We start from the raw sequence: 104,675 nt of genomic DNA on the forward strand, positions 1-104,675 counted from the left end.
CGGGGGTTCAAACGAGGAACAATTGCAATGACAGAGACGGAACCGGGATTCGACCGCCACATGCTCGAGGCGCTGATCTGCCCACAGACTCATACCACGCTGGAATATGACGCCGAGCGGCAGGAGTTGGTCTCGAAAGCCGCTGGTCTGGCTTTTCCCATCCGCAACGGGATTCCGGTGATGCTGGTGGATGAGGCGCGCAAGCTCGACTAGATCGGGCGGCCCTGCAGCAGCTTGGGCAGGTCGCCTGTCAAACCGGCGGCCTCGCGCACGAAGCCGCGGCGCAGGCTGGGCAGGGAGCCCACGATGCCCATTCCGATGTCGCGCCCCAGCCGCAGTATCGGATTGTCGTTCGAAAACAGCTTGTTGAACACATCCGTCGCCATTGCCAGGGCCGCCGTGTCAAAGCGGCGCCATTCCTGATAGCGCTCCAGAACCAGCACCGAGCCGATGTCCTCGCCGCGCCGCCCGGCCAGCGTCAGAACCTCGGCCAGCGCGCCGACGTCGCGCAGCCCGGCGTTCAGCCCCTGACCGGCGATCGGGTGCATGCCATGGGCCGCATCACCCACCAGCGCCAGCCGCTCGGCGATGAAGGAATTGGCGATGGTCAGGTTCAGCGGATAGGTGAACCGGTCGCCCTGCAGGCGGATGTTACTCAGAAAATCGCCGAATCTGGGCCGCAGAACTTGAAGGTACTCGGCCTCGTCCAGCGCGTTGATGCGCTGCGCGGTGTCAGAGCGTTCGCTCCAGACGATCGAGCTGCGATTGCCGGTCAGCGGCAGGATCGCCAGCGGGCCGGGGGGCATGAAGAACTGATGTGCGATGCCGTGATGGGGCAGGTCGTGTTCGATGGCGCAGACCAGCGCGGTCTGGCCGTAGTCCCATCCGGTCCGCTTGATCCCGGCGCGGGCGGCGGTGCCGCTGCGGCGGCCGTCGCACCCCACCAGAAGCCGACCGGACAGCGCCGATCCGTCATCCAGCGTCACGGTCACGCCGCCCGGACCGGTTTCCTGCGCAACAACGGTTTTGCCACTGACCCGGGTGATTGCCGGTACCGCCTCCATCGCCGCAAGAAATGCGCGTCGCAGGTGACGGTCCTCGACCATATAGCCCATCGGGCCTTCCTCAATCTCGGCATGGTCGAAATGCATGAAAAACGGCGACGGGCCTGCGCCCGCATGGCCATCGGTGACCTTGATCTCCAACATCGGCTGGGCATGGTCCGCAACCCGCTCCCAGACGCCGATCGCGGCCAGCAACCGTTGCGAGGCCAGCGCCAGCGCATAGGCACGCCCGTCGAACGCCGCGTTCTTGCGCACCTTCTCGGCCAGTGCGTCGATCACGGTAACGCTGTGCCCGGTCTGCGCCAGCGCCAGCGCCAGGGCGGGGCCGTTCAGCCCGCCGCCCACGATCAAGATATCGGAAACCTGTGTCATGCGGTGCAATATGCGCGCCCTTTCGGGATTGTCCATGTGCGGTCCTGTCGCTACCGTCGCCGAAACACGAATTTTTCCGACAAGGGGGCAAAGATGCAGGACTGGCTGACCATGACGGCATGTGACCTGGGCCGGGGGATCGGCATGGGTCAGATCGATCCCGAGGAGCTGACCGAGGTCTATCTGGCGGCCATCGACGCCCATCCGCACCGCGACCGCATCTATGCCCGCGTCACGCATGACCGCGCCCGCGCCGAAGCCCGCGCGGCCAAGGAACGGGCGGCCCAAGGTCTGCGCCGGTCCCTGCTGGATGGGGTGCCGATCAGCTGGAAGGATCTGTTCGACACCGCCGGGATCGGAACTGAGGCCGGATCGGCCCTGCTGCGCGGCCGGGTGCCCGAGCATGACGCAACCGTCCTGCGCAACGCGACGGCCATGGGCGCGGTCTGTCTGGGCAAGACGCATATGAGTGAGTTGGCCTTCTCGGGCCTCGGTCTGAACCCCGTGACCGCGACGCCGCCCTGCGTGAATGACGAAAAGGCGGTTCCGGGCGGGTCGTCCTCGGGCGCGGCGGCGTCGGTGGCCTTTGGTCTGGCGGCTTGCGGTATCGGCTCGGACACGGGCGGATCGGTGCGCATTCCGGCCGCGTGGAACGACTTGGTGGGGCTGAAAACTACGTCGGGGCGGCTGAGCCTTGAGGGCGTGGTGCCCCTGTGCCTGCGGTTCGATACGGTCGGTCCGCTGGCGCGGTCGGTCGAGGATGCGGCGCAGATGCTGGCGCTTCTGGAGGGCGGAACGCCGGCCGATCTGCGGGGCGCCAGCCTGAAGGGGCGGCGGTTTGCCGATTTGCAGACCATCGCGCAGGACGATCTGCGCGACGCGCCACGCCAGGCCTATGCCGAGGCGCTGGACCGCCTGCGTGATGCAGGGGCCGAGATCGTGCCGCTGGAGGTGCCGGAACTGACCGAGGCGATGGGCCTGTCCGGTGTCCTTTACACCACCGAAGCCTATGGCCTGTGGCGTGACGTTATCGAGGCCAACCCCGAGGCGATGTATCCCGAAATCCTTGAACGGTTCCGCGCGGGCAAGGGGCATTCCGGCCCGGATTACGTGGCCGCGTGGTCGCGCCTGAAAGCCTGCCGATCGGTCTGGGACGCGGCCACCGCCGGCTTCGACGCGGTTCTGGCCCCCACCGCGCCGATCCTGCCGCCGGATCTGGACCGGCTGATGAATGACCATGACTACTACGTCACCGAGAACCTTCTGGCTCTGCGCAACACCCGGATCGGCAACCTGATGGGGCTGGCGGCGCTGTCGCTGCCCACCACGACACCGTCCTGCGGACTGATGATGTTGGGCTATCCGGGCTCGGAGGAGGCGCTTTTGCGGCTGGGTGCGGCGGCCGAGGCGGTTCTGGCCTGAATGCCACAATCCCCTGATTCGGAACCTCTTTGTCTGGACGCGCGGGGGTTCGGCCTGTAATCTGCTGGAAAACCGGGGCGCCAATGATCCCGGTATCGAGGCAGCAGTCATGAATTTCCCCGAGCGGTTTTCGAACCTACCGGCCTATGCTTTTCCGCGTCTACGCGCCCTGCTCGACCATCACGCGCCGGGCGGCGAAGTCGTGCATATGACGATTGGCGAGCCCAAGCATGACTTTCCGCCCTGGGTGACCGATGTCATCGTGGAAAATGCCGCCGGATTTCAGAAATACCCGCCGAACGAGGGGTCGGACGCGCTGCGCGAGGCCATCGCCGACTGGATCGACCGCCGCTATGGCGTGCGGATGGACCCCGAGACCAACATCATGGCGCTGAACGGCACGCGCGAGGGGTTGTACAACGCCGCCATGGCGCTCTGCCCCGAGCAGAAGAACGGCCAGCAGCCGATCGTGCTGTGCCCAAACCCGTTCTATCAGGTGTACATGGTGGCCTCGATCTCGGTCGGGGCGCAGCCGTATTTCGTACCGGCCACCGCGGCCACCGGGCATCTGCCGGACTATGCCGGCCTGCCAGAGGATGTGCTGAACCGCACCGCCGTCGCCTATATCTGTTCGCCCGCCAACCCGCAGGGAGCTGTCGCCTCGCGCGACTACTGGGCCGATCTGATCCGGCTGGCCGAGCGGTATGATTTCCGCATCTTCGCCGACGAGTGCTATTCCGAGATCTACCGCGATACGCCACCCACCGGCATCCTGACCGTCGCGCAGGAGCTGGGCGCCGACCCCGAGCGGATCACGCTGTTCAACTCGCTGTCGAAACGCTCGAACCTGGCGGGGCTGCGGTCGGGGCTAGTCGCGGGCGGGCCGGAAAGCATCAAGCGGGTCAAGCAGTTGCGCGCCTATTCCGGGGCGCCGTTGCCGTTGCCGTTGCAGGCCGCTGCGGCCAGGGTCTGGGCCGACGAGGCGCATGTTCAGGAAAACCGTGCGCTGTATCAGGAAAAATACGCCATCGCCGATCAGGTGTTTGCGGGCGTTCAGGGCTATATGCCGCCCGAGGCGGGGTTCTTTCTTTGGCTGCCCGTCGAGGATGGCGAGCAGGCCGCATTGAAGCTGTGGCAGGAAACCGGGGTTCGGGTTCTGCCGGGCGCATATCTTTCACAAGGGGATCCGGGGCAGAACCCGGGCAAAGGCTTTATCAGGGTCGCGATGGTGGCCCCAAAAACAGAGATGCAGCGCGGGCTGATCACGCTCCGCGACTGCATCTATTCGTGAGGTACGAGGGCACATGGCATCTTACAACGCGCGCAACCGCGACCCATTGTTGGACAGCACCACCCAGGCCGCGATCGAGCGGCGCAGCAAGGAACTGATCGGGATCGCCTTGATCTTGGCCGGCCTGGCCGCCGCGGCGATGGTCTGGTCCTACACGCCGGATGATCCGAACTGGATGGTCTCGACCGACGCGCCGGTGCAGAACTGGCTGGGCCGGTTCGGCGCTTCGATCGCCGCGCCGTTGTTCATGATCGTGGGCTGGGGCAGCTTTGGCATCGCGCTGGTGCTGGTCGGCTGGGGCGTGCGCTTTGCCGGCCATTTCGGCGAGGATCGCGCCGTGGCCCGCCTGATTTTCGCGCCGATCTGGATCGCCGTGCTCTCGGTCTATGCCGCAACGCTGGTGCCCGGCGCCGAATGGCGCGCGACGCACAGCTTTGGTCTGGGCGGTCTGTTCGGCGACACGGTGATGGGCGCGCTGCTGACGCTGTTGCCGATCTCGTCGCATTTCATGGTCAAGCTGATGTCGCTGGCCATGGCGGCCGGCATGCTGGCATTGGGCGTCTTTGTGCTGGGTTTCACCAAATCGGACGTCCGGCGCGGGTTCCGGGCTTTCCTGCTGGGTCTGGTGATGGCCTATGACATGCTGATGACCGCGCTGGGGCAGGGGGCTTCGGCCACGGCCCGTGCCGCGCAGGCGCGCCGGGAAAAGTGGCAGGAACGCAAGGCAACCCAGGCCGCCGGTGCCGAATTCGAGGATGAACTGGCCTATGCCGATCCGGTCTTTGAAGAGCCCGAGATCGCAGCCCCCGAGCCGGTCAAAACGGGCCTGCTTGCGCGCATGCCCGGCCTGATCCGCCGCCCCGAGCCGATGCCCGAACCCGAACTGGTCGACCCGGAACCTGTCACCGGATATGACGAGATGCCGGGCGAGGACCGGATCCGCTCGAAGATCTCCGCGGTGATCCAGAACCGCAAGGTCGCCACCGGTGAAATCGCGCCCGAGCCCGATCCGAACCGCCCGCTGACCAAGGGGCGCGGCCGTGGCCCTGACCCGCTGATCCTGAATGCGCCGCGTGCGGGCAACCTTCCGCCCGAACCTCCGCTGACTGCTGCCGGGCTGCCGCCCGAGCCGCCGTTGACCGGTCAGCCGCCGCAGCCGTCTGCGGAAATGGAGACGTTCGCGGAAGACCCGCTTTCGGCTTATGCGCCTGAGGATATCGACGACGATCAGGTGTTCGAGGATGCAGAGGACCCAATCGCCGAGGCGCGCCCGGCCATGAAGATCCCGGTTGCCGAACCGCGCAAGCCGGTTGTGGCGCAACCCGTCCGGCGCAACGTCCTGCCGTCGCGACGGGCTCAGGCCGAAGCGCAGCCCAGCCTGTCTTTCGAAGAGCGGCACACGGATTTCGAACTGCCGCCGCTCAGCCTGTTGACGAACCCGTCGGGCATTCAGCGTCATCACCTCAGTGACGAAGCGCTGGAGGAAAACGCGCGGATGCTGGAGAACGTGCTGGATGATTATGGGGTCAAAGGCGAGATCGTCAGTGTCCGCCCCGGCCCAGTCGTCACGATGTACGAGTTGGAACCCGCGCCGGGCTTGAAAGCCAGCCGCGTGATCGGGCTGGCCGATGATATCGCCCGGTCGATGTCGGCCCTGTCGGCGCGTGTCTCGACCCTGCCCGGACGTTCGGTCATCGGCATCGAACTGCCCAACGAGAACCGCGAGATGGTGGTCCTGCGCGAAATCCTGGCAAGCCGCGATTTCGGCGACGGCACCCATGCGCTGCCGCTGGCGCTGGGCAAGGATATCGGCGGAGACTCGGTCGTGGCCAACCTGGCCAAGATGCCTCACCTGCTGATCGCCGGGACGACCGGTTCGGGCAAGTCGGTGGCGATCAACACGATGATCCTGTCGCTGCTCTACAAACTGACACCGGACGAATGCCGCCTGATCATGATCGACCCCAAGATGCTGGAGCTTTCCGTCTATGACGGCATCCCGCATCTGCTGTCGCCGGTCGTGACTGACCCGAAAAAGGCGGTGGTTGCCCTGAAATGGGTCGTCGGCGAAATGGAGGACCGCTATCGCAAGATGTCCAAGATGGGCGTGCGCAACATCGCCGGCTACAACGGCCGGGTGAAGGACGCGCTGTCCAAGGGCGAGATGTTCAGCCGCACGGTCCAGACCGGGTTCGACGACGAAACCGGAGAACCCGTTTTCGAGACGGAAGAGTTCGAACCCAAGGCCATGCCCTATATCGTCGTCATCGTCGACGAGATGGCCGACCTGATGATGGTGGCCGGCAAGGAGATCGAAGCCTGCATCCAGCGTTTGGCGCAGATGGCACGGGCCTCGGGCATCCACCTGATCATGGCTACGCAGCGGCCCTCGGTGGACGTCATCACCGGCACGATCAAGGCCAACTTCCCGACCCGGATCTCGTTCCAGGTGACGTCGAAAGTCGACAGCCGGACCATCCTGGGCGAGATGGGGGCCGAACAGCTGCTGGGGCAGGGCGACATGCTGTACATGGCTGGCGGCGCCAAGATCACCCGCTGCCACGGGCCGTTCGTGTCCGATGAAGAGGTCGAGGAGGTCGTGAACCACCTCAAGCAGTATGGTCCGCCGGACTATGTCGGCAGCGTTCTGGACGGCCCGTCCGAGGACAAGGCCGACAATATTGACGCGGTTCTGGGGCTGAACACCGGCGGCAACACCAACGGTGAGGACGCCCTGTACGATCAGGCGGTTGCCATCGTGATCAAGGATCGCAAGTGTTCAACCTCGTACATCCAGCGGAAACTTGCCATCGGCTACAACAAGGCTGCGCGGCTGGTCGAGCAGATGGAGGACGAAGGCGTTGTTTCGGCAGCAAATCACGTGGGCAAACGCGAAATCCTCGTCCCGGAACAGTAGGATATTTAATAACAAGGGCAGAGCGCATATCTGTGTGTCATGAAACAGATTGCCTTTGCCCTTGCCCTTGCTTTGACTGCCCCGGCAGCCTGGGCCGCCGACAAGCTGCCCTTGTCGCAAATCTCGAACTATCTGAACGGGCTGAAGGCCGTTCAGACGACTTTTACCCAAGTCAACGATGACGGATCGCTGAGTACCGGCAAGTTGTGGCTGCAGCGCCCCGGCAAGATGCGGTTCGAATACGATCCGCCCAACAGCGCTGTCGTGCTGGCCAATGCCGGCACCGTGATGGTGTTCGACCCCAAATCAAACCAGCCGCCCGAGCAGTACCCGTTGAAGCGCACGCCGCTGTCGCTGGTTCTGGCGCGCAACGTGAACCTGTCGCAGGCCAACATGGTAGTCGGCCACACATTTGATGGCACAGCCACGGTCGTCACCGCGCAGGACCCGAAAAACCCCGAGTCCGGACGGATCGAGCTGATGTTCACGGCAAATCCGATCGAGTTGAGGAAATGGGTCATCTACGACAACGCCGGGGGTCAAACCACGGTGCTGCTGGGCCCCCTCAACGAAGATGTCAGAATCGACAGCGACCTGTTTTCGAACAAGGCGCGGCGCGGGTCAGAAAACCGCTGACCCGCGGCTCTTTCAGTAGCGACAGCTGGACAGCTGCGCCTGGTACATCTGCGCACGTGCGTCCACGTCATTGGCCACGTTCAATAGCCAGGTCTTGCCGTAGTGGCTGCCGCGTGCGTAACCCGCGCGACCTTCGTGATACGCCAGATACTGGTTCCGCGTGTCGCTGGTCGAGATGCCGATCTTCTGACTGCTTTTGTTCATGTACCAACCGACGAAATCTGACGCGTCACGAATGCGGTCACGCTTGGCGCGCCGCTTCCCCGTTTCGCGCTGATATTCTTCCCAGGTTCCGTCCAGGGCCTGGCTGAAGCCATAGGCGCTGCTCTGACGGCCCATCGGAATAACCCCCAGAACATATTTGTGGGGCGTCCGCGCGTCGTGACGATAGCGGCTTTCTTGGTAGATGGTTGCCATCTGGACATGAACCGGGACACCCCATTTGCGTTCGGTGCTTTTGAACGCCTTGATCATGTCCGGCCGCTCGCGCGCGATGGCGCAAGCGTCATTGAGGTTGCTGGGCGGACGCTGTGCGCCGCCCCCACAGGATGCCAAAAACAGCACCCCGAAGAGTACGAGAAGTTTTCTGCTCATGTGCCTCGTGCCTTTTTTCTTTATTCTAGCGCAGATTGCAGGCTGAGGAAATCACAATCGTATAAGAAACTGTGCCGCAGGCCGCCGACTGTCAGGCATAGGTTCACAGACTGTTTCCGGGAATTTCAGATCAATGATTGGCAATTGCCGGCGGAAAGGTTTAGTAAGTCCCTTGGGGGCTGAAACAATGCTGAAGACACATGCAAAGTACCGCCTGGGCCAGGTGGTTCGTCACAAGAAACATCCCTTCCGAGGGGTGATTTTTGACGTGGATCCGGAATTTGCGAACACCGAGGAATGGTACGAGGCAATTCCCGAAGACAGCCGCCCGATCAAGGATCAGCCGTTCTACCATTTGCTGGCCGAGAACGATCAATCCTTCTATGTGGCTTATGTATCAGAGCAAAATCTGATTGCCGACCAGTCAGGCGAGCCTGTTGATCATCCTGATATTCCCAACATGTTTGGGCCGTTTCAGGACGGTAGCTATCCGTTGCACTTCCAACTGAACTGATACGGTGCTGACGCCGTTGCGGCGTCAGTAACCCAAAGCGCAACCGTCCTTTCGGGGGTCGCTGGCGCCTTCCAATACTCCGCTTTGATGGATTCGGATCGCCTGTGCACCGCCCAAAGGTGTTTCCGTCTCGACGACATTGTGGCCCAAGTCTGACAATTGTTGCGCGATCCTGCGGTTGTAGCCCGGTTCGATCTTCAAGATCGAACCGTCGGCAAAAGCGCGGGGTGCGTCGACGGCGTGCTGCAGCCCCAAGTCGAAATCCAGAAGGTTGGAAATCAGGCGCGCGTGGCCTGTCGGCTGATAGGCCCCGCCCATCACGCCGAACGGCATGGCAATCTGGCCGTTTTGCTTCAGCATCGCGGGAATGATGGTGTGCATCGGGCGCTTGCCGCCGCCCAGCTCGTTCGGATGCCCCGGTTCAAGGTTGAAACCACATCCGCGGTTCTGCAGGAGAATGCCAAACTTTTCCGAGGCGATGCCCGATCCGAAGCTGTGGAAGATCGAATAGATCAGAGAAACAGCCATACGATCCCGGTCGACGACCGTGACGTAAACCGTGTCCTTGTGCACAGCTTCGGTCAGCGGGGCGGCGGCGGTCATGGCGCGCCGGGGATCGACTAGCCCGGCCAGCTTTGCCGCCGTTTCCGGCGCCAGAAAATGCTCCATGCGCGACGTATGATCCGGGTCGGCGATGAACCGGTTGCGTGCATCGTAGGCCAGCTTGGTCGCCTCGGCTTCGATATGCGCCCGTTCGGCGCCCCACGGGTCCATGCCGGCAATGTCGAAATGCTTAAGGATGTTAAGAAGCAGGATCGCAGTCGCGCCTTGTCCGTTCGGCGGATGTTCAAGCAGTTCAGCGTTGCGGTAGTCGCTTCCAACCGGTGAGGCTTCGATGAACTTTGTGTTGTGAAAATCGGTGGCCGAATGAATCCCGCCTCGGGAATTCAAGGCAGCCAGCATGTCATCGGCGATTTCGCCCTCGTAAAAGGCGTCACGCCCATTTCGGGCAACGCGACGCAGGACTTCTGCCTGACCCGGAGCGCGAAACATCTGACCTGTCGTTGGGGCGCGGCCGTCGATCAGATAGTGATCCCGCGCTGCGCCCTGCAGCGTTTCGGCCCCGATCGACCAGTCATGCGCGACGCGGGGTGCAACCGGAACGCCCGTTTCGGCATAGTGAATTGCAGGTTGAAGAAGGGCCACGATCCCCAATCGACCCTCGGCCTCTGACAGGTGGCAGAATGCGTCAACAGCCCCGGGGATCGTCACCGCTTCGGGGCCGTCAAGTGGCACCGCAGCCGACCCACGGGCCCGCAGATCTTCGGCCGAGGCGCCAGCGGGCGCCCGCCCGGATCCGTTCAGCGCGCGCACCTTCGTTTCGCCAGCGCGATTGTAAAGAACGAAACAGTCGCCACCCAGACCTGTCATCTGCGGTTCGCAGATGCCCAGAAGTACGCTCGCGGCAATGGCGGCGTCCATCGCGTTTCCGCCGCGGCCCAGAATGTCCAGCGCCACCTTTGCAGCCAGCGGATGCGAGGTTGCGCACATCCCTTCGGTCGACAAAACCTCGGAACGGCCGGGGGCATGGAAATCGCGCATGGAATGGGTCTCCTCCTGAACGGGTCGACACTAGGGTGCCGTTGGCTGATGTCCAGTCATTTCAAGGAGAAGGTCCTCGGCGCCGTTCACTGGGTGGGGGCTGTGACACATGGCGCCGAGGGAAGCTATCTGAGCTACCCCTTGTTTCTGCCCGTCGTTTGCGGCGCGACAATGGTCCGATCTGGGCGTTATTGTGGCCGATCCGCTTTTTTTGTGCGCTCAAACAGCAAGAATAGCAGGTTCTGGCCGTTTCTGCGGTCATACCGCACCTCGTCGGCCAATGTGCGGATCAGGAACCAACCGAATCCACCTTCGGGCAGGTTTGAAGTATCGGTTTCCACACTGGCGGGAATACCATCAGGCATCTTCAGGCCGGGCAAGGGGTGCCCGGTGTCAGTGATCTGGACCTCCAGGTAATCTTTGGAGTCCAGCATGGAAACCCGGACCATTCCGGGCGCGCGCTCAGCATAGGCGTGTTCGACAACATTGTTGATCGCCTCGGCCAACACGATCTTGATGTCCGCAGTCTTTTGCCCCGGCAAGCCGAGATTCGACAGCCCTGCGTGCAGCGAAGCGATGGCGCGGCTGGCCTCGGCTTCGACGGCAGGGAACGCCACTTCGAGTCGGCCGTCTTCGCAGTTGACTGTCACGCCATTTGCCCCCTGGCGCTTCACTCCAACTCGGAGGCCAGCGCGTCATCCAAGTTGGGATGCAGTTTGAAAACCGTATCCATACGCGTCAGCCGAAAAACCTTGGCCACGACAGGCTGCAATCCCGCCAGTTCCAGCCTGCGCCCATTTCCAAGTTGCTTCATGGACGCCACGATCGCGCCCAATCCACTGGAGTCTATGAACTCGACCGCAGACAGGTCCAGGATGATCCGACCGGCGCCATCTGCGGTTTGGGTCCGCATGTCTTCCTTGAACTGTATCGCCATGGCGGCGTCGATGCGGGCGGCGTCGACTGTGATGATCTGCGTTTCGCCTGTCGTTTTGCTGCTCAGTGCCACGTGACTCCCCTCGGATTCCGTCGATCGATCGTAGAAATACGCTAGACGGCATTTCTTACCATTCGGTATCCAAGCACACGACAAAAGGAGGAGTCGTCACATGAAAGAGGTTGTGATCGCTGGTGCGGCCCGGACGCCGATGGGCGGGTTTCAAGGAATGTTCGACGGCGTGCCTGCGGCAGAACTGGGTGGCGTCGCCATTCGTGCGGCGCTTGAAAACGCCAAGACGCAGACGGTCGACGAGGTTTTGATGGGCTGCGTTCTGCCCGCCGGTCAGGGGCAGGCTCCGGCGCGTCAGGCAGGGTTTGCGGCAGGTCTGGGAGAAGAGGTACCTGCGACCACGCTGAACAAGATGTGCGGGTCGGGCATGAAGGCGGCGATGATGGCGTTCGATCAGATCGCGCTTGGCCATGCAGACTCGATGGTTGCGGGTGGGATGGAAAGCATGACGAATGCGCCCTACTTGCTGCCCAAGATGCGCGGCGGGGCTCGTATCGGTCACGGCCAGGTGGTGGATCACATGTTCCTGGACGGGTTGGAAGATGCCTATGACAAGGGCCGCCTGATGGGCACTTTTGCCGAAGACTGCGCCGAGGCTTATCAATTCACCCGAGAGGCGCAGGACGAATACGCGTTGAAATCGCTGTCGAATGCGCTCGAAGCGCAGGCCAGCGGGGCCTTCTCGGACGAGATCGCAGCCGTCACGGTCCGAAGCCGCAAAGGTGAAATCATTCAGGATTCGGACGAGCAGCCCAAATCGGCGCGGCCGGAAAAGATACCGACGCTGAAGCCGGCATTCCGCAAGGATGGCACGGTGACGGCGGCCAATTCCTCGTCAATCTCGGATGGCGCGGCGGCGCTGGTTCTTGCTGCGGCTGACACGGCCGAGGCGCGCGGCGTGAATGTACGTGCCCGCATCCTGGGCCACGCGAGCCACGCCCAGGCGCCCGGCCTTTTCACGACGGCTCCGGTCCCGGCCGCGCAGAAGCTGCTGGAACAGATCGGTTGGAGCAAGGACGACGTGGACCTGTGGGAAGTGAACGAGGCGTTTGCCGTTGTTCCGATGGCCTTCATGCACGAAATGGGCCTGCCGCGCGACAAGGTCAACGTCAACGGTGGCGCCTGTGCCCTTGGTCATCCGATCGGTGCCTCAGGTGCACGCATCATGGTGACGCTTCTAAATGCACTCGAGAAGCGTGGCCTGAAGCGCGGAGTGGCCGCGATCTGCATCGGAGGCGGCGAAGGCACCGCAATCGCGATCGAGCGGGTTTGACGCTTTGGCATTTTGCCATTAGCTGAACCGGGCCGCAGAGGTTGCGGCCCGGTTGCACATTGGAAATGACCCCATGAAAGCTGACTACGCGCTCTTGTCCAAAACCATCGAAGCCCTGACGGAAGGTGAAACTGACCAGGTCGCTCTGATGGCCACCGTCGCCTGCGAGGTGCATCACAGCGACGACCGCTTTGACTGGACAGGGTTTTACCGTGTGACCGAGCCGGAGTTGTTGAAGATCGGACCCTATCAAGGCGGGCATGGGTGTTTGGTCATTCCGTTCTCGCGCGGGGTCTGCGGGGCAGCAGCGCGGACCGGAGAGGTTCAGCTGGTCCCGGATGTGGATGCGTTTGAGGGGCACATTGCCTGTGCCTCGTCGACCCGGTCCGAATTGGTTCTGCCGGTGCGGGACTCTGCGGGGCAGGTCATCGGGGTCTTTGATATCGACAGCGATCAGCCCGATGCGTTCGAGCAGGCCGATGCCGATGGGCTGTCGCGTATCCTCGCGCAGGTTTTCGGGCGTCTGTAGAACCTTTATTCCGGTTCGATTCCCGAGGCTTTGAGCTGAGAGTCCGGCTCCACGTGAATGATGGTCCGGGCCTCGGGCAGCTTTTCGGCGATTGCATCTTCGATCGCGTCACAGATGTCGTGGGCGTCACCGACTGTCATGTTGCGATCGACGACCAGATGAAATTCGATGAACACGGCTTTGCCGGCCCGTCGGGTGCGCAGATCGTGGATCTGCAAGGCTCCCTGAGACGAGTTCCGAACGGCGGCCTCGATGATGTCCGTGTCCTCGGTGTGGGCCGCTGAATCCATCAGATCTCCGGCCGAATGGAAAATGACCTTCCAACCTTCGCGCAGAATATTCGCGGCCACCAGAATGGCCAGCAACGGGTCAAGAACGGCCCAGCCTGTGAGCAATACGAGGATCAGCCCCAACAAGACCCCGGCCGAGGTCCAGACGTCGGTCATCAGGTGGCGCCCATTGGCGGTCATGGCCGGCGAGCGCCGTTTCTGACCCGCCGAGATCAAGACGCGGGCCCAGACCAGGTTCAGGACCATGGCCGCTGCGTTCACGGCCAGTCCGATCGGTCCGAGCTGGTCCAGGTGAGGCGCGAACAAGGCGCCCCAGGCTTCCTGAATGATCAGGATTGCGGCGAGAACGATCAGGGTCCCCTCGGCGATGGCCGAGAAGTTCTCGGCCTTGTGATGTCCGAAAGGATGATTGCTGTCGGCAGGACGCTCCGCCATTCGAATGGCAAACCACGCCAGCAGCGCGCCAACCACGTTGACCAAAGATTCCATTGCGTCGGAATACAGAGCGACCGACCCGGTCAAATGCCATGCCAGGACCTTGAGCAGCAGCACCAGCAGGGACACCGCCACTGACCCGATGGCCAGCGCCTGGGACGAAGTTCTGTCAATCATTTGCAACCATTGCCCGATCGCACTGCCAAATGCCAGTTTCAAACAGAACTGTAGGTGAGGAACAGGTAGATCGCGCCCGCCTGCAGAGCCGTAATCGCATACAGCAGAGTCGTCAGCCGCTTTTTTCGGGTCTTGTGCCCGAATATCCAGCGACCCAACAAAGCTGCGGGGCTGCCGCCCAACAGCGCCAGTCGCAAAAGCCACTTCTCCGGGACACGCCGCCTGCGTCGGATCGCCCGCAGCTTGTCCCAGCCGAACACCAGCAAAGTCAACGCGTTGATGGCCCAGAAATACAGAATGACGATCCACATTCCGCAGCCATAGCGTGGAAGGATCAGGATCGGTAGTGAAAAGTCTCTTGGAATTTTCACCGATTCGGGACATCGTGAAAAATGTGACGTAAATTTCATGAATCGGGGGTGGTAGCGTGAACGACCAGGCCCATATCGCTGCGACGCTGGGGGCGGACATTCGCGCGCTGCGCAAGGCGCGCGGGTTGACGCTGACCGATATCGCTTCGCGGTTGGACCGGTCGGTGGGCTGGCTCAGCCAGGTCGAGCGCGATTTGTCTGCTCCGTCGATCTCGGATCTGCGCCTGATCGCGGAATGCCTGGGTGTGCCGATGTCGATGCTGTTCGCCCATACCGGCGTTCTGGCCGAGGAACAGGGCTATGTGGTTCGCGCCGGTTCGCGCCGGCCGATGGGGTCGGGCGAGGAAGGGCTGATCGAGGAATTGCTGTCGCCTGACCTGACCGATGATTTCGAGATGGTGCATTCCACCTTTGAGCCCCACTCCCGGATGCAGACCCCGGCCAACCGTCCGACGCAGGAGGTTGGATACATGATCTCGGGCCGTCTCGACCTTACGATCGGAGGCCGAAATTTCACCGTCGGCGTCGGGGACAGCTTTCGGATCAAGCACGAACCCTATCAATGGGCGAACCCTTACGACGAACCCGCCGTGGCCGTCTGGGTGATTGCTCCGCCGGTGTACTGATGAGCTTTGAGGCCTGGACCATATTCGCGCTGTTCTGGGTGGTGTTCGTGACCACGCCGGGTCCGAATGCGGTGAATTGTATCTCGAACGGGATGAGCCTGCCATTTCCCAAGGCGATGCTTGGGGTTCTGGCGATCCTGACCCAGGCCAGCGCCTTTCTGATCCTGTCGGCTCTGGGGGTGACAGCCCTGATCGCGGCCTCGCCAACCGGGTTTTTTGTGGCCAAGCTGATCGGGGCGGGGTTCCTGATCTGGATGGGACTCCGGGGGTGGATGAACGCCGCGCGTCCCGCGCCGGCCAGCCAGCGCCCGGCCCGCCATGTCTATCTCCATGCCTTGGCCGTCGCCACGATCAATCCAAAGAGCGTCGCAGGTTACCTGGCCGCGTTTTCCCAGTTCGTGCAGCCTGATGTGCCGATCTGGCAGCAAATGGCGATCATCATGCCGACGGCGCTGATCATCACGACGCTCAGCTACACCGGGTTCACACTGTTGGGTGCGGTGATGGGGCGGGCGGCGCTGGGCGCCGTGTTCAACGTCTGGGTGCGCCGCGTCATGGCCACCTGTTTCATCATTTATGGCGTCCTGCTGGGAACCAGCGCGGCACCTGCAGGAAAGGGATAGAACCATGCAAAAAGGATCGTGCCTTTGCGGTTCGGTGGCCTTCACGATCAACGGAGAGCTGTCACCGCCCTCGGCCTGCCACTGCGGGCAATGCCGTCGGCAGTCTGGGCATTATTGGGCCTCGACCGCGACCCACCAGGACAACCTGACCCTGAACAGCAGCGATACTCTGGGATGGTTTCAGGCTTCGGACACGGCCCGGCGTGGTTTCTGCAAGTCTTGCGGAAGCTTTCTGTTCTGGCAGCACAAGGACGAAGACACGATTTCGGTTTCGATGGGCGCACTGGACCAGCCTTCTCAGTTGAAACTGGCCCGCCACATCTTCGTGGCGGACAAGGGCGACTACTACGACATCACGGATGAACTGCCCCAAAGGGCACAATGACAGGGATCTAGAAACATGAGCGATTTTCCGACCAAGGCCCGCGTGGTCATCATCGGTGGCGGCGTCGTAGGGGCGTCCTCGCTGTACCATTTGGCCAAAAAGGGCTGGACTGACTGCGTTCTGCTGGAAAAGAACGAGCTGACCGCAGGTTCAACTTGGCACGCGGCTGGCAACGTGCCGACATTCTCGACCTCGTGGGCGATCATGAACATGCAGCGCTATTCGACCGAGCTGTATTCGCGCCTTGGCGAAGAGGTCGACTACCCGATGAACTACCACGTGTCCGGCTCGATCCGTCTGGCGCACAGCAAAGAGCGGATGCAGGAGTTCCAGCGGGCCATGTCGATGGGCCGCTACCAGGGAATCCCGATGGAAATGTGGACGCCGGAGCAGGCCAAGGAACGCTACCCGTTCCTGGAAACTCATGATCTTGAGGGCGTTCTGTATGACCCGACCGATGGAGACATCGACCCTGCGCAGCTGACCCAGGCGCTGGCCAAGGGCGCACGCGACATGGGGCAGAAGATCATCCGGTTCTGCCCGGCCACGGGCGTGACCCAGCATGACGACGGCACCTGGACCGTCCACACCGAAAAGGGCGACATCGACTGTGACTATGTCGTCAACGCGGCCGGCTACTACGCGCAGCGCGTGGGCGAATGGTTCAAACCCTTTGGCGGCCGCACCGTGCCGGCGATGGTCATGAGCCACCAGTATTTGCTGACTGACGAGATCCCCGAGGTCGAAGCCTGGTCGAAGGAAAACGGTGGCAAGCTGCCGCTGCTGCGCGACGTGGATATCTCCTACTACCTGCGACAGGAAAAGCACGGCTTCAACCTTGGCCCATACGAGCCCAACTGTAAGGGCCACTGGATGACCGAGGACGACCCGATGCCCGAGGATTTCAGCTTCCAGCTGTGGAACGATGATCTGGACCGGATCGAGGACATCGTCACCGACGCGATGGAGCGGGTGCCGCTGATGGCGACCTCGGGCGTGGGCCGCGTGATCAACGGGCCGATCCCTTATGCGCCGGATGGCCTGCCCCTGATTGGCCCGATGCCGGGGGTCAAGAACGCCTTCGAGGCGCATACCTTCACCTTCGGCATCGCCCAAGGCGGCGGTGCAGGCAAAGTTCTGGCCGAATGGATCGTGGATGGCGCCACCGAATGGGATATGTGGGCCGTCGATCCGCGCCGCTACACCGATTACACCGATCAGGATTACTGCAACCAGAAGGGAATGGAGGTCTACGGCAACGAATACGCCATGCACTTCCCCCATCACGAATGGCCCGCCGCGCGCGACAAGAAGCTGTCGCCGGTTCACGCCAAGGTCAAGGAACTGGGCGGCGTCATGGGCGTCTACAACGGCTGGGAACGCGCCAACTGGTTCGCGCAGCCGGGGGATGACACTTCCGAGGAAAGCACCCACACCTGGGGCCGCTCGGGTCCGTGGGAGCAGCGGATCAAGGAAGAATGCGAGGCCGTGCGCGACCATTGCGGCGTGCTCGACCTGCCGGGTTTCTCGCGCTTTGTCGTCAAGGGCGAAGGCGCGGCCGAGGCGTTGCGCGGGCTGGTCACCGGCGGCCTGCCCAAGGTGGGGCGGATCAACCTCGTCTACATCGCCGACGATCGCGGCCGCATCCTGACCGAGATGTCCTGCATGCGCCTGGGCGAGGATGAGTTCGTGATGATCACCGCCGCCACCGCGCAATGGCACGACCGCGACATCCTGAGGAACGCAATGCCCGCGGGCGTCACGGTCGAGGACGTGACCACCACCCGCGACACGCTGATCGTGACCGGTCCGAAATCCCGTGAGATCCTGTCGGGCCTGACCGACGCCGACCTCTCTCTGGGTTGGCTGACCCATCAGGCGGCCACCGTGGCCGGACAGCCCGCCCACCTGATCCGCGTGTCCTTTGCCGGTGAACTGGGCTGGGAGGTGCATGCGCTCAACGAGCACGTGCCCGCGATCTATGACGCGATCCTTGCCGCCGGGGCCAAGCCGTTCGGCATGTATGCGCTGAACAGCCTGCGCATCGAAAAGGGATACCGCGCGTGGAAGGGAGATCTCAGCACCGACTACTCGCTGCTCGAAGGCGGGCTGGAGCGCTTCGTCAAGTTCGACAAGCCGCAGGATTTCCCGGGCAAGGCCGCGTTGCTGGCGGAAAAGCAGCGTGGAGTGAAGAAGTCTTTCGTCACGCTGGTCGTCGAGGCCGGTGACCGCGATGCGCCTTACATGTCCTGCATCTGGCAGGGCGATCAGATCGTGGGCGAGACTACGTCGGGCGCCTGGGGCTATCGTGTCGGCAAGTCCGTTGCGCTGGGCATGATCAAGGCCGATCTGGCCAACCCGGGCACCGAGCTCGAGGTGGAAATCTACGGCGAAAAGTGTCGCGCCGTGGTACAGGAGGATCAGCCGCTGTGGGATCCCGCAAACGAGCGGCTGCGCGCCTGACACAAGGAGGCCAATATGCGCCCGCGATATTCCAAGCAGGGACCCGGTGAGGGTCCCAACTATGACTGGGAGAATGACCATACCTTCGTGAAGGTTTCCGGTCAGGACACGGGCGGGGCCTACACCCTGATGGAAGACAACTTGAAGGCCAGCTTCGCGCTTGGCCTTCATCGCCACGACAGCCACGCCGAGACTTTCTATTTTCTCGAAGGCGCCGTGGATTTCTACGTCGACGGAGACTGGCACCTGTGCATGCCGGGCACCACCATGCATGTTCCGCCGGGTGTGCCGCATGCTTGCCGGGTGGCCGACAACAAACCGGCACGGATGCTCATGATCTTTCAACCCTCCGGGTTTGACGGTTTCCTTGCGGAACTGGCAACCATGACCCAGGCAGATTTTGAGGACGAGGCCAGGATGGCCGATCTGAATGCCCGCTACGACATCGTGCCGATGGGGCCGGTGCCGCCCCATCCCGACGACCAGACCTGAGAAGCCAGCGAAATGAATGCTCCAAAGACGATGTGCGGTGTCTATCTGACAGGTCACGGTGGTCCAGAAGTTCTGGAATGGCGCGAGGATATTCCGGTTCCGGTACCCGGGCCCGGGCAGGTTCTGGTTCGCGTGGTCGCGGCAGGCGTCAACAACACCGACATCAACACGCGGATCGGATGGTATTCCTCGGACGTCACCGGCGCGACGGACGCGGTTGACCAAGAGGTCGAAGCCGGCGGGTGGGGCGGCGCGCTGTCCTTTCCCCGCATTCAAGGCGGAGATATTTGCGGCATAGTCGAGCAGATCGGGCCGGGTGCCGGCGTCAAACCGGGGCAACGCGTGACCTGCCCGATCAACCTGCCGCGCCCGCGCCCGGGTAACCCGACAGGCTTCATCGCGCTTGGGTCCGAGATCGACGGGTCTTTTGCGCAATACTGCCTGCTCGAGGCGGATGACCTCTATGACGTGACCGCCTCACCGCTGTCGGACGTGGAAATCGCCGCCATCCCCTGTGCGTTCGGGACGGCCGAGAACCTGTTGACCCGCGCGGGCGTGACTGCCGGGCACAAGGTGCTGATCACCGGCGCCTCGGGCGGCGTCGGGCTGGCGGCCGTGCAATTGGCAGCCTTGCGGGGAGCAACCGTCTGGGCGGTGACCACTGCGGCCAAGGCCGAAGTGGTGCGGGCGCAGGGTGCGGCTGGGACGTTCGACCGCGACACGCCGCTGCCGCCGGACAGCTTTGACGTGGTGATCGACGTAGTCGGCGGCCCGGCCTTTCCCGGACTGATCCGGACGCTGAAGCCGGGCGGCCAATATGCCGTGTCCGGGGCCATCGCCGGCCCGATCGTGCAGGCCGACCTGCGCGAGATCTACCTGCGTGACATCACGATCCACGGCTGCACCCATCAGGCTTTCGAGGTCTTCGGCCGGTTGGTCGAGTTGATGAACGCGGGTCGGATCAAGCCGTTGATTTCCAAGACTTACCCGCTGCGCGAGATCGTGCAGGCGCAGACGGACTTTCAATCAAAGACCCTGCCCGGAAAGCTGGTTCTCATACCGTAAGGAGGCACCGAGATGGCAGACATCACGCTGTTGGATGGTTCGATCGGTCAAGAGCTGGTCAAACGTCGTGGCGAACAGCCAACCGCCTTGTGGTCAACCCGCGTAATGATCGACGAGCCGGGGTTGGTCGGAGACATCCATCGGGATTATTTTGACCGCGGGGCAACCGTCGCGACGACAAACACCTACGCCGTGCACCGTTCTCGCCTCGTACGAGCGGGGATCGAGGACCAGCTGGAGCAACTTATTGATGCGGCTCTGACACAGGCCGAACTGGCGCGCTATGGGCGGGCGGGGCGTATCGCCGGTGCGCTGGGCCCCTTGCTGGCCACCTATCGCCCCGATCTGAACCCCGATCCCGACGAGGCCGCGCAGAAATTCGCGGAACTGGTGCGATTGATGCAGAACCGGGTGGACCTGTTTCTGATCGAAACCGTCTCGTCCGTGACCGAGGCCGAAGGCGCGCTGCGTGGAACTGAAGGCTGTGGCAAGCCGGTCTGGCTGGCCCTGTCGGTCATGGACGAGGACGGTACGCGGCTGAGGTCGGGCGAACCGCTGGGCGCGATCGCGCCACTGGTCGAACGCTTCGATCCCGAGGCGGTTCTGATCAATTGCACCCGACCCGAGGCGGTGCCCGCGGCGCTGGAGATCCTTGCGGAACTTGAAAAGCCCTACGGTGCCTACGCGAATGGTTTCACCCGGATTTCCGACGGCTTCCTGAAAGACGCTCCGACAGTCGACGCGCTGGAGGCGCGCCACGATCTGGACCCGTCGGCCTATGCCGTACATGCGATGAGTTGGGTTTGCCAAGGGGCCACGATCATCGGTGGATGCTGCGAAGTGGGCCCTGAGCACATCGAAGCTTTGGCCAACGCCCTGCGCTCGGCCGGGCACAGGATCGTGTGAGTGGCGGGTATGGCGGAGAAACCGGACCCTGGAAAACCCGAAGGCGTCAAGGCGCAGTGGCATTTTGACATCATCACCGCGCCGGGCTTCGTTCTGCTGGAACTGGCGTCGGTGGTGGATGTGCTGCGTCTTGCCAATCGGGTTTGCCCGCACCCGCCGTTCACTTATACCTATCGGTCGCTCAAGGGGGGGACCATCGTCAGCAGCAGTGGCGCCAGCATCCCGACCCAGCCCGTTACGCGCCAACCGGACGCCGACTATTTGTTCGTGATCGGCAACACCGACCCGGACCAGCCCGAGCTGTCGCTGGGCCGGGTTGTGTCCGACTATACCTATCGCGGTGCGCAGGTCTTTTTGCTGGCCGAGGCCGCCAGCCGATACATTGACGAACACGGAACGCCCGACATGGCAACACATTGGGAAAACGCGTCGATCTTCCGCGAACGCGGTGCCCGGTTCGAGGCCAAGCTTTCGATCGCGACCGAGCAGGGCCCGGTCGTGACCTGCGCGGGAATGGGGGCCACGGCCGATATTGCTTTGGCGGTTATCGGGCGTCACATCTCGGGGCCGGCCAAGATGACGGTGGCTGACATCATGCTGCACGAACATATCCGCGACTTTTCGTCGTTGCAGCCGTTTTCGGGCGCCAAGACGACAACGACCGGGGACGCCCGGCTGGATCAGTGCATCAAGTTGATGCAGGCCAATATCGAAGATCCATTGCCCATCAATCAACTGGTCGAAGAGCTTGGAATGTCGAACCGCTCGCTGGAGCGCAAATTCAAGACATTCTTCGGCACCACACCGAATGGGTTCTACCGGGAGATGCGGTTGGCCAAGGCCAACAACCTGCTTTTGAATACCACTATGAGCGTGCGTGAAATCGGCCTCGCCTGCGGCTTTCCCAACGGGTTCTCATCCGTTTACAAAAGCTTTTTCGGGATCACGCCATTCGCTCTGCGCCGCCAGAAACGCCAATCGGCGCTGCGGTGATTTTTGTGCCGCAGTTGACGTTTTTGCTGCATTTTTTGTCGCCTGTTCGTGGCATTCTGAAACCGACTCGAGATTGGAGACTTCGGAATGGTTGATCTTCCCAGCAAGGCCCGCGTGGTGATCATCGGTGGCGGTGTGATCGGATGCTCGGTGGCCTATCACCTGACCAAGAAAGGCTGGAGCGACGTTGTTCTGCTGGAGCGCAAGCAGCTGACCAGTGGCACGACCTGGCACGCGGCGGGCCTGATCGCACAACTGCGGGCCACCGCGAACATGACCAAACTGGCCAAGTACAGCCAGGAACTCTATGGCGCGCTCGAAGAGGAAACCGGTGTCGCTACTGGGTTCAAACGCTGCGGCTCGATCACCGTAGCGCTGACCGACGAGCGCAAGGAAGAAATCTATCGCCAGGCCGCCATGGCCCGCGCCTTCGGGGTCGAGGTCGAGGAGATCTCGAACGAGCGGGTGGCCGAGCTGTATCCGCATCTGAATCTGGATGGGGTCAAGGGCGCGGTCTATCTGCCGCTGGACGGACAGGGCGACCCAGCCAACATCGCGCTGGCGCTGGCCAAGGGTGCCCGTCAGCGCGGCGCCGTCGTCAAGGAACGGGTCAAAGTCTCCGAGATCGCAAAGCAGGGCCGCAAAGTTACCGGCGTCGACTGGATGGCGGATGACGGCAGCGCCTCGGGCCATATCGAATGCGACATGGTGGTGAACTGCGCCGGGATGTGGGGCCATCAGGTGGGGCGCATGGCAGGTGTCAATGTACCACTGCATGCCTGCGAGCACTTCTACATCGTGACAGAGGGCATCGACGGGCTGACCCAGCTGCCGGTTCTGCGGGTGCCGGACGAATGCGCATATTACAAGGAAGATGCCGGAAAGATCCTTCTGGGTGCGTTCGAGCCGAATGCCAAGCCCTGGGCCATGAACGGAATTCCCGACAGCTTCGAATTCGACCAACTGCCTGAGGATTTCGACCATTTCGAACCGATCCTCGAGGCCGCCTGCAACCGGATGCCGATGCTGGCCGAGGCCGGGATTCATACCTTCTTCAACGGCCCTGAGTCCTTCACGCCCGACGACGCCTATCACCTTGGGCTTGCGCCCGAGATGGACAATGTCTGGGTCGCGGCCGGGTTCAACTCGATCGGGATCCAGTCTGCGGGCGGCGCGGGCATGGCGCTGGCCGAATGGATGGACAGTGGCGAGAAACCCTTTGACCTGGGCGACGTGGACATCAGCCGGATGCAGCCCTTCCAGGGCAACAAGCAGTATCTGTTCGAGCGGTCCAAGGAAACGCTGGGCCTGCTCTATGCCGACCACTACCCCTATCGGCAAAAGGCCACGGCGCGCGGCGTGCGCCGGACGCCGTTCCACCATCACCTGAAAGAAAACGGCGCCGTCTTTGGCGAGCTGGCCGGCTGGGAGCGCGCGAACTGGTTCGCCAATGAGGGGCAGGAACGCGAATACCGCTACAGCTGGAAGCGCCAGAACTGGTTCGAGAACTCGGCCGCCGAACACCGCGCAGTGCGCGAGAACGTGGGCATGTATGACATGTCCTCGTTCGGAAAAATTCGGGTCGAAGGCCCCGATGCCCAGGCTTTCATGAACTATATCGGTGGCGGCGACTACGCGGTTCCAAACGGGAAGATCGTCTACACCCAATTCTTGAACCGGCATGGCGGGATCGAGGCAGACGTGACAGTGACCCGCCTTTCCGAGACCGCCTATCTGGTCGTGACCCCGGCGGCGACGCGACTGGCCGACCAGACGTGGATGATGCGTCATTCGGGCAATTTCAATGTGGTCATCACCGATGTCACGGCCGGCGAAGGCGTTCTGGCGGTGATGGGCCCCAACGCGCGGACCTTGCTTGAAAAAGTTTCGCCCAACGACTTCTCGAACACGGCAAACCCATTCGGCACCGCGCAGGAAATCGAGATCGGAATGGGCCTGGCACGCGTTCACCGCGTGACCTATGTGGGCGAACTTGGGTGGGAGGTCTACGTGTCGTCGGATATGGCCGGCCACGTTTTCGAAACGCTGCACGAGGCTGGGCAGGACATGGGCCTGAAGCTGTGCGGCATGCACATGATGGACAGCTGCCGGATCGAAAAGGGCTTCCGTCACTTCGGCCATGACATCACCTGCGAAGATCACGTTGTGGACGCCGGTCTCGGCTTTGCCGTCAAGGTGGACAAGGGATGTGATTTCATTGGCCGAGATGCGGTGATTGCCCGCAAGGACAGCGGCCCCCACAGCCGGCTGTTGCAATTCAAGCTGACCGACCCTGAACCTCTGCTGTTCCACAACGAACCGATTATCCGAGATGGCGAATATGTGGGCTACATCAGCTCAGGAAACTATGGCCACACTTTGGGTGGCGCGATCGGCATGGGTTATGTCCCCTGCAAGGGCGAAAGCGCGGCCGACGTGCTGTCCTCGACATACGAGATTGACGTCTGCGGAGTAAAGGTCCGCGCCGAGGCGTCGCTCAAACCCATGTACGATCCGAAATCCGAACGTGTGAAGGTCTGATGGCGGGTTGGGGGCGTTGCTCCTATGCAATTGCATAGCGCCGGATGGAGGTTCTTGACGAGGCCTCCATCTGGCCAAGACTTTACCGGAAAACCGAGCATAGCCGAACATGGTTCTGCCGGTCGCACACCGGACGATAGGGCCGCCGACCCATCACAATTCGTTATGAGCGTCTTCAAGCTTTTCTGAGTTTCAATGGCAAGGGACTTTGCCTAAAGACGGGGGGTATCAGCTGGAGACCATTCATGGCCGAGCGCCCGACCCAAGCCCAGAACACGGATTCGCCAAAAGGCCTTGCGCTGGCTGTTACGGCGTATGTCCTTTGGGGTTTTCTGCCGCTCTACATGAAGGCAATGGCGCATATCGGTCCCGTCGAAATCGTGGCGCATCGCATCATCTGGTCGGTGCCGGTGGCCGGGCTGTTGCTGGTCGCGCTGGGGCGAACCGGTGATCTGAAGGCGGCGCTGCGCGATCCGCGCATGTTGGGAATGGCATGCCTGACGGCGGCCCTGATTTCGGTGAACTGGGCTATCTACGTCTGGGCGATCGCCAGTGGCAACGCTCTGGACGCGGCGCTGGGGTATTATATTAACCCGCTGTTCAGCATAGCGCTGGGAGCGATCCTGCTACGCGAGTCCCTGACCCGAACACAGTTGATTGCCGTGGGGCTTGCCGCCTTGGGCGTTCTGGTTCTGGTGGTCGAGGCCGGCCGTCTGCCATGGGCGGCGCTGGGGTTGATGGTCAGCTGGGGATTTTACGCGTTCTTCAAGCGCTCGTTGCCCATCGGACCAAACCAGGGATTCCTGCTTGAGGTTCTGATTTTGCTGGTTCCCGCGCTGGCTTATGTGACCTGGTTGGGCGCGGAGGGTACCGGACATTTTGGAGGCGCCGCAACAGATACCATGCTGTTGGCCGGGGCAGGTATCGTGACCGCCGTTCCGCTTCTGGTCTATGCCAACGGCGCCAAGCTGGTGCGGCTTTCGACCATGGGTATCCTGCAGTACATCGCGCCGACCATGATATTCATCACGGCGATCACGCTGTTTGGTGAGCAGATCGACCGCGGGCGCATGATTGCCTTTCCGTTGATCTGGGCCGCACTGGTAGTCTATTCAGTGCCCATGATCCGTCAGGTGCGCGGTCAGACCTGATCGAGGATCATTCGCGCGGCCTGCTCTGCCCAAAGCCGATAGGCTTTGGGGCTTGGGTGATAGCCGTCCACAGCCGCCAGGGCCGGATCGTCGGGCAGGTGCAGCGCCAAATGCCGGGCCTTGGGGAAGCTCGCGATCACCTCTCTCAGCCCTTCGTCAAGGCGCGCGGATTGGCGTCCCAAAATCCATGCCAAGGGCTGTGGTAGCGCCGGGAACCGATCCATCTGCGGGACGCCCGTCACGATCACAGTCCGCACGCCCAGATCGACGGAAAGCAAGCGCATCAACTCGGCCTGTTGACGTTTGAACCGGTTGCAGGTCACGGCTCGGGTGACGTCGTTGACGCCCAAGGCCGTAACAGCCGCGTCAAACTGGCCTTCGATCCTGCGCAGGTCTTCGATCGCGTTACCGGTCGTGTGGCCGGTCGTTGCGACAAGGCGCCACTCAACGCTGAACTGGCGGCTGAGCAGTTTCACCAACTGGCCCGACAGCGCCTGTTCCTGAGTGCCAGCCCCAACACCTGCGGCGGAACTGTCGCCGGTGATCAGCAGGCGCAGTCTCGGCCCGCGGCCTTGCCGGCCCTCACGCGCACCGGAAGGTTCGGGCAGCTGCACGGCCCCTCGTCGCACCATCAGAGCCTGTACCGCCAGCACCGGCAGCAGCGCAACTCTCAGAAGCTGATCGGCGGCAATGGGCACGGGTGGCTCAGCTCAAAGCGTTCCGAAATTCTAGGAACCGGGGGTCTTTCATAACGCGCGCCATCATGGCCTCGCGCAGGGCGCCAACGGTCTTGTAGGGACGCATGGCGACTTCGAATGTCTGAATCAGCCCGTCATCGTTGAGCTTGATCAGGTCAACGCCAACAGCGTCCAGTTCACCCACCTTGCATTGAAACTCCAATGCCCAGTCTTTGCCATCGCCCATGATCCGGCGGTAGCGAAACTCGGAAAAAACCTGTCCAACATGACCCAATACCGCCGCCACCGGGGCGCGGCCTGTCCAGGTGCTGTAGTAGGTCGGCGGAAGGAACTGCACGTCTTCGGCCAGCAATTCATGGATCAGGCTCTCGTCGCCCTTGGCGACCACTTCCTGCATTCGTTCGATCGTCGGGTGCATGTCATCTCCTCTGCCTGGCGCGAGAGTTGCCGAGAAGCCTTCTCATCGCAAGGACGACGTTGCGAGAGGCGGCGCCCTGCGATAGGCAGCGCGCATGAGCGATACCTATGATCCCCCTAAAACGCCGCTGGACGTGCTGCACGAGGATGCGCAGGTGATCGTGGTGAACAAGCCGGCGGGCCTGCTGTCGGTGCCCGGCCGTGGAGAGCACCTGGCCGATTGTCTGCTGGTCCGTGTGCAGGCCGCATTCCCGCAGGCCTTGCTGGTCCACCGGTTGGACCGCGATACCTCCGGCGTCATGATCTTTGCCCAGACACCGCACGCTCAACGGTATCTGGGGCAGCAATTCGAAAACCGGCAGACACGAAAAACCTACGTCGCCCGTGTGTGGGGTCGGGTGGAACCAAAGACCGGCACGGTAGACTTGCCGTTGATCGTGGATTGGCCCAACAGGCCGCGCCAGATGGTGTGCCACGAAACCGGAAAGCCGGCAGTCACGGATTGGCGGGTCGTCCGGTACGACGGGGACACCACCCGCGTTCGCCTGTTTCCAAAAACCGGTCGCTCGCACCAGTTGCGGGTCCATATGCAGGCACTGGGCTATCCGATCCTGGGCGACCCGTTCTATGCCGAAGGACCGGCGCGCGATTTTCCAAGGCTGATGCTTCATTCCGAGGAACTGCGCGTCAAACACCCCGAGGATGGCATATCGATGAAATTTCGCGCTCTGCCGGATTTCTGAGCGCCTTGGGGGCGGCGGGTATTCGCCGATCTCACGTTTTTGTCGCTTGAGCCTGTTTGTGTCAGGCGTGCTATAATCACGTCAAACACGTAACCCGGAAAAACGGGTGCAGGAGCAGAAGGTGAACCCATGAAAATTTCCAGATTCTTGCTGCCGGTCGGGCTGAGCGCCGCATTTGTGCTGGGGGCCTGTACCGACCCCGGTACGTTGCGGGTTCAGGACGACCCGAACCAGAACGCCAAGCAGGGAGCGTTGCTGGGCGGTCTGATTGGCGCCGGTGTTGGCGCCATCGCCAATGACTCGAACCCTGGGCTGGGTGCCGTTGCCGGTGCGGCCATCGGTGCTGCCGGCGGCGGGTTGATCGGCAACCAGTTGGACCGGCAGGCAGCCGAACTGCGTCAGCAACTGGCCAATGACGGTATCACGATCGTCAACGCCGGAGACCGGCTGATCGTCACGGTCCCGAATGACATCACCTTCGACACCGACAGCGCCACGGTCCGGCCTGCGCTGAGAGCGGATCTGGTCCGCGTGGGGCAAAACCTGGTGAACTATCCCAACTCGAACGTACAGATCATCGGGCACACCGACAGCGATGGTGAAGCCGGCTACAATCAGATCCTGTCCGAACGCCGCGCCAATGCGGTGGCGGATGTTCTACAGGCCAATGGCGTCAGCTATGCGCGCATTGCCACGATCGGCCGCGGTGAAAACCAACCGATCGCCTCGAACCTGACGCCCGAGGGCAAGGCGCAGAACCGCCGGGTCGAGATCGTGATCGTGCCAAGCGGCAACGCCTGAGCCGATCAACAGCCAACCGCCGGGGGCCGCCGCGAGCGGCCCCTTTCTTTTTGCACATTGACTGCGCGTCAGGCGGGCTATGGTTTGCGGTCGGGATGACTAAACTGCAGCCGAAACACATGACGGAGATATCCTGATGTCCGAACCGATCCTTCTGGGCCTGTCCGGCTCGTTGCGGCAGAACGCCACCAATCGACGCCTGATCCGTGAAGCGGCGCGCCTGTTCGGCGCGGGAACGTTCATCGAAGCTGATCTGAATCTGCCACTCTATGATGGAGATGCTGAGGAGGCCGAGGGGATCCCGGCCGAAGTTCGGATCCTGGCGGATCAGATCGCCGGTGCCCATGCGGTGGTCATTTCCACTCCGGAATACAACAAGGGGCCGTCAGGCGTTCTGAAGAACGCGCTGGACTGGGTCAGCCGGACCAAGGGCAATCCCTGGGCCGACAAACCGGTTGCGGTGATGTCCGCAGCGGCGGGCCGGGCCGGAGGCGAACGGGCGCAGATGATCCTGCGGTCTTTCATGGTGCCGTTTCAGCCGCGCATCCTGCAGGGCCCCGAAATTCATCTGGCCGACAGCTCGAACGAGTTCGACGATGCAGGTCGATTGCGCAGCGACCGGTACGAACGGACGCTGGGCCAGTTGATGGAGAAGCTGCGGGCCGAAGCGGGTTTCTGAGCCTTGTCGGGCTGGCCGAGCCTGCTTAGGGTGCGGACATGACGGATCAAGTTTCCTCGGAAATTCAGCACGACGTGATGGACCCTGCCCGGGCGGCGGCGTTTCAGGTGGCGTTGGGGCAGGCACCTTCGATCGGGATGGGCACGTCGCTGCCGCCGTTCTTTCACCAGCTGTATTTCTGGTCGCCGCGCCCGCCCGAGGGCTTGGGGCGCGACGGCCATCCCGTGGTGGGCGAAGGGCTCGTCCCCGACCTCGGTCTTCCGCGTCGGATGTGGGCCGGTGGGCGATTACGGTTCGCCGCTCCGCTGATTGCTGGCACACGAGCCGAACGCTGCTCGACCTTGAGCAATGTGAGCACCAAAACTGGACGGACCGGGCCCTTGGGGTTTGTGACCCTCAAGCACGAAATCTGGCAGGACGATACGCTGTGCCTGACCGAATGGCAGGACCTTGTTTATCGCGAGGATCCGTCGGCTGATGCACCAAAACCAGAGGCCTCGGTTGCCCGGACGGACGAAACAGACCTGCGCCAGGTCGCGTTCGACACCACGCTGCTGTTTCGGTACTCGGCGCTGACTTTCAATGGCCACCGCATCCACTATGACCTTGACTATGCCCGCGATGTCGAAGGCTATGCCGGGCTGGTGGTTCATGGACCGCTTCTGGCGCAGCATCTGATGCTGCTCGCCACTGATCTCATGGGGCCGCTGGCCGAGTTTTCCTTTCGCGCGTCCTCTCCGCTGATGCATCTCGAGGCTGCCACGCTGTGCCGAAACGGGAACGATTTTTGGGTCCGCGGTCCTGACGGTCGGCAGTGCATGCAGGCCGTGGCCCTTCCACGGTCACAGTGACGCCTCGGGGCGGAAGCCTTCGGGGATCGAATCCTGTCCGTCCAATACAAGGTCTGCCATGATCTCGGCCACCTTTGGGGCCATGCCGAACCCGATCTTGAAGCCGCCATTGGCAATGAACTGGCCCTTGTGCAGCGGGTGTGCGCCCAGCATCGGCGCTCTGCTCTTGCTGCGGGGGCGGACTCCGGCCCAACGCTCGATCACTTCCGCGCCGTTTAGAACGGGAACCGCCTGCAACGCGCGCTGGATCACATCGTCAAGCGCAGCATCGGTGCCGGTCGGGTCGTCATAGTCCCGCTCGGACGTCGAGCCGATGGCCAGTGTCCCGTCGGCGTGGGGCACGAAATGGATCGACTCCGCAAACAGCTGCGGCACCTGGCCCGCGTCGAACCGCAGCAGTGCCGCCTGTCCCTTGACCCCGTTTCCGACCGCCTTGCCGAAAGCATCGGACAGTTCCAACAGGCCGGACACCCCGGTCGCATGAATGACTGCCCCGGTGTCCGGGGCCTCGGGCACGACCTCAACCCCCATCACGGCCAGCGCGGCCACCAGCGCGGCGCAGGCCCGGCGTGGATGCATGCGTGCACTCAACGTATCGTGGATGACGAAACCCGTTGCGCTGGGCGGGCACCATGATCCGACCGAGCGCGCCTCGACCACGGTCCATTCAGCCCGACCCTGCCAAAGGTCGCGGGCCGAGGCCGCACGCTGATGCGCCAGGTCGAGGTTCTTTGGGTCGTTGATGGGCTGGATCCGCCCCAGACGCGCATAGCCGGGCGAAACGCCGCCGGTGGCCTCCACCTGTCGCCAAAACGGTTCGGCCATCAGCAGGCTTTCGAATTGGAATGCTTTCTTGTCGTTCCAGTTTTCCGGAACGTGCGGGGCAAGGGCACCCACCAGCCCGCCGCTGGACCCTGAACCAGCGCCGTAGGGATCGACGACCCGGACCCTGGCGCCACGTCGCGCACAGGTCCAGGCGATGGACAGGCCGAATATCCCAGCCCCGCGGATCGTCACATCGACCATTGCCAATCCCCTTTTCCTTGTTCAGTGTCGCGCCGCTTAGCTACAGGAATTCCCGATGGCAGACCAGCGCGCCAAATTGTCGTGGAGGGATGAGACAGTCCCTGTTTCTGATCGTTTCGACGACCCCTATTTCAGCCTTCAGAACGGACTGGAGGAGACCCGTCATGTCTTTTTGCAAGGCAACGATCTGCCCGCTCGCTTTGCCCCCGGTTTTCACATCGCCGAGCTGGGGTTCGGAACCGGACTGAACATGCTGACCGCTTGGTCGGAATGGGAGAAGTCCGGACAATCGGGTCCGCTGACGTTCACCAGTTTCGAAGCCTTTCCGATGGCCCCTGCCGATATGAAGCGCGCGCTTGCGGCCTTTCCCGAGCTGGCGCCCTGGGCCGACCGGTTCCTTGACCGATGGCAGGGTGGCGGCTGTGATTTGGACACGCTGCGTCTGACCGTGATCGAAGGTGATGCCCGCCAGACCCTGCCTGTTTGGGACGGGCTCGCCGATGCCTGGTTCCTGGATGGGTTCTCGCCCGCCAAGAACCCTGAGCTGTGGCAGCCGGAACTGATACGGCAAGTGGCGATCCATACAGCGCCCGAAGGGACGGCTGCCACCTACACCGCAGCCGGGTTCGTGCGGCGTGGGTTGCAGGATGCCGGGTTTTCAGTATCCCGCGCGCCGGGATACGGCCGCAAACGGCACATGACGCGGGCGACCAAGGCATGACCCAGACAAACAACGTGCGGGCGGGTATTGCCCTGATGCTCGCGGCCACGATCGTGTTTGCGCTGCAGGACGGCATCTCGCGCCATCTGGCGGGCACGTACAACACCTACATGGTGGTCATGCTGCGATACTGGTTCTTTGCGGCTTTCGTGATTGCCTTGGCGGCGCGTGCACCCGGTGGTCTGGCGGCCGCCGCCCGGACGCGGCAACCGGGCCTGCAGATCCTGCGCGGCCTGCTGCTTGCCGGCGAGATCTGCGTCGCTGTCTACGGCTTTACCATTCTCGGCCTGATCGAGAGCCAGGCGGTGTTCATCTGTTATCCGCTTCTGGTCGCCGCGCTCAGCGGCCCTGTGCTGGGCGAGAAGGTCGGCTGGCGGCGCTGGTCGGCCATCGGGGTCGGATGCGTCGGCGTGCTGATCATTCTGCAGCCCGGCATGGGCGTTTTCAATCCGTGGGCAGTGATCCCCCTGATCTCGGCGCTGATGTTTGCGTTCTACGGTCTGCTGACCCGCTATGCCGCGCGTCAGGACAGCACCGCAACCAGCTTCTTCTGGACCGGGATCGTCGGAGCATTGATCATGACCTGCATCGGCCTGTGGTTCTGGGAGCCGATGGTGCCGCGGGATTGGTTCTGGATGGGGCTGCTGTGCATTACCGGCGTTCTGGGGCATTGGCTGCTGATCAAGTGCTACGAGATGGCCGAGGCCAGCGCCGTACAGCCCTTTGCCTATTTCCACCTGATGTGGAGCGCAATCCTAGGCATCACGATATTTGACGAGACCCTGCGCCCCGCGGTGGTCGCGGGGGCGGGGCTGGTAGTGGCGGCGGGTCTGTTCACCCTATGGCGCGAACGCAGACAGGGTTGATCCGACCAACTCCTGCGAGAAGGGGATCGGCAGCGCGGGTTTGCCCAACCTTGCGCGGTAAACAGGCAGGCTCTCGGTCACCCGCATCACATAGTTGCGGGTCTCGTTGAATGGGATCGTCTCGATCCAGTCGACGATATCCACCGCGCCGGTTCGCGGGTCGCCGTAGCGGTCCATCCATGATTTCGGGCGATTGGGGCCGGCATTGTAACCTGCGGCCATCATCACGACGTTGCCGTTGAATTCGTCAGCCAGCCCGGCCAGATAATTTGCCCCCAGTTTGGCGTTGTATCGCCAATCCGAGGTCAAACGTCCCGTCTGATGGCCGCTGAGAATGCCCAGTTCCTGCGCGACCAGCTTGGCGGTCGCAGGCATCACCTGCATCAGGCCGCGCGCGCCGGCACCGCTGATCACGACCGGGTCAAATTCGCTTTCGCGGCGGGCGATGGCCAGGGTCATTTCCTTGGCCATTGGCAATCCGATATCCGCAACGGGATGGACTGGATAATACGCGGCGGGCAATACGACTCCATTCGTCGCGGCCCGTTTGGCGATCATCACCGCCAGATGCGGCTCCTTCAACTCGACCGCCAGATCACCCAGCTGGCCGGCCTGCACCGGATCCAGGCTCTCGACCAGGTGCGTCAGGAACCGTTCGCCCAATTCCGGCTCACCAGCTCGTATCAGCAGCAGCCCCGCCTCAAGCACACTGGACTTGGCGAACTCGGCTTGTTTCCAATGGGGCGCCCGGCGCGGGTTAGCTAGGTCGCTGTCAAATGGCCGTCCGATCTGTTCTGCAGCCAACAGGCCATAGAACGAGGTCTGGTAGTCGGCGCCGATTGCATAAGCCTCGTAGGCTTTCTCGGCGTTTCCGGTTGCGGCGTGGGCCCGGCCCAACCAATACCCGCCCCGACCCATCGAGATCGGAGACTTCACAGCCCCCAGGAAGTTCTGGAAATGCCGAACGGCTGTGGCCGGGTCGTTCAGCTTGCGCAAAGCTAGGAAACCCGACAGCCACTCGAGGTCGGCATAACCATACCCCATCTCGGGTGTCATGTGGTGATTGGCGGCGATGGCATAGGCCCGGTTCGCATCACCCTGACGCATTTCCAGCCGAGCAAGCCTGCGCCGTCCTTCGGCCCACTTGTCGGGTTCGCCCAGTGCCTGCGGGCTGGTCGAGCGCGCCAGCATCAGGTCAATGGCACTGTCGTCCAGCTCTTTGCGGTCCCGCCATACGAACCGGTCAAAGGCCAGCCCCGGATCATCGGCAAGCGCCTTTGGAACGGCGGCAACCTTGCCATCCACGCCGGGTTGGCGCTTTTGCAGGGCGATCCGCGCTTCGGCCAGTTTGCGGTAGTCTTCGCTGACCAGCGGCAGCATCTGGGCCGAGCTGATCAGATGACCATCCCACAGCATCCGGTCCAGACGAGCCTCGTGATGCGGTTTCAGCAGTGATCCGAAGTTCTGAACGTAGTCCTGCTGCAGGCCCGAGCCCATCGGCATTGTCCGCCAGGCAGTGACGATATCCGCCTCGGCCTCACCGGTTCGGCCCTTGGCCTTCAGTGCCACGGCATAGTTCAGAGCTCCTTCGGCGGTCTGCGGGGGGGTGTCCTTGTAGAACTTCAGCACCCGGTCCGGGTCCGCGCCGGTAAAGGACGGCTCGCTTTTGCGGCGCAGCCAGGCAAGGCCCGGCCAGTCGGGCCGCCGGTCCAGAAAGACCAGAACATCGCCCGAGCTGCCGAACCCTTGGCGCAGCCAGTGCCACACGATGATGTCGCGCGCGACCGAGCCGCGGGTGCCGGCCACGCGCAAGGCGGCGTTCCAGTCGCCTTTGCGCATTTCGGACATTGCGGCCCGAAGATCGGACACCGCATCGGCCCGCACGGCCTGAGTTTGAAGCGTCAAAGCTAGAATCATCGTCGCCATCAGCGACAGAATCCGTGTCATCCCTTGCATTTCCCGACCAACCGAGGATACAGCCATTCAGGATAAACCTTGCGCCGCCGGGATCAACTCAAGAAACCTAAATTCGTGTCGGCCCGCGACGCACATCACACGATTGAACCTCAAGGAGCGTTCCATGTTCAAAGGCTCGATGCCAGCTCTCGTCACCCCGTTCCGCAACGGCGAGTTGGACCTGGATACGCTCAAACAATTGGTGGAATGGCAGATTGCCGAAGGGTCGACCGGTCTGGTGCCCGTCGGCACGACCGGCGAAAGCCCGACGCTGAGCCACGAGGAACACGAAACCGTAGTGGCCGAGGTGGTCAAGGCCGCCGCGGGGCGCGTGCCGGTCATCGCCGGGGCCGGGTCGAACAATACGGTCGAAGCCATCCGGTTCGTGCGATTCGCACAGAAAGTGGGTGCGGATGCGGCATTGGTCGTCACGCCCTACTACAACAAGCCGACTCAGAAAGGCCTGTTGTCCCATTTTCGGGCGCTGCATGACTGTGCGGATATTCCGATCATCATCTACAACATCCCGGGCCGCTCGGTCATCGACATGAACCCGGACACCATGGGTGCGCTGGCGCAACTGCCTCGGATCATCGGTGTCAAGGACGCCACGGGCGATCTTGCCCGCGTCAGCCAGCAGCGCGCTGCCTGCGGCAAAGACTTCTGCCAGCTTTCTGGTGAGGACGCGACGGCCCTGGGTTTCAACGCTCATGGTGGCGTTGGCTGTATCTCGGTCACCGCGAACGTGGCCCCAAAGCTGTCCGCCGAGTTCCAGCAGGCGACCCTGTCGGGCGACTATGCGACGGCGCTGGAATATCAGGATCGGTTGATGCCGCTGCACGAGGCCATATTCATCGAACCGGGCCTGGTGGGTGCGAAATACGCGCTCAGCAAACTGGGACGCTGCACCGAAGAAGTGCGGTCGCCGCTGACGACGCTGGAAGACAGCACAAAGGCCGCGATTGATGCCGCGATGGAGCATGCGGGCCTGATCTGATCAGGCGCGTTCCGAAAGTAAAAGGGCGGTGTCCGGGAGAACCGGCACCGCCCTTTGCTTGCGTGCAGAGCGACTTAGCGCTTGCCGTAGTACAGCCCGACCACATGTTCGGCCTGGGCAAAGAACAGCCAGCGCGAGGTTGCGATACCCGCCATATGAGACAGCACCGCCAGCGCTCCGACCAGGTGGTTGAACGGAAGGATCAACAGACCGACGGGAACCACGAAGGCCAAGGCAAAGGAAATGGCCCGCAGCTTGTCTGCGTGTTTGCGTCCGACAACGTGAACGAATTCGCGCAGCAGATAGTTGGTTCCGGTATGCGGCGGTTCAAACGCGCGGACAGAACCCCGGTCGCCAAGGCCAGTTGCCGTACCAAGGTTGGTTCCCGAGTTGGCCAAGGCCTGATCGCCCGAACGCCAGTACAGAATCTGAACCAGCGCGGCGATCAACAGCAGCGGGATCGCAAATGCGGTCTGCCCCGCCAGAAGCGCGCCACCGGCCACGCTGAAGCTCAGAAACATTACGGGCGTCAGTGTCAGGTTCCACCGTGGGATCGTCTTGAGTTGCGTGTAGATCATCGAGGTCGTGAATACGGTCGCCAATGAGAGCAGCGAACCGATCAGACCCAGACCGGACCAGCGTTGGTCCAGAAAGATCGCGCCGATCGCATAGAGCCCCATGACCAACAGGGCCAGAACTGCGCACCAGCCCTCGCGGCTGAGCCAGCTTGTCTTCCATTGGGTGAACGCCTTGAGCGCGCGCTCGGCGTGGCCGAGGTGAAAGGTCGAGGCCATGAGCCCTCCCACGGACAGCGCATAGGCGATGGCGAAGAACACGAAGGCCACCCAGCCCGAGACATTCGGAAAGCCGAGGCCCAGGAAAAACAGCAGGCCGAAGCCCAGCCCCGACAGAGTGGTGAACAGGATGACGGAAGGTGCGGGATGCATGTCAGAGCTTCTCCAATGCCTTGTCCAGCCAGCCAAGGAAGCCCTTGGGTTCTTCGGCGACGGGCGCCAGCAGGGGCGCCAGGATGTCGATCTGCTCTTCGACCGTATCCTTGGGGCGGGGTGGCAGGTATTTGTTGACCGGTTTGGTGCCCATTTCGGGCATCAGATCCATTCCGCCGCGCTCGGCCACCAGTTGGCTGACCGCGCTGTCGGGGTCGCCCAAGTCACCGAAATGGCGGGCCCCCGCGGGGCAGGTCCGCACGCAGGCGGGAACGCGGTCTTCCTCGGGCAGGTTGTCGTTGTAGATGCGATCGACGCAAAGGGTGCATTTCTTCATGACGCCCTCTGCGGCGTCCAGTTCGCGCGCGCCATAGGGGCAGGCCCAGGCGCACAGGCCACAGCCGATGCAGTCGCTTTCGTTGACCAGCACGATCCCGTCCTCGACCCGCTTGTAACTGGCGCCGGTGGGGCAGACGGTGACGCAGGGCGCATCCTCGCAATGCAGGCAGGATTTCGGGAAATGGATCAGCTGGGCGGCACCTTCGGCCGGCTGTACCTCGTAGGAGTGCACCCGGTTCAGGAATGTGCCCGAGGGGTCCGCGCCATAGGCGTCCTGATCGGACAGGGGGGCGCCGTAGTTCTCGGTGTTCCAGCCCTTGCAGGAGATCACGCAGGCATGACAGCCGACGCAGGTATCCAGGTCAATGACCAGGCCCATTTTTCGCTCGGTGGATTGGGGAAGTTGGGTCATGGCGTCTGCTCTTTGTCGAGGGCCGGGGCCGAAAGGGGGGCAGCCCCCTCCTGAGTCGCTCGGCTCAATCTATCCCGGGGATATTTTGGGCCAAATGGAGTGTGGCGCTGGGTCATTTGCCAACCTTCCATGCAAGATCCTTGGGGCCGGTGCCGACCGGAGATTTGATTGACGGGAATTCCGGCTGGCTTTGGGCGTCTGCCGGTGCTTCGGCTTTTTCGATCTTGACCTTGAGGTCAAACCACGCGGCCTGTCCGGTGATCGGGTCGGAATTGGCCCAGCGCAGACCGTCGCCCTTGGGCGGCAGCAATTCGTGGATCAGGTGGTTGAGCAGGAATCCTTTGGTCGCCTCGGGCGCGTCGGGCTGCAGCGCCCACGTGCCCTTGCGTTTGCCGATGGCGTTCCATGTCCAGACGGTGTTGTCGTTCAACGCCGCCATTTCCATCACCGGCACAGTGATTTCTCCGTGCGGAGAACTGACTTTGGCCCAGTCCCCGTCCTTCAGTCCGTGTTCGCGCATCAGCTTGGTGGGAACATAAAGCGGGTTGCGCCCGTGCAGTTGCCGCAACCAGGCATTCTGCGTGCCCCAGCTGTGATACATCGCCATGGGGCGCTGGGTCAGGGCGTTTACGGTGAAGCCTTCGTTTCCGGTCTGGTCGGTCTCGTACCAGATCGGAAGCGGGTCCATGGTTTCCGTGATGCGGCCGCGCAGGTGGTCGGGGGGCTGGCGGTCACCATGGCCTTCGGCGGCCAGCTGGAACTTGCGCATCGGTTCGGAATAGAGCTGGAACAGGTAGGGTTGCGGGCTGTCATACAGGCCCATTCCCACTGCCCAGTCCTGATAGGCGGCGTTCCAGGGTTTGTAGAACAGGGCCTCGTCCGGGATGTGTTCCAGGTAGAAGCCGCCATTCTCGATATAGCGGTCCAGTTGGTTCGGGTTCACGTCGCCTCGACCCACCTGCGAGCCATCTGCGCCGCGGAATCCAGCCAGTGGGCCGATGCCTGGCTTGCGCTGATGGTTGACCATGTAGTCAGCGTAGTCCGTATACTTGGCCGAGCCGTCCTCATCGGTGAAACCCGGCAGACCCAGCTTGTTGGCCAGCTGGATCAGCACCGTCTGAAATCCGCGCACGTCGCGATCGGGTTCGATCACCGGCCAGCGGATCGCATCTGCGGCGCCGTCGGCCTCGCAGATCGGGCGGTCGAGGAGCGAGATGCAGTCATGCCGCTCCAGATAGGTGGTGTCGGGCAGGATCAGGTCGGCATAGGCCACCATTTCCGAGGAATAGGCATCGGAGTAGATGATCCGCGGAATCACGTAGTCTCCGTTGTCATCCTTGTCCGTCAGCATTTCGATCACGCCCTTGGTGTTCATGGTCGAGTTCCAGGACATGTTGGCCATGTACATGAACAGCGTGTCGATCTTGTAAGGATCGCCCGCGTGAGCGTTCGAGATCACCATGTGCATCAGCCCGTGGCTGGACATCGGGTTTTCCCAGGTAAAGGCCTTGTCGATGCGCGCCGGGCTGCCATCGGCCTTCAGGGCCAGATCTTCGGGGCCGCGCACGAAACCCAGATGCGGGCCGTCCAAGGGCGAGTTTGGCGTGACCTTGCAATGGGGGGTCGGGTGTGCTTCGACCGGCTTCGGATAGGGCGGCTTGAAGCGGAACCCACCCGGGACTTCGACCGTACCAAGCAGGATCTGCAGCACGTGCAGCGCGCGGCAGGTCTGGAATCCGTTGGCATGGGCCGAAACGCCGCGCATCGCGTGCATGGCCACCGGCCGGCCGATCATCTTGCTGTGCTTTTCGCCCCGGAAGTCAGTCCATTCCTGTTCCAGCTCAAAGGCCTCGTCAAAGGCGACGCGCGCCAGTTCACCGGCGATGGCGCGGATCCGGCTGGCGGGTATGCCGCATTCTTCGGCCACCGCTTCGGGGGCGTATTCGTCGCTGAGGTATTTTTCCGCCATCAGGTGAAAGACCGGCCGGTGGGTGATGCCGTCCATTTCATAGGTGGCGGTCAGGTCCGGCCGGACGCCCGGTTTGTCGAAGGCCGTCGGTTGCCCCGTGACCCGGTCAATCACCAACGGCTTGCCGTCCGCGTCCCGCAGAAACAGGCCCTTTTCAGGACCTTCGGCGGCATTCATCAGGACAGGGGCGTTGGTATAGCGGCTCAGGTAATCCAGGTCGATCCTGCCGGCTTTCATCAACACATGGATCAGCGACAGGATGAATAGCCCGTCGGTCCCGGGCGTGATGCCGACCCAGTCATCGGCCACTGCGTTGTAGCCGGTGCGGATCGGGTTCACCCCGATCACGCGGGCACCGCGCGCCTTGATCTTGCCGATACCCATCTTGATCGGGTTGCTGTCATGGTCTTCTGCCACGCCGAACAGCATGAACAGCTTGGTGCGGTCCCAATCGGGCTGGCCGAATTCCCAGAACGCGCCGCCCATCGTGTAGATTCCGCCGGCCGCCATGTTGACCGAGCAGAAACCGCCATGGGCCGCATAGTTGCAGGTGCCGAAATTCTGGGCCCAGAAGCTGGTGAAGGATTGCGACTGGTCGCGGCCGGTGAAAAAGGCGAGCTTCTCGGGGTTGTCCTCGCGCAACGGTTTGAGCCAGCCGACGGCGATGTCCAACGCTTCGTCCCAGCTTATTTCCTCGAACTCACCTGACCCGCGCGGACCCACCCGCTTGAGCGGAGCGCGCAGGCGTGACGGGGCGTTGACCTGCATGATGCCCGCGCTGCCTTTGGCGCACAGAACCCCCTTGTTCACCGGGTGGTCACGGTTGCCCTCGATGTAAGCGACCTTGCCATCCTTCATGTGGACGTTGATCCCGCATCGGCAGGCACACATGTAGCAGGTTGTCTTGCGAACCTCGTCCGAGACCTTGGGAGACGTGTCGAGGATTGGCTGCTGATGGGTCATTTGCGGATCCAGTCGTTTGCGTCGGGACGAACTTGTCACTTTCAGCCCGGATTTAGAATACTGTTCTGACGATGGCGCCAGATTTGATGGTCATGTTCCCAATGCCTGCAGCACGGTCACGGCGATCATCTGTTCGACATCCTCGGCGCTGCAGCCGCGGGACAGATCATTCGCCGGTCGGGCCAGACCCTGCAGCACCGGACCGATCGCCATGTATCCACCGATCCTCTGGGTGATCTTGTAGCTGATGTTTCCCGCGTCCAGATTGGGAAAGATCATGACGTTGGCCTTGCCGGCCACAGTGGATCCCGGAGCCTTCTTCTGGCCGACGGGGGGGTGGAAAGCTGCGTCGAATTGCAGCTCGCCGTCGACGTGCAGCTCGGGATGCTGTTCGCGCAATAGACGTGTTGCCTCGGTGACCTTGTCGACACCGGGATGACTTGCACTGCCTTTGGTCGAAAAGCTCAGCATCGCCAGTGACGGCTGTTCCCGCAGGATGGCCCGGGCCGACTGGGCCGAGGCCGCCGCGATATGGGCCAGTTCCGATGCGGTCGGATCAATCACGAGCCCGCAATCGGAAAACAGCATCGCGCGCGCATCAAGTCCGCCCGGATCCGGCGGGTACATCAGGAAAAACGAGGACACCAATCCGGCATCCGGGGCCAGGCCGATCACCTGAATCGCCGTACGGACCACATCACCGGTCGTGTGAACAGCGCCGCCGACCGTTCCCGTGGCGCGCCCCGTCCGGACCAGCATGGCCGAGTAAACCAAGGGCGTTTCGGCCGCGGACCGGGCCGACGCCGCATCAACGCCCTTGTGCCGGCGCAGATCGTGGTAGATGGCCGCGAACTCCTCGGTCAGCGGCGACTCGGTCGGGTCATGGATGGAAAGGTCATCGCCCGGTGCGGCGCCCTGCGCCAGAAGCTCGGTCTCGATTTCTGCCCGCGGACCGACAAGGATGATGTCGGACAGCCCTGCGGACCGGGCGGCAAGCGCCCCCGCAACGATGCGGGGATCACTGCCTTCGCTCAGAGCAACGATTGGCCGGATTGCCGGAGCTTGCTGACGCAACAACTCGATGGGTGTCAGGGTCATCCGCTCCAGCTCCGTTCCCGCTCAGACCTGCTGCGGCACCATATCGTCGGCCGAAATGCCGGCCACCGCCACGGGCTTTTTCATCGCGTCGCGGCGGAACGGTTCACCCAGTTCCTGGTTGATCAGGGCTTCGATCAGGGTGGTGATGCCGTTCTTCTGGTCTTCGATGGCCTGATTCAGGGCGGCGGTCAGCTCGTCCATGGTGCGGGCGACGACACCCTTCAGGCCGCAGGCTTGAGCGATGCCGGCATAGGACACTTTGGTGTCCAGTTCGGTGCCCACGAAGTTGTCGTCGAACCACAGGGTCGAGTTGCGTTTTTCCGCGCCCCACTGGTAGTTGCGGAACACGATCTGAGTCACGGCAGGCCATTCCTCGCGGCCGATGGCGGTCAGCTCGTTCACCGCGATGCCGAAGGCGCCGTCACCGGCAAAACCCACTACGGGCACGTCCGGGCAGCCGATCTTGGCGCCGACGATGGCGGGCAGGCCATATCCGCACGGTCCGAACAGGCCGGGGGCCAGATACTTGCGACCTTCCTCAAAGGACGGGTAGGCGTTGCCGATGGCGCAGTTGTTGCCGATGTCCGAGCTGATGATGGCTTCTTTCGGCAGCGCGGCCTGGATGGCGCGCCATGCCATGCGGGGGCTCATCCAGTCGGGCTTGGCCGCGCGTGCGCGCTCGTTCCAGCTGGTACCGGGATCGTCGTCCTCGTGGTCCATGCTGCTGAGCTGCTGGGCCCAACGCGACTTCTTCTCGGCAATCTTGGCCTTGCGCTCGGCGCGGCCTTCGTCTCCGGCCGTGTCGCTCAGCTGCGCCAGGATGCCATTTGCCACCTTGGCCGCGTCGCCGACGATACCGACCGAGACCTTCTTGGTCAGGCCGATCCGGTCGGGGTTGATGTCGACCTGGATGATCTTGGCGTCGGCCGGCCAGTATTCCATGCCATAGCCCGGCAGGGTCGAGAACGGGTTCAGGCGGGTGCCGAGGCACAGGACCACGTCGGCTTCCTTGATCAACTCCATCGCTGCCTTGGACCCGTTGTAGCCCAGCGGACCGGCAAACAGCGGATGGCTACCGGGGAAGGCGTCGTTGTGCTGGTAGCCGACGCAAACCGGCGCATCCAACCGCTCGGCCAGGGCCTTCGAGGCCTCGATGCCGCCTTTGGCCAGCACCACGCCCGCTCCGTTCAGGATCACGGGATTCTTGGCGTTCGACAGCAGTTCGGCGGCCTTTGCGACAGCGGTTTCACCGCCTGCGGGACGCTCGAAATCGACGACCGCGGGCAGTTCGACGTCAATGACCTGAGTCCACATGTCACGCGGGATGTTGATCTGAGCCGGGGCGCTGGCGCGCTTGGCTTTCATGATCACGCGGTTCAGAACCTCGGTGACGCGGGATGGATCGCGGACCTCTTCCTGATACGCGACCATGTCCTCGAACAGCTTCATCTGCTCGACTTCCTGAAAGCCGCCCTGTCCGATGGTCTTGTTCGCCGCCTGCGGTGTGACCAGCAGCAGCGGTGTGTGGTTCCAGTAGGCGGTTTTCACGGCAGTGACGAAGTTGGTGATGCCGGGACCGTTCTGCGCAATCATCATCGACATCTTGCCGGTGGCGCGGGTGTAGCCGTCGGCCATCATGCCGGCGCTGCCTTCATGAGCGCAGTCCCAGAACATGATCCCGGCCTTGGGGAACAGGTCCGAGATCGGCATCATGGCCGAGCCGATGATCCCGAACGCGTGTTCGATGCCGTGCATCTGCAGAACCTTAACAAAGGCCTCTTCTGTCGTCATTTTCATTTGGACGCTCTCCAAGCAATGGTGGAAACGGTCAGGCGATACGCCTTGGCTTGCCATTGGTTTTGGCGCAACGGGGGCATCTGGGTTAGGGCCAGACACGGCGCCGGAGTAGGTCCAGTGTGGCCTCAGCAGGCCCGGATTGCGGCCGCAACCCGCCCGATTCCCGCGGGTATCCGGTCAGCCGAGATCGAAGAGTACCCTAGGCGGTAATAGTTCCTGGGCCGATCCGGCCCCGAGAAGAACGCGGCACCGGGCTCGATATGAACACTCTGATTTTGAAGCGTTTTCGCCAGTTCTGCGGTGTCGACATGGTCCGGTGCCTTCATCCACATCGACGATCCACCAAAGACGCCGCGTCCGGCCACGGTCAACCCGTTCGCCTCGATCGCGTCCTCGATCGTCTTGCGCCGCTGCATCAGAGCCTTGGACATACGCCGTATCTGGGCGTCATAGTGCCCGAGCGACAGGAAATAGGCCGCCGTTCGCTGGATATGGCCGGGTGGGTGTCGGAAAACGAGCGATCGCAGCGCACGAGCCTCGCGGATGAACGGTTCGGATCCGACCATGTACCCCAGCCGCAATCCCGGGAACAAAGACTTGGAAAAGCTGCCCACGTAGACCACACGCCCATCCTTGTCCAAGGACTTGAGCGCCGGGGACGGGGCACCCAGGAAGGCCATCTCGAACTCATAGTCATCTTCGACGATCATCGCGTCCAGTTCGCGGGCGCGTTTCAACAGGTCGTGACGCCGGGCGACGGGCATTGTCGCGGTTGTCGGGCATTGGTGGCTGGGCGTGGTGTAGATCACGTCGGTGCCGTCCGGGATGGACTCGGGCGGTAACCCATCCTTGTCCACCCGCAATGGGGTCATCGAGGCATCCGAGCAGCGCATGAGCTCGTGCAGAGCGTAGTAGCTGGGATCCTCGATCGCCGCCTTGCGCCCATGGCCCAGAAGAATGCGCGAGGTCAGCCAAAGGGCGTTCTGAGCGCCCAGCGTGATCAGAATTTCCTCGGGTCGAGCGGCGATACCGCGGCGGGGCAACGTGTGGCGGGCGATGAACTCGATCAGCAACGGATCGTCCTGATCCACGTAGTCGCCGGTCAGCGAGTCGAAATCCTTGTGGCCAAGGGCCCGAACGGCACAGAGGCGCCAGTTCGCATGATCAAACAGGGTGCGGTCGGCCTGGCCGTAGATGAACGGATAGCTGTATTCCCGCCAATCCGGTGGCTTGGCCAGAAAATCACCGTCGGAAAAACGGCGGGCCAGTGCGGTGTCCCAGTTGACGGTTTCTTCGCTGCGCTGAACCGGTGTGTATTTCGGTGGCACCGGCGCGTTCTGTGACACGTAGTAACCGGACCGGCCTTTGGCCGTCAGATAGTCATTTGCCAGCAACTCGGTATAGGCCAGCGTCACGGTGATGCGGCTGACACCCAGATGCGCGGCCAGTTTGCGCGACGACGGCAGTTTCTCACCGACATGAAAGCGGCCTGACAGGATGCCCTCGGCAATCATCTGCTGGATCTGCGCCTGCAGAGTGCCCTGACCGCCCGGTTTCAGAAAGAAGGTATCGACCGAAATTCCCATGCCTCGTTATATGTTGGACTTAAATACAGGGCAATCTGGACTTATTCGGGATCAACGGAAATTTACCCATACGGTTGACACGGGTTTTACTTATCACTAAAAAACTAGAAATCCAGTTTAATGGAGATAACCAAATGTGGGAAAAAGCTGCTGCAGGGTTTTCCGCGATGGGGTCCGAGGCGCGATTGCAGGTGCTCAAGACCCTTGTACGGGCCGGACAGGCCGGTCTGACGGTCGGAGAAATCCAAAGTCGGACCGGGATGGCACCGTCCACCCTGGCTCATCACCTGCGATTCTTGGCGGCGGGCGGCGTGGTCGAGCAGGAGAAATCCGGGCGGACCACAATCAACCGAGCATGTTTCGATGAATTGAGATCACTGGCGCAGTTCATCCTCAGCGAATGCTGCGCGGATGAATCCAGAAAGGTTGCCAACGATGGCTGAATTGACCCAATCCCCGAAGGCCGTTGGTCAAACCCTGTCCGGTCTGCTGAAGGCACCCTGGGCCCTGATCGTGGCGATCCTTGTGCTTGTGGTAATTCTGGACCCAGGCAATTGGGTGAACGTCACGACTTTTGCAGCCAAGGCTCTGGTGCACACCGGTCAGTACATCCTGTTTGCAGTGCTGTTGCTGTCCTACCTCAAGGCCAGCGGGGCCGAGACTATGGTTGCCCGGGCCTTCGAGGGCCGCGAAACCCGGATGATCCTGCTGGCCGCGTTGTTCGGCGGGTTGGCTCCGTTCTGCTCTTGCGAGGTGATCCCGTTCATCGCAGGCCTGCTCGCATTGGGTGCGCCCTTGTCGGCGGTCATGGCCTTCTGGCTAAGCTCGCCGTTGATTGACCCGCCCACGCTTTTGATCACGGCGGGCGCTTTGGGCTGGCCGTTTGCGATCGGCAAAGCCGTTGCAGCCGTTGCACTGGGATTGTTCGGCGGGTTCGCGGTGCGTTTTCTCATGCGTCAGGGTGCCTTTGCCCAACCTTTGCGCCACTATGAACCGGCCGGATGCTGTGGCTGCGGTCCGAAGAAAGACAAGCTGCTTTGGCGCTTTTGGCAAGAGCCCGAACGCCGCGTCCGGTTCCGTCGGGAATTCGTGCAGAACGGCCTGTTCCTGCTGAAGTGGCTCGCTCTGGCCTATGTGCTCGAGGCGCTGCTTGTCAGCTATGTTCCGGCTGATCTGATCGCGCGGCTGGTTGGTGGCGACGGTGCCTTGCCGATCGTGATCGCCGCCTTTGTCGGGATGCCGGCCTACCTGAATTCGTATGTCGCGCCGCCTCTTCTGGCCGGCCTGATGGAGCAGGGGATGAGCGCGGGCGCGGCGATGTCCTTCATGATCGCCGGGGCCGTCAGTTCCATTCCGGCCATGGCGGCTGTCTGGTCTCTGGTCAAACCCCGTGTGTTCGCAGCCTATATCGGGCTTGGGATTAGCGGAGCCATTGCAGCAGGGATTCTGTTCCAGCTTTTGTAAGAAGAAAACCGCCCGGAGTATTCTTCGGGCGGTTCTGTATATCAGCTTGCGCCGCAGTTGCTTGGCAATTTGAACCGATAGCGCGGTTCGCCGCTGTCCACGAAAACCCGTTTTTCCACACAGGCCGTGGTTCCGACACTGCGCGCGATCGGCGCCTCGGTCGCGGTGATTGAAGTTGCCGATCCGTCCGGCAATCGAACCGACGCGATGACCCCGTTCTTGAGATCACCATTGATTGGCGTAGCCGACAGTACAGGAACGGTCATATACGCTTCGTGTTCGTGTTTCCCATCGCCGCTGAACAGCAGCAGACCGGCAGCTACGGCGATAACGGCCATGCCGCCCAGAATGGCCAGTCCCTTGGTTTTTGCGAAAGCGTAAATCGAAACCGCCCGGTGCGGCCCGAAGATATACGATAGAATGTTCAGCATGGTCCAGTTCCAAAAAGGCCCCGGTCCATCGGACCGGGGCCAGCACAGTGTCAGTTGCGCAGATCGTCCTCGTCGTCTTCTTCGGCACCGCCCTTGGGCAGGTTGAAGAAGCTGTCGGCATCCACCACTGCTTCGTCTTCTTTTTCCTCGTCGCCGTCATCGGACAGCGAGAAGGTTTCCAGCCCCTCGATCGCCGTCGGGATCTTGGGAGCGGCATCCATTTCCAGCGACTGTTCGGTCGAGACCAGCTTGCGGCGCTCGTCATCGCTCATGACGCCACCTTCGGCGGCCTTCTTGGCGGCGGCTTTCTGGACGGCGGCATCCAGTTCGGACTGTTTGCACAGGCCCAGCGCGACCGGGTCGATCGGCTGCATGTTGGCGATGTTCCAGTGGGTGCGCTCGCGGATCGACTGGATCGTGGGCTTGGTGGTGCCAACCAGTTTGGCGATCTGGCCATCGCTCAGCTCCGGGTGGAACTTGACCAGCCACAGGATCGAGTTCGGGCGGTCCTGGCGCTTGGACAGCGGCGTGTAGCGCGGACCGCGGCGCTTTTCCTCGCCGGCGGCGGCCGGGTTGAACTTGAGCTTCAGCTTGTGCAGCGGATCTTTCTCGGCCTTGTCGATCTCTTCCTGGGTCAGCTGGTTGTTGGCGATCGGGTCGAACCCTTTGACGCCTGCCGCCACATCGCCATCAGCGATGCCTTGCACTTCCAACTCGTGCATGCCCACGAAATCCGCGATCTGCTTGAAGCTGATCGTGGTATTGTCCACCAGCCAAACGGCGGTTGCCTTGGCCATCAGGGGTTTTGCCATCAGCCCGTCTCCTTTGAATACATCTGTCCCGTCGCCGGAATTCGGCGGCCCCGTGGTCTTGGGGCAGGTTTCCGTTGTCGGGGAACTTGGCCCGTATATAGTCGTGCAGATGCAAGAAGGGAAGAGGCGAATGCGCTGGGCGTTATTGGGGCTGCTGGTGTGGATTTTCGGCGCGATGGCCGCGCTGGCCGATGGCGAGAAGTCAGGCGAGTTCGACTATTACGTCCTGTCTCTGAGCTGGTCGCCCAACTGGTGCGCCCGCGAAGGCGACGCGCGCGGATCCGACCAATGCGATGCGCGCCACGATCACGGCTGGATCCTGCACGGGTTGTGGCCGCAATACCACCAGGGCTGGCCCTCCTATTGCCCGACAGCCAAGGCGCCGCCGTCCCGTGCGATGACCCGACAGATGGAAGATATTCAAGGCAGTTCGGGTCTGGCCTGGCACCAGTGGAAGAAACACGGCACCTGTTCGGGCCTGTCCGCAGCGGACTACTACGCGTTGTCCCGGCAAGCCTATGACCGCATCACCCGACCGCCGGAGTTTCGCAAGTTGGACAAAGCCGTGAAACTGCCGGCGCGCGTGGTCGAGGATGCCTTCCTCGACGCCAATCCGGGGCTCGAGCCGGACATGATCACCGTCACTTGCAAGCACGGTTACATCGAAGAAGTGCGCGTCTGTCTGTCACGTGATCTGGACCCGGTGCCCTGTGGGCGGGACGTGATCCGGGACTGCACCGCTTCGGATGCGTTGTTCGATCCGATTCGCTAGAGCTTCTTGTTCTGGCAGTCCCGCGCATAGTCCAATGCCTTGGCGGTGCCCTTCAGATCGATCGCCAAAACCCGCTCGCCTGCGGGGTTGTAGATCGTCATCGTCTTGTTCTGGGCGATGGCCGCAACAAAGTTCCGGTCGGTGAAGAACACGGTCGCACCGGGCACCCGATCCTGCTTGAACCCGATGGCTGTGGCGTCAAAGCTCTTGCCGTCCAGCTCGAACCGGATCGGATAGGATTTGCCGGGCTCGATGTTGCCCCACCCCTTGTGGAAAACGGTGAAATAGCCCCGATTGTCCAGCGCATCGTAGCCCAGGCGCACCACGGACAGGTCCTGATACACCGTCTGGATCAGACAGCCGTTGCCCAGATTGGGGTCCATCATGATGTTCCAGCCTTCGACGAACCCCTTGTCGACCAGTTGCTGTGACCACGCGGAAGTGGCGGTGAAGGCGGCGAAGGTCAGGGCGAGAAGGCGTTTCATGGCGGGTTCCGATATCAAATGGGTCAGGCTAGGGCATAGTACACGGTGCGGGGTCGACGGAAAGATCATTCTAGGCCTCGGCAGCAGTGCATGATGATCTATGTGCATGGAACAACACGGCTTTGCCTTGTGGGGCGGGCGCTTGAAACAAGGACGTTGCAAAATACGTCTTGCCCAATAGACCAAGGAGCAAGCCATGCCTCAACATCCAAGAACATTCTCTCACATCGGGTTGTCCGTCCCGAACGTGGACGAAGCCGTGAAATTCTATTCCGAGGTTTTGGGATTTTACGTGATCATGCCGCCAACCGACGTGGTCGAGGATGACACGGACATCGGCGTGATGTGCACGGACGTGTTTGGCCAGAATTGGAAAAAACTGCGTATCGCGCATCTGGCGACCGCCGATCGTATCGGGATCGAGCTTTTTGAGTTTGATGGAAACTACGCGCCGGAAAACAACATTGACTTTCGCAGGAACGGGACGTTCCATTTCTGCGTCCAGGATCCTGATGTCGAAGGCTTGGTGGAAAAAATCGTGGCGGCCGGCGGGAAACAACGCATGCCTATCCGATACTACTACCCCGGCGAGAAACCCTACCGCATGGTCTATGTCGAGGATCCGTTCGGCATCGTCTTCGAGATCTACAGCCATTCCTATGAATTGACCTACTCGTCGGGTGCCTACACCTGACCGATGGGTCAAGTGGTTCCTTGCACTCGAGGTGGGGCAAGAGCGTGCTGCTTGCAGGCAGCACGCCGCGGCTACAGTTCTTTACGCGCCCGCAGCGCTGCGGTGATCGTCCCGTCATCCAGATAGTCCAGTTCGCCCCCGATCGGCACGCCCTGCGCCAGTGAGGTCAGGCGGACCAGGCCTTCCAGCTGATCGGCGATGTAATGGGCCGTGGTCTGCCCGTCGACGGTGGCGTTCAGGGCCAAGATCACTTCGGTGATGTTCTCGGCGGTGACGCGGTCGCGCAGGCGGGGGATGCGCAGATCTTCCGGTCCGACGCCGTCCAGCGCCGAGAGCGTTCCGCCCAGCACGTGGTAGCGGCCCTTGAACACACCTGCGCGCTCCATCGCCCACAGGTCGGCCACGTCTTCGACCACGCACAGCTCACCGGTGGCGCGGTCTTCGGAATTGCAGATGTCGCAGATGTCGGTGGTGCCCACGTTGCCGCAGTTCAGGCATTCGCGTGCGGTGGCGGCGACCTGCTGCATGGCGTCCGACAACGGCGTCAGCAGCAGGGCGCGTTTGCGGATCAGGTGCAGCACCGCCCGCCGGGCCGAGCGCGGTCCCAGCCCCGGCAGCTTGGCCATCAGATCGATCAGGGCGTCGATGTCACTGTTCGAACTCATGGCCTGTCCTGCGTGGCTTTGGCGGCGGGGGTTTGAGGGGCGAAGATCAGAACGGCAGCTTGATGTCCGCCGGCAGGCCCATGCTTTCGGTCAGCTTGGCCATTTCTTCCTGCGACCGCTCGGCGGCTTTGGTCTGCGCGTCCTTGATTGCGGCCAGGATCAGGTCCTCGACCACTTCCTTGTCGTCGCTGTTGAAAATCGAGGGGTCGATGTCCAGACCTTTCAGTTCGCCCTTGGCCGAGGCCGCGGCCTTGACCAGGCCCGCGCCGGATTCGCCGACGACCATGATGGTGTTCAGCTCTTCCTGCATCTGCGCCATCTTGGTCTGCAGTTCCTGCGCGGATTTCATCATCTTGGCCATGTCGCCCAGACCGCCGAGTCCTTTGAGCATCTGTATGTCTCCTGTCATTCGATTTGCGGCCTAAATACGGGCCGTCTGCGTCCTTCACAAGGGCAGCGCGCCTTCTGCGCGGATGATCAGTCTTCCTCGAACGGGTCCCATTCGTCTTCGACCTCGGGCAGGGCTTCGGTTTCGACCTTGGCCGCACGGTCCTCGGGTGTTTCAATCCGGGTGATGCGGGCCATGGGGAACTGTGTCAGAACCGCCTGAACCAAAGGGTGTTCTTCGGCCTTGGCCTTCAGCGCCAGCTCGGCCGCGTCGCGCAGTTCGGCGATGGTGGGCGCGTCCCCGTCCGAGACGATCGAGACCGCCCAGCGATTGCCGGTCCAGCGCTGCAGCGCGGACCCGAGCCGCGCGGCCAGGTCGGTGGGCGCCTTTTCGGTGGGCGTGAACTCGATCCGGCCCGGCTGGTACGAGACGAGGCGGACGCCGTTCTCGACCTCGACCAGCAGCTTCACGTCACGGTTGGAGCGGATCAGCTCGACCACATGCTCAAACGTTGGATAACGCGCCAGCGCGGTCTGCACGTCTTGGGCCAACGCCGCCGTGGGCGCGCCGCCCACACCGCGCGGGGTGGGCGCATGGGCCGAGGCCGTCGCGGTCACGGGCGGGGCGGTGTTGCCGGCAACCGGAACGCCGCCCCCCGGCCCGCCGACGGGCGGCGGAGGGCTGTCCTGAAGGCGTTTGATCAACTCTTCCGGGCTGGGCAGATCGGCCACATGGGTCAGGCGGATCACCGCCATTTCCGCGGCCATCATGGCGTTGGGGGCGGCCGAGACTTCCTCTAGTGCCTTCAGCAGCATCTGCCACATCCGGGTCAGCGCCCGCATCGGCAGCGCTTCGGCCATCTGCTGGCCGCGGGTGCGTTCATCGGGCGATACGGTGGGATCTTCGGCTGCGTCGGGGGTGATCTTTACCACCGAGACCCAATGCGTGATTTCGGCCAGATCGCGCAACACCGCCAGCGGGTCGGCGCCCTCGGCATATTGCGCGCCCAGTTCGGTCAGGGCCCCGGCCGCATCGCCGCGCAGGATCATGTCCATCAGGTCCAGCACGCGGCCCCGGTCGGCCAGTCCCAGCATCGCGCGCACCTGGTCGGCGGTGGTTTCGCCGGCACCATGGCTGATTGCCTGATCCAGCAGCGAGGTCGCATCCCGGGCCGAGCCTTCGGCGGCGCGGGTGATCAGGGCCAGCGCGTCATCCGAGATTTCCGCGCCCTCGGCGGTGGCGATCTTGCGCAGCAGGCCGATCATCACTTCGGGCTCGATCCGGCGCAGGTCGAACCGTTGGCAACGCGACAGCACGGTGACCGGAACCTTGCGGATCTCGGTCGTGGCAAAGATGAATTTCACATGCTCGGGTGGTTCCTCCAGCGTTTTCAACAGCGCGTTGAAGGCGCTGGTCGACAGCATGTGGACTTCGTCGATGATGTAGATCTTGTACCGCGCGCTGGCGGCGCGATAGCGCACGCTGTCGATGATCTCTCGGATGTCGTTCACGCCGGTGCGGCTGGCGGCGTCCATTTCCAGCACGTCCACATGGCGACCTTCCATGATGGCCACGCAATGCTCGCACTGGCCGCAGGGTTCGGTCGTTGGGCCGCCATTGCCGTCGGGTCCGATGCAGTTCATGCCCTTGGCGATGATCCGGGCCGTGGTCGTCTTGCCGGTGCCACGGATGCCGGTCATGATGAAGGCCTGCGCGATCCGGTCCGCCTCGAACGCGTTTTTCAGCGTGCGCACCATGGCATCCTGACCGACCAGGTCGGCAAAGGTTTCCGGGCGGTATTTTCGTGCGAGAACCTGATAGGCGGGGCTGGACTGTGTGGTCATGTCTGCTCTGACGGATTCGTACTGACGATGCAGGGTAGAGTTCCCGGTGCCCCGCGTCCACAGCGCCGGTGCAGGTTTTTCGCTTTGGCGAGCGCGCGGTGTGAGGCATACTGCGCGGATCGAGTTCAATCAGCCAGTTTCGGGGGGAACGTCTGATGACAAATCTTGTGGTTCATGCATTGCAGGTGGGCGGCGGTACGCTGGCCCTGACCTCGGTTCCCGGCGGTGGCGGCGACTATGAGGGAGACCTGGACCTGATTTCAGCCTGGGCGCCGGGGCTGGTAATTTCGATGACTACCCTTGCCGAACTGGTTTCTGTGGGTGCAGGCGAATTGGGCTGTGACATTCATCGGCGCGCCTGTCGGTGGGCACATCTGCCGGTCGCCGACTTCTCAGCGCCGTCGACCGAGATATCCGGCCGCTGGCCCGAAGTCAGCGCCGCCGCCCGCCATGCGCTGTCGGGCGGCGGGCGGGTACTGGTCCACTGCCGGGGCGGTTGCGGACGGTCGGGCATGGTTGTTCTGCGCTTGATGATCGAAAGCGGCGAGCAGCCGGAACAGGCCCTGAAACGCCTGCGGGCCGTACGCCCCTGCGCGGTCGAGACTGATGCTCAGATGGACTGGGCCGTCGCCCCGGCGCGCGAGGCACTGGCGACCTGACCTTCAGGCGGTTGCGCGGAACTCGCGCTCGGCTCTGACCACGGGCATGATCGCCGTGGCCTGCAGCATCGCACAGGGTCGATCGCCGATGACCTGCGAGGGCAGGGCGTCGCTCTGGTCGTCAAACAGCATGTCGGCATAGGTTTCAAGACGGAAGGACGGGGTGGCGGCGGCCGATCCGCAATACACGCGGATCCGTTCGGGACGTGCATCGAACCGCGCCGTGCAGCCATGTTCGCAATGGGCCAGTTCGCTACTGCCTTCCACTTGGAAGTCGGGGGATGTAGCGGCCTGCGCCGTCGCCATTGCCTGCGCGATGGCCCGTGCCATGCGCGCCAATGCCGGGCAGGTCTTTCCGGTGCGCTGGCAGATGGTTGCCGCGAATTTATGGGTATCGGTCTTCCAAATCATGTTGCGCCCTCCGCGCGCTGGGCGAGGTGGATTTGGACAGACGCCGGTTTCAAGGCCAGACCCTGCCCGGACACCCCGTCCGAGTTTCGGTTTCACGTTTGATGGCAGGTCTCCTGACTTGCGGGTCTTTGCTTTGCCGACCTTCCCAACCTTGCGGTCAGTGGTATTTAGGCATCGCTCTCCGCCTACAGTTGCGGGGGCAGTCGCGGCCTTGGTCCGCTCCGGAGTTCCGGGTTGGACCGCACCGTGTTCCCTTTTCATCCCGGACCGAAACGGCACGGGAACCATCCCCTCATCGCTAGCGGTGTATCCGGGATCGAGTCAAGACGGTTTCAGCCCGGTTGCCGGAGTGAGTCCCAAGGGAACAGATCAGGCAGTCTGCGCAGCACATTCGAATCCCGGCGGGCGCGGGCCAATTGCCAGCCGCCCTGCATTACGATGAACAGGGTGTCCGCAGCTTTTTCAGGGTCGGAAACTCCGAACCGCGCGGCGTGGTTTCGAACTTCGACGATCCAGCTTTCATACAGACGGTCGGCATGTTCCCGAAACGCGCGGTTGTCGGGGCTTTCGAACAGGGTGGCGGCGATGGGGCAGGTCTCCCATTGGGCCGAGGTGTCGAACAGCTTCGCGATTTTGTGGCACAGGGTGGTGACCCCGTCGCGAAAATCCGCGGCGTCGTCGAATGCCGCAGCAATCATGCTCAACATCCCGTCCGAAGCCCAACTGGCCGCCGCCAGGGCCAGATCCGGCTTGCCCTTTGGAAAATGGTGATAAAGCGAACCCTTGGGGGCTTGCGCTTCGGCCAGCAATTCCGCCAGACCGACACCGTTATAGCCCGAGCGCTGGAACAGTCGGGCGGCAGTCACGATCAGGCGATCTTTGGTGTTTGGTGGACGTTGGGTCATGCAGGCCAAATATTGACAGGCCTAGACCAATTGGTCCAGACACAAAATATTAGACCGATCGGTCCAGAGTGTTTGGAGGCAAAGATGTTGGATTCGCAGCACGCGGTTGACGTGGAAGACTTTAAGTTTCCGTCGGGCCAGACCCAGCTGGCGGCGCGGCTTTACACTCCGGCGGTCGAGCCGCAAACCGTTGTTGTGCTGAACGGCGCAACAGGAGTGCCACGTGACTACTATCAGCACTTTGCTCGCTGGCTGGCCGCCGAGCGCGGTATGGCTTGCCTGACATATGATTACCGGGATTTCGAGCATTCGCTGACCGGGCGGCTGAAAGACTCGAAGGCCACGATGGCGGACTGGGCGCTGATCGACATGCCCGCAGCGCGTGCCGAAATGCGCCGTCGATACCCGCAGGCAAAACTGTGGGTGATCGGGCATTCGGTCGGTGGAATGCTGGGTCCGCTGCAACCGGAAATCGAACAGATCGACCGGATGATCTGTGTGTGCGCAGGTTTGGTGACGGTGGCCGATCACCCGTGGCCCTACAAGGGCTTGGCGACTTTGTTCTGGTATGGCCACGTGCCACCTCTGGTGCGTCTTCTGGGGTACCTGCCGGGGAAACTTCTGGGATTCGGAGCCGATTTGCCGGCGGGCGTCTATTGGCAATGGCGCAAGTGGTGTACATCGCCCACCAGCTATCTGCCCGAAATTGGTGACACGCTTCCCCAGGCGGATTGGAGCCGGGCGAACGCCGCGGCGGATATCATTGCGTTCGAGGATGACCAGACAGTGCCACCGCCCGCCGTCTGGCGGTTGGCTGAACTCTATGGTCCGACCGCCCGTCGGCACTTGTTGGAGCCGAAGGATTTCGGACTGTCCGAAATCGGTCATATCGGCGCCTTCGCCCGGCGCAGCAGTGCCGTTTGGCCGCGATTGATCGCCTGACCCGCCGGCAAGCGCGGTCTTCAGGAACAACGACGAAATGCAGAGGTTGGATTGACCCGTCCGAATATGCGGCGCGGCGTCAAGTGAGAGGTTGGACATCGACCCAAGCGGGGCTCGTTGTGGCTGCTTCCTTCCGGACCTGACCAGGTTGGCGAGGCGCTTGCCCGCGCCAACCTCTCGACCGCCGATATAGGCATCACGCAGCCGCTTGGCAACCCGTCACAAAGACAGGCGTACCCGAAGAAACCCGCGCGCGTCCTGCCCGTCGGCGGTGGCTGCAAAGTGGTCGAGCTCGTGCAGGTAGTTCGCAGCGCGTGGCCCGGTGTTCAGAATCACGGACCGGCCCGCCTGCGGAACAAAGGAAAAGCTTTGGGCGGTGTTTTCCAACGGATCCGGACCCAATCGTCCCGCCAGGTAGTCGCGCAAGATTCCCTGGAGGCTCAGCGGTGGAACCGGGATCAGGCGGGACGGGTCTGGGACGGGAAAGTTGCCGCCGCCATTGGCTCGGTAGCTGTTTGATGCAACGACGAATTGTTCATCCGGACCGACGGGGCGACCCTGATAGGCAAGATCGCGCAGGCGGGAATGGGACGTGTCGATCAACTGGCCGCTCAAATCATATCGCGCGGGCTGCGTCAGATCGAACCTGTAGGTCACCCCATGCAGCACGTCGAAATTGTGCCCGGTGCCCTCGGGGTTGATCAGAACCTGCTCGTCGCTGTTGCCAAGTTGAGAAAACTGGGCAGCCGACATCTCCAGCCATTCGGCGATCTGGCGGCCATCCAGCAGCATGGCGGCCAGTTGGTTTGGAAACACATGCAAGTCCGAGACATGCCTTACGGTGACATCGCCAGCCGGGACTTCGGTGTAGTGCCGTGGTCCGGCCCGGCCTCCGAATTTCGAAGGTGCGGCTGCGGACAGAACTGGCAAAGTTTCAAAGGCCGTTCCGGCCAGAACCGGTCGCAGGGCTGCCGCCTGTGTTGCGGCGACCAAGTTCAGCCCCTGGTCCACCCCGCAAAAGGTGAAATAGCTGTGCAGGGTACGATTGATCCGGCCCACCGGCTGGGCAGCGGCTTTGCGGGTCGCCTTGTGGGCGGCGGCAAAAAGTTCGACCGTCTCAGGGTCTTCGGGAACGACACGAGCGCCGGTTTCAGCCCCGCCCGGGCAGATCGTTCGCAGATGCGCGCTGTGACCAGCAATTCTCGCTTCTCCCATGGCGTTCACGGCAAGCGTCAGGTCGATCACCCCCAAATGCGACCCCGCTGATCCGGGCATGACCACGGGTCTGGCCAGCTGCGGGTTACCATCGCTTGGGTTGGGCAGTGTTAGGTGGGTGTGTCCGGCCACGATTGCATCAATACCGTCCAGAGCAGAAAGCTGTGCGACCACATTTTCCGACATCGGCACGGCGTCGGGCTCGCCTAGGCCGGAATGTGCAAGGGCCACAATCAGGTCACAGCCCTGACGTCGCAAATTCTCGGCCATCCGGCGCGCCGTAGCGACGGCATCCTCGGCTGCGACTTGGCCTTCCAATTGTGGTGCTTCCCACTTCACCGTCTGCGGCGGCAGGATCGAGAAAACGCCAATTCGGACAGGAATGCTATGGCCGTTGATGTGGACATGACGGGTCAGGATGACCTGTTTCTGCCAGGGCGCCACCCCGGTCAGACACTGCATGTTGCTGCACAAAACCGGGCAAGGTGCCCGAGAAACGATCCGGCCCAGAGCTGGCAGACCAAAGCCGAAATCGTGGTTCCCCAGCGCAATCGCGTCGTAGCCCAAGCGCCCAAAGGCGGACATCAAAGGGTGGGTCGCGTCGGTCTGCGCGACCGCCCAGTCACCCAGAAGTGTCCCCTGAAGGGAATCGCCGTTGTCGAACAGCAGGACAGTTGCATTTGCCTCTTCCGCCTCTTGACGTGCAGAGCGGATCAAGCTGGCGGTTCGGGTGAAGCCGACACTTGGTTCGGGCCGGTCCGCATAATAGTCGAAACTGCTCAGATTCATGTGCAGGTCGGTCGTTGCGAGAATCCGGATGTGCGCGGTGTTCAAGTGGGGATGTGCCTGAAGCAGGGAGGATTTCAGAGCCAATTTTCTTCTTTTAGGTGCTGTTGTGCATACGTTTTCACTGAAAGGTAGAATACAGGTAATCGTCAGGGCTTCCATGCGTCCCTTGCGACAACGATGCTTTTTGCGAGTGTGGATTCCCATTGCACCAGTGCCCAAGTCGTGGCAGCCCTTGTGCAAATTCCAAAGGGACAGGCATGAAACGGGCGGAAAACGTGACATTTGGCGGCTCTGGACTGGACCGGGCGGCGCAGATCCGTACCGATGCCAGAGCCTTGGAGGCAGCACGGTCCGATACTACGGCGCGGTGCATCCTTATGTGGCGGGGCAAACCGTTGGTCATGGGCGAAGCGCTGGACCAGTTGGCCTTGGTTCCGATAGACCACGATCTGGTTGCGAACGGACCCGGCGGGGCGATTGACCAACCGATCTTGCTGGGGCGCAGTGATGCGGGTGCGCCGCTGTTTGCAATGGACATTTCGAATTGGTCTGCCGACGGGTTGGACCTGTCGGGCGTTGGAGCGTTCGTGGACCGAACCGAACAGCAGCATCCGGGGCTGCCCGTGGGCCACGTGTTCGCCGAGCTTCGTCGGATCATGATCCGGCTGTCGGCCCGGGACGCCGAATTGGCAGCCACCGCCAAAGCCGTGATCGGCTGGCACGAGACGCACAGGTTCTGCGCGCGCTGCGGCAACCCGACCAACATTTCACAGGCGGGGTGGCAACGACTGTGCCCGGCCTGTGGCGGTCAGCACTTTCCACGGACCGATCCGGTGGTGATCATGTTGGTCACGCATGGCGATTCCGTCCTGATGGGCAGATCTCCGGGGTGGCCCGACGGCATGTATTCACTGTTGGCCGGTTTCGTCGAGCCGGGCGAGACCCTCGAGGCCGCCGTGCGGCGTGAGGTCATGGAGGAGGCCGGCGTTCCGGTCGGACCCGTCAGCTATCTGGCAAGTCAACCCTGGCCGTTTCCGTCGTCGCTGATGTTCGGGTGTGCAGCGCAGGCGCTGTCCCGCGAGATCACAATCGACCCGGTCGAGATCGAGGACGCGATGTGGGTCACCAAGTCCGAGATGATGCAGGCTTTTGCAGGCGAGCACCCCAAGCTTCTGCCGGCGCGGAAGGGGGCAATCGCGCATTTTCTTTTGCGTAACTGGCTTGCAGATACGCTGGACTGACGAAACACTGGCACCCTGACTGAGCAGAAAAGGCCGACATGCAGGTTTCAGCACGCGAAGATATCCAGGCTCCGATCGATGCGGTGTTCGACATGGTCGCGGACTTCGAACGGTTCGAGCGCATGGCGATGCGCCGCGGTGTCGAGGTTCGACGCACTGTCGAGATGCCGGGCCACTGGGTCGGGTCGTGCTGGGAAGCCGATATCATGATCCGTGGCAAGCCCCGCCATATCGCGATCGAGGTGGCCGAGTTCGATCGCCCCACAGTCATGCGGTTTCGATCGACCAGCAAGGGGATGAACGGCCTGACCACGATTGATCTTCTGTCGCTGTCGCAAAAGCAGACGCGGCTGAGCATCGAGATGTCACTGGCGGCCAAGACCTTGCCTGCGCGTCTGCTTCTGCAGTCGTTGAAGCTGGGCAAGGCCAGATTCCGGCGCCAGTTCCAGATGCGGCTGAGCGATTTTGCGCGCGAAATGGAAGAACGCTATCTGCACGGGGCTTGAGAGCCGGCGTTTGACTGGCGGTGAGCAGTCCCAAGCTGCCTGCGCGTGGGAGCAGACTAACCGCGTGGTCGAGCAGCGGGGTACACGCCCAGCACTTCCACATTCGTGGTGAAATGCTGCAGTTCATCCATCGCGAGCTGCACGTTGCGGTCTTCCGGGTGGCCGACGATGTCGGCGTAGAACTGAGTCGCCGTGAACGAGCCATCAACCATGTAGCTTTCCAGCTTGGTCATGTTGATGCCGTTGGTGGCAAAACCGCCCATGGCCTTGTACAGCGCCGCCGGAATGTTCCGGACCTGGAACACGAAGCTGGTGATCATCCCGTGCTCGCCACGGCGGCTGCGGTCGTCCTCGCGGGACATCACCAGAAAGCGGGTCGTGTTGTCGTCGCTGTCTTCGATGTGGCGCGCCAGCAGTTCAAGGCCATAGATTTCGCCAGCCAGTTCGCTGGCCAGGGCCGCCGAATGTTTCTCACCCGCTTCCGAGACCTCGCGCGCCGCGCGGGCGTTGTCAGGGCTGACGCGCCCGCGGATGCCGTGGGCCTTCAGGAAGTTTGCGCATTGCGGCAACAGCACCAGATGCGAATGGGCTTCGGTGATATCTTCGAGTTTTGCGCCCGGCACGCCCAGCAAGTTGATGTGAACCCGCACAAAGGCCTCGTCCACGATGTGCAGCCCGCTGTGCGGGAGCAGGCGGTGGATATCGGCCACTCGTCCATAGGTGCTGTTCTCGACCGGCAGCATGGCCAGATCGGCCTCGCCCGAGCGCACCGATTCGATCACGTCCTCGAATGTTCGGCAGGGTAGCGCCTCCATATCCGGACGCGCATTGCGACAGGCTTCGTGACTGTAGGCGCCGGGTTCCCCCTGAAAGGCGATGCGTTTGGTCATTTGGTCGATTCCGTGCAACAAGTTCCAGAATTGGGCGTTTCGTCGCGGTGTCTATACCTTGCCTCTTGCAAGGGGAAGCCTTAGACACCCCGAAGACAGCTGAAATGGACTCGCGATCAATGTTCGACACGATGACAGTTACCAAGGCCGCAGCCGGCCTGTTCGGTGCCTTCCTTGTACTCCTCCTGGCAAAATGGGGGGGCGATGTTCTCTACCATGTCGGCGGGCACGGCGAAGCCGCCTATGTTATTGAAACCGAAAGCTCGGGCGAAAGCGCTGACGGCGAAGAGGTGGTCTTTGCCGATCTGCTGGCCGCAGCTGACCCGGAGAAGGGTGCGAAGGTTTTCCGCAAGTGTTCGGCTTGCCACAAGCTGGAAGAAGGCGCCAATGGCACCGGTCCCTACCTGTATGGCGTCGTGGACCGCCCTGTGGCGGCGGCCGCGGGCTTCGGCTACTCGGCGGCGATGCAGTCGCACGGCGGCAACTGGACCCCGGAAGAGCTGGATGCGTTCATTGCAAACCCCAAAGGCTATATCCAAGGCACTTCGATGAGCTTTGCCGGTCTCAAAAAGGCTCAGGAACGCGCAGACCTGATCGCGTACCTGCAGACGATTGGCGGCTGATCTGCCCATCCAAACACGGAAAAGCGAAAGCCGCTGCCATGTGCAGCGGCTTTTTTCGTCTGAGCAAAACTTCACAAAGCGCTCACGCATTCTAAACTTGCAAGTGTCAGTGCTGGGCTTTTAGCTTGCGCACAAGGACATGGACAGAAGACAACATCGAAGGATGACCCGTATGATTTCCCATCTGCCTGGCGCGCGCGAACAAGGTTTTCGTCATTGGGTCGCGGCATTGGGCATTTCGGCGGCGTTGGTTCTGGGGCAGGCGGGGCCAGCCCGGGCCGACGAGGACCAGATCATTCGCAGCCATGGCTACTCGTACTTCGGCAATCTCGACTACCCCGCCGACTACACGCACCTGAACTATGCCAACCCGGATGCGCCCAAGGGCGGCGAACTGTCATTGGCCGCATCGGGCACGTTTGATTCCCTGAATCCATATTCACGCAAAGGTCGCCCCGGAGCGTTGACGACAATGCAATACGATCGGCTTATGGACAGCACCGATGACAGTGTCGGTCAGTACTACGGCGTATTGGCTGAGAGCTTGGAGTACGACGCCGACCGCAACTGGGTCATTTTCCACCTGCGCCCCGAAGCGACGTTCTGGGATGGCACGCCTGTCACCGCCGAGGATGTGGTCTACAGCCACCGCCTGTTCATCGAACAGGGCCTGCCGTCATATGCACAGGCCGTCGGGCGGATGGTGACCGGCGCCGAGGCGCTGGATACGCACACGGTCAAGTTCACGTTCAATCCCGAATTGACGGCCCGCAGCCGGATCGAAACCGTTGGCGCGACGCCCGTATTCTCGAAGGCGTGGTTCGAGGCAGACCCGTCCCGCCGTCTCGACGAGCCGCGACTGGAAGTCGCCGTTGGATCTGGGCCGTACAAATTGGACAGCTACGATATCAACCGGCGCATCGTCTACAAACGCCGGGACGACTACTGGGGCAAGGACTTGCCGTTCAACAAGGGCCGGCACAACTACGATACCATCCGAGTCGAGTATTTCGCGGACCAGACAGCCGCCTTTGAAGGCTTCAAGGCAGGCGAGTACACGCTGCGGATCGAAAGCGACCCCAAACTGTGGGCGACCGGCTATGACTTCCCCAAGTTGAAAGAGGGCTACGTCGTCAAGGACGCGATTGCGAATGGCAGTCCGCCGACCCCGTCGGGCTTTGTGTTCAACCTCGCGCGTCCGCAATTCGCGGACAAGAATGTTCGAAAGGCACTGGCGCTGGCCTTCAACTTTGAATGGGCCAATGAGTCTCTGCTTTTCGGCCTGAACTCTCCCCGCGATTCGTTCATCGAAGGCACGCCGCTTGAAGCGATGGATACACCGCAGGGGGCAGAGCTGGCATTTCTGCAAGCTTTGGGCGACGTGGTTCCACCCGAGCTGTTGTCCGAACCTGTGACGACCGTTCACGAATCCAGCTCGGCGCGCCTGAACGATCGGCGCAACCTGCGCAAAGCCTCAAAATTGTTGGACGAAGCCGGATGGCCTGTGGGCGACGGCAACTTGCGCCGCAATGCTCAGGGTCAGACCCTGCGGGTGAACATCCCCTATCCGTCCAACCTGCCGACATCGACGGCCACGATGATCGAGACCTTTGTGCAAAACCTTCAGGCGCTGGGCGTGGATGCTTCGGCCGAGAAGGTCGATCCGGCGCAGTACACCCTGCGCAGCCGCGAGCGTGACTATGACATGGTTTATTCGACACGCTATGGCGCGTTCCTGTCCACTGGCGGCGGCCTCAGTCAGATGTATGGCTCGAAAGAGGCCGAGTTCAGCCTGTTCAACCCGGCAGGCCTTGCCAGCCCGTTGGTGGACGCCATCATCGAGGCGTCATTTGCGACCAACAATCAAACCGATCAGGATGCAGCGCTTATGGCCTTGGATCGCGCCTTGCGCTATGAGTTCTTCATCATACCGGATGGGTATATCGCGGAATACTGGACAGCCTACTACAACATGTACGAATACCCCGATCAGTTGCCGCCCTATGCGCTGGGATACCTTGATCTGTGGTGGATCAATCCCGAGAAGGAAGCGGCCCTGAAAGCAGAAGGCGCGCTGCGTTAACATGGGCGCATATATTCTTCGACGCCTGTTGCTGGTCATTCCGACCCTTCTGGGCATCATGATCGTCAACTTCACGCTGGTGCAGTTCGTACCTGGCGGTCCGGTCGAGCAGATCATCGCCCAGATCGAAGGGCAGGGCGATGTGTTCGCGGGTTTTGCGGGGTCCGGTGACGCGGGCGCCGGGGCCGAACCCGGCGGTGGCGTCTTCGATGACAAATACGTGGGCGCCCGCGGCCTGCCGCCGGAATTCATCGCCGAACTGGAGAAGGAATTCGGCTTCGACAAGCCTCCGGTCGAGCGGTTCCTGAACATGATGGGCAACTACCTGACGCTGGATTTCGGCGAGAGCTACTTCCGCTCGGTTTCGGTGATCGACCTTGTGCTGGAAAAGATGCCGGTCTCGATCTCGCTGGGCCTGTGGTCGACGCTGATCGCCTATCTGGTCTCGATCCCGCTGGGCATCCGCAAGGCGGTCAAGGATGGTTCACGGTTTGACACATGGACCAGCGCGACGATCATCGTGGCCTATGCGATCCCCGGCTTCCTGTTCGCGATCCTGCTGCTGGTGCTGTTTGCGGGCGGCTCCTACTGGCAGATCTTCCCGCTGCGCGGGCTGACCTCGGACAATTGGGAAGACCTCAGCCTGCTGGGCAAAGTGGCCGACTATTTCTGGCACATCGCCCTGCCGACCATCGCACTGACGATTTCCGCTTTTGCCACGCTGACGCTGCTGACCAAGAATTCGTTTCTGGACGAGATCAAGAAACAATACGTCATGACCGCCCGCGCCAAGGGGCTGAGCGAGCAGCGCGTTCTGTACGGCCACGTATTCCGCAACGCGATGCTGATCGTGATCGCCGGTTTTCCGGCGGTGTTCATCGGCGTGTTCTTCGGCGGGTCGATCATCATCGAGACGATCTTCTCGCTGGACGGCTTGGGCCGTCTGGGCTTTGAGGCCGCGGTGGCGCGCGATTATCCGGTGATCTTCGGGACGCTGTTCGTTTTCGGTCTGCTCGGTCTGGTCGTCGGCATCATCAGCGACCTGATGTATGTGCTGGTCGACCCGCGCATCGATTTCGAGAAACGCGAGGGGTAAATGGCACTTTCTCCTCTGAACCAGCGCCGCTGGCGCAATTTCTGCCGCAACCGCAGGGCCTTTTGGTCGCTGATCATCTTCTCAGTGCTGTTCGGCCTGTCGCTGTTCGCGGAATTCATCGCCAATGACAAACCGATCCTGGTGAAGTATCGGGGCGAGTTCTACACGCCCATCTTCAACTTCTACGCCGAGACCGAGTTCGGCGGCGACTTCCAGACCGAGGCGATCTATCGCGACCCCGAGGTCCGTTGCCTGATCGACAGCGGCGGGCTGGAAGACTGTTTCGACGACCCCGAAGGCATCATCGAGCAGATCGAGGCGGGGACGTTCCAGGCCGAAGGATTCGAGCGCGGCTGGGCGATCTGGCCGCCGATCCCCTATTCCTACAACACCAGCGTCGACCGTCCCGGTGCGGCGCCCCTGCCGCCCAACGGGCAGAACCTGCTGGGCACCGACGACACCAAACGCGACGTTCTGGCGCGCGTCATCTACGGATTCCGCCTGTCGATCCTGTTCACCCTGATCGTCACCGGCGCGGCCAGCCTGATCGGTATATTTGCCGGCGCGCTGCAGGGCTTTTTCGGCGGCTGGCTGGACCTGATCTTCCAGCGCATCATCGAGATCTGGTCGGCGACGCCCTCGCTTTACGTCATCATCATCATGTTCGCGGTGCTGGGGCGAAGTTTCTGGCTGCTGGTGTTCCTCATGATCCTGTTCTCTTGGACAGGTCTGGTGGGCGTGGTGCGGGCCGAGTTCCTGCGCGCCCGCAATCTGGAGTACGTGCGCGCGGCCAAGGCGCTGGGCGTGGGCAACCTGACCATCATGTTCCGCCACATGCTGCCCAACGCGATGGTGGCCACGCTGACCTTCATGCCCTTCATCGTGACCGGCACGATCGGGGGGCTGGCCAGCCTCGATTTTCTGGGCTTCGGTCTGCCGTCCTCGGCGCCCTCGCTGGGCGAGTTGACTCTGCAGGCCAAGCAGAACCTGCAGGCGCCATGGCTGGCCTTCACTGCCTTTTTCACCTTTGCCATCATGCTGTCGCTGCTGGTCTTCATCTTCGAAGGCGTGCGTGACGCGTTCGACCCGCGAAAGACCTTCTCATGAGCTTGCTGGATGTGAAAAACCTCAAGGTCTCGTTCCGTCAGGACGGGCAGGTGACCACGGCGGTTCGGGGCGTGTCGTTCCATGTCGATCGCGGGGAAACTGTGGCGCTGGTGGGCGAATCCGGGTCGGGAAAATCGGTCACCGCGCTGTCCACCGTGTCGCTGCTGGGCGACAGCGCGATCGTCGAAGGGTCGGTCACCTATGACGGGCAGGAGATGATTGGCGCATCCGAGCAGCGCCTGATGGAGGTGCGCGGCAACGACATCAGCTTCATCTTCCAGGAGCCGATGACCTCGCTGAACCCGCTGCACACGATCCAGAAGCAGATGGCGGAATCGCTGGCCCTGCACCAGGGTCTGACGGGCGACGCGGCGCGCGCCCGGATCGTCGAATTGTTGAACAAGGTCGGTATCCGCGACCCCGAGGAACGGCTGGACGCCTATCCCCATCAGCTTTCCGGCGGACAGCGGCAGCGGGTGATGATCGCCATGGCGCTGGCCAACAAGCCCGACATCCTGATCGCGGACGAGCCGACCACTGCGCTGGACGTGACGATTCAGGCGCAGATCCTCGAACTGCTGGCCGAACTGCAGAAATCGGAAAACATGGGGATGCTGTTCATCACCCATGATCTGGGCATCGTGCGACGCATCGCTGACCGGGTCTGCGTGATGAAGGATGGCGAGATCGTCGAGACCGGCCCCGTGGCCGAGATCTTCGACAACCCTCAGCACCCCTATACCCGCAAGCTGCTGGCGGCCGAACCCACGGGCATACCCGACCCGATCGACCCCGCCGCCGAAGAAGTGGCCCGGACCGAGCATCTGAAGGTCTGGTTTCCGATCCAGCGCGGGTTCCTGAAGCGCACGGTCGGCTATGTGAAGGCGGTGAACGACGCCACACTCAGCGTGCGGGCGGGCGAAACCGTTGGGATCGTGGGCGAAAGCGGCTCGGGCAAGACCACGCTGGCGCTGGCGATCATGCGGCTGATCGCCTCCGAGGGCGGGATCACCTTCCGCGGGCAGGATGTGCGCCGCTGGTCCACGCGCGAGCTGCGCCGCTTGCGCAAGGACATGCAGATCGTGTTTCAGGACCCGTTCGGCAGCCTTAGCCCGCGGATGACCTGCCAGCAGATCATTGCCGAGGGTCTGGCGATCCACAAGGTCGACCCGCACCGTGCCCCGCGCGAACTGGTGGCCGAGGTGATGACCGAGGTGGGCCTGGACCCGGCGGCCATGGACCGCTATCCGCACGAGTTTTCGGGCGGGCAACGCCAGCGCATCGCGATTGCCCGCGCCATGGTGCTGCGGCCCAAGCTGCTGGTGCTGGATGAACCGACCAGTGCGCTGGACATGACGGTGCAGGTGCAGATCGTCGAATTGCTGCGCGACCTGCAGAAGAAATACGGGCTGGCCTACCTGTTCATCAGCCACGACCTGAAGGTGGTGCGGGCGATGTCACACAAGGTGATCGTCATGCGCAACGGAGACGTGGTCGAGATGGGCGCTGCCGAAGATCTTTTCGTCAACGCCCAGGATGACTATACCCGCGAACTGATCGCTGCGGCAGGCTAGGCGTTGGCCGCTTCGCGCGCCGCCGATTTCGGCGCCGGGCCGCGCAGCTCTTCATAGTGGTCGAACTGCAGCTTGACCCAGCCGGTGCCGCGTGTGGCGCTGGCCAGTGTGCGGTGTAGTTCGTCCTCGGCCACGGCGGGCAGTTGGGCGTTGAATATCTCCCAGCCCGGCGCGTTCGGGTTGCCCTCGAACCCGAGTACCTGCCCCTGAAGCGAGCTGATCGTGGGCACCAGATCGCCCACGAAGGCCGACGGAACGTGGATCTCGGCGTTCAGGATCGGCTGCAACACGACGGGCTTGGCCTGTGGCAAGGCTTCGCGCACGGCGTTCTTGCCGGCTGTCCGGAAGGCAAAATCGGAACTGTCCACGTTGTGATGCTTGCCGTCATGCAGCGTGACCTTTACATCGACCACCGGAAAGCCCTCGGGGCCCTGCGCCAATGCATCGACCGCGCCTTGTTCGACCGAGGGGATATAGTTCTTGGGCACGGCGCCGCCCTTGACCACCTCGTCGAATTGAAATCCCGATCCGCGCGGCAGCGGCGCGACCGAGATCACCACATCGGCGAACTGCCCCGCTCCGCCGGATTGCTTGCGGTGGCGGTGTCGGTGTTCGACCGTGGCGCGGATGGTCTCGCGATACGCGGTCTCGACCGGAGAGGTTTCGATCTCGATCCCGAAATCCTCGGCCAGCTTGGCGACCACCCGCCGCATGTGCTGCGGCCCTTGGGAACCGAGAACGGCGTGGCCGCTCAGCTCGTCCTGTTCCAGCGTCAGGCCCGGGTCGATCTCGACCAGCCGGGACAGCGCGTTGGACAGGCGCACGTCGTCGCGTTCATGGGCCGGCGACACCACCTGCCGATAGGCGACCGGATGCGCCGTGGCCCAATCCGGCAGCGGCGTGGAGCCGCTGCTGTCATAGATATTGCCGGGGTTGAGGTGATCGGATTTCACCGCCAGCCCGATCTCGCCGGCCTTCAGCCCGTCGATCTGGGTCTTGGCGTCCAGCGCGGTCAGGTTGCCAACGGTTTCGCCGCCCAGCGGGTCATGCGCCTTGATCCCGTCGCCCAGCCCCCGCAGGACGGTGATCTTGCCGATGTGCTTCTTGACGTCGGCAAAACCGGCGATGGCGCGGGCGGCCTCGGGCGCCGCGTCGCGGTCGGCGGCGATGTCGAATTCGGGCGCCTCGTGCCGCAGGGCCTTCATCAGGCGGGTCAGCCCGTTGCCATGGCTGGCCGCGCCCAGGCAGGCCGGGATCAGCTGGTGGTTCTGCAACACCTGCGCTGCCAAGTCATAGATCTCGGCGCTAGGCGGCTGTTTGTCCTCGATCAGCTGCTCGAGCAGGTTGTCGTCGAAATCCGACAGGGTTTCGAGCAGCTCGGTGCGGGCTTCGGCCTCGCGATCGGCCACCGACTGCGGCAGTTCGATCAGCGCCGAGGGCTGACCTTCCTGATATTTCCACGCGCGCTCCGAAATCAGGTCGACGGCCCCGATGATGGTTTCGCCTTCACGGATCGGAACCTGCCGCAAGGTGATGTGATGGCTGCAATAGGTCTGCAGCGCGGCGATGATGTCGCGGATGCGGCCGTTAGGGTTGTCCATCCGGTTGATAAACAGAAAACAGGGAATGCCCGCTTCCTCGACCAGCCGCAGGTAGGGGGCGCATAGAACGGCCGCGTCCGGGTCCGGCGGAACAACCACCACCGCCGCGTCGGAAATGGCCATGGCGGGCCCGGCATAGGCCAGCGCATCACCGCCGCCATCCACATCGATCGCGCACCACGGTTCGTCCAGATAAGAAAAACCGTGCAGATGCACGGTTCCGGATAGGTCGAATGTGGTGGGCCGGCCATCAAGGCGACTGATGGCCTCGACCAGTGTTGTCTTGCCCGATTGGCTGGGGCCGAGGACGGTAAAAACGCGCATGGGTGCTGTCCCTTCGTCAAGTTGCAGAGTGGCTGCGCGAAAGGACCTGTCGGACGCAGATGCGCCGGCGAGTTTTGTCTGAATGATGGCCTGCCTCGGCGTCGGGCGGCCTGCCGCCCGCCTTCCGAGTGTGGGGAAAACCCACCGCGCGCGTCAACCCCCCGCTTTTTAGCATTGTGGCGACTGGCCGGCACGCGGCCTGCCGCCTGTCGTCAGATCGCCGAACTGTGGCCTGCCTTGCTCAGGTCATAGGCGTCGAAGGTGCGGGCGATCATCCGGGTCAAGGCGCGCGCCTCGGGCGGGATGAACAGCCCGTCATCGGTGACTTGCAACAGCCCGTCGAAGGCGTCATTGGCGCGCTGGTACATCGCGGTCAGCTCGGCTGCCGAGATGTCGTGGTCGCGCAGGATTTCTGCCGTTTCGATGCGGAAGTCGCACATCAGGGCCTCGATCAAACGGGCGCGCAGAATGTCCTGATCCTTGAACAGATGCCCGCGCGAGGTCGAGAACCGGCCTTCGCGCACCGCTTTGGTATGGGCCGACGTGGCTGGTGCGTTCTGCGCATAGCCCTGCGGGAAGCGCGAGATCGAGCTGGCGCCGACGCCGATCAGAACCTCGGCCTGATCGTCGGTATAGCCCTGGAAGTTCCGCTTGAGCCGCCCGGCTTTCAGCGCGTGGGTCAGCCCGTCATCCTTGGTAGCGAAATGGTCGATGCCGATTTCTTCGTAATTGTCCCACAGGAACAGACGGCGGGCGGTGTCGAACAGATCAAGCCGCTGTTCCGGCGTCGGCAAGGCGTCGGACGGGATCAGCTGCTGGCGTTTCGCCATCCACGGCACATGCGCGTAGCCATAAAGGGCCACCCGGTCGGGGTTGAGCGACAGTAGCTTTTGCACGCTTTCGGTCATCCGCGCCTTGGTCTGGTGCGGCAGTCCGTACAGGATGTCAGCGTTCAGGCTGGGCACGCCGCGCTCGCGGATCATGTCGATCGCTTCGCGGGTGGTGTCATAGCTCTGGATGCGCCCGATCGTCTTCTGGATCTCGTCGTCGAAATCCTGAACCCCGATCGATGCGCGGTTCATCCCGGCCTCGGCCAGCGCATCCAGACGGGCGGCGTCCACCTCGTTGGGGTCGATCTCGACCGAGAATTCCGCGTTGGGTCCAAGTGGGACGATGCCCAGAATATGCGCGGCCAGTTCGCGCATCAGGTCGGGGTTCAGCAGAGTGGGCGTGCCCCCGCCCCAGTGCAGCCGCGACAGGGTCACCCCGCTGGGCAGGCGCGCGGCCAGCAGGTCCAATTCGGCCTTGAGGACATCGACATAGGCGATGACGGGGTTGTCGGTCTGGGTGCCCTGGGTGCGGCAGGCGCAGAACCAGCACAGCCGGCGGCAGAACGGCACATGGACATAGAGCGAGATCGAACTGCCTGGCCGGATGGCGGAGATCCAGTCGCTGAACATGTCGGGCCCCACGTCATTGCTGAAGTGGGGGGCGGTCGGATAGCTGGTATAACGCGGTACCTTCGCGTCAAATAGTCCGAGCTTTGCCAATTGAGGTTTTACTATCATGACGACACCGGTATAGGCTCGACGACCAGAAAACCTTGACCGAGATCAAGTGGACGCGCGCATGACACTTAATACCCTCGTTGACCACTCCAATTGCGAAGATTGCCCAATTCGGCATCGAGCCGTCTGCGCGCGCTGCGATGCGGACGAGTTGGTCGCGTTGGAAGAAATCAAGTATTACCGCAGCTTCGAGGCCGGTCAGACGATCATCTGGTCGGGCGATCAGATGAATTTCGTAGGCTCGGTTGTGTCCGGGATCGCGTCTCTGACCCAAACCATGGAGGACGGGCGCACCCAGATGGTGGGCCTGCTGCTGCCCAGCGACTTCGTAGGGCGGCCGGGGCGCGACTCGGCGCCTTATGACGTTCAAGCGACCACTGACGTGGTCATGTGCTGTTTCCGCAAGAAACCGTTCGAGGACCTCATGGGCAGCACACCGCATATTGCCCACCGCTTGCTGCAGATGACGTTGGACGAGTTGGACGCGGCGCGTGAATGGATGCTGGTTCTTGGCCGCAAGACCGCGCGAGAGAAGATCGCCAGCCTGCTGTCGATCATCGCACGCCGGGATGCGTCTGCCAGCCAGAAGGGCTCATCCGGCCCCATCGTCTTCGACCTGCCGCTGACCCGCGAGGCGATGGCCGACTACCTTGGTCTGACACTGGAGACAGTCAGCCGTCAGATTTCTGCGCTTAAAAAGGATGAAGTGATCCTGCTGCAGGGCAAGCGCCACGTGACCGTACCGGATATCGGCCGCCTGATGGAAGAGGCCGGGGATGATTCGGACGGCGGGTTTCTGGTCTAAGCGGTTTTTCTGAGCCACTCGACGACGCGCCCGACCGGTGTCTGCGATCGGACGGCACGTGGCGACCACAGCTTGAGCCTGTCGGGAAGAGTGACCGCCGTTTCGAACGGAGCCACAAGTCGACCGCTGTCCAGATGCGGCTGAACCAGCGCTTTGTGCCCCATCAACACACCCGCACCGTTCAGCGCTTCTTCGACCGCCAGCGCGTACAAGGAGAAGACCGGCCCGCGGGGTGTGAACGCCCATCCGGGGCGCGCCGCCGCCACCCATGTTTGCCAATCGTCGAACCAGGTCGAATCGGACAGGCAAGTCACATTCGCCAAGTCCTCGGGCGTAGTCAGGCGACTCGCCAAGGCCGGCGCGCAAATCGGAAAGATGGCGTCTTCGGCGATGGGGTCCCCCAAATCTCCGCCAAAAAACAGGTAGATGTCGAAGGGCGCGCGCTTGAGGTTGGGCGGGGTTTCCTCGGCCGTGAGCGAAACTTCGATTTCCGGCTCTGCGGCTCGAAGTTCGGGCAACCTTGGCGACAGCCACAGCTGTGCAATCGATGGCAGCGTCACGATATGCACCACCTGCGGCTGTGCCTGGGCGCGCATGGCCAATGTGGCTTGTCCCAAGGTGTCGAAGGCCTTGGTCAGGTCCGGCAACGCCTTCTGTCCCAGCGCGGTCAGGGCAACGCCTCTTGCGGTGCGCTCGAAAAGGGGCGCACCGAGTTCGTCTTCCAACGTTTTGACATGGGCTGATACCGCGCCTGCGCTGACGCCAAGTTCCGTAGCCGCCGCCGAGAATCCGCCCAGGCGGGCTGCGGCCTCGAACGCCCGCAGCGCGTTCAGAGGTAGGGGTTTGGGGCGCGGTGGAGCAACGGGCATGGATTTAGGCTCAATTTTTCTGACCCTAATTTTTCGCAAAACTGATTTGCGCGCAAGTCAGGATCTTTGCATCGTTGGCCGCAGAGACGGAGGATCAGATGCAGCACCTTGCTCACCGTGCCTGGGTTCCGGGCCACTGCGAAAACCTTGTTCAGACCATCGCCCGGAAGGTTGCCGACAGCAGCTCGGAGGCGATCGAGGCCCGGATCGACGCGTTGATCGCGCGAAACTCGGATATTCACGATGCCGAGTGTTTCAATCTGAACCCGGCGACAAATGTCATGAATCCGAGGGCCGAGGCGGCACTGGCCGCGGGTCTGGGCAGTCGTCCATCTTTGGGCTATCCGGGCGACAAATACGAGATGGGTCTTGAGGCCATCGAGGAGATCGAGGTGATCGCGGCCGAGCTTGCGGCCCGCGTGTTCAACGCGCGATACGCCGAAATCCGAGTGGCATCCGGCGCCTTGGCCAATCTGTATGGCTTCATGGCTCTGACACGGCCGGGCGATACGATCATCGCGCCTCCGGCCGCGATCGGCGGGCATGTCACCCACCATGAGGGTGGCTGCGCAGGGCTTTATGGTCTGCAAACGGTCAATTCACCAGTGGATGCGGACGGGTACAGTCTGGATCTGGCCGCTCTGCGCGACATGGCCAGAACGCACCGGCCCCGGTTGATCACCGTCGGTGGCTCGCTGAACCTGTTTCCGCATCCTGTGTCGGCCGTGCGCGAAATTGCCGACGAAATCGGGGCCAAGGTTCTGTTCGATGCGGCCCACCAATGCGGGATCATCGCCAGCGGGGCTTGGGCGAATCCGTTGGATGAAGGCGCGCATCTGATGACGATGAGCACCTACAAAAGCCTGGGCGGCCCGGCGGGTGGGCTGATCGTAACCAACGACGCCGAAATTGCCGAACGGCTGGACGCCATTGCATTTCCCGGAATGACGGCCAATTTCGATGCCGCGAAATCGGCGGCTCTGGCAATCTCATTGCTGGACTGGGTCGACTTCGGGCCGGCCTATGGACAAGCGATGATCGATCTTGCGCAGGCAATGGCCAGCAAGATGGAAGATCAGGGATTGCCAGTGTTCAAAGGGGCTGGTGGAGCCACCACCTCGCACCAATTCGCGCTGAAGGCCGCAGACTATGGGGGCGGGCAGGCGGTTTCAAAACACCTGCGGCGGGCTGGGTTCCTGGCATGTGGTATCGGTTTGCCTATCGCCCCGGTTGCGGGTGACATGAACGGATTGCGGATCGGAACGCCCGAATTGGTCCGGCGGGGCGTGACCCCCGAACATGCCGGAGAACTTGTGGCCCTGTTCGCCGAGGCGCTGTCGGCCGATGATCCCGCATCGGTCGCGCCCAAGGTGCGGGATCTGCGATCCGGGTTCCAGGGGATGCACTACGTTCGTGCGTGACCCAACGGCCCGGCCGTGTTCTAATGCCTTTGCGTGAAACAATATTCAGGAGCAAGGCATGGAATTCGGTAGCCTATTGGCAATGCTGTTTGTCGGCGCGATCGCGGGCTGGTTGTCGGGCAGGATCATGAAGGGCCGCGGCTTTGGCGTGATCGGGAACATCATCGTCGGGATCGTTGGCGCTTTTCTCGCCGGAACGATTTTTCCCGCGCTCGGGTTTTCCGTCGGCGGCGGTATGATGTCGTCGATCTTCTTTGCAACGATCGGAGCTGTGATCCTTCTGTTCCTGATCGGTTTGGTCAAAAAGGTCTGACGAAATAACCGCCCCGTCTGGGGCGGTTATTTATTTTGCCGCGCCCGTAGTTCAGTGGGCCAGGAAAACCGGAACCGAGGACTGTTCCAACATGTTCCGGGTCGCGCCACCCAGAATGGCCTCGCGGAACCGCGAGTGACCATAGGCGCCCATCACGATCATGTCGGCTTCGACGTCTGCGGCGTGACGGTTCAGAATGTCGGACACACGTGTCATCGTCTTGCTCAGCACGTCGATTTCGCATTTCACGCCATGGCGGGACAGCATTTGCGACAGCATACCGCCCGGGTCCGAGCGATCAGGGCCGTGACGCGGCGGATCGATCACAACGATCCGGGTCAGTTCGGCCGCTCGCAGGAACGGCAGCGCGCGCCGAATGGCATTCATCGCCTCGACACTCTCATTCCAGCCGATCAGCACCGTCCGAGGGCTGGCAAACGGTTTCGCGTTATCCGGGACCACCAGAACCGGGGCGTGCCCCTCGAACATGGCGGCTTCGATGATCGGTTCGGCCTCGGCGCCGCGATCCTTGCCATAGGGCTGCGGCAGAACGACAAGGTCCGAGAAACGGGCCCGATGCGCGACGTGCCGACCCAGATCGGCGATCTGCGCCACGCCGTTCTCAGCGGACCAGCGTACGCCTGACTTGCCCAGGAAATCCTCGGCAAAGGCAAGCACTTCATCGGCCTCGGCATTTGCACGCTTCAAGGTTTCCTGAAGGATCAGGGCGTTTGCGCCCGCGTAGTAGTAGCCGGTCTGGCTACGGTCGACACCGAGGCACAGCGCTTCGGCATGGCCGTCCTGCGCTTCGGCCAAGGCGACCAACTGGGCCAGAGCCGGCTTGGCAAACTTGGTTTCCGTCATGACGGTGAGAAGAGATTTATAAGCCATTTCGACCTCGTGTTTCGGGTTCTGAAACCTGTGCGACCAGGTAACCCATTCATTTGCTTATGCCTGTCACAGTTTTCAGGCTATTGTCTTGATGCAGATCAAAGCAGCATTGGTTGTGCATGGATCATACAGCAACCAGTCAACGAAAGCTCTATGCGGCACAAGAATCGCCCGGAGCATGGCAAAGGGACGCAATATGTCGAATTACATCAAGCTGATCGCGCTTGGTCTGGTCGTGCTGTTCGCAGCGATCGGATCCAACTATGCGCGGGATTTGGCGTATCAGGTGCACGCGATACTGGTGATGCTCATCGCCGGTGGCCTGTTCATCTGGACGCTGCGAAACACGGATGAGCCGGATATTCTTGTCGATCGTTCGGGTGAGTACATGGATGGCGTGATCCGCTATGGCGTGATCGCAACCGCCTTTTGGGGTGTCGTAGGGTTCCTGGTGGGAACTTTCATCGCGTTCCAGCTGGCCTTTCCGGTGCTGAACTTCGAATGGGCGCAGGGGCTTCTGAACTTTGGCCGGTTGCGCCCGCTGCACACATCAGCGGTCATTTTCGCGTTCGGCGGCAACGCCCTGATCGCCACATCCTTCTATGTCGTGCAGCGCACGAGCGCCGCGCGTCTGTGGGGCGGCAACCTGGCCTGGTTCGTGTTCTGGGGGTATCAGCTGTTCATCGTTCTTGCTGCGACCGGCTATGTGCTGGGCGGAACCCAGTCCAAGGAATATGCCGAGCCTGAATGGTATGTGGACCTGTGGCTGACCATCGTCTGGGTGGCCTATCTGGCCGTGTTCCTGGGGACGATCGTCAAGCGGAAAGAGCCCCACATCTATGTGGCGAACTGGTTCTACCTGGCGTTCATCGTTACCGTCGCGATGCTGCACCTGGTCAACAACATGACCATTCCGGTCAGCATCTGGGGTTCGAAATCGGTCATCGTCTGGTCGGGCGTTCAGGATGCCATGATCCAGTGGTGGTATGGGCACAACGCTGTGGGCTTCTTCCTGACCGCGGGATTCCTGGGCATGATGTACTACTTCATTCCCAAGCAGGCCGAACGCCCGGTCTTCAGCTACAAACTGTCGATCATCCACTTCTGGGCGCTGATCTTCCTGTATATCTGGGCTGGTCCGCACCACCTGCACTATACCGCGCTGCCTGACTGGGCCTCGACGCTGGGCATGGTGTTCTCGGTCGTGCTGTGGATGCCTTCGTGGGGTGGCATGATCAACGGCCTGATGACTCTGTCGGGCGCTTGGGACAAGCTGCGTACCGACCCGGTCATCCGCATGATGGTGATCTCGGTCGGCTTCTACGGCATGTCCACCTTCGAAGGTCCGATGATGTCGATCCGCGCGGTGAACTCGCTGTCGCACTACACCGACTGGACCATTGGTCACGTACATTCCGGCGCGCTGGGCTGGAACGGCATGATCACCTTTGGTGCGCTGTACTTCCTGGTGCCGGTTCTTTGGAAGCGCGAGCGTCTGTACTCGCTGCAGATGGTCAGCTGGCACTTCTGGCTCGCCACCATCGGCATCGTGCTCTACGCCGCGTCGATGTGGGTCACCGGTATCATGGAAGGCCTGATGTGGCGCGAAGTGGATGCCAACGGCTTCCTGGTGAACTCGTTCGCCGACACCGTGGCGGCCAAGTTCCCGATGTATGTGGTGCGTGCGCTGGGCGGTGTTCTGTTCGTCGCTGGTGCGCTGATCATGTGCTACAACCTGTGGATGACCGTCCGGCGGGCTCCGGCCAAAGAGGCCAGCCTGACCGTCGCGGTCCCGGCTGAATAAGGAGGGCCGGAGCAATGGCAATTCTCGACAAACACAAGATCCTCGAGACCAACGCGACCCTCCTGCTGATCTTCAGCTTCCTGGTCGTGACCATCGGTGGCATCGTTCAGATCACTCCGCTGTTCTACCTTGAGAATACAATCGAGAAGGTGGAGGGCATGCGCCCTTACACCCCTCTCGAGATGGCGGGGCGTGAGATCTACATCCGCGAAGGCTGCTATGTCTGCCACAGTCAGATGATCCGCCCGATGCGGGACGAGGTCGAGCGTTATGGCCACTACTCGCTGGCGGCCGAGTCGATGTACGACCACCCGTTCCAGTGGGGGTCCAAGCGCACCGGGCCCGATCTGGCCCGTGTGGGTGGCCGCTACTCGGATCAATGGCACGTGGACCATCTGCGTGATCCGCAATCGGTGGTGCCGGAATCCGTGATGCCGAAATACGGCTTCCTGGAAAACCGCAAGATCGACGGCCGGTATATCGGTGACATCATGGCAACCAATGCGGTTTTGGGCACGCCTTACACAGACGAGATGCTGGAAAACGCAGTTGCCGATTTCCGGGCGCAGGCCGATCCGGACAGCGACTATGACGGGCTGCTGGAGCGTTATGGCGAAAACGTCAACGTGCGCAACTTCGATGGTCAGCCGGAACTGACCGAAGCCGATGCGTTGGTTGCATATCTGCAGATGCTGGGAACGCTGGTCGACTTCTCGACCTTCACCCCGGATGCAAGCCGCTAAAGGAGGGTGTGATGGAAGAATACACGATCCTGAGGCAATTCGCGGATAGCTGGATGCTGCTTCTGTTGTTCGCCTTCTTTGTCGGCATCGTCATCTGGGTGTTCCGCCCCGGTGCCAGCAAGGAATACAAGGACACCGCAAACATCCCGTTCCGGCATCAAGACAAACCCGCCACATCCGAGGAGGCGCGGAAATGAGCAAGACACCTGAAAAACAGCCGGGTGATCCCAAGACGACCGGTCACAGCTGGGATGGCATCGAGGAATTCGACAACCCGATGCCGCGTTGGTGGTTGTGGACCTTTTACGCGACCATCTTCTGGGGTGTGATCTACACGATCATGTATCCGGCGTGGCCGCTGGTGCAATCCGCAACCGCCGGTGTGCTTGGCTGGTCTTCGCGCGAGCTGGTGCAGAAGGAGATGGTTTCGTTCGAAGAGGCCAACGCTCCGTGGAACGCCAAGCTGGTCGAGACACCGCTGGATGACATCGCCAAGGATGCCGAGCTGCAGCAATATGCGGTCAACGCCGGTGGCGCCGTGTTCCGCACCTGGTGCGCGCAGTGCCACGGTTCGGGCGCGCAGGGTGCGAAAGGTTTCCCGAACCTTCTGGACGACGCCTGGCTGTGGGGCGGCACCTTGGATGACATCGTCACAACGGTCAGCTACGGCATTCGCAACGAAGAAAGCGACGACGCGCGCTACTCCGAAATGCCGGCATTCGGCGAGATCCTCGAGCCCGAGGAAATTACCCAGGTCGTGCAATATGTGATGTCGCTGACCAACGCCCAAACCGACGATGCTGCGGCGCAGGCGGGCAAGGTTGTCTACGAGGACAACTGCGCGGCCTGTCACGGCGAAGACGGAAAGGGCGATATCGCGCAGGGCGCACCGAACCTGACGGATGCGATCTGGCTGTATGGCGGCGATGAGAAAACGCTGACCGAAACGGTGACCTACAGCCGGTTTGGCGTCATGCCCCCCTGGGACACGCGTCTGACCGAGGCGCAGATCCGCGCCGTGTCGGCCTATGTCCACCAATTGGGTGGCGGTCAATAATATCCAGGAACACCTTCGGGCGGCGTGCCGCCCGAAGGCCTAGGTGCCGGCTGTTCCATCTGTTCGCGCGTTTCCTGAACAGCCGGCACCGCATTTTCCGAAAATAGTGCTGACAATGGCCCCGGTCCAGCGCGGGCACGCAAACTGATCCTAAAGGTTGCGCGGATCCAACTCGCGGCTCTTGCTGACCCACCAGTGTCCGGCGGGCAGCCATCTTTTCCTTTTTGGCGCATTCGGTTTGGGCGCGTCGCGCAGCGTGGGGGCGTTCAACCGCGTGGCGGTCATGAAGGAAGCAGCGTAGATGTTCAGCATGGTCTTTCTCCTGATGCGATGAACTCGGGTTCCAGCATCGGCTCTTGACCGGATATTTGCGACTCAATTACCGTGTTCAAATGTAAGCAGAGGTTACATATGGACTGGCTGAACCTTCCGCCACTATCGGCGCTACGGGCTTTCGCTGCATTTGCCGAGCACAGAAATATCGTCAAAGCTGGCGATGCGTTGAATGTAAGTCATGCCGCCATAAGCCAGCAGTTGCGCGCGCTTGAGGCGCATATGGGCGTGACCCTGTTGGACCGGTCGGGCAAGACGCTGGTCCTGACGTCGGATGGCGAACACTTGGCCCGCAGCGTTCAGCTGGGGTTTGGCGCCATCCATGCGGCGGTCTCGGACCTGGTGAACGCGGGCGAGGATCGGCCGGTACACGTTTCGCTGACCTCCTCATTTGCGGCTTCATGGCTGATGCCGCGGCTGCCGATTTTCCGGTCGGATCACCCCGGGATCGATCTGACCTTGGATCCGTCACCGGAACTGGTCGATCTGCGCCCCGGCGGGGTGGATGTCGCGATTCGATATGGGGCAGGCGGTTGGCCGGGTGTCCGGTCCGAGATGTTGTTGAAAACCCCGATGGTCATCGTTGCCGCGCCCGGTCTCTTAGGGTCCAGGTCCGAGTGGTCGCCGGCTGATCTTGCCCGTTTGCCGTGGCTGGAAGAGGTGGGCACGACCGAAGCCAGCACATGGCTGGCACAACATGGGGCGGCTATGGACCCCGGCGCCGGACGGACCAGTCTGCCGGGCAATCTGGTCCTTGAGGGCGTGCGCGCGGGGCAGGGGGTCACGGTGACGGTGCGACATTTCGTCGAACGTGATATCGTGGCCGGAAGACTAATTGAACTTCATGTCGCACCGGACGCCCGAGGCTACCACATCGTGACGGCGCAAACGCCGCAGAGAAAGGCGGTGAAGACGTTCGTCGGGTGGTTGAAACGCCAAGCGAACCAGGTGTGACAAAAGGTGTCTGTGCGATGCGCTTTTGACCCATGTCAAAGTTGTCCGGTGTATGATCTGGAACAAGTCGCCCGACCAACAGCAAGATCCGGAGCCATGCCGTGAGCGATCACACCCCAGCCCCCAGCCTTTACGCCGCAAGGGAACCGATCTTTCCACGGCGCGTTTCCGGCAAGTTTCGGAACCTCAAATGGATCATTATGGCCGTCACACTTGGCATCTATTATGTGACGCCGTGGATCCGGTGGGATCGGGGGCCCAGCCTTCCGGATCAGGCGGTGCTGCTGGATCTTGCGAACCGCCGCTTTTACTTCTTCTGGATCGAGATCTGGCCACACGAATTCTACTTTGTGGCCGGACTGCTGATCATGGCCGGCTTGGGCCTGTTCCTGTTTACGTCGGCCTTGGGGCGGGTGTGGTGCGGCTATGCCTGCCCACAGACGGTTTGGACCGACCTTTTCATTCTGGTCGAGCGCTGGATCGAAGGCGATCGAAACGCCCGCCTGCGCCTTCATCGTCAGAAGAAGCTGGATTTCCGTAAGGCCCGGCTGCGATTGACCAAATGGGTGGTCTGGTTCCTGATCGGTCTGGCGACCGGCGGGGCCTGGGTGTTCTATTTCGCGGATGCGCCGACCCTGGCGCGGGACCTTGTGACCGGCAACGCTCATCCGATCGCCTATACCACCATGTTGGTTCTGACCGGCACGACCTTTTTCTTCGGCGGGTTCGCGCGAGAGCAGATCTGTATCTATGCCTGTCCGTGGCCGCGAATTCAGGCGGCGATGATGGACGAGGACACGCTGGTGGTTGGCTATCGAGAATGGCGGGGCGAGCCGCGCGGCAAGGGCAAACGGACGGCCGACTCTGAACTGGGCGACTGCATCGATTGCATGGCCTGCGTCAATGTCTGCCCGGTCGGGATCGACATCCGTGATGGCCAACAGCTGGAGTGCATAACCTGCGCGCTGTGCATCGATGCCTGCGACGACATGATGGCCAAGATCGGCAAGCCGCGCGGTCTGATCGACTATATGGCGCTCAGCGACGAAACGCGTGAACGCGCGGGCCAGCCTCCCAAGAACGTGTGGAAACACATCCTGCGGCCCCGGACGATCATGTATACCGCGCTTTGGTCGCTGGTGGGATTTGGCCTGCTGTTTGCGTTGTTCATCCGGTCGGATATCGATCTGACGGTTGCGCCGGTGCGCAATCCGACATTCGTGACCATGTCCGACGGTTCGATCCGCAACACCTACGACGTGCGGTTGCGGAACAAACATGGCGAAGACCGCCTGTTCAAACTGTCTCTGGTCGGTGACCCAAGCCTGCAGGTTCAGATTGAAGGAACGGAACTGGATACGGTAAACGTAACTGCGGACACGGCACAGTTGACCCGGGTTTACATCGTCGCCGCGAAAGATACAGCGCCCGCATCGGCGGAAACGACACCGGTCCGGATCTGGGTCGAAGACCTGCAAAGCGGCGAGCGCGCCTACAAGGACACCACGTTCAACGGGCGGGGGAACTGAACCATGGCCGAGCGCAAATTCACCGGAAGGCACGCTCTTGCGGTTTTTGTCGGGGCCTTCGGGGTCATCATCGCCGTCAATCTGGTGCTGGCATACAAAGCAGTCGCGACATTTCCCGGGCTCGAGGTCAAGAACTCCTACGTTGCCAGTCAGGAGTTCAATGAAAAGCTGCAGGAGCAGCAGTCTCTGGGCTGGGACGCAGACGTGGAAACCAAGGGCGGCCTGCTGATTCTTCGCATCACGGATGCGCAAGGCGTGCCTGTGCGGGTGGCCGAGCTGCAGGCCGTGGTCGGCCGCGCAACTCATATGCGCGAGGATTTTTCGCCGGACTTCATCTTTGACGGTGTGGCGTATTCCACCCCGGCGACACTTGGAAAAGGCAACTGGAATGTCCGTATCGTCGCGCGCGATGCGGACGGCGCGGAATTCAGTCGGCGCATTCCGTTGTACATCAAGGGTTAGGCTGATGTCGTCGCAGGTGACATCCGGGACCGCAGCCTGTCCGGGCTGCATCGCGGCCCCGGCGGAACCGGCCAGGCCGGTACCGGTCGACGTTCAGATCGCGCTGTCACTGCCGGGCATTCATTGCTCTGCCTGTATTGCAAATGTCGAACGTGCGTTGAACGCGCACCCCGGCGTACAGGACGCGCGGGTCAACCTGACGCTCAAGCGCGCTCTGATCAAGGCGGGCCCCGAGGTTCGGGCAACGGACCTGATCCCGGTCCTCGATCGGGCCGGGTACGAGGCGCATGAGCTGGATCCGGGTGCCCTGTCAGCCACGCAATCGGACAAGGCCGGACGAGACCTTTTGATGCGGCTCGCGGTCGCCGGCTTTGCATCGATGAACGTGATGCTGCTGTCAGTGTCCGTCTGGTCCGGCGCCACTGACGCGACGCGCGACATGTTTCACTGGATATCGGCGGCCATCGCCCTCCCGGCCATTGCGTTCTCGGCCCAACCGTTTTTTGCCAACGCGTGGAGCGCGCTGCGTGTTCGCCGCCTGAACATGGACGTGCCGATCGTTCTGGCAATCCTGCTGGCCTTGGTCACTTCGCTTTGGGAAACGGCGCTGAGCGGTGAGCACGCCTATTTCGATGCGGCTTTGACGCTGACGTTCTTTCTGCTGGCGGGGCGCTATCTGGATTACCGCACCCGTGCCGCGGCCCGGTCCGCCGCGGAAGAGCTGACAGCCCTCGAGGTGCCGCGCGCCATCCGTCTTGTTGACGGGGCCGAACGCGAGGTCGCCGTTGCCGAACTGGCCGTCGGTGACCTGATCCTGGTGCGACCAGGGGGGCGGATGCCGGTGGACGGCAAGATCGTGACCGGTGAATCCGAGTTGGACCGGTCGTTGCTGACCGGTGAAACCCTGCCGGTATTTGCCCAGCCGGGCACGCAAGTAAGCGCGGGTGAGGTCAACCTGACCGGGCCGCTGACCATTCAGGCAACGGCGGTGGGCGAAGAGACTTCGCTGCACCGCATGGCCGATCTTGTGGCCATCGCGGAATCCGGGCGGTCGCGCTATACGTCCTTGGCGGACAAGGCGGCCAAGCTGTATGCCCCCGGGGTTCATATCCTGTCCGCACTCAGTTTCGTTGGCTGGTACATCTATTCTGGCGATCTGCGCACAGCGCTGAACATCGCCGCCGCTGTGCTGATCATCACCTGCCCCTGTGCGTTGGGGTTGGCGGTTCCTGCGGTTACCACCGCGGCCTCGGGTCGGCTGTTCCGCAAGGGGATGCTGATCAAGGACGCCACGGCGTTAGAGCGGTTGGCCGAGGTCGACACCGTGGTGTTCGACAAGACCGGAACGCTCACATCAGGCGCGCCCCATTTGGTCAACGGTGGCGAACACACATGCCGTGAGATCGAGATCGCTCTGGCCTTGGCACAGGCTTCGGCGCATCCGCTGGCGGTCGCCCTGACCCGGGCCGCCCGGGCCGAGGGTTATACCCCGGCCGAGGTTGAAAACGTAACCGAGATTCCCGGTCACGGGACCGAGGGCCAGTTTCAGGGGCAACTCGTGCGGCTGGGCCGGGCCGAATGGGTGGGCGCGACGGAGGGTGATCACACCGCGGCCTGGTTGGCAGTGGGGGGCGATCGCCCGGTCGAGTTCCGCTTTGCCGACTCATTGCGCCCCGGCGCTGCCGACGCGGTCGCGGCTTTGCGGGATGCGGGCAAGGACGTCATCCTCATGTCCGGGGACACGACCAACGCCGTGAAAGCTCTGGCCGAGAAGCTGGGGATCGAGACCTGGATCGCGCGGGCACTGCCGCAGGACAAGGCGCGACACATTCAGAAGCTGGCAGACCAAGGCCGCCGGGTTTTGATGGTCGGTGACGGGTTGAACGACACAGCCGCGCTAGCGGCGGCCCATGCTTCGATCTCGCCGGCTTCGGCACTGGATGCGGCCCGCGTGGCTTCGGACATCGTTCTGCTGGGCAATGACCTGTCGCCGATCGCCGATGCCTGCCATACTGCGGTCCGGGCGACGCAGCGCATCCGCGAGAATTTTCAGATTGCGACGATCTACAATGTCATCGCGGTGCCTTTGGCCGTCGCCGGCCTTGCGACGCCCTTGATCGCGGCCTTGGCGATGTCCACATCGTCTATTACCGTATCCCTGAACGCTCTGCGCCTGAGGTGATCCGAATGGAAGTTCTGGCCTACCTGATACCGATTTCGCTGCTGTTGGGCGGTGTTGGGCTGGTGGCGTTCATCTACACGGTCCGCAGCAACCAATATGATGACCCCGAAGGCGATGCCCGACGGATTCTGAGCAACGAATGGGATGATCGCCCCAAGTCCTGACCGCGTGCAATCGTGATGCCGACGGCCCTTGAAATTGCCGCAATGCCCGGCTATGTCCGGCCCATCCGCTAGCAGAGAGACCAAGCCTAATGGCCACCACAAACCCGATCCAGTTCATTCAGCAAGTCCGTGCCGAAGTTGCAAAGGTCGTCTGGCCGACGCGGCGCGAGGTTCTGCTGACCACGGTCATGGTGTTCATCATGGCGGCTCTGACTGCCGTGTTCTTTGCACTGGTGGATCTGGGCATTCGCGGCGGTCTGCAACTGATCCTGGGTATGTTCAGCTAGGGCCGACTGCCGGGTCCCGTCGGATCGCGCCGAGACACGCCCGCTTCGGGCGCCCGACCGGCACTGCCCCCTTGCACAGCAGGCAATGTCAGAGTAGTTGACGCGGGACCTTTCGGGATGGGCGTGCGGCGATTCGGACTGCGCGCCGCTTTTTATTCCGGAACACGCGGCCGGACCGCGACAAAATTTCAATTCAGGTGCGTCCGCCCGACGCGGCGCGCCAAAGGCAAACAAGGACGACAGGTTCATGGCGAAACGGTGGTACTCGGTCAGCGTTCTTTCGAATTTCGAAAAGAAGATCGCAGAGCAGATCCGCACGTCGGTGGCCGAGCACGGCCTTGAGGACGAGATCGACGAGGTTCTGGTTCCCACCGAAGAAGTGATCGAGGTGCGCCGGGGCAAGAAGGTCACGACTGAACGCCGTTTCATGCCCGGCTACGTACTGGTGCACATGGAGATGTCGGATCAAGGCTATCACCTGATCAACTCGATCAACCGGGTCACCGGTTTCCTGGGTCCGCAGGGCCGCCCGATGCCGATGCGCGACGCCGAGGTGAACCAGATCCTCAACCGTGTTCAGGAAGGCGAGGAAGCACCCAAGCTGATGATCAGCTTCGAGGTTGGCGAGAAGGTCAAAGTCAACGACGGCCCGTTCGAGGATTTCGACGGTATGGTCGAGGGCGTGGACGACGAGAACCAGAAGCTGAAGGTTACCGTCTCGATCTTCGGGCGCGAAACTCCGGTCGAGCTGGACTTTACGCAGGTCACCAAGCAGAGCTGATCATTCCTGCAGGAACTGATCGTGCAGGAATCGAACGCGCCGCCGTAACAGGCGGCGCAACTGTTTCTGATGCTTGCCGGTAGGGTTTCGCCACAGCCTTGGCCGCTTGCCCTAACTCCTTGCCTGATGCACACTTGTGCTTGGTACAGGTATGACCGTTGCGCAGCCGGGCTCGTGGGCCAGAGGATTTGCGCGCAGTGATGCTTTGGGAGGACTCTGTCATGACATCCAAGGCTGCAGGCCCCACGCCACCCGACAGGCTGACCCCGCCTCAGCGGACGATGCCTGTGGTCAACACGGTCACCGCCGCCGACATCACCGACTCGCTGAAGGCCGGGTTTTCCGATTTTCTGGCGCGTCCCATAATGAGCGGATTTTTCGGACTGTTCTATGCCGTTTTCGGGTTTCTGCTGGTCTGGAGCCTGGTTTGGCTTGGCAAGATTTGGATGATAATTCCTGCCGTCGTGGGGTTTCCGCTGGTCGCCCCTTTCGCCGCTGCAGGCCTCTATGAGATGTCGCGTCGACTTCAGGCCGGAGAGGATTTTGGCTGGTCGGAAATACTGACGGTCATGGCCAATCAGCGTAAGCGGGAAATGGGCTGGATGGCCTTCGTTACGCTGTTCGTTTTCTGGGTATGGATCTACCAGGTTCGGCTTTGGTTGGCGATCATCCTGCAGAATGCCTCGTTCTCGGATTTCGACGGTTTCCTGAACACCGTGTTCTTTACCCCCCAAGGCTGGGCCTTCCTGGCTGTTGGCACCTGCGTCGGTGCGTTTCTGTCCGCCGTTCTATTTTCGGTGACTGTTGTTGCCATGCCCTTGCTTCTGGATCGCGACACCGATTTCGTAACGGCCATGCTTACATCGCTCCGCGTTGTCGCCGAAAGCCCTGTGGTCATGCTTGGCTGGGCGGCCATCATCTCGGTCACTATGCTGTTGTCGCTGGTGCCGGCGTTTCTGGGGCTTGTCTTTACGTTGCCGATCCTTGGGCATACTACTTGGCATCTCTACCAGCGCGCCGTTCAGCCGGAGGCGTCTGCCGATCGATAGCGGGGGCGGAGCCTGCATGCCGACGAACGCCTTGGGAAGGTGGCTTCGCCAGCCATCCGGTTTTCAGTGGCATGCTCTTGCCAACCCATTCGTTCCCCTGTAAACGCCGCCCCTATCGTCTTCGGGCGAGATTCTCTCGTGGGAGATCGCAGGGATCGCGATTCCGGATCGGACCACGCAACATAAAACCGGATGGGACGCGTCCCATTCACGTTGAAAGGAAAACCAAATGGCCAAGAAGCTTGCTGGTACGATGAAGCTGCAGGTTCCTGCAGGTCAGGCGAACCCGTCGCCGCCAGTTGGCCCGGCGCTGGGTCAGCGCGGCATCAACATCATGGAATTCTGCAAGGCGTTCAACGCCAAAACCGCAGACATGGAGCCCGGCGCTCCGTGCCCGACCGTGATCACCTACTATCAGGACAAGTCCTTCACCATGGACATCAAGACGCCGCCCGCGTCTTACTACCTGAAGAAGGCGGCCGGTCTGAAGCCGGTCGGCAAGCGTAACCGCCCCCGTGGCGCGGAGAACCCCGGCCGTGAGACCGTGGCAACCGTGACCACCAAGCAGGTGCGCGAGATCGCCGAAGCCAAAATGAAGGATCTGAACGCCAACGACGTCGAAGGCGCAATGAAGATCATCCTGGGCTCGGCCCGTTCCATGGGCATCGAGGTGAAGTAAGATGGCAAAACTCGGTAAACGTACCCGCGCAGCGCGCGAAGCCGTCGCCGGCAAGGAAAACCTGTCGGTCGAAGAGGCAGTTGCACTGGTCAAGGCCAACGCAACGTCGAAGTTTGACGAAACCATCGAAATCGCCATGAACCTGGGCGTTGACACCCGTCACGCAGACCAGATGGTGCGCGGCGTCGTCGGTCTGCCGAACGGCACCGGCAAGGACATGCGCGTTGCTGTCTTCGCGCGCGGCCCCAAGGCTGATGAGGCGAAAGAAGCTGGTGCGGACATCGTCGGCGCCGAGGACCTGATGGAAAGCATCCAGGCCGGCAACATCGACTTTGATCGTTGCATCGCAACCCCGGACATGATGCCGATCGTCGGTCGTCTGGGTAAGGTTCTGGGCCCCCGCAACCTGATGCCGAACCCCAAGGTCGGCACCGTGACCATGGACGTGAAAGCGGCCGTGGAAGCAGCCAAGGGTGGTGAAGTCCAGTTCAAGGCGGAAAAAGGTGGTGTCGTACACGCAGGCGTCGGCAAGGCGTCGTTCGACGAAGCCAAGCTGGCGGAAAACGTCCGCGCCTTCATCTCGGCCGTTGCCAAGGCGAAGCCGTCGGGCGCCAAGGGCACCTATATGAAGAAAATCGCGCTGAGCTCGACCATGGGCCCCGGCGTGACCGTGGATGTGGCGCAAGCTTCGGGCGAATAAGCCGAAACGTTCTTTCGGAAATTCGAACCCCGGGCGGTCATGCTGCCCGGGGTTTTCTTTTGCTCTCAGATAGCAGGTTCGACTGTGACCTGATTGGGTATTTCGCGCACGCGTGCCTTGTCGGACTCCAGCCTGAGGTCGCGCTCGGCAACGGTCAATGCCTGGTTCGCAGCCGCCCGAGCCGCGGTTGTCATTGCTCCGTCTTGAGTCTGCGTCAGTCGGGTCAGCGCCCTGAGAATGGCCTCGTGGACTTCGACCTTGTCACCGGCATCCCGGGAAATGGCCGCATAAGCGTCACGAAGGAATGTGTCGAACGCGATCTCCGGGGCATGGATTCTCGGGAACTGCGGGTCGGCGGGTTGGGTGGGCCGCGAGCCAAGTGGCAGGAGAACCCGCAGCAACCTCTCGACCATCTGAATTGCCGTCATCGGGTCGTTGATACCCGGCGAGAGCGCGCGCTGTGCGATTTCCGACAGGGTTTGAATGCCAAAGCGGGGGTCTTGATTGAAGCTGCGCTCGGTCCCGATCACGAAGGCTTCCCGGATGGTTTCGCCATCCATTTTCCGGGTCGCTCTGGCCAGGGGCTGGCCTTCTGTCACGAACTGCCCCGGCAGCGCCATGATCCAGATCTCGCAGTCATTCTCTTCGGCGCAGGAATTCAGCATACCGACATCCACGTGGCGCACGTTCCCTGTCGAACTGGCCCGCACATGGTGCGCGGTTCGCGGAACATCCGCGGCGGCTTGATACGGAACGGCGCCGAGGCACGGCAGTTCCATGGCTCGGGTCATGGTGTCCCTGGCGTTGTTTTCTATCTTGCGTGCCGTTTCGGAGATGCTGCCATAGCTGGGCAATTGGTCGATCCAGAGCAAGAGCGCCAGCGTCACCAAAAAGATCACCACCAAGGTGAACGCAAGCGCAACGGCGATGGATTGCTGGGTGTAAACCCCGGTTTCGACAAGGATCAGCGATACGAGCGCGAAGATGAATGCGCCGAGAAACGTGGCTAGCACGTTTTGCGAGACACTGTCTTCTTCGATAACCTGTTGGGCGCGCGGGGAGGACTGGTTCGAGGCCCATCGCTGTGCCGCGACCATGATCGACAGCGAAAAGGTCGTGACCGCCAGCATGGACGACGCCAGAATGCCGAGAATCTTTGCCACGGCCTCGGTGCTCAGCCGTTGTGCGAGAAAGTCGGGGACGAAGCCGCCGAGGTAGGTGCCAATCCCTGCGCTGACCACGGCGAGAGCGGCGATCAGGCTGGTGCGAACCCACAATTGGCGAGAAATCTGACGAAACAGGAATTGCGGCTTGGAAATGGATTTCAACTTGATCATCCGTTGATCCTGTTCGGGTTTGCGGTGATTGTCTACCGGCTTGGGGTGCGGGCCAATTTACCCCTTGGAAACCCCGGCCATCTGCCCTAAAGAGGGCTGCGGAATAAAGCGTGCGATTCGTCGTGCGCTTTATTTCGTTTCGTCCAAGACGGTGGGTGGGTCCTTCCGGCCCCTTAATTCCCTGCCTGAGACGGGTAAGACCAAAGAATTTCGAGGGTCCTGACCCTCGGGCGCATTTTGGCCAATCCCGTAACAACGGACCTGAACGCCGGGGCGCAGCCCTCGGCAAATATGAGCCGGGGTGAAACATCGCCCCTAACTTGGAGAGAACTGTGGATAGAGCCCAGAAAGAGAAAGTGGTCGAGGAACTCGGCCAAATCTTCGAAAGCTCTGGCGTCGTAGTGGTTGCTCACTACGCCGGTCTGACAGTTGCCGAGATGCAGGACCTTCGCGCACGTGCTCGTGACGCGGGCGGCTCCGTGCGTGTTGCCAAGAACAGGCTCGCCAAAATCGCCCTCGACGGTAAGCCATGTGCGAGCATTGCTGACCTGCTGACGGGTATGACTGTTCTGACCTATTCCGAGGACCCCGTGGCAGCAGCCAAGGTGGCCGAGGACTTCGCCAAGGAGAACCAGAAGTTCGAGATCCTTGGCGGTGCAATGGGCGAGAACGCACTGGACCGGGCTGGTGTCACAGCCGTGTCGAAAATGCCGTCGCGTGAAGAGCTTATTGCTTCGATCGTGGGCTGCATCGGCGCGCCTGCTTCGAACATCGCCGGTGCAATTGGCGCACCTGCAAGCAACATCGCAAGCATCCTTTCCACCATCGAAGAGAAGGCGGAAGCTGCGTAAGCGGTTGGCACTGAATGATCTGCGTGGGGCACATGCCCTGACGTTGGAACACACACTGTAAACGGAAAGAGCTGATACAATGGCTGATCTGAAGAAACTGGCAGAAGAGATCGTTGGTCTGACCCTGCTGGAAGCACAAGAACTGAAAACCATCCTCAAGGACGAGTACGGCATCGAGCCCGCAGCAGGCGGCGCCGTCATGGTCGCAGGCGCAGCTGGCGATGCCGGCGGTGCAGCTGAGGAAGAGAAAACCGAATTCGACGTCGTTCTGAAGAACGCCGGCGCTTCGAAAATCAACGTCATCAAAGAAGTTCGCGGCATCACCGGCCTGGGCCTGAAAGAAGCCAAGGAACTGGTCGAAGCCGGCGGCAAGATCAAAGAAGGCGTGGACAAGGCAGAAGCCGAAGAGATCAAGGGCAAGCTGGAAGCAGCTGGCGCCGAGGTCGAGCTGGCCTAAGCCTGTCTTTCGGTGCATCGCGGATGCGCCGTGGAATTTGGCTGGGCCCGGAGAAATCCGGGTCCAGCCGAACCTGTCTTAGAAAGGGCCTCATGTGCTGGGGCGTTTTCTAAGACGCGGTTCGCGGATCGGGAGGCTACCATTCGGGACGGTGGCCACGAATTGATCCGGACGTGTCGTCTCGTATGTGCAAGGCGCCGGGGCCCGACGGTGTTTTTGCCCGCTGAGAACATCGAAAGGTGACATCTGACATGGCTCAATCGTTCCTTGGCCAGAAACGTCTTCGGAAATACTACGGCAAAATCCGCGAAGTCCTGGAAATGCCGAACCTCATCGAGGTCCAGAAATCCTCCTATGATCTATTCCTGCGCTCTGGCGATGCCGATCAGCCGACCGACGGCGAAGGTATCAACGGCGTGTTCCAATCGGTCTTTCCGATCAAGGATTTCAACGAAACTTCCGTGCTGGAATTCGTGAAATACGAGCTGGAAAAACCGAAATACGACGTTGAAGAGTGCATGCAGCGTGACATGACCTACAGCGCGCCGCTGAAGGTCACCCTGCGCCTGATCGTGTTTGATGTCGACGAAGACACCGGGGCCAAATCGGTCAAGGACATCAAGGAACAGGACGTGTTCATGGGCGACATGCCCCTGATGACACCGAACGGCACCTTCATCGTGAACGGCACCGAGCGCGTGATCGTGTCCCAGATGCACCGGTCGCCCGGTGTGTTCTTCGACCACGACAAGGGCAAGACTCACTCCTCAGGCAAGCTGCTGTTTGCCTGCCGCATTATCCCGTACCGCGGCAGCTGGCTGGACTTCGAGTTCGACGCCAAGGACATCGTCTACGCCCGCATCGACCGTCGCCGCAAACTGCCGGTGACCACGCTGCTCTATGCCCTGGGCCTGGACCAGGAAGCGATCATGGACGCGTATTACGACACCGTGTCCTACAAGCTGAACAAGAAGAAGGGCTGGGTCACCCCGTTCTTCCCCGAACGTGTGCGCGGCACCCGTCCCACCTATGACCTGATCGACGCAAAAAGCGGTGAAGTGATTGCCGAAGCCGGCAAGAAGGTCACCCCGCGCGCGGTCAAGCAGCTGATTGACGAGGGCAAGGTTACCGACCTACTGGTGCCGTTCGACCACATCGTCGGCAAGTTCGTCGCCAAGGACATCATCAACGAAGAAACCGGTGCGATCTATGTCGAAGCCGGTGATGAGCTGACCCTGGAATATGACAAGGATGGCGAGCTGATCGGCGGCACCGTGAAGGAGCTGATCGATGCCGGCATCACCGATATTCCGGTTCTGGACATCGACAACATCAACGTCGGTCCGTACATCCGCAACACCATGGCGCAGGACAAGAACATGGGCCGCGAAAGCGCGCTGATGGACATCTACCGCGTCATGCGCCCGGGCGAGCCGCCCACCGTCGAGGCTGCGTCGGCTCTGTTCGACACCCTGTTCTTCGACAGCGAGCGCTATGATCTGTCGGCCGTTGGCCGCGTGAAGATGAACATGCGCCTGAACCTGGATGCTCCGGACACCCTGCGGACACTGCGCCGCGAAGACATCGTGGCCTGCATCAAGGCACTGGTGGAGCTGCGTGACGGCAAGGGCGACGTGGACGACATCGACCACCTGGGCAACCGTCGTGTGCGCTCGGTCGGTGAACTGATGGAAAACCAGTACCGCGTCGGCCTGCTGCGGATGGAACGCGCCATCAAAGAGCGTATGTCGTCGGTCGAGATCGACACCGTCATGCCGCAGGACCTGATCAACGCGAAACCGGCGGCGGCCGCGGTGCGTGAATTCTTCGGCAGCTCGCAGCTGTCGCAGTTCATGGACCAGACCAACCCGCTGTCGGAAGTCACCCACAAACGCCGCCTGTCGGCGCTTGGCCCGGGTGGTCTGACGCGCGAGCGTGCGGGTTTTGAGGTGCGCGACGTGCACCCGACCCACTATGGCCGGATGTGCCCGATCGAAACGCCGGAAGGCCCGAACATCGGTCTGATCAACTCGCTGGCCACCTTTGCCCGCGTGAACAAGTACGGTTTCATCGAAACCCCCTATCGCGTCGTGAAAGGCGGGCAGGTGACCGATGAGGTCCACTACATGTCCGCGACCGAGGAAATGCGTCACACCGTGGCCCAGGCCAACGCGACGCTGGATACGGATGGCAAGTTCATCAACGATCTGGTCTCGACCCGTCAGGCCGGTGACTACACGCTTGCCCCGCGCGAGAACGTGGACCTGATCGACGTTTCGCCGAAGCAGCTGGTCTCGGTTGCGGCCTCGCTGATCCCGTTCCTTGAAAATGACGACGCCAACCGCGCTCTGATGGGCTCGAACATGCAACGTCAGGCGGTTCCGCTGCTGCGGGCCGAGGCGCCGCTGGTCGGCACCGGCATCGAGGAAAAGGTTGCGATCGACTCGGGTGCTGCGATCCAGGCGAAACGCGCCGGCATCATCGACCAGGTCGATGCCCAGCGTATCGTTATCCGGGCCACCGAAGATCTGGAACTGGGCGACGCTGGCGTTGACATCTATCGTCTGCGCAAGTTCCAGCGTTCGAACCAGAACACCTGCATCAATCAGCGTCCGCTGATCAAGGTGGGTGACACCGTCCAGAAGGGCGAGGTCATCGCTGATGGTCCGTCGACCGATATGGGTGAACTGGCTCTGGGCAAGAACGTGGTCGTCGCGTTCATGCCGTGGAACGGTTACAACTACGAAGACTCGATCCTGATCTCGGAACGTATCGCACGTGACGACGTCTTTACCTCGGTCCATATCGAGGAATTCGAAGTCGCCGCCCGTGACACCAAGCTGGGTCCGGAAGAGATCACCCGCGACATCCCGAACGTCGGTGAAGAAGCGCTGCGCAACCTCGACGAGGCGGGCATCGTTTACATCGGTGCGGATGTTGAGCCGGGCGATATTCTGGTCGGCAAGATCACTCCGAAGGGCGAAAGCCCGATGACCCCGGAAGAAAAGCTGCTGCGCGCCATCTTTGGTGAAAAAGCATCTGACGTGCGCGACACATCGCTGCGCGTGAAGCCGGGCGATTACGGTACGGTCGTCGAAGTCCGCGTCTTCAACCGTCACGGCGTCGAGAAAGACGAGCGTGCGCTGCAGATCGAGCGTGAGGAAGTCGAACGTCTGGCCCGTGACCGGGACGACGAGTTGGCCATCCTTGATCGCAACATCTATGCGCGTCTCAAGTCGATGATCCTGGGCAAAACCGCCGTCAAGGGGCCGAAAGGCGTCAAGGCGGGCTCGGAGATCACCGAAGAGCTGCTCGAGTCGCTGACCCGCGGTCAGTGGTGGCAGCTGGCGCTGGAAGACGAGAAGGACGCTCAGATCGTCGAGGCTCTGAACGAGCAGTACGAGGTGCAGAAGCGCGCCCTGGATGCCCGTTTCGAGGACAAGGTCGAGAAGGTCCGCCGTGGCGACGACCTGCCGCCGGGTGTGATGAAGATGGTCAAGGTCTTCATCGCCGTTAAGCGCAAGCTGCAGCCGGGCGACAAGATGGCCGGCCGTCACGGGAACAAGGGTGTGATCTCGAAGGTCGTGCCGATGGAGGACATGCCGTTCCTTGCGGATGGTACTCCGGTCGACTTCTGTCTGAACCCTCTGGGCGTGCCGTCGCGTATGAACGTCGGTCAGATTCTTGAAACCCACATGGGTTGGGCCGCGCGCGGCTTGGGTCTTAAGATCGACGAGGCGCTGCAGGAATACCGCCGCTCGGGCGACCTGACGCCGGTCCGTGACGCGATGAAACACGCCTATGGCGAGGATGTCTACGAAGAGGGCATCAGCGGCATGGACGAGGATCAGCTGATCGAAGCGGCCAGCAACGTGACCCGCGGCGTTCCGATCGCAACCCCGGTCTTTGACGGCGCCAAAGAGGCCGACGTCAACGACGCGCTGATCCGCGCCGGTTTCTCGGAAAGCGGTCAGTCGATCCTGTTCGACGGTCGCACTGGCGAGCAGTTCGCGCGTCCGGTGACCGTGGGCATCAAGTACCTGCTGAAACTGCACCACCTGGTGGACGACAAGATCCACGCGCGTTCGACCGGGCCGTACAGCCTGGTGACCCAGCAGCCGCTGGGCGGCAAGGCGCAGTTCGGTGGTCAGCGCTTTGGTGAGATGGAGGTCTGGGCTCTGGAAGCTTACGGCGCCGCCTACACCCTGCAGGAGATGCTCACCGTGAAATCGGATGACGTCGCCGGCCGGACCAAGGTCTATGAGTCGATCGTCAAGGGCGAGGATAACTTCGAGGCGGGCGTACCGGAATCGTTCAACGTTCTGGTTAAAGAAGTCCGTGGCCTCGGCCTGAATATGGAACTCCTGGATGCGGAGGTTGAGGAGTAAGGGCGCTGCCCTTTCTCCCGTCCCCCCTTCCGCAAGATTTGAGGTAACAAATGAACCAGGAAATCACCAACAACCCGTTCAACCCGCTGACGCCGCCCAAGGTTTTCGACGAGATCAAGGTCTCGTTGGCGTCGCCCGAGCGGATCCTGTCTTGGTCCTATGGCGAGATCAAGAAACCCGAAACCATCAACTACCGGACGTTCAAGCCCGAACGTGACGGCCTGTTCTGCGCCCGTATCTTTGGCCCGATCAAAGACTACGAATGTCTGTGCGGCAAATATAAGCGGATGAAGTATCGCGGCGTCGTCTGCGAGAAATGCGGTGTGGAAGTCACCCTGCAGAAGGTCCGCCGCGAGCGTATGGGCCACATCGAACTGGCCGCGCCCGTCGCGCATATCTGGTTCCTGAAATCGCTGCCGTCCCGCATCGGTCTGATGCTGGACATGACGCTGCGCGATCTGGAACGGGTTCTGTACTTTGAAAACTATGTCGTCATCGAGCCCGGTCTGACGGACCTGACCTACGGCCAGATGCTGACCGAAGAAGAGTACATGGACGCGCAGGATGCTTATGGCATGGACGCGTTCACCGCGAATATCGGTGCCGAAGCCATCCGTGAGATGCTGGCCCAGATCGATCTGGAAGCCGAAGCCGAGCAACTGCGCGCTGATCTGGCCGAAGCCACCGGCGAGCTGAAGCCCAAGAAGATCATCAAGCGTCTGAAGGTTGTTGAATCCTTCCTCGAGTCCGGCAACCGGCCCGAGTGGATGGTGATGACCGTGATTCCGGTCATTCCGCCGGAACTGCGTCCGCTGGTTCCGCTGGATGGTGGCCGTTTTGCGACTTCGGATCTGAACGATCTGTATCGCCGTGTCATCAACCGGAACAACCGTCTGAAGCGCCTGATCGAACTGCGTGCACCTGACATCATCGTCCGCAACGAAAAGCGGATGCTGCAGGAATCTGTTGATGCTCTGTTTGACAACGGCCGTCGTGGCCGCGTGATCACCGGCGCCAACAAGCGTCCGCTGAAATCGCTGTCGGACATGCTGAAAGGCAAGCAGGGCCGCTTCCGTCAGAACCTTCTGGGCAAGCGCGTCGACTTCTCGGGCCGTTCGGTCATCGTGACCGGTCCGGAACTCAAGCTGCACCAGTGTGGTCTGCCCAAGAAGATGGCGCTGGAATTGTTCAAGCCGTTCATCTACTCGCGCCTTGAAGCCAAGGGTCTGTCTTCGACCGTGAAGCAGGCGAAGAAGCTGGTCGAGAAAGAGCGTCCCGAAGTGTGGGATATCCTCGACGAGGTGATCCGCGAACACCCAGTCATGCTGAACCGTGCGCCGACACTGCACCGTCTTGGCATTCAGGCGTTCGAGCCGGTCCTGATCGAAGGTAAAGCCATCCAGCTGCACCCGCTGGTCTGTTCGGCCTTCAACGCCGACTTCGACGGTGACCAGATGGCCGTTCACGTCCCGCTGAGCCTTGAGGCGCAGCTGGAAGCGCGTGTTCTGATGATGTCGACGAACAACGTTCTGTCGCCTGCAAACGGCGCTCCGATCATCGTTCCGTCGCAGGACATGATCCTGGGTCTCTACTACGTGACCCTGGAACGCGAAGGCATGCCCGGCGAAGGCAAGGTCTTTGGTTCGATCGACGAAGTCCAGCACGCGCTGGACGCGGGCGAGGTGCACCTGCACTCGAAAATCACCGCGCGGATCACCCAGATCGACGAAGAAGGCAACGAGGTTCAGAAGCGTTTTGAAACCACGCCGGGCCGTGTTCGCTTGGGGGCTCTGCTGCCCAAGAACAACAAGGCACCGTTTGAACTGGTCAACCGCCTGTTGCGGAAGAAAGAAGTGCAACAGGTGATCGACACCGTCTACCGCTACTGCGGCCAGAAAGAGTCGGTGATCTTCTGCGACCAGATCATGTCGATGGGCTTCAAGGAAGCTTTCAAGGCCGGTATCTCGTTCGGCAAGGACGACATGGTGATCCCCGAGGACAAGTGGGGCATCGTGGACGAAACCCGCGAACAGGTGAAAGACTTCGAACAGCAGTACATGGACGGCCTGATCACTCAGGGCGAAAAGTACAACAAGGTTGTCGATGCCTGGTCGAAGTGTAACGACCGCGTAACCGAAGCCATGATGCGCACCATCTCGGCCGTGGCCAAGGATGAGGGCGGCGCCGACAAAGAGCCGAACTCGGTCTACATGATGGCGCACTCCGGTGCGCGTGGCTCGGTAACCCAGATGAAGCAGCTGGGCGGCATGCGCGGCCTGATGGCCAAGCCGAACGGCGACATCATCGAGACGCCGATCATCTCGAACTTCAAGGAAGGTCTGACCGTTCTTGAATACTTCAACTCAACCCACGGTGCCCGTAAGGGTCTGTCGGATACCGCTCTGAAGACGGCGAACTCGGGCTACCTGACCCGTCGTCTTGTTGACGTGGCGCAGGATTGCATCGTGCGCGAGGTCGACTGTGGAACCGACCGTGCGATCACGGCCGAGGCTGCGGTCAATGACGGCGAAGTCGTCGCGTCGCTGGCAGAACGCGTTCTGGGCCGTGTGGCCGCAGATGACGTTCTGCGTCCGGGTACCGACGAGGTCATCGTCGCCGCCGGACAGCTGATCGACGAACGCATGGCCGATACGATCGACGAGGCCGGTGTTGCCTCGATGCGCATCCGCTCGCCTCTGACCTGTGAGTCCGAGGAAGGCGTCTGTGCAACCTGCTACGGTCGTGACCTTGCACGCGGGACCATGGTGAACACCGGTGAGGCTGTCGGCATCATCGCCGCGCAGTCGATCGGTGAACCGGGTACGCAGCTGACGATGCGGACCTTCCACATCGGCGGTGTTGCGCAAGGTGGTCAGCAGTCGTTCCAGGAAGCGAACCAGGACGGTGTCGTTGCCTTTGAGAACCCGCAGATCCTGGTCAATGCCGCCGGCGAAAGCCTGGTCATGGGCCGGAACATGAAGCTGGTGATCAACGACGAACACGGCGAAGAGCGCGCCAGCTTCAAGCTGGGCTACGGCTCGAAGCTGTTCGTCAAGGAAGGCACCAAGGTCAAGCGCGGCGACAAGCTGTTCGAGTGGGACCCCTACACCCTGCCGATCATCGCCGAGAAAGCCGGTACCGCAAAATACGTCGACCTGGTTTCGGGCATTGCTGTCCGCGACGAGACCGACGATGCAACCGGCATGACCCAGAAGATCGTGATCGACTGGCGCGCCGCCCCCAAAGGCAGCGATCTGAAGCCCGAGATCATTCTTGTGGATGACAATGGCGAGCCGGTCCGCAACGATGCGGGCAACCCGGTTCACTATCCGATGTCTGTGGACGCGATCCTGTCGGTCGAAGACGGTCAGAAGATCGAGGCCGGTGACGTTGTTGCGCGTATTCCGCGTGAAGGCGCCAAGACCAAGGACATCACCGGTGGTCTGCCGCGTGTGGCCGAACTGTTCGAAGCGCGTCGTCCGAAAGATCACGCAATCATCGCGGAAGCCGATGGTTACGTGCGCTTTGGCCGCGATTACAAGAACAAGCGCCGCATCAGCATCGAGCCGGTCGACGAGTCGCTGGAGACGATCGAGTACATGGTGCCCAAGGGCAAGCACATCCCGGTGCAGGAAGGCGACTTCGTGCAGAAGGGTGACTACATCATGGACGGTAACCCGGCTCCGCACGACATCCTGTCCATCATGGGTGTCGAAGCGCTGGCGGATTACATGATCGACGAGGTGCAGGACGTCTATCGTCTGCAGGGCGTGAAGATCAACGACAAGCACATCGAAGTCATCGTACGCCAGATGCTGCAGAAGTGGGAGATCCTGGACTCGGGCGACACCACCCTGCTGAAGGGCGAGCATGTCGACAAACAGGAGTTCGATGCTGCCAACGAGAAGACCATCGCCCGCGGTGGTCGTCCGGCCCAGGGCGAGCCGATCCTTCTGGGGATCACCAAGGCTTCGCTGCAAACGCGTTCGTTCATCTCGGCGGCATCGTTCCAGGAAACCACCCGCGTGCTGACCGAAGCTTCGGTTCAGGGCAAGAAGGACAAGCTGGTTGGCCTGAAAGAGAACGTCATCGTCGGCCGTCTGATCCCGGCCGGTACCGGTGGGGCGACACAGCGTGTTCGCCAGATCGCGCAGCAGCGTGACAATGTCGTCATCGAGGCACGTCGCGAAGAGGCCGAGGCCGCAGCCGCGCTGGCCGCTCCGATGATGGATGATGACATGGTCGGCGACGAGCTGGACTCGCTGGTGGAAACTCCGGAAAGCCGCGAATAATATCGGCGACGAGAAACTCAGAATGGCCCTGCGGTTCCGCGGGGCCTTTTTTTGTTTCGGCCGGTGCCGGAAGCGGCCAGGGTTCGATCCAAACACTGTGATTTCAAACGGAACTGCTGCATACTCAAAAATCAGAATGTGGTAATGGAATTGCTCCCGTCATCACTGTTTGAAACTCAACACGGGTCTTGCTCGGATGCTCATAGTCCTCGGATTGTATTTTGGCGTGATTTGGCTGGTCTTTTCCAAGTTCAGCCTGCTGCCCTGGAATGGCTTCTGGAAGACCGTTTCATACGGTGGGGCCGCTGTCGTCGGGTTGGTTGTCATCGGCGCACTCAACCACACGGCGCCTACGGGGCCAGTGTCGGTTCTGGGCGTTCAGACAAGCATTGTGCCCAATGTCTCCGGAACGGTCGTCGAAGTTGCCGTTGAGCCGAACCAGAAGGTGAACGAAGGCGATCTCTTGTTCAGAATCGATCCCGAGTTCTACGTGCTCGAGGTAGCGCGGCTGGAGGCATCTCTGGAAGCCGCCCGGTCTGCAGCGGACCAATTGACCACGGATCTGGCGGCTGCCGAAGCCGATATCGCTTCATTGACCGCGCAACTCGTTTTTGGGCAGCAGCGGCGGGATGACATCGTTCAACTGGAAGAGCGTGGCGCATCCACCACCTTCAAACTGCAGGAAGCGGTTGCGACGATCGAACAGCTCACCGCAAGCATTCGTGCAGCAGAAGCGCGAAAAGCGGGGCTGGAGCGCCGGATCGCGGCTCAGATCGACGGTGAGGATGTGGCGGTCGTGGAGGCCGAACAGGCGCTTGCGCAGGCCGAATGGAACCTCAAGCAGACAGAAGTCTTCGCGCCGGGCGACGGGATCGTCAGTGCGGTCACGCTGCGCCCGGGCAATCGCGCGACGACCTTCCAGGGCGCATTGACCTTCATAGACCCGACGAACCACGCGTTGGTGGCCTCGCTGCCCCAATCCAGCCGATCCAATGTCGGCCTTGGCGATGAAATCCGTGTGGCGCTGCGAACCCAGCCGGGATCCGAGATCACGGGAACTATTTCGGGGTTTCCGCCGGCCCTGTCAGAGGGCGCACTGGATCTCCGCTCCGGTTTGCCCTCGATGCGCGAACTTGTCGGGATCACCAGCTTTCCGGTCCTCATCGAACTTCCTGGCGATGTACCTCTGGAAACACTTCAATTCGGCGCGTCGGGCACCGCGCTTGTGATGACAGACAAGGCCGGGCCGATTTCGCCACTTGCAGAGATACTGTTCTGGGTCACGCAGAAGCTGAACTACCTGTAGGCTGGAACACAGAAAACCGCCCCATGGCAGCGATCAGGTACAACTGCGATCGGACCAAACAACACCGAATTGGCCGGATCACAAGTTGACAATCTGCTCAGGTGAGATGCCAATGCCGGGACCAGATTGAAACCGGGCCATGGCAATGACACCGAACGTCAAAGGCGCCCTGCTGATGATGGGCAGCATGGCCGCATTCACTGTGAACGATACGCTGGTCAAGGCGGCCGGTCAGGAGGTGCCACTGTTCCAACTGGTGGCACTGCGTGGGTTGTTGGCGACGATCCTGGTTTTTGCGCTGGCGCGGCATCTGGGGGCATTGCATCTGCGGTTTGGGCGGCACGACCGCTGGTTGGTGGCTTTTCGCTGCGTGGCGGAATTGTCGGCGACGTTCTTCTTCCTCACGGCTTTGATGCACATGCCGCTGGCCAATGTGACCGCGGTTCTGCAGGCCCTGCCGCTGACCGTCACCTTGGGTGCGGCCCTGTTCTTTTCGGAACAGATCGGGTGGCGGCGGATCATGGCCATTGCATTGGGGTTTGCAGGCATGCTGCTGATCGTGCGACCGGGTCCGGACGGGTTCAGCATCTACGCCATGTATGCCCTGATTGCCGTCATCTGCGTGACGGCTCGGGATTTGATCACCCGCCGAATGTCGCCCGAGGTGCCATCGATGGTCGTTACCTTGGCAACCTCATTGACGATTACCACCGGTGCGGCAATTGCCTCGGCTTTTCAGGGTTGGGTGCCGATGACGCCCGGGTCGGGGATGTTGATTGCCTCGGCGGCTGTTTTCGTCCTGCTGGGGTATCTCTTCAGCGTCATGGTGATGCGCGTTGGCGAGGTCAGCTTTGTCGCGCCGTTCCGATACTCGAGCCTGATCTGGGCCTTGGGTCTGGGATGGGCAGTATTCGGAGATTGGCCCGACCGGATCACCATGCTGGGTGCCGCACTCGTGGTCAGCGCGGGCCTGTTCACCCTCTTTCGCGAACGGGCACTTCAGGCGTCCGAATAGGCGCGTCGGACCACCGTCTGATCGATTGCAAACCGAGTTTCGAACTGCTTTGCCAGAGTGGGGGTCAGCGGTTCAAGCTTGGCCTTGCTTGTGCGGGTGTTGGGTGAGTCGTTGAACCCGTTGAGCGTGCGCACCCACATCGGCGGTTCGTTCTGGCTGATGACTGGCATGAAGTGGCCGATCTTGTGGTGGGCAAAGTTCATGATCGTCAGCTCACACCCGCCGCGCACATACATCCCAAAACCAACACCCAGCAGGGACCGGTGAACCGGCTTGGCCTGGATTCCGCTGGCGTCGAACCGGGCAAGAAAGCCGTGATTGAAATCAATGGCAACCATCTTGTTGCGCCGTACCAGCCCTTCGGCGTCCTGAACCCCGCGGCGCAGCAATTCGACGAAATCCACCGCAACCGCATCGTCGTCATCATGACGGAATTGCAGGCATGGCAGGTCAGGGTTCATGCGTGCCCGGTTCAGGACATCCTTCATGACAGAGCGATGCCGGCCGGGTTCCCGCGAGACGATTTGCACTTGTTTCATACCCGAAGTCAGGTCGTTCAGACGATCACGGGCGACCCGAGGCAGGCAGGTCCCCGTCACGATCACAAACTGAAACCGAGGATCCGTCTGGGCGCGCAGGGCGGGCAGGGCGCAGGCCTCGAACAGGCGGAGCCGCTCGTCCAGACGCCGGGGGTCATACAGGTAGCGCCGGCGCGCTTCGACCGACTCGTGCATGGTCTGGAACCCGCCGATGGCCGGGTAGGAGAAACGGCACAGACCAATGACTTGCATCTTCACTTCCGGTAGGAATACACCAGTGCGGACTATGCCCCGAGGGATGTGACACCGCAACCGATGTCGCTTTCGCTACGACGCACGGCTGCAAGGCGGGCGGGCATCTGCCGGGGCTGTTGACAGTCGGGCCGACTCCCCCTATACGCCCGTCATCTCGGTACCGGGGGCCGCCCCAAAACCGATTTCAGTATTGAACTGGTCAAGGCCCGGACAATTTTGCAGTTCGCGCCCTCTGATAACCAACCGCGACGTTCACCTCGGAATGGGAACGCTCGCGGGTTTTGCGCTTGTGGACGCATTGGCGCAGCGAAGTTAGCCGCACGCAACGCGCGTGCATGTCATGTGTGTTGCAAAACGGGGAAGAAACCGGAATGCCAACTATTCAACAGCTGATCCGCAAACCGCGGCAGCCCAAAGTAAAACGCTCGAAGTCCATGCACCTGGAGCAGTGCCCGCAGAAGCGCGGCGTCTGCACCCGCGTGTACACCACCACGCCGAAGAAGCCGAACTCGGCTATGCGTAAGGTTGCCAAGGTGCGCCTGACCAACGGTTACGAAGTCATTTCGTACATCCCGGGTGAAAGCCACAACCTGCAAGAACACTCGGTTGTTCTGATCCGTGGCGGCCGTGTGAAAGACCTTCCGGGTGTCCGCTACCACATCCTGCGTGGTGTTCTGGATACCCAGGGCGTCAAAGACCGTAAGCAACGTCGTTCGAAATACGGCGCGAAGCGTCCCAAGTAAGAAGGAGAGGCTGATATGTCACGTCGTCACGCCGCCGAAAAACGCGAAGTCCTGCCTGACGCCAAATTTGGCGACAAGGTCCTGACCAAATTCATGAACAACCTGATGATCGACGGCAAGAAGTCGGTCGCAGAGCGTATCGTCTACAACGCCTTCGACCGCGTTGAGAGCAAGATCAAGCGCGCTCCTGTCGAGGTGTTCCACGAAGCACTCGACAACATCAAGCCGTCGGTCGAGGTTCGCTCGCGCCGGGTTGGTGGTGCAACCTACCAGGTTCCGGTCGAAGTGCGCCCCGAGCGCCGCGAAGCTCTGGCCATCCGCTGGCTGATCACCGCCGCGCGCGGCCGCAACGAAAACACCATGGAAGAACGCCTCGCCGGCGAACTGCTGGACGCCGTACAGTCCCGCGGTACTGCCGTTAAGAAGCGCGAAGACACCCACAAGATGGCCGAGGCGAACAAAGCCTTCAGCCACTATCGTTGGTAATCCCAGAGGCTTATCCAAATGGCACGCGAATATCCGCTCGAACTATACCGTAACTTCGGTATCATGGCGCACATCGATGCAGGCAAGACCACCTGCTCGGAGCGTATCCTGTATTACACCGGCAAATCCCACAACATCGGTGAGGTGCACGATGGTGCAGCCACCATGGACTGGATGGAGCAGGAGCAGGAACGCGGCATCACCATCACTTCGGCTGCGACCACCACCTTCTGGGAGCGCACCGAGGATGGTCAGACCGCCGATACCCCCAAGCACCGCCTGAACATCATCGACACCCCCGGCCACGTTGACTTCACCATCGAAGTCGAGCGTTCGCTGGCGGTTCTCGACGGTGCCGTCTGCGTTCTGGACGCAAACGCAGGTGTTGAACCCCAGACCGAAACCGTGTGGCGTCAGGCTGACCGCTACAAGGTTCCGCGCATGGTCTTCGTCAACAAGATGGACAAGATCGGCGCCGACTTCTTCAACTGCGTTCGCATGATCGAAGACCGCACCGGCGCGCGCGCCGTTCCTGTCGGTATCCCGATCGGTGCAGAGAACGAGCTGGAAGGCCTGATCGACCTGGTCACCATGGAAGAATGGCTGTGGCAGGGCGAAGACCTGGGCGCAAGCTGGGTCAAAGCTCCGATCCGTGACAGCCTGAAGGACATGGCTGAAGAATGGCGCGGCAAAATGATCGAAGCGGCCGTCGAAGAAGACGACGACGCGATGATGGAATACCTGGAAGGCAACGAGCCCGACATTCCGACCCTGCGCAAACTGCTGCGCAAGGGCACCCTGGCGCTGCACTTCGTGCCGGTTCTGGGTGGTTCGGCGTTCAAGAACAAAGGCGTTCAGCCGCTGCTCAACGCCGTGATCGACTATCTGCCCAGCCCGCTGGACGTTGTCGACTACATGGGCTTCAAACCCGGTGACGAGGAAGAAGTCCGTAACATCGCGCGTCGCGCTGACGATGACATGGCCTTCTCGGGCCTGGCGTTCAAAATCATGAACGACCCCTTCGTTGGCTCGCTGACCTTCACCCGGATCTACTCGGGCGTTCTGAACAAGGGCGACTCGATCCTGAACTCGACCAAGGGCAAGAAAGAGCGCATCGGTCGTATGATGATGATGCACTCGAACAACCGGGAAGAGATCGAAGAAGCGTTCGCAGGCGACATCATCGCTCTGGCGGGTCTGAAAGACACCACCACCGGTGACACCCTGTGCGATCCGAAGGATCCCGTGGTTCTGGAAACCATGACCTTCCCCGATCCGGTGATCGAGATCGCGGTCGAGCCCAAAACCAAGGGCGACCAGGAAAAGATGTCTCAGGGTCTGGCCCGTCTGGCCGCCGAAGACCCGTCCTTCCGCGTGGAAACCGACCTGGAATCGGGTCAGACCATCATGAAGGGCATGGGCGAACTTCACCTGGACATCCTGGTTGACCGTCTGAAGCGCGAGTTCAAGGTCGAAGCCAACATCGGTGCGCCGCAGGTGGCCTATCGTGAGACCATCTCGATGCCGATCGAACACACCTACACCCACAAGAAACAGTCGGGTGGTTCGGGTCAGTTCGCTGAGGTCAAGCTCGAGATCACTCCGACCGAACCGGGCGAAGGTTATTCGTTCGAAAGCCGCATCGTTGGTGGTGCCGTTCCGAAGGAATATATCCCGGGTGTCGAAAAAGGCATCCAGTCCGTCATGGACAGCGGCCCGCTGGCCGGCTTCCCCGTGATCGACTTCAAGGTTGCCCTGCTGGACGGTAAATTCCACGACGTCGACTCGAGCGTTCTGGCGTTCGAAATCGCGTCGCGGATGTGCATGCGCGAAGGTCTGAAAAAGGCCGGCGCGAAACTGCTGGAGCCGATCATGAAGGTCGAAGTGATCACCCCGGAAGAGTACACCGGCGGTATCATCGGCGACCTGACTTCGCGTCGGGGCCAGGTGTCTGGACAAGAGCCGCGCGGCAACGCGATTGCAATCGACGCATTCGTGCCGCTGGCCAACATGTTCGGCTACATCAACACTCTGCGTTCGATGTCGTCGGGCCGTGCCCAGTTCACCATGCAGTTCGACCACTATGATCCGGTTCCGCAGAACATCGCGGAAGAGATCCAGGCAAAATACGCATAACCGAAAAATAGAGGGAGCCTGCTGCCCGGGCTCCCTTCATTTCCGAAAAAGGAGGCCATCATGGCAAAGGAAAAGTTTGAGCGTACAAAACCGCACGTCAACATTGGCACGATTGGCCACGTTGACCACGGCAAGACGACGCTGACCGCAG

100 protein-coding genes, 1 other RNA gene and 1 riboswitch (1 of these 102 only partly in view) are annotated in these 104,675 nt (G+C 61.8%); of the genes, 66 read left to right on the plus strand and 35 right to left on the minus strand.

All coding sequences use genetic code 11. From position 1 onward, the window contains the following. A protein-coding gene (locus ACR0MM_RS12220; RefSeq protein ID WP_480696414.1) for an LON peptidase substrate-binding domain-containing protein crosses the window boundary here: on the plus strand, positions 1-31 show its 3' portion. 611 nt of this gene lie to the left of the window's left edge; 31 of the gene's 642 nt are visible here — the last part of the coding sequence; the start codon falls outside the window, past its left edge; it ends in the stop codon at positions 29-31. Beyond that, positions 28-213 (plus strand): Trm112 family protein, encoded by a 186-nt coding sequence (locus tag ACR0MM_RS12225; RefSeq protein WP_093964266.1) that lies wholly within the window; start codon positions 28-30, stop codon positions 211-213. The genes ACR0MM_RS12220 and ACR0MM_RS12225 overlap by 4 nt, the downstream gene beginning before the upstream one ends. On the opposite strand, the gene ACR0MM_RS12230 is transcribed toward ACR0MM_RS12225, so the two are convergent. Beyond that, positions 210-1,472 (minus strand): FAD-dependent monooxygenase, encoded by a 1,263-nt coding sequence (locus tag ACR0MM_RS12230; RefSeq protein WP_480696416.1) that lies wholly within the window; start codon positions 1,470-1,472, stop codon positions 210-212. The genes ACR0MM_RS12225 and ACR0MM_RS12230 overlap by 4 nt on opposite strands. A 57-nt stretch (positions 1,473-1,529) precedes the next feature. On the opposite strand from ACR0MM_RS12230, the gene ACR0MM_RS12235 reads away from it, so the two are divergent. The 4 genes from ACR0MM_RS12235 (at position 1,530) to ACR0MM_RS12250 (ending at position 7,702) form a co-directional block, all read left to right on the plus strand. Continuing rightward, entirely contained in the window at positions 1,530-2,858 is a 1,329-nt protein-coding gene (locus ACR0MM_RS12235; protein ID WP_170582530.1) for an amidase, read from the plus strand. Positions 2,859-2,967: 109 nt separating this feature from the next. Beyond that, a complete protein-coding gene (locus tag ACR0MM_RS12240) occupies positions 2,968-4,149 on the plus strand; it encodes an aminotransferase class I/II-fold pyridoxal phosphate-dependent enzyme (RefSeq protein WP_170582531.1) in 1,182 nt (393 codons plus the stop codon). A gap of 13 nt (positions 4,150-4,162) precedes the next feature. Beyond that, positions 4,163-7,066, plus strand: a complete 2,904-nt coding sequence (locus ACR0MM_RS12245; RefSeq protein WP_170582532.1) for a DNA translocase FtsK — start codon at positions 4,163-4,165, stop codon at positions 7,064-7,066. A gap of 39 nt (positions 7,067-7,105) precedes the next feature. Then, a complete protein-coding gene (locus tag ACR0MM_RS12250; RefSeq protein WP_170341318.1) occupies positions 7,106-7,702 on the plus strand; it encodes a LolA family protein in 597 nt (198 codons plus the stop codon). A gap of 12 nt (positions 7,703-7,714) precedes the next feature. Here ACR0MM_RS12250 and ACR0MM_RS12255 read toward each other — a convergent pair whose 3' ends face one another. Further along, positions 7,715-8,296 (minus strand): transglycosylase SLT domain-containing protein, encoded by a 582-nt coding sequence (locus tag ACR0MM_RS12255; protein ID WP_093964271.1) that lies wholly within the window; start codon positions 8,294-8,296, stop codon positions 7,715-7,717. 187 nt (positions 8,297-8,483) lie between these two features. Between ACR0MM_RS12255 and hspQ the strand changes: the two genes are divergently transcribed. Further along, positions 8,484-8,810 carry a heat shock protein HspQ gene (hspQ, locus tag ACR0MM_RS12260; protein WP_170341320.1) on the plus strand — a complete coding sequence of 109 codons (327 nt, stop codon included), beginning with the start codon at positions 8,484-8,486 and terminating at the stop codon, positions 8,808-8,810. Between the two features lie 24 nt (positions 8,811-8,834). Here the strand turns inward: hspQ and ACR0MM_RS12265 are convergent, their stop codons facing one another. The 3 genes from ACR0MM_RS12265 to ACR0MM_RS12275 all read right to left on the minus strand — a co-directional run bounded on the left by ACR0MM_RS12265 (position 8,835) and on the right by ACR0MM_RS12275 (position 11,421). Further along, entirely contained in the window at positions 8,835-10,412 is a 1,578-nt protein-coding gene (locus ACR0MM_RS12265) for a gamma-glutamyltransferase family protein (protein ID WP_480696419.1), read from the minus strand. 188 nt (positions 10,413-10,600) lie between these two features. Further along, entirely contained in the window at positions 10,601-11,062 is a 462-nt protein-coding gene (locus tag ACR0MM_RS12270; RefSeq protein WP_480696421.1) for an ATP-binding protein, read from the minus strand. Positions 11,063-11,082: 20 nt separating this feature from the next. After that, the gene (locus ACR0MM_RS12275; protein ID WP_170342291.1) at positions 11,083-11,421 is read right to left on the minus strand and encodes an STAS domain-containing protein; all 339 of its coding nucleotides are present in this window, start codon (positions 11,419-11,421) and stop codon (positions 11,083-11,085) included. A 100-nt stretch (positions 11,422-11,521) separates the two neighbouring features. On the opposite strand from ACR0MM_RS12275, the gene ACR0MM_RS12280 reads away from it, so the two are divergent. Further along, positions 11,522-12,694 (plus strand): acetyl-CoA C-acyltransferase, encoded by a 1,173-nt coding sequence (locus ACR0MM_RS12280; RefSeq protein ID WP_170370041.1) that lies wholly within the window; start codon positions 11,522-11,524, stop codon positions 12,692-12,694. A 73-nt stretch (positions 12,695-12,767) separates the two neighbouring features. Then, entirely contained in the window at positions 12,768-13,223 is a 456-nt protein-coding gene (locus ACR0MM_RS12285) for a GAF domain-containing protein (protein WP_170342295.1), read from the plus strand. A gap of 5 nt (positions 13,224-13,228) precedes the next feature. Here the strand turns inward: ACR0MM_RS12285 and ACR0MM_RS12290 are convergent, their stop codons facing one another. Both ACR0MM_RS12290 and ACR0MM_RS12295 read right to left on the minus strand, forming a co-directional pair. Continuing rightward, positions 13,229-14,125 carry a cation diffusion facilitator family transporter gene (locus tag ACR0MM_RS12290; protein WP_170341329.1) on the minus strand — a complete coding sequence of 299 codons (897 nt, stop codon included), beginning with the start codon at positions 14,123-14,125 and terminating at the stop codon, positions 13,229-13,231. 38 nt (positions 14,126-14,163) lie between these two features. Beyond that, positions 14,164-14,496 carry a DUF1294 domain-containing protein gene (locus ACR0MM_RS12295; RefSeq protein WP_367647105.1) on the minus strand — a complete coding sequence of 111 codons (333 nt, stop codon included), beginning with the start codon at positions 14,494-14,496 and terminating at the stop codon, positions 14,164-14,166. Positions 14,497-14,552: 56 nt separating this feature from the next. Between ACR0MM_RS12295 and ACR0MM_RS12300 the strand changes: the two genes are divergently transcribed. From ACR0MM_RS12300 to rarD, 10 genes are all read left to right on the plus strand, one after another. Then, positions 14,553-15,122 carry a helix-turn-helix domain-containing protein gene (locus ACR0MM_RS12300; RefSeq protein WP_093964278.1) on the plus strand — a complete coding sequence of 190 codons (570 nt, stop codon included), beginning with the start codon at positions 14,553-14,555 and terminating at the stop codon, positions 15,120-15,122. Further along, positions 15,122-15,745, plus strand: a complete 624-nt coding sequence (locus ACR0MM_RS12305) for a LysE family translocator (RefSeq protein ID WP_093964279.1) — start codon at positions 15,122-15,124, stop codon at positions 15,743-15,745. Before ACR0MM_RS12300 ends, ACR0MM_RS12305 begins: the two co-directional genes overlap by 1 nt. 4 nt (positions 15,746-15,749) lie before the next feature. Beyond that, complete coding sequence (locus tag ACR0MM_RS12310) at positions 15,750-16,130, plus strand: GFA family protein (protein WP_480696424.1); 381 nt, start codon at positions 15,750-15,752, stop codon at positions 16,128-16,130. Positions 16,131-16,145: 15 nt separating this feature from the next. Further along, positions 16,146-18,593: a GcvT family protein gene (locus ACR0MM_RS12315; RefSeq protein WP_480696426.1), complete on the plus strand. Its 2,448-nt coding sequence runs from the start codon at positions 16,146-16,148 to the stop codon at positions 18,591-18,593. Between the two features lie 15 nt (positions 18,594-18,608). Continuing rightward, entirely contained in the window at positions 18,609-19,085 is a 477-nt protein-coding gene (locus ACR0MM_RS12320) for a cupin domain-containing protein (protein ID WP_480696428.1), read from the plus strand. Positions 19,086-19,097: 12 nt separating this feature from the next. After that, a complete protein-coding gene (locus ACR0MM_RS12325) occupies positions 19,098-20,150 on the plus strand; it encodes an alcohol dehydrogenase family protein (RefSeq protein ID WP_480696430.1) in 1,053 nt (350 codons plus the stop codon). Between the two features lie 12 nt (positions 20,151-20,162). Next, entirely contained in the window at positions 20,163-21,056 is an 894-nt protein-coding gene (locus ACR0MM_RS12330; RefSeq protein WP_170391145.1) for a homocysteine S-methyltransferase family protein, read from the plus strand. 9 nt (positions 21,057-21,065) lie between these two features. Then, entirely contained in the window at positions 21,066-22,049 is a 984-nt protein-coding gene (locus ACR0MM_RS12335) for a GlxA family transcriptional regulator (RefSeq protein WP_170391144.1), read from the plus strand. Positions 22,050-22,136: 87 nt separating this feature from the next. After that, positions 22,137-24,590, plus strand: a complete 2,454-nt coding sequence (locus ACR0MM_RS12340) for a GcvT family protein (protein WP_480696433.1) — start codon at positions 22,137-22,139, stop codon at positions 24,588-24,590. A gap of 245 nt (positions 24,591-24,835) precedes the next feature. Next, positions 24,836-25,741, plus strand: coding sequence for an EamA family transporter RarD (rarD, locus tag ACR0MM_RS12345; protein ID WP_170360854.1), 906 nt, complete (start codon positions 24,836-24,838; stop codon positions 25,739-25,741). On the opposite strand, the gene ACR0MM_RS12350 is transcribed toward rarD, so the two are convergent. Continuing rightward, a complete protein-coding gene (locus ACR0MM_RS12350; RefSeq protein WP_480696435.1) occupies positions 25,732-26,439 on the minus strand; it encodes an SGNH/GDSL hydrolase family protein in 708 nt (235 codons plus the stop codon). The genes rarD and ACR0MM_RS12350 overlap by 10 nt on opposite strands. Positions 26,440-26,446: 7 nt before the next feature. Beyond that, complete coding sequence (locus ACR0MM_RS12355; protein ID WP_170360856.1) at positions 26,447-26,857, minus strand: nuclear transport factor 2 family protein; 411 nt, start codon at positions 26,855-26,857, stop codon at positions 26,447-26,449. A 94-nt stretch (positions 26,858-26,951) separates the two neighbouring features. Here ACR0MM_RS12355 and ACR0MM_RS12360 point away from each other — a divergent pair, with 94 nt between their 5' ends. The 4 genes from ACR0MM_RS12360 to ACR0MM_RS12375 all read left to right on the plus strand — a co-directional run bounded on the left by ACR0MM_RS12360 (position 26,952) and on the right by ACR0MM_RS12375 (position 29,930). Next, positions 26,952-27,599 (plus strand): RluA family pseudouridine synthase, encoded by a 648-nt coding sequence (locus ACR0MM_RS12360; RefSeq protein ID WP_480696437.1) that lies wholly within the window; start codon positions 26,952-26,954, stop codon positions 27,597-27,599. A 129-nt stretch (positions 27,600-27,728) separates the two neighbouring features. Continuing rightward, positions 27,729-28,400, plus strand: a complete 672-nt coding sequence (locus ACR0MM_RS12365) for a YiaD family glycine zipper/OmpA-like lipoprotein (RefSeq protein WP_170341353.1) — start codon at positions 27,729-27,731, stop codon at positions 28,398-28,400. A 136-nt stretch (positions 28,401-28,536) separates the two neighbouring features. Next, positions 28,537-29,079: an NADPH-dependent FMN reductase gene (locus ACR0MM_RS12370; protein ID WP_480696439.1), complete on the plus strand. Its 543-nt coding sequence runs from the start codon at positions 28,537-28,539 to the stop codon at positions 29,077-29,079. A 38-nt stretch (positions 29,080-29,117) separates the two neighbouring features. Then, the gene (locus ACR0MM_RS12375) at positions 29,118-29,930 is read left to right on the plus strand and encodes an HTD2 family dehydratase (protein ID WP_480696441.1); all 813 of its coding nucleotides are present in this window, start codon (positions 29,118-29,120) and stop codon (positions 29,928-29,930) included. Here the strand turns inward: ACR0MM_RS12375 and ACR0MM_RS12380 are convergent. Continuing rightward, the gene (locus tag ACR0MM_RS12380) at positions 29,922-30,956 is read right to left on the minus strand and encodes an NAD(P)/FAD-dependent oxidoreductase (RefSeq protein ID WP_480696443.1); all 1,035 of its coding nucleotides are present in this window, start codon (positions 30,954-30,956) and stop codon (positions 29,922-29,924) included. The genes ACR0MM_RS12375 and ACR0MM_RS12380 overlap by 9 nt on opposite strands. A gap of 55 nt (positions 30,957-31,011) precedes the next feature. On the opposite strand from ACR0MM_RS12380, the gene mnmC2 reads away from it, so the two are divergent. Together mnmC2 and ACR0MM_RS12390 are read left to right on the plus strand one after the other, a co-directional pair. Beyond that, positions 31,012-31,677: a tRNA (5-methylaminomethyl-2-thiouridine)(34)-methyltransferase MnmC2 gene (gene mnmC2 / locus ACR0MM_RS12385; RefSeq protein ID WP_480696445.1), complete on the plus strand. Its 666-nt coding sequence runs from the start codon at positions 31,012-31,014 to the stop codon at positions 31,675-31,677. Then, positions 31,674-32,543, plus strand: coding sequence for a DMT family transporter (locus ACR0MM_RS12390; protein ID WP_480696447.1), 870 nt, complete (start codon positions 31,674-31,676; stop codon positions 32,541-32,543). The genes mnmC2 and ACR0MM_RS12390 overlap by 4 nt, the downstream gene beginning before the upstream one ends. On the opposite strand, the gene ACR0MM_RS12395 is transcribed toward ACR0MM_RS12390, so the two are convergent. Further along, positions 32,517-34,490: a lytic transglycosylase domain-containing protein gene (locus ACR0MM_RS12395; protein WP_480696449.1), complete on the minus strand. Its 1,974-nt coding sequence runs from the start codon at positions 34,488-34,490 to the stop codon at positions 32,517-32,519. The two genes, ACR0MM_RS12390 and ACR0MM_RS12395, sit on opposite strands and share 27 nt — an antisense overlap. A gap of 133 nt (positions 34,491-34,623) precedes the next feature. Between ACR0MM_RS12395 and dapA the strand changes: the two genes are divergently transcribed. Next, positions 34,624-35,496: a 4-hydroxy-tetrahydrodipicolinate synthase gene (dapA, locus tag ACR0MM_RS12400; RefSeq protein WP_170364973.1), complete on the plus strand. Its 873-nt coding sequence runs from the start codon at positions 34,624-34,626 to the stop codon at positions 35,494-35,496. A gap of 74 nt (positions 35,497-35,570) precedes the next feature. Here dapA and ACR0MM_RS12405 read toward each other — a convergent pair whose 3' ends face one another. The 6 genes from ACR0MM_RS12405 to pdxR form a co-directional block, all read right to left on the minus strand. Then, positions 35,571-36,443 carry a dimethyl sulfoxide reductase anchor subunit family protein gene (locus ACR0MM_RS12405; protein ID WP_170372994.1) on the minus strand — a complete coding sequence of 291 codons (873 nt, stop codon included), beginning with the start codon at positions 36,441-36,443 and terminating at the stop codon, positions 35,571-35,573. Between the two features lies 1 nt (position 36,444). Beyond that, positions 36,445-37,194 carry a 4Fe-4S dicluster domain-containing protein gene (locus tag ACR0MM_RS12410; protein ID WP_480696452.1) on the minus strand — a complete coding sequence of 250 codons (750 nt, stop codon included), beginning with the start codon at positions 37,192-37,194 and terminating at the stop codon, positions 36,445-36,447. A gap of 112 nt (positions 37,195-37,306) precedes the next feature. Then, positions 37,307-40,126, minus strand: coding sequence for a molybdopterin oxidoreductase family protein (locus tag ACR0MM_RS12415; RefSeq protein ID WP_480696454.1), 2,820 nt, complete (start codon positions 40,124-40,126; stop codon positions 37,307-37,309). A 90-nt stretch (positions 40,127-40,216) separates the two neighbouring features. Further along, positions 40,217-41,224: a phosphate acetyltransferase gene (gene pta, locus ACR0MM_RS12420; RefSeq protein WP_475145059.1), complete on the minus strand. Its 1,008-nt coding sequence runs from the start codon at positions 41,222-41,224 to the stop codon at positions 40,217-40,219. A 21-nt stretch (positions 41,225-41,245) separates the two neighbouring features. Further along, on the minus strand, positions 41,246-43,021 hold the full coding sequence (xsc, locus tag ACR0MM_RS12425) for a sulfoacetaldehyde acetyltransferase (RefSeq protein ID WP_093964302.1): 1,776 nt from the start codon (positions 43,019-43,021) through the stop codon (positions 41,246-41,248). 125 nt (positions 43,022-43,146) lie between these two features. Beyond that, entirely contained in the window at positions 43,147-44,607 is a 1,461-nt protein-coding gene (gene pdxR / locus ACR0MM_RS12430) for a MocR-like pyridoxine biosynthesis transcription factor PdxR (RefSeq protein ID WP_480696456.1), read from the minus strand. Positions 44,608-44,741: 134 nt separating this feature from the next. On the opposite strand from pdxR, the gene ACR0MM_RS12435 reads away from it, so the two are divergent. Continuing rightward, positions 44,742-45,050, plus strand: a complete 309-nt coding sequence (locus ACR0MM_RS12435) for an ArsR/SmtB family transcription factor (protein WP_093964304.1) — start codon at positions 44,742-44,744, stop codon at positions 45,048-45,050. Beyond that, complete coding sequence (locus tag ACR0MM_RS12440; protein ID WP_480696458.1) at positions 45,043-46,071, plus strand: permease; 1,029 nt, start codon at positions 45,043-45,045, stop codon at positions 46,069-46,071. The genes ACR0MM_RS12435 and ACR0MM_RS12440 overlap by 8 nt, the downstream gene beginning before the upstream one ends. Positions 46,072-46,112: 41 nt before the next feature. On the opposite strand, the gene ACR0MM_RS12445 is transcribed toward ACR0MM_RS12440, so the two are convergent. Further along, on the minus strand, positions 46,113-46,502 hold the full coding sequence (locus ACR0MM_RS12445) for a hypothetical protein (RefSeq protein WP_480696460.1): 390 nt from the start codon (positions 46,500-46,502) through the stop codon (positions 46,113-46,115). Between the two features lie 50 nt (positions 46,503-46,552). Next, positions 46,553-47,314 (minus strand): DUF1013 domain-containing protein, encoded by a 762-nt coding sequence (locus ACR0MM_RS12450; RefSeq protein ID WP_170342353.1) that lies wholly within the window; start codon positions 47,312-47,314, stop codon positions 46,553-46,555. 130 nt (positions 47,315-47,444) lie between these two features. Between ACR0MM_RS12450 and ACR0MM_RS12455 the strand changes: the two genes are divergently transcribed. Continuing rightward, positions 47,445-48,086: a ribonuclease T2 family protein gene (locus ACR0MM_RS12455; RefSeq protein WP_480696462.1), complete on the plus strand. Its 642-nt coding sequence runs from the start codon at positions 47,445-47,447 to the stop codon at positions 48,084-48,086. Here the strand turns inward: ACR0MM_RS12455 and ACR0MM_RS12460 are convergent. Next, positions 48,083-48,571 carry a hypothetical protein gene (locus ACR0MM_RS12460; protein ID WP_170341383.1) on the minus strand — a complete coding sequence of 163 codons (489 nt, stop codon included), beginning with the start codon at positions 48,569-48,571 and terminating at the stop codon, positions 48,083-48,085. The genes ACR0MM_RS12455 and ACR0MM_RS12460 overlap by 4 nt on opposite strands. Positions 48,572-48,767: 196 nt before the next feature. On the opposite strand from ACR0MM_RS12460, the gene ACR0MM_RS12465 reads away from it, so the two are divergent. Beyond that, positions 48,768-49,265 (plus strand): lactoylglutathione lyase family protein, encoded by a 498-nt coding sequence (locus ACR0MM_RS12465; RefSeq protein WP_480696464.1) that lies wholly within the window; start codon positions 48,768-48,770, stop codon positions 49,263-49,265. A 71-nt stretch (positions 49,266-49,336) separates the two neighbouring features. Here ACR0MM_RS12465 and recR read toward each other — a convergent pair whose 3' ends face one another. The 3 genes from recR to ACR0MM_RS12480 all read right to left on the minus strand — a co-directional run bounded on the left by recR (position 49,337) and on the right by ACR0MM_RS12480 (position 52,162). Beyond that, positions 49,337-49,930: a recombination mediator RecR gene (gene recR, locus ACR0MM_RS12470; RefSeq protein ID WP_480696466.1), complete on the minus strand. Its 594-nt coding sequence runs from the start codon at positions 49,928-49,930 to the stop codon at positions 49,337-49,339. A gap of 46 nt (positions 49,931-49,976) precedes the next feature. After that, entirely contained in the window at positions 49,977-50,321 is a 345-nt protein-coding gene (locus ACR0MM_RS12475; RefSeq protein WP_170341387.1) for a YbaB/EbfC family nucleoid-associated protein, read from the minus strand. 86 nt (positions 50,322-50,407) lie between these two features. Continuing rightward, complete coding sequence (locus ACR0MM_RS12480; protein WP_170457403.1) at positions 50,408-52,162, minus strand: DNA polymerase III subunit gamma/tau; 1,755 nt, start codon at positions 52,160-52,162, stop codon at positions 50,408-50,410. 155 nt (positions 52,163-52,317) lie between these two features. On the opposite strand from ACR0MM_RS12480, the gene ACR0MM_RS12485 reads away from it, so the two are divergent. Further along, on the plus strand, positions 52,318-52,821 hold the full coding sequence (locus ACR0MM_RS12485; protein WP_093964312.1) for a protein-tyrosine phosphatase family protein: 504 nt from the start codon (positions 52,318-52,320) through the stop codon (positions 52,819-52,821). Between the two features lie 3 nt (positions 52,822-52,824). Here the strand turns inward: ACR0MM_RS12485 and ACR0MM_RS12490 are convergent, their stop codons facing one another. Both ACR0MM_RS12490 and ACR0MM_RS12495 read right to left on the minus strand, forming a co-directional pair. Beyond that, positions 52,825-53,232: a hypothetical protein gene (locus ACR0MM_RS12490; RefSeq protein WP_480696469.1), complete on the minus strand. Its 408-nt coding sequence runs from the start codon at positions 53,230-53,232 to the stop codon at positions 52,825-52,827. Positions 53,233-53,318: 86 nt separating this feature from the next. After that, positions 53,319-53,536, minus strand: a riboswitch (cobalamin riboswitch). Between the two features lie 28 nt (positions 53,537-53,564). Then, the gene (locus ACR0MM_RS12495) at positions 53,565-54,098 is read right to left on the minus strand and encodes a TetR/AcrR family transcriptional regulator (RefSeq protein ID WP_480696471.1); all 534 of its coding nucleotides are present in this window, start codon (positions 54,096-54,098) and stop codon (positions 53,565-53,567) included. A gap of 123 nt (positions 54,099-54,221) precedes the next feature. Between ACR0MM_RS12495 and ACR0MM_RS12500 the strand changes: the two genes are divergently transcribed. Further along, a complete protein-coding gene (locus tag ACR0MM_RS12500) occupies positions 54,222-55,079 on the plus strand; it encodes an alpha/beta hydrolase family protein (RefSeq protein WP_480696473.1) in 858 nt (285 codons plus the stop codon). 81 nt (positions 55,080-55,160) lie between these two features. Here the strand turns inward: ACR0MM_RS12500 and ffs are convergent. Beyond that, positions 55,161-55,259: signal recognition particle sRNA small type (gene ffs, locus ACR0MM_RS12505), an RNA gene on the minus strand. 39 nt (positions 55,260-55,298) lie between these two features. Next, positions 55,299-57,167 (minus strand): 5'-nucleotidase C-terminal domain-containing protein, encoded by a 1,869-nt coding sequence (locus tag ACR0MM_RS12510; protein WP_480696475.1) that lies wholly within the window; start codon positions 57,165-57,167, stop codon positions 55,299-55,301. Between the two features lie 173 nt (positions 57,168-57,340). Here ACR0MM_RS12510 and nudC point away from each other — a divergent pair, with 173 nt between their 5' ends. Both nudC and ACR0MM_RS12520 read left to right on the plus strand, forming a co-directional pair. Continuing rightward, on the plus strand, positions 57,341-58,324 hold the full coding sequence (nudC, locus tag ACR0MM_RS12515; protein WP_480696477.1) for an NAD(+) diphosphatase: 984 nt from the start codon (positions 57,341-57,343) through the stop codon (positions 58,322-58,324). A gap of 38 nt (positions 58,325-58,362) precedes the next feature. Continuing rightward, positions 58,363-58,830: an SRPBCC family protein gene (locus tag ACR0MM_RS12520; RefSeq protein ID WP_480696479.1), complete on the plus strand. Its 468-nt coding sequence runs from the start codon at positions 58,363-58,365 to the stop codon at positions 58,828-58,830. A 56-nt stretch (positions 58,831-58,886) separates the two neighbouring features. On the opposite strand, the gene ACR0MM_RS12525 is transcribed toward ACR0MM_RS12520, so the two are convergent. Then, a complete protein-coding gene (locus ACR0MM_RS12525; RefSeq protein ID WP_170360906.1) occupies positions 58,887-59,720 on the minus strand; it encodes a prephenate dehydratase in 834 nt (277 codons plus the stop codon). Between the two features lie 119 nt (positions 59,721-59,839). Between ACR0MM_RS12525 and ACR0MM_RS12530 the strand changes: the two genes are divergently transcribed. From ACR0MM_RS12530 to ACR0MM_RS12550, 5 genes are all read left to right on the plus strand, one after another. Beyond that, on the plus strand, positions 59,840-60,343 hold the full coding sequence (locus ACR0MM_RS12530; RefSeq protein ID WP_170341467.1) for a c-type cytochrome: 504 nt from the start codon (positions 59,840-59,842) through the stop codon (positions 60,341-60,343). 172 nt (positions 60,344-60,515) lie between these two features. Continuing rightward, positions 60,516-62,426 carry an extracellular solute-binding protein gene (locus ACR0MM_RS12535; protein WP_480696515.1) on the plus strand — a complete coding sequence of 637 codons (1,911 nt, stop codon included), beginning with the start codon at positions 60,516-60,518 and terminating at the stop codon, positions 62,424-62,426. 1 nt (position 62,427) lies between these two features. Continuing rightward, positions 62,428-63,522 carry a microcin C ABC transporter permease YejB gene (locus tag ACR0MM_RS12540; protein WP_480696481.1) on the plus strand — a complete coding sequence of 365 codons (1,095 nt, stop codon included), beginning with the start codon at positions 62,428-62,430 and terminating at the stop codon, positions 63,520-63,522. Next, on the plus strand, positions 63,523-64,629 hold the full coding sequence (locus ACR0MM_RS12545; protein ID WP_170342380.1) for an ABC transporter permease: 1,107 nt from the start codon (positions 63,523-63,525) through the stop codon (positions 64,627-64,629). Continuing rightward, complete coding sequence (locus tag ACR0MM_RS12550) at positions 64,626-66,203, plus strand: ABC transporter ATP-binding protein (RefSeq protein WP_170342383.1); 1,578 nt, start codon at positions 64,626-64,628, stop codon at positions 66,201-66,203. Before ACR0MM_RS12545 ends, ACR0MM_RS12550 begins: the two co-directional genes overlap by 4 nt. Here ACR0MM_RS12550 and ACR0MM_RS12555 read toward each other — a convergent pair. Then, positions 66,200-68,128, minus strand: a complete 1,929-nt coding sequence (locus ACR0MM_RS12555) for an elongation factor G (protein ID WP_480696483.1) — start codon at positions 68,126-68,128, stop codon at positions 66,200-66,202. The genes ACR0MM_RS12550 and ACR0MM_RS12555 overlap by 4 nt on opposite strands. Positions 68,129-68,340: 212 nt before the next feature. Then, complete coding sequence (gene hemN, locus ACR0MM_RS12560; RefSeq protein ID WP_480696485.1) at positions 68,341-69,696, minus strand: oxygen-independent coproporphyrinogen III oxidase; 1,356 nt, start codon at positions 69,694-69,696, stop codon at positions 68,341-68,343. Positions 69,697-69,757: 61 nt separating this feature from the next. Here hemN and fnrL point away from each other — a divergent pair, with 61 nt between their 5' ends. Beyond that, positions 69,758-70,501 carry a transcriptional regulator FnrL gene (gene fnrL, locus ACR0MM_RS12565; RefSeq protein WP_170360914.1) on the plus strand — a complete coding sequence of 248 codons (744 nt, stop codon included), beginning with the start codon at positions 69,758-69,760 and terminating at the stop codon, positions 70,499-70,501. Here the strand turns inward: fnrL and ACR0MM_RS12570 are convergent. Next, positions 70,498-71,370, minus strand: a complete 873-nt coding sequence (locus ACR0MM_RS12570; protein ID WP_480696487.1) for a LysR family transcriptional regulator — start codon at positions 71,368-71,370, stop codon at positions 70,498-70,500. The two genes, fnrL and ACR0MM_RS12570, sit on opposite strands and share 4 nt — an antisense overlap. 98 nt (positions 71,371-71,468) lie before the next feature. On the opposite strand from ACR0MM_RS12570, the gene ACR0MM_RS12575 reads away from it, so the two are divergent. Both ACR0MM_RS12575 and ACR0MM_RS12580 read left to right on the plus strand, forming a co-directional pair. Beyond that, a complete protein-coding gene (locus ACR0MM_RS12575; protein ID WP_480696489.1) occupies positions 71,469-72,791 on the plus strand; it encodes an aminotransferase class I/II-fold pyridoxal phosphate-dependent enzyme in 1,323 nt (440 codons plus the stop codon). A gap of 58 nt (positions 72,792-72,849) precedes the next feature. After that, entirely contained in the window at positions 72,850-73,104 is a 255-nt protein-coding gene (locus ACR0MM_RS12580) for a GlsB/YeaQ/YmgE family stress response membrane protein (protein WP_170365008.1), read from the plus strand. 51 nt (positions 73,105-73,155) lie between these two features. Here ACR0MM_RS12580 and ACR0MM_RS12585 read toward each other — a convergent pair whose 3' ends face one another. Next, positions 73,156-73,995 carry a universal stress protein gene (locus ACR0MM_RS12585; RefSeq protein ID WP_480696491.1) on the minus strand — a complete coding sequence of 280 codons (840 nt, stop codon included), beginning with the start codon at positions 73,993-73,995 and terminating at the stop codon, positions 73,156-73,158. Positions 73,996-74,191: 196 nt separating this feature from the next. Between ACR0MM_RS12585 and ccoN the strand changes: the two genes are divergently transcribed. Genes ccoN through ccoP form a run of 4 tightly spaced genes read left to right on the plus strand, consistent with a single transcriptional unit; the run spans position 74,192 to position 77,599 of the window. Continuing rightward, positions 74,192-75,799: a cytochrome-c oxidase, cbb3-type subunit I gene (gene ccoN, locus ACR0MM_RS12590; protein WP_093964421.1), complete on the plus strand. Its 1,608-nt coding sequence runs from the start codon at positions 74,192-74,194 to the stop codon at positions 75,797-75,799. Positions 75,800-75,813: 14 nt separating this feature from the next. Then, complete coding sequence (gene ccoO, locus ACR0MM_RS12595; protein ID WP_093964330.1) at positions 75,814-76,542, plus strand: cytochrome-c oxidase, cbb3-type subunit II; 729 nt, start codon at positions 75,814-75,816, stop codon at positions 76,540-76,542. 11 nt (positions 76,543-76,553) lie between these two features. Then, entirely contained in the window at positions 76,554-76,739 is a 186-nt protein-coding gene (locus ACR0MM_RS12600) for a cbb3-type cytochrome c oxidase subunit 3 (protein WP_093964331.1), read from the plus strand. Then, positions 76,736-77,599: a cytochrome-c oxidase, cbb3-type subunit III gene (ccoP, locus tag ACR0MM_RS12605; RefSeq protein ID WP_170342399.1), complete on the plus strand. Its 864-nt coding sequence runs from the start codon at positions 76,736-76,738 to the stop codon at positions 77,597-77,599. The genes ACR0MM_RS12600 and ccoP overlap by 4 nt, the downstream gene beginning before the upstream one ends. A gap of 150 nt (positions 77,600-77,749) precedes the next feature. On the opposite strand, the gene ACR0MM_RS12610 is transcribed toward ccoP, so the two are convergent. Further along, positions 77,750-77,911: a hypothetical protein gene (locus ACR0MM_RS12610; protein ID WP_480696493.1), complete on the minus strand. Its 162-nt coding sequence runs from the start codon at positions 77,909-77,911 to the stop codon at positions 77,750-77,752. 99 nt (positions 77,912-78,010) lie between these two features. Here ACR0MM_RS12610 and ACR0MM_RS12615 point away from each other — a divergent pair, with 99 nt between their 5' ends. The 10 genes from ACR0MM_RS12615 to rplA all read left to right on the plus strand — a co-directional run bounded on the left by ACR0MM_RS12615 (position 78,011) and on the right by rplA (position 86,719). Then, on the plus strand, positions 78,011-78,886 hold the full coding sequence (locus ACR0MM_RS12615; RefSeq protein WP_170406462.1) for a LysR family transcriptional regulator: 876 nt from the start codon (positions 78,011-78,013) through the stop codon (positions 78,884-78,886). A gap of 101 nt (positions 78,887-78,987) precedes the next feature. Next, on the plus strand, positions 78,988-80,415 hold the full coding sequence (gene ccoG, locus ACR0MM_RS12620) for a cytochrome c oxidase accessory protein CcoG (RefSeq protein ID WP_170391110.1): 1,428 nt from the start codon (positions 78,988-78,990) through the stop codon (positions 80,413-80,415). A gap of 3 nt (positions 80,416-80,418) precedes the next feature. Beyond that, positions 80,419-80,877: a FixH family protein gene (locus ACR0MM_RS12625; protein ID WP_480696495.1), complete on the plus strand. Its 459-nt coding sequence runs from the start codon at positions 80,419-80,421 to the stop codon at positions 80,875-80,877. Between the two features lie 4 nt (positions 80,878-80,881). Beyond that, complete coding sequence (locus ACR0MM_RS12630; protein WP_480696497.1) at positions 80,882-83,059, plus strand: heavy metal translocating P-type ATPase; 2,178 nt, start codon at positions 80,882-80,884, stop codon at positions 83,057-83,059. A 5-nt stretch (positions 83,060-83,064) separates the two neighbouring features. After that, positions 83,065-83,223 (plus strand): cbb3-type cytochrome oxidase assembly protein CcoS, encoded by a 159-nt coding sequence (gene ccoS, locus ACR0MM_RS12635; RefSeq protein ID WP_093964337.1) that lies wholly within the window; start codon positions 83,065-83,067, stop codon positions 83,221-83,223. 89 nt (positions 83,224-83,312) lie between these two features. Further along, the gene (gene secE, locus ACR0MM_RS12640; protein ID WP_093964338.1) at positions 83,313-83,510 is read left to right on the plus strand and encodes a preprotein translocase subunit SecE; all 198 of its coding nucleotides are present in this window, start codon (positions 83,313-83,315) and stop codon (positions 83,508-83,510) included. Positions 83,511-83,757: 247 nt separating this feature from the next. Next, a complete protein-coding gene (nusG, locus tag ACR0MM_RS12645) occupies positions 83,758-84,291 on the plus strand; it encodes a transcription termination/antitermination protein NusG (RefSeq protein WP_093964422.1) in 534 nt (177 codons plus the stop codon). Positions 84,292-84,512: 221 nt separating this feature from the next. After that, positions 84,513-85,340, plus strand: a complete 828-nt coding sequence (locus ACR0MM_RS12650; RefSeq protein ID WP_480696499.1) for a DUF2189 domain-containing protein — start codon at positions 84,513-84,515, stop codon at positions 85,338-85,340. A 229-nt stretch (positions 85,341-85,569) separates the two neighbouring features. After that, positions 85,570-86,019, plus strand: coding sequence for a 50S ribosomal protein L11 (rplK, locus tag ACR0MM_RS12655; protein ID WP_093964340.1), 450 nt, complete (start codon positions 85,570-85,572; stop codon positions 86,017-86,019). Position 86,020: 1 nt separating this feature from the next. Continuing rightward, on the plus strand, positions 86,021-86,719 hold the full coding sequence (gene rplA / locus ACR0MM_RS12660) for a 50S ribosomal protein L1 (protein ID WP_093964341.1): 699 nt from the start codon (positions 86,021-86,023) through the stop codon (positions 86,717-86,719). A gap of 65 nt (positions 86,720-86,784) precedes the next feature. Here the strand turns inward: rplA and ACR0MM_RS12665 are convergent, their stop codons facing one another. Further along, a complete protein-coding gene (locus ACR0MM_RS12665) occupies positions 86,785-88,056 on the minus strand; it encodes a DUF2254 domain-containing protein (protein WP_480696501.1) in 1,272 nt (423 codons plus the stop codon). A gap of 332 nt (positions 88,057-88,388) precedes the next feature. On the opposite strand from ACR0MM_RS12665, the gene rplJ reads away from it, so the two are divergent. From rplJ to ACR0MM_RS12695, 6 genes are all read left to right on the plus strand, one after another. Next, positions 88,389-88,907, plus strand: coding sequence for a 50S ribosomal protein L10 (gene rplJ / locus ACR0MM_RS12670; protein ID WP_093964423.1), 519 nt, complete (start codon positions 88,389-88,391; stop codon positions 88,905-88,907). A 79-nt stretch (positions 88,908-88,986) separates the two neighbouring features. Further along, positions 88,987-89,364, plus strand: a complete 378-nt coding sequence (rplL, locus tag ACR0MM_RS12675) for a 50S ribosomal protein L7/L12 (protein WP_093964343.1) — start codon at positions 88,987-88,989, stop codon at positions 89,362-89,364. Positions 89,365-89,615: 251 nt separating this feature from the next. Further along, the gene (rpoB, locus tag ACR0MM_RS12680) at positions 89,616-93,752 is read left to right on the plus strand and encodes a DNA-directed RNA polymerase subunit beta (protein ID WP_170341436.1); all 4,137 of its coding nucleotides are present in this window, start codon (positions 89,616-89,618) and stop codon (positions 93,750-93,752) included. Positions 93,753-93,802: 50 nt separating this feature from the next. After that, positions 93,803-98,044: a DNA-directed RNA polymerase subunit beta' gene (gene rpoC / locus ACR0MM_RS12685; protein ID WP_170360935.1), complete on the plus strand. Its 4,242-nt coding sequence runs from the start codon at positions 93,803-93,805 to the stop codon at positions 98,042-98,044. Positions 98,045-98,240: 196 nt separating this feature from the next. After that, positions 98,241-99,350: an HlyD family secretion protein gene (locus tag ACR0MM_RS12690; protein WP_480696503.1), complete on the plus strand. Its 1,110-nt coding sequence runs from the start codon at positions 98,241-98,243 to the stop codon at positions 99,348-99,350. Between the two features lie 145 nt (positions 99,351-99,495). Then, positions 99,496-100,365, plus strand: coding sequence for a DMT family transporter (locus tag ACR0MM_RS12695; protein WP_170447802.1), 870 nt, complete (start codon positions 99,496-99,498; stop codon positions 100,363-100,365). On the opposite strand, the gene ACR0MM_RS12700 is transcribed toward ACR0MM_RS12695, so the two are convergent. Next, positions 100,350-101,156 carry a putative rhamnosyl transferase gene (locus ACR0MM_RS12700; protein WP_480696505.1) on the minus strand — a complete coding sequence of 269 codons (807 nt, stop codon included), beginning with the start codon at positions 101,154-101,156 and terminating at the stop codon, positions 100,350-100,352. The two genes, ACR0MM_RS12695 and ACR0MM_RS12700, sit on opposite strands and share 16 nt — an antisense overlap. A gap of 374 nt (positions 101,157-101,530) precedes the next feature. Here ACR0MM_RS12700 and rpsL point away from each other — a divergent pair, with 374 nt between their 5' ends. From rpsL to ACR0MM_RS12720, 4 genes are all read left to right on the plus strand, one after another. Beyond that, positions 101,531-101,902 carry a 30S ribosomal protein S12 gene (gene rpsL / locus ACR0MM_RS12705; RefSeq protein ID WP_005980675.1) on the plus strand — a complete coding sequence of 124 codons (372 nt, stop codon included), beginning with the start codon at positions 101,531-101,533 and terminating at the stop codon, positions 101,900-101,902. A 15-nt stretch (positions 101,903-101,917) separates the two neighbouring features. Then, entirely contained in the window at positions 101,918-102,388 is a 471-nt protein-coding gene (gene rpsG, locus ACR0MM_RS12710) for a 30S ribosomal protein S7 (protein ID WP_093964348.1), read from the plus strand. Between the two features lie 18 nt (positions 102,389-102,406). Continuing rightward, the gene (gene fusA, locus ACR0MM_RS12715; RefSeq protein ID WP_093964349.1) at positions 102,407-104,524 is read left to right on the plus strand and encodes an elongation factor G; all 2,118 of its coding nucleotides are present in this window, start codon (positions 102,407-102,409) and stop codon (positions 104,522-104,524) included. 60 nt (positions 104,525-104,584) lie between these two features. Continuing rightward, a partial coding sequence (locus ACR0MM_RS12720) for a GTP-binding protein (RefSeq protein ID WP_215675807.1) occupies positions 104,585-104,675 on the plus strand: 91 nt, incomplete at its 3' end.

It is taken from the genome of Ruegeria sp. BC6 (genome assembly GCF_056539185.1).

Coding starts and splice junctions, on each gene's coding strand:
- rarD (WP_170360854.1), top strand. CDS start 24,836: ATGGCCGAGCGCCCGACCCAAGCCCAGAACACGGATTCGCCAAAAGGC.
- ACR0MM_RS12305 (WP_093964279.1), top strand. CDS start 15,122: ATGAGCTTTGAGGCCTGGACCATATTCGCGCTGTTCTGGGTGGTGTTC.
- ACR0MM_RS12610 (WP_480696493.1), bottom strand. CDS start 77,911: ATGCTGAACATCTACGCTGCTTCCTTCATGACCGCCACGCGGTTGAAC.
- ACR0MM_RS12665 (WP_480696501.1), bottom strand. CDS start 88,056: ATGATCAAGTTGAAATCCATTTCCAAGCCGCAATTCCTGTTTCGTCAG.
- ACR0MM_RS12460 (WP_170341383.1), bottom strand. CDS start 48,571: ATGAAACGCCTTCTCGCCCTGACCTTCGCCGCCTTCACCGCCACTTCC.
- ACR0MM_RS12435 (WP_093964304.1), top strand. CDS start 44,742: ATGTGGGAAAAAGCTGCTGCAGGGTTTTCCGCGATGGGGTCCGAGGCG.
- ACR0MM_RS12700 (WP_480696505.1), bottom strand. CDS start 101,156: ATGCAAGTCATTGGTCTGTGCCGTTTCTCCTACCCGGCCATCGGCGGG.
- ACR0MM_RS12315 (WP_480696426.1), top strand. CDS start 16,146: ATGAGCGATTTTCCGACCAAGGCCCGCGTGGTCATCATCGGTGGCGGC.
- ACR0MM_RS12265 (WP_480696419.1), bottom strand. CDS start 10,412: ATGCGCGATTTCCATGCCCCCGGCCGTTCCGAGGTTTTGTCGACCGAA.
- ACR0MM_RS12255 (WP_093964271.1), bottom strand. CDS start 8,296: ATGAGCAGAAAACTTCTCGTACTCTTCGGGGTGCTGTTTTTGGCATCC.
- ACR0MM_RS12615 (WP_170406462.1), top strand. CDS start 78,011: ATGGACTGGCTGAACCTTCCGCCACTATCGGCGCTACGGGCTTTCGCT.
- rpoC (WP_170360935.1), top strand. CDS start 93,803: ATGAACCAGGAAATCACCAACAACCCGTTCAACCCGCTGACGCCGCCC.
- ACR0MM_RS12540 (WP_480696481.1), top strand. CDS start 62,428: ATGGGCGCATATATTCTTCGACGCCTGTTGCTGGTCATTCCGACCCTT.
- ACR0MM_RS12245 (WP_170582532.1), top strand. CDS start 4,163: ATGGCATCTTACAACGCGCGCAACCGCGACCCATTGTTGGACAGCACC.
- ACR0MM_RS12555 (WP_480696483.1), bottom strand. CDS start 68,128: ATGCGCGTTTTTACCGTCCTCGGCCCCAGCCAATCGGGCAAGACAACA.
- dapA (WP_170364973.1), top strand. CDS start 34,624: ATGTTCAAAGGCTCGATGCCAGCTCTCGTCACCCCGTTCCGCAACGGC.
- ACR0MM_RS12630 (WP_480696497.1), top strand. CDS start 80,882: ATGTCGTCGCAGGTGACATCCGGGACCGCAGCCTGTCCGGGCTGCATC.
- ACR0MM_RS12330 (WP_170391145.1), top strand. CDS start 20,163: ATGGCAGACATCACGCTGTTGGATGGTTCGATCGGTCAAGAGCTGGTC.
- xsc (WP_093964302.1), bottom strand. CDS start 43,021: ATGAAAATGACGACAGAAGAGGCCTTTGTTAAGGTTCTGCAGATGCAC.
- pta (WP_475145059.1), bottom strand. CDS start 41,224: ATGACCCTGACACCCATCGAGTTGTTGCGTCAGCAAGCTCCGGCAATC.
- nusG (WP_093964422.1), top strand. CDS start 83,758: ATGGCGAAACGGTGGTACTCGGTCAGCGTTCTTTCGAATTTCGAAAAG.
- ACR0MM_RS12310 (WP_480696424.1), top strand. CDS start 15,750: ATGCAAAAAGGATCGTGCCTTTGCGGTTCGGTGGCCTTCACGATCAAC.
- ACR0MM_RS12445 (WP_480696460.1), bottom strand. CDS start 46,502: ATGCTGAACATTCTATCGTATATCTTCGGGCCGCACCGGGCGGTTTCG.
- ccoS (WP_093964337.1), top strand. CDS start 83,065: ATGGAAGTTCTGGCCTACCTGATACCGATTTCGCTGCTGTTGGGCGGT.
- hspQ (WP_170341320.1), top strand. CDS start 8,484: ATGCTGAAGACACATGCAAAGTACCGCCTGGGCCAGGTGGTTCGTCAC.
- ACR0MM_RS12570 (WP_480696487.1), bottom strand. CDS start 71,370: ATGCCCGTTGCTCCACCGCGCCCCAAACCCCTACCTCTGAACGCGCTG.
- hemN (WP_480696485.1), bottom strand. CDS start 69,696: ATGATAGTAAAACCTCAATTGGCAAAGCTCGGACTATTTGACGCGAAG.
- ACR0MM_RS12410 (WP_480696452.1), bottom strand. CDS start 37,194: ATGACCCAACTTCCCCAATCCACCGAGCGAAAAATGGGCCTGGTCATT.
- ACR0MM_RS12380 (WP_480696443.1), bottom strand. CDS start 30,956: ATGGTCGATGTGACGATCCGCGGGGCTGGGATATTCGGCCTGTCCATC.
- mnmC2 (WP_480696445.1), top strand. CDS start 31,012: ATGGCAGACCAGCGCGCCAAATTGTCGTGGAGGGATGAGACAGTCCCT.
- ACR0MM_RS12585 (WP_480696491.1), bottom strand. CDS start 73,995: ATGGCTTATAAATCTCTTCTCACCGTCATGACGGAAACCAAGTTTGCC.
- ACR0MM_RS12335 (WP_170391144.1), top strand. CDS start 21,066: ATGGCGGAGAAACCGGACCCTGGAAAACCCGAAGGCGTCAAGGCGCAG.
- ACR0MM_RS12280 (WP_170370041.1), top strand. CDS start 11,522: ATGAAAGAGGTTGTGATCGCTGGTGCGGCCCGGACGCCGATGGGCGGG.
- ACR0MM_RS12580 (WP_170365008.1), top strand. CDS start 72,850: ATGGAATTCGGTAGCCTATTGGCAATGCTGTTTGTCGGCGCGATCGCG.
- ACR0MM_RS12415 (WP_480696454.1), bottom strand. CDS start 40,126: ATGACCCATCAGCAGCCAATCCTCGACACGTCTCCCAAGGTCTCGGAC.
- secE (WP_093964338.1), top strand. CDS start 83,313: ATGGCCACCACAAACCCGATCCAGTTCATTCAGCAAGTCCGTGCCGAA.
- ACR0MM_RS12475 (WP_170341387.1), bottom strand. CDS start 50,321: ATGCTCAAAGGACTCGGCGGTCTGGGCGACATGGCCAAGATGATGAAA.
- ACR0MM_RS12450 (WP_170342353.1), bottom strand. CDS start 47,314: ATGGCAAAACCCCTGATGGCCAAGGCAACCGCCGTTTGGCTGGTGGAC.
- ACR0MM_RS12535 (WP_480696515.1), top strand. CDS start 60,516: ATGATTTCCCATCTGCCTGGCGCGCGCGAACAAGGTTTTCGTCATTGG.
- ACR0MM_RS12240 (WP_170582531.1), top strand. CDS start 2,968: ATGAATTTCCCCGAGCGGTTTTCGAACCTACCGGCCTATGCTTTTCCG.
- ACR0MM_RS12500 (WP_480696473.1), top strand. CDS start 54,222: ATGTTGGATTCGCAGCACGCGGTTGACGTGGAAGACTTTAAGTTTCCG.
- ACR0MM_RS12375 (WP_480696441.1), top strand. CDS start 29,118: ATGACGGATCAAGTTTCCTCGGAAATTCAGCACGACGTGATGGACCCT.
- ACR0MM_RS12490 (WP_480696469.1), bottom strand. CDS start 53,232: ATGATTTGGAAGACCGATACCCATAAATTCGCGGCAACCATCTGCCAG.
- ACR0MM_RS12575 (WP_480696489.1), top strand. CDS start 71,469: ATGCAGCACCTTGCTCACCGTGCCTGGGTTCCGGGCCACTGCGAAAAC.
- ACR0MM_RS12395 (WP_480696449.1), bottom strand. CDS start 34,490: ATGACACGGATTCTGTCGCTGATGGCGACGATGATTCTAGCTTTGACG.
- ACR0MM_RS12355 (WP_170360856.1), bottom strand. CDS start 26,857: ATGCACCCGACGATCGAACGAATGCAGGAAGTGGTCGCCAAGGGCGAC.
- rplK (WP_093964340.1), top strand. CDS start 85,570: ATGGCCAAGAAGCTTGCTGGTACGATGAAGCTGCAGGTTCCTGCAGGT.
- ACR0MM_RS12690 (WP_480696503.1), top strand. CDS start 98,241: ATGCTCATAGTCCTCGGATTGTATTTTGGCGTGATTTGGCTGGTCTTT.
- ACR0MM_RS12285 (WP_170342295.1), top strand. CDS start 12,768: ATGAAAGCTGACTACGCGCTCTTGTCCAAAACCATCGAAGCCCTGACG.
- ACR0MM_RS12600 (WP_093964331.1), top strand. CDS start 76,554: ATGGAAGAATACACGATCCTGAGGCAATTCGCGGATAGCTGGATGCTG.
- ACR0MM_RS12390 (WP_480696447.1), top strand. CDS start 31,674: ATGACCCAGACAAACAACGTGCGGGCGGGTATTGCCCTGATGCTCGCG.
- pdxR (WP_480696456.1), bottom strand. CDS start 44,607: ATGGGAATTTCGGTCGATACCTTCTTTCTGAAACCGGGCGGTCAGGGC.
- ACR0MM_RS12440 (WP_480696458.1), top strand. CDS start 45,043: ATGGCTGAATTGACCCAATCCCCGAAGGCCGTTGGTCAAACCCTGTCC.
- ACR0MM_RS12480 (WP_170457403.1), bottom strand. CDS start 52,162: ATGACCACACAGTCCAGCCCCGCCTATCAGGTTCTCGCACGAAAATAC.
- ACR0MM_RS12465 (WP_480696464.1), top strand. CDS start 48,768: ATGCCTCAACATCCAAGAACATTCTCTCACATCGGGTTGTCCGTCCCG.
- ACR0MM_RS12625 (WP_480696495.1), top strand. CDS start 80,419: ATGGCCGAGCGCAAATTCACCGGAAGGCACGCTCTTGCGGTTTTTGTC.
- rpoB (WP_170341436.1), top strand. CDS start 89,616: ATGGCTCAATCGTTCCTTGGCCAGAAACGTCTTCGGAAATACTACGGC.
- ACR0MM_RS12520 (WP_480696479.1), top strand. CDS start 58,363: ATGCAGGTTTCAGCACGCGAAGATATCCAGGCTCCGATCGATGCGGTG.
- nudC (WP_480696477.1), top strand. CDS start 57,341: ATGAAACGGGCGGAAAACGTGACATTTGGCGGCTCTGGACTGGACCGG.
- ACR0MM_RS12235 (WP_170582530.1), top strand. CDS start 1,530: ATGCAGGACTGGCTGACCATGACGGCATGTGACCTGGGCCGGGGGATC.
- ccoO (WP_093964330.1), top strand. CDS start 75,814: ATGGCAATTCTCGACAAACACAAGATCCTCGAGACCAACGCGACCCTC.
- ACR0MM_RS12365 (WP_170341353.1), top strand. CDS start 27,729: ATGAAAATTTCCAGATTCTTGCTGCCGGTCGGGCTGAGCGCCGCATTT.
- ACR0MM_RS12230 (WP_480696416.1), bottom strand. CDS start 1,472: ATGGACAATCCCGAAAGGGCGCGCATATTGCACCGCATGACACAGGTT.
- ccoP (WP_170342399.1), top strand. CDS start 76,736: ATGAGCAAGACACCTGAAAAACAGCCGGGTGATCCCAAGACGACCGGT.
- rplA (WP_093964341.1), top strand. CDS start 86,021: ATGGCAAAACTCGGTAAACGTACCCGCGCAGCGCGCGAAGCCGTCGCC.
- ACR0MM_RS12405 (WP_170372994.1), bottom strand. CDS start 36,443: ATGCATCCCGCACCTTCCGTCATCCTGTTCACCACTCTGTCGGGGCTG.
- ACR0MM_RS12545 (WP_170342380.1), top strand. CDS start 63,523: ATGGCACTTTCTCCTCTGAACCAGCGCCGCTGGCGCAATTTCTGCCGC.
- ACR0MM_RS12530 (WP_170341467.1), top strand. CDS start 59,840: ATGTTCGACACGATGACAGTTACCAAGGCCGCAGCCGGCCTGTTCGGT.
- rplL (WP_093964343.1), top strand. CDS start 88,987: ATGGCTGATCTGAAGAAACTGGCAGAAGAGATCGTTGGTCTGACCCTG.
- ccoN (WP_093964421.1), top strand. CDS start 74,192: ATGTCGAATTACATCAAGCTGATCGCGCTTGGTCTGGTCGTGCTGTTC.
- rpsL (WP_005980675.1), top strand. CDS start 101,531: ATGCCAACTATTCAACAGCTGATCCGCAAACCGCGGCAGCCCAAAGTA.
- ACR0MM_RS12320 (WP_480696428.1), top strand. CDS start 18,609: ATGCGCCCGCGATATTCCAAGCAGGGACCCGGTGAGGGTCCCAACTAT.
- ACR0MM_RS12650 (WP_480696499.1), top strand. CDS start 84,513: ATGACATCCAAGGCTGCAGGCCCCACGCCACCCGACAGGCTGACCCCG.
- ACR0MM_RS12360 (WP_480696437.1), top strand. CDS start 26,952: ATGAGCGATACCTATGATCCCCCTAAAACGCCGCTGGACGTGCTGCAC.
- ACR0MM_RS12455 (WP_480696462.1), top strand. CDS start 47,445: ATGCGCTGGGCGTTATTGGGGCTGCTGGTGTGGATTTTCGGCGCGATG.
- fnrL (WP_170360914.1), top strand. CDS start 69,758: ATGACACTTAATACCCTCGTTGACCACTCCAATTGCGAAGATTGCCCA.
- ACR0MM_RS12290 (WP_170341329.1), bottom strand. CDS start 14,125: ATGATTGACAGAACTTCGTCCCAGGCGCTGGCCATCGGGTCAGTGGCG.
- rpsG (WP_093964348.1), top strand. CDS start 101,918: ATGTCACGTCGTCACGCCGCCGAAAAACGCGAAGTCCTGCCTGACGCC.
- ACR0MM_RS12250 (WP_170341318.1), top strand. CDS start 7,106: ATGAAACAGATTGCCTTTGCCCTTGCCCTTGCTTTGACTGCCCCGGCA.
- ACR0MM_RS12225 (WP_093964266.1), top strand. CDS start 28: ATGACAGAGACGGAACCGGGATTCGACCGCCACATGCTCGAGGCGCTG.
- ACR0MM_RS12525 (WP_170360906.1), bottom strand. CDS start 59,720: ATGACCAAACGCATCGCCTTTCAGGGGGAACCCGGCGCCTACAGTCAC.
- ACR0MM_RS12340 (WP_480696433.1), top strand. CDS start 22,137: ATGGTTGATCTTCCCAGCAAGGCCCGCGTGGTGATCATCGGTGGCGGT.
- ACR0MM_RS12370 (WP_480696439.1), top strand. CDS start 28,537: ATGTCCGAACCGATCCTTCTGGGCCTGTCCGGCTCGTTGCGGCAGAAC.
- ACR0MM_RS12550 (WP_170342383.1), top strand. CDS start 64,626: ATGAGCTTGCTGGATGTGAAAAACCTCAAGGTCTCGTTCCGTCAGGAC.
- recR (WP_480696466.1), bottom strand. CDS start 49,930: ATGAGTTCGAACAGTGACATCGACGCCCTGATCGATCTGATGGCCAAG.
- ACR0MM_RS12695 (WP_170447802.1), top strand. CDS start 99,496: ATGACACCGAACGTCAAAGGCGCCCTGCTGATGATGGGCAGCATGGCC.
- fusA (WP_093964349.1), top strand. CDS start 102,407: ATGGCACGCGAATATCCGCTCGAACTATACCGTAACTTCGGTATCATG.
- ACR0MM_RS12325 (WP_480696430.1), top strand. CDS start 19,098: ATGAATGCTCCAAAGACGATGTGCGGTGTCTATCTGACAGGTCACGGT.
- ACR0MM_RS12485 (WP_093964312.1), top strand. CDS start 52,318: ATGACAAATCTTGTGGTTCATGCATTGCAGGTGGGCGGCGGTACGCTG.